The organism is Pseudomonas sp. L13, assembly GCF_009935965.1.
In the GTDB taxonomy this organism is placed as follows: domain Bacteria; phylum Pseudomonadota; class Gammaproteobacteria; order Pseudomonadales; family Pseudomonadaceae; genus Aquipseudomonas; species Aquipseudomonas lactis.
The window spans coordinates 1-82,463 of sequence record NZ_QODJ01000024.1; the positions used below are offsets into that span (position 1 = coordinate 1).

Below are 82,463 nucleotides of genomic sequence, written 5' to 3' on the forward strand. Positions count from 1 at the left end.
TGCTCGCGAATGCAGGGTGTCAGTCAACTTATTTAGCGACTGACACCCTGCATTCGCGAGCAAGCCCGCTCCCACATTTGGATCTTCAGTGTACTTAGAACCCGCGATGTTTCTTCAGGTGTTCATTAATCTTCGCCGCCGGCACTTTCTGCAAGGTGCACAACAGGTCATGGGACAGTTCACGCAAACCATGAGTCTGGCGCAGTTCCTGGGCCAGGTGCGCCGTGAGGTTGGCGGCCATTTCAGCGTCCGCCAGCGCCCGGTGAGCCTGGCCGGTGTGGGGCAGTTTGGCGTAGGCGTTGAGGGTGCCGAGCTTGTGGTTGGGCGCAGCCGGCATGAGGCGGCGGGCCAGGAGCAGGGAGCAGGCGAACTTTTGCAGGCGGGTGCGGCGGATCAGGCCCAGCTCAAAGTCCCAGAACTTCTGGTCGAACGCGGCGTTGTGCGCCATCAAGGGCGTGGTGCCGACGAACTCATTGACCTCGTTCATCACCCGTTCAGCCGGTGGCGCGCTGCGCAGCATGGCGTTGCTGATGCCGGTGAGCTGTTCGATAAACACCGGTACACGCACACCGGCGTTCATCAGGCTCTGGTAGCGGTCCACGATTTGCCCGCGCTCGAGGATGACCACGCCGATCTCCGTGGCCCGGCAGTGGCTGCTGGGGGTGATGCCGGTGGTTTCAAAGTCGATGACCGCTATACGTTCCAAACCTGTTCCAACTCCGTTCTACGATCTATTTGAGCAACAACGCGCCTTCGATCGGCACGTAGTGGCTGGCGGCGCGTATCAATGAGTTGGCCGTCAGCCCCGGCACGCCGTAGGCCACGGCCCGCACGCCATGCTTGTGGATGATGCGTTCGAGCAGCATGTCGAAATCACCGTCACCGGAGGCCAGCACGACTTCGTCGACATGGTCGGCGGCATCCATGATGTCCAGGGTGATGCCCACGTCCCAGTCGCCCTTGGCCGAGCCGTCGCTGCGCTGGATGTACGGCTTGAGTTTTACCGTGAACCCCAGGTTGCGCAGGATCTGCTGGAACTGCTGCTGCTTGCTGTCGCCGCGGTCGATGGCATAGGCGTACGCCTCGACAATCTGCCCGCGCGCGCTGATGTCAGCCCACAGGGCGGCGTAGTTGAAGTGGCAACCATAGGCCTGGCGCACGGTGTAGTAGAGGTTTTGCACATCGGCGAACACTGCAATTTTTTTCACCGCACTTCCTCATGGACAGCCAGGCGCCAGCGCCCGGAAAGGGCGCCAGTATGCCAGCCAAGGGAGCGTTTCCGGGAAAAAATCAGACCGGAGCGCCGTAGCGTTCCGGTCTGCGTGGGTCAGACGAAAGAATCGTCGTCGCCGAATGAAGAGGAATCGTCCGAAAAATCGCTGTCGGCATTGTTGCCGCCCCAGCGGTCATTACCGGCGAACTGCTGGTCATCGTTGCCCCAGTTGCCTTGATCGCTGGCCGGTGCCGGTTGTTCGATGATCTCTTCCACCACCTGCGGTTGCGAGTTGTGATGGAACAGGCTGCTGATCCCTTCGGCCAGCAACACACCACCTGCCACACCGGCGGCGGTCTTCATGGCGCCACCGAGGAAGCCGCTGCCTGGGGGCGCGGCGACCGGTGCTTGCGGCGGTTGGTAGCTCTGCTGCGGCGCTGGCTGGCCAAAAGCGGGCCGCGCCGGTTCACGCCAGCCGCCACCCGAGTTGCTCGGCGCCGGCTGTGGCTCCCGGGAGCTACTGCCAAAGATGCTCGACAGGAACCCACCTCCGCTGGCCGGCGCAGGTGGCGTGGCCTTGGCCCGTTGCAGCTCGTCCTGCAACTGCTGGATCTGCTGGGCCTGTTGCTTGTTCTGCGCGTCGAGGCTTTGCAGCGCATGTTCCTGCACCAGAATCGATTGGGTCATGTAATAGCCGACGGCGGGTTGGCGAGCCATATGCTCCTTGATCCGCGCTTCGGCCTGGGCGTCGCGGGGGGCTGAGTCCGTTTCGGCTTGTTGCAACCGTGAAAACAGTCCATCGATCAGGGTTTGCTCTTCGCTGTTCATGGCGACCTCGTAGATTGCCGATAAAAATTCTTGTCCCGCCTGTGATCAGGCCAGGGGCTTTTCAGTTATGGGGATGTTACGAGTTGTTTCAATGGTCTTTACTCAAGGTTTACGTTTGCGCCCCTTTGAGCCTGATCGGTTAAAGTGTCGCCCTCTGCTTCCAGGCCTGTGATGACCCTGATGAATCCGTTAGACGTTTTGCGCGACTCCTTCCGCTTTACCCAGCGCAACCTGGGCGCCATCGTCCAGCTGTGCCTGCCATTGGTGATCCTCGAAGCCTTGCTGCAACAGGTGCTGGACCATACGCTGGGCCCGGATGCGTTTCCCGGCTACAGCGTGGTCGTGGGTTTGTTGGTATACCCGCTGTACACCGGCGCCCTGATCCTGTTTCTCGACGCCCGCACCCGCGGTGAGTCGCCGCGCACCAAGGACGTGTGGGCCATGGCCCTGAGCCTGTGGCCGCGCTTCGCCTTGCTGACGGCCATGAGCACGCTGCTGATATTGCTCGGGTTGTCGCTGTATTTCCTGCCCGGCTTGTGGCTGATGGTGGTGTTGGCGTTCGCCGAATACCTGCTGGTGCTACGCGGTATGCCGGCGTTAGAGGCGATGAAGGAAAGTTTTCGCCTGACCCGTGGGCATTTTTGGCGAATCCTGGTGTGCCTGCTGTGCGTGATGACGCCGTTGTGGTTGCTCAAGGGCGCCAGCGTGGCCGCGTATCCCGACCCCGCGCCGCTGCTGGGGCTGCTGATGGACAGCGCCCACAGCTTCCTGCAACTGTTCACCAGCGTGGTGTTGTTCCGTTTATTCATGCTGATCGGTGGCGATGCCGACGTGCGGTGATATGCTCCGTGGCTCTTCTGACACGCATATAAGCCGAGCCGATGACCCGTTTATTGCGCATCACCCTGTTGAGCCTGTTGATCATCGCCGGCCTGCTGGCCGCGCTGATCTACAGCCTGACCTGGCGCCCTGCCGACAAAGAAACCCTGCCCGTCAGTTGCGTGGCACCCCGTGCGCCGACGCTGCTGCCGGGGCAGGCGCTCAAGGTCATGACCTGGAATGTGCAATACCTGGCCGGCAAGAACTACGTGTTCTGGTACGACACCCCGGACGGCAGCGGCCCCGACGATCGCCCCACCGTCGAAGACATGGCGTTCAGCCTCGACGAAGTGGCGCGGGTGATTCGCGACGAACAACCCGACATCCTGCTGTTGCAGGAAGTCGACGAAGGCGCCAAGCCTTCCCACTATCAGGACCAGCTTGCGCTGTTGCAGGAGCGCCTGGTGGATCTGTACCCGTGCAGCACCCAGGCCTTCGACTGGAAGGCCGACTTTGTGCCCAGCCTGCATATCTTCGGCAGCGTCGGGCGCAAGCTTGCCACCCTCAGCCGCTACCAGATAGAACACGCCGAACGCCTGCAACTGCCGACCGGCGATGCCAACTTCATCAGCCGTCAGTTCCAGCCTAAACCTGCGTTGCTACTGACTTACCTGCCCTTGAGCGATGGCGGCCAACTGGCCGTGCTCAATACACGCCTGGACGGCGGTGCACCTGGGCGCTCGGCCGCGCAACAACAAGTGCAAGCCACGGCCAAGCTGCTGGACAAGTTCGAAGGCCGGGGCACGCCCTGGTTGATCGGCGGGGATTTCAACCTGCTGCCACTGGGCCAATACCTGCGCCTGGACGCGGCTAAACGTGGGCAGTATGCGCCGGACAGCGAGCTGCACCTGCTGTGGGACAAGTACCCGATGATCCCGAGAAACAGCGAATCCAGCGGGATTGATCGTGAAAATTGGCTGACGCACTTCCCCAATGACCCGAGCCTGGAAGGGCCGGATCGCACCTTGGATTATCTGTTCTACAGCCCGCGCATCAAGCGGGTAGAGGCGAAGGTGAGGCAGGAAGACACGTTGCGCATCTCCAACCATTTACCGGTCATTGCCCGCTTCCTGCTGCCTGCCGCGCAATAACCCACATCATTAATCTTTTGTGGGAGCTGGCTTGCCTGCGATGCCGCCGATGCGGTCTTTCAGTGACACCGCAGCGATGCGATCGCAGGCAAGCCAGCTCCCACACGTGAATTGCATCGCGCCTATTTACGCGGTTTGATCCTGGCCGTCGCTTCGGCCACTAGCGGGTCATCCGGCCAGTAATGCTTGGGGTAGCGCCCTTTCAAATCCTTCTTCACCTCGGCATAGGTACTGCGCCAGAAGTTCGCCAGGTCCTGCGTGACTTGCACCGGCCGCCGCGCCGGGGACAGCAGGTGCAGCTTCACGGCCAGGCGCCCACCGGCAATACGCGGGGTGTCTGCCAGCCCGAACAATTCCTGCAAGCGCACCGCCAGAATCGGCGGCTGCTCGCTGTAGTCCAGACGTACCGATGACCCCGACGGCACTTTCACATGTTGGGGCGCCAGCTCTTCCAGGCGTTGGGGCAAGGGCCAGGGCAGCAGGTTGTGCAGGTAGCTGGAGATATCCAGGTTGGCGAAATGGCTGAGGCGCGAGACCTTGCCCAGGTAGGGCATCAGCCAGTGTTCGAGGCTGGCGAGCAGGGCCTTGTCGCTGAGGTCGGGCCACTCGCTGGTTTTGCCCGCATCCAATTGGCGCAGCAGCATCACACGAGCTTGCCATTGGCGCAGTTCCGGGGTCCAGGGCAGCAGCTCCAGGCCTTTGCGGCGCACCAGGTTGACCAGCGCCTGGCTGCGGGCGGATTCGTCGAGGCCGGTCAGGGGTTCGCGGCTAAGCACCAGTTCACCGACTTTGCGTTGGCGCTCGGCACGCAACACGCCTTCGCGCTCGTCCCAGTCGAGTTGGTCGACATTGCGCACTTGTTCGGCCAGCACCGTGTCGAACAGTGCAGGATCAAAATCCGCCGCCAGGTAGATGCGTTCTTCACGCTGGCCCTGGCGGCTGCCCAGGTCGGCGATCACCAGCCAGGGTTGTTTCATCAGGCTGTCGGCTTCGGCAAACAGCGCCGCTCGGCCGTTGGCCAGGCGATATTCAGCGCCACCGGGGCGGCGTTGTTGGGCGACGCGGTCCGGGTAGGCCAGTGCCAGCAAGGCGCCGAGCCAGCGCGGGTGGTCGGGGTTGTCCACCGGCTGGGTCGCCTTGCCGCGCAGGTAGCCCTGGTATTGCCGGGCCAGTTGCTTGGCGCGCTGCACGCCGCCCTGGGTGCCTCGCGCACGCTCTTCACCGGACATCAGCGCCAGGCGGCTGTGCAAATCGGCACCGCCGCCGCGCAAGATGTCGCGTTCGCCCAACAAGGCTGCCACGTCGCAGGCGGTGGCGGCGAGGCCCAGGTCCTGGCCACGTAATAACAGATGGGCGATACGCGGGTGAGCCGGCAACTCGGCCATCTTCTCGCCATGGGCAGTGAGGTTTTCTTCGTCCAATGCACCGAGGCGTTGCAACAGATCCTGGGCCTGGGCATACGCGGCAGTCGGTGGTACGTCCAGCCACACCAACTGGTTGGGCGTCACGCCCCAACGGGCCAGTTGCAAGGCCAGCCCCGCCAGGTCGGCGGCGAGGATTTCCGCGCTGCCATAAGCGGCAAGACCGTCGTGCTGGTCTTCGGACCACAACCGGTAACACACCCCCGGCTCCAACCGCCCTGCCCGGCCGGCGCGCTGGGTGGCGCTGGCGCGGGAGATGCGCTGGGTGTCGAGGCGGGTCATGCCGCTGCCGGGGTCGAAACGCGGCACCCGCGCCAGCCCGGCGTCGATCACCACGCGCACGCCGTTGATGGTCAGGCTGGTCTCGGCGATGTTGGTGGCCAGCACCACTTTGCGCTTGCCGGCCGGCGCCGGGTCGATGGCGGCGCGCTGGGCGTTGAGGTCCAGTTCACCATGCAGGGGGCACAACAGCACGTCAGGGCGATCACCCAGAGCGTCGGCCAGTTGCTGGGTGACGCGGCGAATCTCCGCCTGCCCCGGCAAAAACACCAGCACGCTGCCGGTTTCGTCATGCAGGGCTTCGAGGATGGTCTGCACCACGCGCGGCTCGATAAACTCGCCGGCCTGGTAGGGTCGCCCCCAGCGCATCTGCACCGGGAACATGCGCCCTTCACTGCGCAGGATCGGCGCGTCATCCAGCAAGCCGGCCAGGCGTTCGCCTTCGAGGGTGGCGGACATCAGCAGGATTTTCAGCGGCTGTTCGTCGCGGAACAACTCGCGTCCGTTGAGGCTCAAGGCCAGCGCCAGGTCAGCATCGAGGCTGCGCTCGTGGAATTCGTCAAAGATTAACAGGCCCACGCCGTCCAGCGCCGGGTCGTCCTGCAGGCGGCGAGTGAGGATGCCTTCGGTGACGACCTCGATGCGCGTGTTGGGGCCGACTTTGCTGTCCAGGCGGATGCGGTAGCCCACGGTCTCACCGACCTTTTCACCCAGTTCACTGGCCAGCCGCTCGGCAGCAGCGCGGGCAGCCAGGCGCCGGGGTTCGAGCATCAGGATGGTTTGCCCGGCGAGCCACGGCTCATGCAACAAGGCCAACGGCACGCGGGTGGTTTTACCGGCGCCGGGGGGCGCTTCCAGCACGGCCTCATGGCGATGCGCCAAGGCGTCACGCAGGGCGGGTAAAACATCATCGATCGGCAACGAATTCATACTGGCTCCAAAGCAGAGCGGCGAGTATAACGGCGAACTGCCGGATGCCGATGCGGGTCTCAAAAACACCCACGCTTTGGGCTGTGAATGCAGTTAAAGGTGGGAGCTGGCTTGCCTGCGATAGCGGTGTGACAGTTGGCGCTGTATTTCCTGAACCGACGCTATCGCAGGCAAGCCAGCTCCCACATTGGTTCATCGGCGTCTGGCCGATCTGGCTTATAGTCACCCTTAAATCTGTTCAGGAGACTTTTTCATGCGTATCGCTTCCCGTGTCATCGGCGGTGTCCTCGCCGTCACCCTGCTGAGCCAACTCACCGCTTGCGGGTCGATTTTCTACCCCGACCGCCGTGGCCAGATCGACGGCAAGATCGATCCGACCATCGCGGTACTCGATGCCCTCGGCCTGTTGTTTTATGTGATCCCCGGCCTGATCGCCTTCGGTGTCGACTTCGCCACGGGCGCCATTTACTTCGAACCGGGCAAGACCGCCCAGGTCGCCCCCGAGAAACTGCACGAAGCCATCGGCGCCGACGGCACGGTCGATAACGCCAAGCTGCAAAGCATCATCCAGAAAGAAACCGGCCGCACCTTGCCGCTGGACGACCCACGCCTGATCCAGTTCAAGGGCAGCGTGCAGCAACTGGCGGCCCTGGGCCTGCAGCCTGCCGCGTAAGGACAGCTCATGACCAGCAGCCCCGAACACGCCAGGCTTTTGCGCCTGGCCACCCGCGCCTCGGTGGGCGTGGCCTGTGTGTTGATTGTGACCAAGGCCATCGCCTGGTGGCTCAGCGGCTCGGTGAGCATGCTCGCCGGGCTGACCGACTCACTGCTCGACGGCGTCACTTCGCTGTTGAATTTGCTGGCAGTGCATTACGCCCTGCGCCCGGCCGATGACGATCACCGTTATGGGCATGGCAAGGCGGAGTCGCTGGCGGGAATGGCGCAGGCCTTGTTTATCGCCGGCAGTGCGGTGCTGATTGCGCTCCAGGCCTATGAACGGCTCAAGCACCCAGAGCCGGTTGGCGCACCGTGGTTGAGTATCGGCGTGATTATCTTGTCCCTGGCGCTGACCGTGGCCCTGCTGGTGCTGCAACACCGCGTGGTGCGCGAGACCGGCTCCAACGCGGTGCGTGCCGACTCGCTGCACTACCGTTCAGACTTGCTGCTCAATGGCAGCATCCTGATTGCGCTGGTGTTGGCTGGGGTGGGCTTTCATCAGGTCGACGCCTGGTTTGGCCTGGGGATCGCCGCCTACATTCTGTGGAGCGCGATCCAGATCGCCCGGGAAAGCTTTGCCGTGCTGATGGATGAGGAGCTACCGCCGGATGTCAGCCAGCACATGCTGGAACTGGCCCGTGGCGTACCCGGCGTGCTGGGTGCCCACGACTTGCGCACGCGGGTTTCCGGCAACCACTGGTTTGTGCAGTTACATCTGGAATTGCCGGGGGAATTGACGCTGTCGGTGGCCCACGGCATCAGCGACCAGGCCGCCGATGCCATTCACCGGGAATACCCGAAAGCCGAAGTGCTGGTGCATGCGGATCCGGCGGATCAGCTACAAGCTTCAAGTGATAAGCCTCAAGCTTGAAGCTAAATACTCGTAGCTTGCCACTGCTACTGTTGCACCTGATACCCGCGACTGCCCAGGCAGTTGCCCTGGGCCTGGCGGTAGGCTTGCACCACCGCAGGGTCCGGGGCGTAGGTCACGGTGCGCGGGTCGAAGCCACTTTGTTGCACCGCCCAGCGATAACAGTCGTAGCCGTCCTGCTGGACCTGGGCTGGCGATTGGCCGTTGGCCGGGTAAGCCACTACGTCATAGCCGTTGCCTTGAGGCGCCGGCGGGGGTGATGGCACCTGCGCCGGCGGTTGTACCACCACGTATTGCTGGGTGCTTTGCTCGTAGGCGTAATAAGCGCCTGCGGCGAGGAACAACAGCGAGCCGCCTACCCACACTTCACGCGCGTAGTCCGGCAGGTAATGCACGCGGATGCCATAGGGCGGCGTCACCACTACGTAGCGAGGGCCTTGGGGCCGGTACCAGTAGCCTCCCGAGTAGAAGTAATCCTGGCCACGGTACGGCACGCGGTAATTGCGCTCGGGGAAACGCTCGATGACATACCCAGGGCGATGCTGCGGCCCAGGCCCCCAGCCATTGCCATGCCCGTCAGGGCGACCCGGCCAGCGGTTATCGTTGGGATGGTCATTGCCCGGGCGCGAACCAGGGCCACCGGCCTCCCAATGCCGGTTGTCATCGTTGCGTCGGGGAATATCACGGTAATAACCCTGGCGCGGCTCCTGGGTCTGGCGCACGGTATCGGGCCGGCCCTGGATCGGCAGGTTATGCTCAGGCCGCGGCCCACCTTCGGGGCCCCGTTCATGCTGCCCCTGCGGCCCATGCCCCGGGCCTGGTGAGTTATCGCGTTCGTCGGCCATCGCCTGGGAGCCGACGCTGACCACCAGCAAACCAACACCTGCCATACGCCAGATGCGCTTCATGCTTTTCCTCACTGCGGATTGGGGCTTGATCATGAGACTGGAAAAGCCTCGCCCGGTTCTGAGACAGGTTATCAGTCACGAGAACTATTTTCTGAAGGTAAAACGCGCACAAAGAAAAAGGGGTGACCCGTCGGCCACCCCTTGAGAATTTCGTCCTGGCTCAACGCTTTTAACGTTGGCTCACCTCACGCCGTCTTGTGGACAGTGTGCAGCCTGGAGGCCGGCTCAACCCTGCTGGGGCGGCGGCCGCAACGAGCCTGATTGGGCGCGTTGCTGTGGACTGTTGTCCAGGCGGTGATTCTGTTGGTAATCATAGGCGTGCCGGGCGGGCAGAGGATTGCGAAGATTGCGTCAATAAACAGTGCTTGCGCAATTTTTAACCCTTCATGGATAATTCACCGCAATAGTTACGACAAAGGCCAACCCAATGAGCAAGCTTGACCGATACGACCTGAGTATTCTGGCGGAATTGCAGCGCGACGCGAGGATCTCCAACCAGGAGCTGGCCGAACGCATCGGCCTGTCGCCTTCGCCCTGCTCACGCCGGGTCAAGCAGTTGGAAGACGACGGCTACATCGCCCGCCAGGTCGCCCTGCTCGACCGCAAGATGCTCGGCCTGAGCCTCACCGCTTATGTATTGATCGGCATGGACCGTCACACGCCGGAGCGCTTCGAGAATTTCGAAGCCGCCATCCGCACCCTGCCGCAAGTGCTGGAGTGCAGTTTGGTGACCGGCATGGATGCGGACTATCAGTTGAAGGTGGTGGTGCCGGACATGGACCATTATCAGAAGCTGCTGCTGGGCCACCTGACCCGTATTGAAGGGGTGACCAGCGTGCGTTCCAGCTTTGTGCTCAATCAGGTATTGAACAGCACCGAACTGCCCCTGACCCACCTGCGCACCTGAGGATGTTCAACTGTAGGAGCGAGCTTGCTCGCGAAAAACGTTAACGATAACGCGTGCCTTCTGAATGAACGCGGCGTCTGTGAGTTTTTCGCGAGCAAGCTCGCTCCTACAATGGCATCACAGTAAGCCCCTGCCCGTGCAGGACTCAGGTCAATGTTGCGTCTAGGATGCTGCCGTATACTGCTCGCTTGTCTTGTCGGAAGAGCCCCATGAACAACATCGACCCCGCCCTGTTTGAAGAATGGATGATGACTGGCCTGGTCAGCATCCTGATCATTTTCATGGGCTTCATCGTCTGGGACCTGGCGAAGAAATCCAAAGCCGGGCGCTTTGGTTCGTTCATCCTGTTTTTCGTGCTGGGCCTGGGCGTGGCCGCGTTCATCATCAAGAGCGTGGTGATCGGCCTGATTGAATCCGGCGCCTTATAAGCGCGCCGGCACTGCCTTCCACTGGCCTTGATCCAGGCCCTCGATCGACCACTCACCAATACGCACGCGCACCAGGCGCAGGGTCGGCAAGCCTACCGCCGCGGTCATGCGCCGTACCTGGCGATTACGCCCTTCGCGAATCACCAGTTCCAGCCAGTGGGTGGGCACGCTTTTACGAAAACGTACCGGCGGGTTGCGCGGCCATAACGTCGGTTCATCCAGTTGCCGCGCCTCGGCCGGCAAGGTCATGCCGTCGTTGAGCTCCACGCCTTGGCGCAGGCGTTGCAGCTGTTCTTCGGTGGGTTCGCCTTCTACCTGCACCCAGTAGGTTTTCGCCAGTTTGTGCTTGGGGTCGGCAATCCGCGCCTGAAGCTGGCCATCGTTGGTCAGCAGCAGCAAGCCCTCGCTGTCACGGTCCAGGCGCCCTGCCGGGTAAATACCGGGGATATCAATAAAATCCTTGAGGGTCGCGCGCCCGCCTTCGTCGCTGAATTGGGTCAGCACATCGAAAGGTTTATTGAACAGGATCAACTTCGGCTCGGCCGGTGGCGCCTTGGCAACGCGGCGAGCGGCAGAATGCGGTGGTTTCACGCCAGGGCGGCGTGAATCGGGACGAGTGGGACGGGACATGGCAAAGGAACATCTAACGGTCAGGACCGACAATGCTAGTGGCCTGACCGCTAAATGACCATCCCAACCGCTTAGCGGAACGGCGGCTCGTCGAAGCTGCGCAGTTTGCGCGAGTGCAAGGAGTTGAGTTCGGTGCGCAACAGGTCGACCGCCTCGATGCCGATCTTCAAGTGCTGGCTGACCGCACGCTCATAGAACGCGTTGGCCGAACCCGGCAGTTTGATCTCGCTGTGCAACGGCTTATCCGATACACACAGCAAAGTGCCGTAAGGCACGCGTAAACGGTAACCCTGGGCGGCGATGGTGCCGCTTTCCATGTCCACGGCCACGGCACGGGACAGGTTGATCAGCGGGCGCTCCTGGGCCCAGCGCAGTTCCCAGTTCCGGTCGTCATAGGTCAGCACGGTGCCGGTGCGCAGGCGTTTTTTCAGCTCCTCGCCTTTTTCGCCGGTGACTTTCGCCGCCGCTTGCTGAAGCGCCAGCTGCACTTCGGCCAGGGCCGGAATCGGGATGTTCGGTGGTACCACGCGGTCGAGAATCCCATCACGGCGCATATAGGCGTGGGCCAGTACATAGTCGCCGATGGTCTGGGATTGGCGCAGGCCGCCGCAGTGGCCGATCATCAGCCAGCAATGCGGGCGCAATACGGCCAAGTGGTCGGTGATGTTCTTGGCGTTGGACGGGCCCACACCGATGTTCACCAGGGTCACGCCATGGCCGTCAGTGGCCTGCAGGTGATACGCCGGCATCTGGTAGCGGTGCCACACCACGCCGGCGGCAATGGCCGAGGCTTCGCCGTGGTCCATGCTCTTGTCGATCACCACGTTGCCGGGCAGCACCATGCGGATAAACCGCGGGTCGCTGCGCAGTTGCTCCAGGCCATGCAGGATGAACTGGTCCACGTAGCGGTGGTAGTTGGTCAGCAGGATCCACGGCTGTACATGGCGCCAGTCGCTGCCGGTGTAATGCACCAGGCGACGCAGGGAAAAGTCCACGCGGGCGGCATCGAACAGGGCCAGGGGCAGCGGGTCGGTGTTTTCCCAGTCGTACAGGCCATCGGCAATGCCATCGGTGGCGGCAGACAGGTCGGTACTGGGGAACACGCGGGCCAGAGTCGCGGCAGTGACGCCGGAGCCGGCCAGTTCATCGCCCTGCTCCACCACATAGGGGTACGGGATGTTCTGCTGGCTGACGCCCACTTCCACCGTCACGGTGAAGTCGTGCATCAGCGGCACCAGTTGCTCCAGCAGGTACTTACGGAACGCGGCCGGATGGGTCACGGTGACGCTGTAGGTACCCGGCAGTTGCACCTTGGCATACGCCCGAGTGGTCTGTGGGACTTCACCGTGGCAGTGATAGGTCAGGCGCAGTTCCGGGTAGCGAAACAATGCGCGCTGCGCGGCGTCGGGCTCGACGCGGTCCTTGAGGTATTGCTTGAGCGCCTGGTTGAGCGCGCCAGTGGCACGCTCATGCAGCGCCGCCAGCCGGTCCACGGCTTCTTCGGCGGTTTTAACGACAACAAAAGCTTCGGTCACGGTAAGCATCCTGTGTTCTGACTTGCAGGCCTTTATCTTGCCTGTATCCAGGCTTCACCGAAACCACAGGATTGGAATGCACCTTAAAATATGGAGGTGACAAGCCCTAACACCCTGTAGGAGCGAGCTTGCTCGCGAGAAACCCATAGGCGCCGCGTTTATTCAGGAAGCACGCGTTATCGTTGAGGTTTTTCGCGAGCAAGCTCGCTCCTACAGTTGACCGTGTTTATTCAGAGGGATTGTGGGGTTGAGCGGGCGACAATTGCTTCCACGTCGACGCCACGCGGCAAGGTGCCATATACCCGCCCCGACGACTCACCCAACCGGCTAGCAATAAACCCATCGCTGACCGCCGCATTCCCCGCCTCCAACAGCAACTTGGCCTGCAACGCCAGGGCGATGTCCTCAGTCAGTTGCCGTGCCCGATACTGGATATCCTGGGTGTCCATGAACGCCGCCTTCAACCGCTCGATATGCCGCGCCAACGGCTTGTCGCCGTGGCCATCGCCCAGTTCGACAAACAGCACCTCAAGCACACCGGGCTCTTTGGACAGTGCACGCAATACGTCCAGGCACTGCACATTGCCGGAACCTTCCCACGTCGAATTCACCGGCGCCTCGCGGTAAAGGCGCGGCAGGATGCTGTCCTCCACATACCCGGCACCGCCCATGCATTCGGCGGCTTCGTTGATCATCGCGGGCGCGCGCTTGCAGATCCAATATTTGCCCACGGCCGTGACCAGCCGGGCGAATTTGGCTTCATGCGCATCATCAAGATGATCCAGGGCGCGGCCCATGCGTAGGCTCAAGGCCAGGGCTGCTTCGCTTTCCAGGGCCAGGTCGGCCAGCACGTTCTGCATCAGCGGCTGCTCGCTGAGCACGCGGCCACCCACCTGGCGATGGGCGCAGTGATGGCTGGCCTGGGTCAGCGCCTGGCGCATCAAGGCGCTGGAGCCGACCATGCAATCGAAGCGCGTCATGGCGACCATTTCGATGATGGTTGGCACGCCCCGGCCTTCTTCGCCGACCATCCACGCCAGGGCGCCGCGAAACTCCACTTCGCTGGAGGCGTTGGAGCAGTTGCCGAGTTTGTTCTTCAAGCGCTGGATGTAGAACTCGTTGCGCGTGTCATCCGGGCGGTGCCGGGGCAGCAGGAAACAGGTCAGGCCCTTGTCGGTCTGGGCCAGGGTCAGAAAGCCATCGCACATCGGTGCCGAGCAAAACCACTTATGCCCCACCAGTTCATAGGCTTGGCCAGGGCCGCCCGCGCCCACGGGGTAAGCGCGGGTGGTGTTGGCGCGCACGTCGGTGCCGCCCTGCTTCTCGGTCATGGCCATGCCGATAGTAACGCCGGCCTTGTGGGCGATGCCGACATTGCGCGGGTCGTACTGGGTATTGAGGATTTTCGGCAGCCAGAAGTCCGCCAGCGCAGGTTGCAGGCGCAGGGCCGGGACGCAGGCGAAGGTCATGGTCAGCGGGCAACCGCTGCCGGCTTCGGCCTGGCTGTGCAGGTAGGTCATCGCCGCACGCGCCACATGGGCGCCAGCCTGCGGATGGGCCCACGGCAACGACGGCAGACCATGTTCGACGGCGGTGCGCATCAGCTCGTGATAAGCCGGGTGAAACTCCACCAGGTCAATGCGATGGCCATAACGGTCGTGGCTGCTGAACACCGGTTTGTTCTGGTTGGCCAGGAACCCCGCCGCCATCAATGGCCCACCCGCCAGCGCGCCGTAGGCATCCATGCGCGACTCGGCCCAGCCAGCGCCAAAGCGGCGTGACCATTCCTGCAAAGGCAAGTCGATGCGATACAGGTTGGTGCCGTCCAGGGACGGTGGCTGGTTGGTGACGTCGTGGGTTTCGGCAAACTGATGCAGGTTCATGACGGGCCTCCTGGAAAAGGCCGCATCGATTTCAGGCTGCCTGTAGGAGCGAGCTTGCTCGCGAAAAACCTGAGCGCAACGCGCTACCCCAAGATGGGCGCGTTATCGTTGACGTTCTTCGCGAGCAAGCTCGCTCCTACAAAAAACACAGATCGATTGAGGCCGGTTTTTTCAGTTAAGCACTGCCACTGCGCTTAAAAAAGTGGCATACGCGCCGAATGCTCGGCGCTTTCACCCTCATCCGCGCACAGCACGCTACGCTCAAGCGCCGCCTGCAAAGCATCGAAACGCACCGGTTTGGCCAGCCGATCCGTCATGCCAATGCCATGGCAGCGCTCACGCTCCGGTCCATTGGGCGAAGTGCTCAGGGCGATCACCGGCAATTCACCGCAGCCGGGCAATGCGCGAATCTGGCAGCACAACGAAAAACCACCCTCAGGAACGTCCAGCAGTACGGCGTCGAAGCCGTGCGCTTGCAATGCAGCGAGCGCCGCCGGGCCGCTTTCCACGGTTTTGACCCGGTAACCAAGCTTGAGCAACATGCCACGCACCGCCAGTTGGCCCACGCTGTTGTCGTCCACCAGCAGCACCGTGCATTCCTGAGGCGCACGCTGTGCAGGCAGCGTTTGCGCGGCGGGCGTCACCTGCTGCGGCACGGCGCTGACGTCCACTTCCAACTGGAAGCGGCTGCCTTTACGGGGTTCCGAATGATGAGTCAGGCGCCCGCCCAGCAGTTCGATCAACTGCCGGCAGATCGCCAGGCCAATGCCCAGACCGCCGTATTCACGCGTCATCGAACCGTCGAGCTGGAAGAAACGCTGATACAGCGTGGCCTCATCAAGAAAGGCAAAGCCGATACCGGTGTCGGTGACGATAAAGCTCAGGTGCAAGGCGCCATCCCCTTGTGGCACGCCCACCACCCGCAAACGCACCGCGCCGACGTGGGTGAATTTGAAGGCGTTATCGAGCAGGCAATCCAGGCACTGGAGCAGTTTGTCGGCATCGCCGATCAGACGATCCGGCACCTCATCGGCCACATCAATGGAAAACGCCAGGCCCTTGCTCTGGGCGCTGCCGGTGAATTGCTGGCGCAAGGTGTCGAGCGTGCCGCGCAGGCTGAACACTTGCGCTTGGGCCACCAGGCGACCGGCCTGCAATTCGGTGAGGGTGAGGATGCCGTTGACCATGCGCATCATGTCCCGCGCCGAGCCGGCGGCGGTTTGCTGGTACTGCGTCATGTCATCGTCCAATGACACGGTTTGCATCAGCTCCAACGAGCCGATCACACCGTTCATCGGCGTGCGCAGTTCGTGGGTCAGGGTGGCGAGAAATTCGTCTTTGAGGCGGTTGCTGCGGGCCAGTTGCTGGTTGAGCGCTTCGAGTTTCTGGCTGGCATCGAGCAGAATCTGCGCCTGTTGTTCGCGCATGCCGTTGATGCGGTCGGCCAGGGCCAGGGACAACAGCGCCACTTCAATGGCCGAGCCGAGCTGGCTGGCGTACATGGTCAGGAACACGTTAGGCAGGTAACCCAGCACCATCAGGGTATTGACCACCCCGCCGAGCAGAAAGGCCGACCAGGCGATGATGAAATAACGCGCCATGCGCTGCCCGCAATACCAGGCCTTGATGGCCGCCACGAAGATGGTCACGGTAAACACCAGCGCCAGCGCAGTGGCCAGGCGCAGGGCCACGGCGTAACTGGTCAACAACGCCAGTGCCATCACCAACCCACCACAGGCCGCGAGCGCCAGCAGGATTCGGTTGAGCCAGCGGCTGTGCTGCGCGGTGTGCAGGAAGCTGCGCGCGAACAGACTGCCGAACAAGGCCGCCGAGCCGATCAGGAAGGGCACTGCAGCATTCGCCCACCACGGGTTGTTCGGCCAGAAGTACTCCACCGCCACACCATTGACCGACAGCTGATACAAGCCGAACGAGGCGATATAGAGGATGTAATAGAGGTAGCTGGTGTCGCGCACGCTCAGGTAGATGAACAGGTTGTAGATCAGCATGCCCAGCAACACACCGTAGATGGCGCCGAGCACGTACAAGCGCAGCGGCTGCTCCTCCATGTAGGCGGTGCCGGCCCATAATGTCAAAGGTGCCTGGATCGAGCCTTGGCTTTGCAAGCGCAGGTAGACGGTTTGTTGCTGGTCGGGCAAGAAGCTGAGCTTGAACAGGTAGTTGCTCTGGCTCACCTCTCGGCTGGAAAACGGCAACGCGCTGCCGGTGCGGGCGGTGAGGCGGTAATTCCCGGTGCCGTCGTTCTGGTAAAGGTCCAGGCGATTGAGCGGCGGGTAGGCCAGTTCCAGAAACCAGGTGCGTGGTGCGCGGGGATCTGTGGCGGTGTAGTGCAGGTTGACCTTCAGCCAGAACACCGAGCGTGAATAGCCGGCATTGAGGGTGTCTTTATCATGGGTCTTGAACTGGGCGCCATAGGCGGGGGAGCTGACATCGGCGATGGTCAGGGCATCGGTTGGGTCTTCGAGCACTTGCATGACCCGGCCCAACGGGAGGCTTCGCGTGTTCTGGTTGAACTCGACGGCGCTGGCGAGCATCGGCAGCCCGCACAATAAAAAAATCAGCAAATAGCGCATAGAGCCCCAGCGTGGCCTGGTCCGGTTGTGTCAAAAGCCCCCCATTCCTTTTGAGAAGACGTACACCGGCGATACAGTAAGTTGTTTGGATGCACTTTAGCATAGCCAGTAAAAGCCATTAGCCACCGCTGGAACTTTTTTTAGGACAGCTCTAGGGCAATGCTTTCAGCTCATTTCGGTGCAGCGCTCAGCCACGGCAAGTCGCGCCGCAGCGGCAAACTTCTGCCATCGCCAGGCAGCCACGCAAAAAGCGTTTGGTGGTAAGCTCGCGCACCATGAATATCTACTGCTCTCGCCCCGTTGTCCTCTGTCTCTCCGGCCACGACCCCAGTGGTGGCGCCGGCCTGCAGGCAGATATCGAAGCCCTGCTCGCCCAGGGCTGCCACGCGGCCCCGGCCGTCACCGCCTTGACCGTGCAGAACACCGTCAATGTCAGTGATTTCCGCGTGCTTGACCGTGAGTGGGTACTGGCCCAGGCCAATGCCGTGCTCGGCGACTCTGAAGTCGCGGCGGTCAAGCTGGGCATGCTCGGTTCCACCGCGATGGTCGACACCGTGGTCGAACTGCTGCAGGCACATCCGCATTTGCCGGTGGTCTGCGACCCGGTGCTGCGCGCCGGCGGCGGCGGTAGCCTGGGCAAGGACGAGGTCGGTTATGCGATGCGCGAGCGGCTGCTGCCCCTGTCATTGATCGCCACCCCCAACCTGCCCGAAGCGCGCATCCTCGCGGAACTGCCCGACGGCAGCGCCGACGACTGCGCCGAGAAGCTGCTGCCGTACATCAAGCACCTGCTGATCACCGGCGGCCATGGCGATGAGCACGAAGTGCACAACCGTCTGTACAGCCGTGACGGCACGCGCCAGACCTTTACCTGCCAACGCCTGCCCGGCAGTTATCACGGTTCGGGTTGCACCTTGGCCAGTGCGCTGGCCGGGCGCATTGCCCAGGGCGAAGGCCTGGCCAGCGCCGTACAAACGGCCCTCAACTACACGTGGCGTACCCTGCGCGACGCCGAACAACTCGGCCAGGGCCAGTTCGTGCCGCGCCGATTGCCGCTGGATTTCTGCTCGTAACTTATCGCTCGTCAGCAAGGGGTTTGCCCGATGAAACTACGCGGCCTTTACGCCATTACCGACAGCCAGCTGTTGGCCGGCAAATTCCTCGCCTACGTCGAGGCGGCGCTGGACGGTGGCGTCACCCTATTGCAGTACCGCGACAAAAGCAGCGACGAGGCACGCCGCCTGCGTGAAGCCGAAAAACTGTATGAACTGTGCTCGCGCTACAAGACTCAATTGATCATCAACGACGATGCCGAACTGGCCGCGCGCCTGGGCGTCGGCGTACACCTGGGCCAGACCGACGGCCCGCTGACCCCGGCCCGTGCGCTGCTCGGTTCTAAGGCGATCATCGGTGCCACCTGCCACAGCCAGATCGAACTGGCCGAACAGGCCGCCAAAGAAGGCGCCAGCTACGTCGCCTTCGGCCGCTTCTTCAATTCCACGACCAAACCCGGCGCACCTGCCGCCACCGTTGACATGCTGGCCCAGGCCCGCAAGCGCCTGCACCTGCCGATCTGCGTGATCGGCGGCGTCACCTTGGAAAACGCCGAGCCGCTGGTGGCCCACGGGGCCGACCTGCTCGCCGTGGTCCATGGCCTGTTCGGTGCCGACAGCACCCAGGAAGTCACACGCCGCGCCCGTGCGTTCAACGACCTTCTTAAACCTTCAGTTTAGAGAGCCCGATCATGTCCCGTTCCGAAACCCTGTTTGCCAACGCCCAGAAACACATCCCCGGCGGTGTGAACTCCCCCGTGCGTGCGTTCAAGAGCGTGGGCGGCACGCCGTTGTTCTTCAAGCATGCCGAAGGTGCCTACGTCACCGATGAAGACGACAAGCGCTATGTCGACTACGTCGGCTCCTGGGGCCCGATGATCCTCGGCCACAGCCATCCGGACGTGCTCGACGCGGTGCGCCAGCAACTGCAACACGGCTTGTCCTACGGCGCCCCGACCGCGATGGAAACCGAGATGGCCGACCTGGTCTGCTCGATCGTGCCGTCGATGGAGATGGTACGCATGGTCAGCTCCGGCACCGAAGCGACCATGAGCGCGATCCGCCTGGCCCGTGGTTTTACCGGCCGCGACAACATCATCAAGTTCGAAGGCTGCTACCACGGCCACTCCGACAGCCTGCTGGTAAAAGCCGGCTCCGGCGCGCTGACCCAAGGCGTTCCCAATTCCGCTGGCGTACCTGCGGCGTTCGCCAAGCACACCCTGACCTTGCCGTTCAACGACATCGCCGCCGTCGAGCAGATGCTCAGCGAAGTCGGCCAGGACGTGGCGTGCATCATCGTCGAGCCGGTTGCCGGCAACATGAACTGCGTGCCACCGGCCCCGGGTTTCCTTGAGGGCCTGCGCGAGCAGTGCGACAAGCATGGCGTGGTGCTGATTTTTGACGAAGTGATGACCGGTTTCCGGGTCGCCCTTGGTGGCGCACAGGCTTACTACGGCGTCACGCCAGACCTGAGCACCTTCGGCAAGATCATTGGCGGCGGCATGCCGGTAGGCTGCTTCGGCGGCAAGCGCGAGATCATGCAACACATCGCCCCGCTCGGCCCGGTCTACCAGGCAGGCACCTTGTCGGGTAACCCGCTGGCAATGGCCGCCGGCCTGACCACCCTGCGCCTGATCAGCCGCCCGGGTTTCCACGCCGAGCTGACCGACTACACCACACGCCTGCTCGACGGCCTGCAACAGCGCGCCGACGCCGCCGGTATCCCGTTTGTGACCACCCAGGCCGGTGGCATGTTCGGCCTGTACTTCAGCGGCGCCGACGAGATCGTCACCTTCGATGACGTGATGGGCAGCGATGCCGAGCTGTTCAAGCGCTTCTTCCACCTGATGCTTGAAGGCGGCGTGTACCTGGCACCAAGCGCCTTTGAAGCCGGCTTCACCTCGATTGCCCATGGCGAAGCCGAACTGAAATTGACCCTGGATGCTGCCGAGCGCGCCTTCGCGGCCCTGAAATAAGTGACGGCACCTTCTGGCGTTGCCCCTGGCAGCGTCAGATTTGCTACTTTGCTTACAGACAATTCCTGGTTTTTTCGAGAATTGCCCTGCAATCCGGCAGATAACTTGCCCAAGCAGCAGAAAAACGAGTAAAGACTTTGTAAGCAGAGGCCTGCTTATTTCATAATGCGCGCTTATTGGACTCCCCCGAGGGTCCCGCGCCCCGTCAGAGGTAAGTCGATTCCCATGAAACGCACCGGCCGCACCCTGGTTCTGGGCTGCCTGTTGCTCCTTCAACCGCTACTGGCACATGCCCAGGCCGGCGGCAACTCGTTGTTAATCCCAGCGATGGGTCGTTGCACCCTCAATACCCAGCCAGACAGCCAGGCCGAAGCCCTGAGCGCGTGCCAGAAACAGGCCGAGGACGGGGATGCGCAGGCGCAATACGAGTTGGGCGAGTACTACCACGACAGCAAGAACCCGGCCGTTGATCTCAACAAAGCGTTGAGCTACTTCGAGAAAGCCTCGTTGCAGGGCCACGCCCAGGCGCAATACCAGTTGGGCAACATGTTCTTCAAAGGCGAAGGCGTGCCGGCAAACAACGTTCAGGCGTACATCGTGCTGAAAATGGCCGCGGTCAACGGCGCCGAAGACGCACTGGACACCGCCGACGAAGTCGCCGAGCACATGCAGCGCGATGAACTGGAAGTGGCGACCCAGGTGCTGGGGCAGATTTTCCGCAACTACCTGCAAGAGCTGCAGAGCGCTGATGGGCGTTCGCCGTTTTCACCCCTTCCCTGATTTTTTTGTAGACCTTACATCGCTATCGCAGGCAAGCCAGCTCCCACATTCGACCGCGTTTCAATGTTGAAATGCAGTCAACTGTGGGAGCTGGCTTGCCTGCGATAGGCACCCTTCGGTCTAAAGCCCTACTTCTCAGGCATCGGCATCGGAAACGGCATCACATTGCTCACGCCCCGAGCCTCACTGATTTTGGGCGTACCCAGGCGTTCGACTTCATCGATGCGCACAATCGAATGCATCGGCACAAAGCTGCGCACCACGCCTTCGAACTGGGCCTTGAGCTTTTCTTCGCCCGGATCGACCACCAACTGGGTGCGCTCGCCAAAGACGAACTCTTCCACCTCCAGGAATCCCCACAGATCACTTTGATAGATCTGCTTGGCGTACATTTCGAACACCTGGCCCTGGTTGAGGAAAATCACCTTATAGATTGGAGCTTCACGTTTGGTCATGGTGGGCGAACAACACATGGGGATATAAAAGAGGGCGCGAACTATAGCATGGCACCCGATGCACAGCGCTAGGAACCAATGGGCATGCCCCCTATAATGCGCGGTTCTTTACCACCAGTTGACGATTCCCATGGCCAAGAAGCTTTACATCGAAACCCACGGTTGCCAGATGAACGAGTACGACAGCTCGCGCATGGTCGACTTGCTGGGCGAACACCAGGCCCTGGAAGTCACTGCCCGCGCCGAAGATGCCGACGTGATCCTGCTCAATACCTGCTCGATCCGCGAGCGGGCCCAGGACCGTGTGTATTCGCAACTGGGCCGCTGGCGCGAATTGAAACTGGCCAACCCGGACATGGTGATCGCCGTCGGCGGTTGCGTGGCCAGTCAGGAAGGCGCCGCGATCCGCGACCGCGCGCCCTATGTCGATGTGGTGTTCGGCCCGCAGACCCTGCACCGCCTGCCGGAAATGATCGACGCCGCACGCGTCACCAAGCTGCCGCAGGTGGACGTGTCGTTCCCCGAAATCGAAAAGTTCGACCATCTGCCCGAACCGCGCATCGATGGGCCGAGCGCCTATGTGTCGGTGATGGAAGGTTGCAGCAAGTACTGCACCTTCTGCGTGGTGCCTTACACCCGTGGCGAAGAAGTCAGCCGGCCGTTTGACGATGTGCTGGCAGAAATCATCCACCTGGCAGAAAACGGCGTGCGCGAAGTGACTTTGCTGGGCCAGAACGTCAACGGCTACCGCGGCCTGACCGACGACGGCCGCCTGGCCGACCTGGCGGAATTGATCCGCGTGGTCGCCGCCGTCGACGGCATCGAGCGCATCCGCTACACCACCTCGCACCCGTTGGAGTTCTCCGACAGCCTGATCCAGGCCCACGCCGAAGTGCCGGAGCTGGTCAAACACCTGCACTTGCCGGTGCAATCGGGTTCGGACCGCATTCTGTCGGCGATGAAGCGCAACCACACCGCGCTGGAATACAAATCCAAATTGCGCAAACTGCGCGCCGCCGTGCCAGGCATCTGCATCAGTTCGGACTTTATCGTCGGCTTCCCGGGTGAAACCGAGAAAGACTTCCAGCAGACCATGAAGCTGATCGAAGACGTCGGTTTCGACTTCTCCTACTCGTTCGTCTACAGCCAGCGCCCGGGCACCCCGGCTGCCGACCTGCTGGATGAAACCCCGGAAGCGTTGAAAAAAGAGCGCTTGAACGCGCTGCAACATCGCCTTAATCAGCAGGGCTTTGAAATCAGCCGACAAATGGTCGGTTCGATCCAGCGCATTCTGGTCACCGATTATTCGAAGAAAGACCCGGGTGAATTGCAGGGGCGTACCGAGAACAACCGAATCGTCAACTTCCGCTGCGATAATCCTACGCTGATCGGCCAGTTTGCCGATGTGCACATTGATGCGGCGCAACCACACTCGTTGCGTGGCTCGTTGATCAACTGATCTCGCTGACCGGATGAAGATCAAAATGTGGGAGCTGGCTTGCCTGCGATAGCGATGCATCAGTGCCCTATGTGCCAACTGACCCACCGCTATCGCAGGCAAGCCAGCTCCCACAGGGGTTCTTCAGGGTTATCGAGAGTGGGGCCAAGCTATTTAAGTGCTTTCGCACACCGGCGCCTGGCGTTATTCTCTCTCTCACCTCATCAGCCAAAGGGCGGCTAAAAGCAACCTTGAACGCACCCATAGCAGAACCCCATCGCTTTATCCTCGAGCCGTTTGAGGCTCGCCGTTTCGCCAACCTGTGCGGACAGTTCGACGAGCACCTGCGCCTGATCGAACAACGCCTGAGCATCGAGATCCGCAACCGCGGCAATCAGTTCGAGCTCATTGGTGAACCTCAACACACCACGTCTGCAGAAAACCTGCTGCGCCGTCTCTACCGTGAAACCAAGGGTAGCGAGCTGTCGCCGGAGACCGTGCACCTGTACCTGCAGGAATCGGCTGTGGAAGATCTGGCCAATAACCCGGTGGCCGAAGCCAGCGTGGCCTTGCGTACCAAAAAAGGCATGATTCGCCCACGCGGCTTGAATCAGCAGAAGTACGTCAAGGAAATCCTCGGCAACGACATCAACTTCGGCATCGGCCCGGCCGGTACTGGCAAGACATACCTGGCCGTGGCCTGCGCCGTCGATGCCCTGGAGCGCGAGCAAGTGCGGCGCATCCTGCTGGTGCGCCCCGCGGTCGAGGCCGGCGAAAAGCTCGGTTTCCTCCCCGGCGACCTGGCCCAGAAGATCGACCCGTACCTGCGCCCGCTCTACGACGCGCTGTACGAGATGCTCGGCTTTGAATACGTGGCCAAGCTGATCGAGCGCCAAGTGATCGAGATCGCCCCGCTGGCCTACATGCGTGGCCGTACGCTCAACAACAGTTTCATCATTCTCGACGAAAGCCAGAACACCACCGTCGAGCAGATGAAGATGTTCCTCACCCGTATCGGTTTCGGCTCAACCGCCGTGATCACGGGCGACATCACCCAGGTCGACCTGCCCAAGGGCACCAAGTCGGGCCTGGGCCAGGTGATCGAGGTGCTCAAGGACGTGCCGGGTATCAGCTTCACGCACTTCATGCCCAAGGACGTGGTACGCCACCCGCTGGTGCAGCGCATTGTCGAAGCCTATGAGCGTTTCGAGCACCGCGATGACGCGCCCGCCAAGGACGCTCGCCACGATGCTTGAGCTAGACCTGCAACTGGCCACCGACGCGCGCGCCCCCAGTGAAGCCCAGTTCCGCCAATGGTGTGAACTGGCCTTGCGCCAGCGCACCGCTGACTCGGAGCTGACCATTCGTCTGGTGGACGAGGCCGAAGGCCGTGAGCTGAACCACACCTGGCGTCACAAAGACTACGCCACCAACGTACTGTCCTTCCCCGCCGACGTACCCGACGAATTGCTGGATATCCCGTTGCTGGGCGACCTGGTGATCTGCGTCGCGGTGGTCGAACGAGAAGCCGCGGAACAAGGCAAGGAACTTGAAGCCCATTGGGCCCATCTAGTCATCCACGGCTGCTTGCATCTCTTGGGTTACGACCATATAGACGATGACGAAGCCGAGGAAATGGAAGCCCTGGAACGAACGTTGCTTGCAGAACTAGGTCACCGCGACCCGTATGCAGACGACGAAAGCTGATCAACACTCAACTGTCATATCAAAGGATTTAGAGTAATCGCTATGAGCGAAGACCGATCGAGCAACGGGCAAAAGTCATGGCTGGGTAAACTGACCCAGGCTTTTGCCCACGAGCCGAAAAACCGCCAGGAGCTCTTGGAGCTGCTGCGCGATGCACACCAGAACAAATTGCTGGACAGCGAAGCGCTGGCCATCGTCGAGGGCGCCATCCAGGTGGCTGACCTGCAAGTGCGCGACATCATGGTCCCGCGCTCGCAGATGGTCAGCATCAAGGCGACCCAGACCCCACGGGAGTTCCTCCCGGCCGTGATCGACTCGGCGCATTCGCGCTACCCGGTGATCGGTGAAAGCCATGACGATGTCATGGGTGTTTTGCTGGCCAAGGACCTGCTGCCGTTGATCCTCAAGGAGAACGGTGACAGCTTCAACATCAAGGACCTGCTGCGCCCGGCCACCTTCGTGCCCGAGTCCAAGCGCCTGAATGTGCTGCTGCGCGAGTTTCGCGCCAACCACAATCACATGGCCATCGTGATTGACGAATACGGCGGCGTGGCCGGCCTGGTCACCATCGAGGACGTGCTGGAGCAGATCGTCGGCGACATCGAAGACGAGCACGACGTCGAAGAAGACAGCTACATCAAGCCGCTGCCCAGCGGTGATTTCCTGATCAAGGCGCTGACGCCCATCGAGAACTTCAACGAGTTTTTCGACAGCGAGTTCTCGGACGATGAGTTCGACACCGTCGGCGGCCTGGTGATGAGTGCGTTCGGGCATTTGCCCAAGCGTAATGAAACCACCGAGATCGGTGCGTATCGCTTCCGCATCCTCAATGCTGATAGCCGTCGTATCCACTTGATTCGCCTGACACCTATTGCCCGCTAAGGACTGACATGCGCCGTCTCACCTCGCCCGGCTGGCCCGGTAATCTGCTGGCCGTGGTGGCCGGCGCCATCACTACCCTGGCGCTGGCGCCGTTCGATATCTGGCCGTTGGCGCTGGTAGCGGTCGGCCTGTTCTATATTGGCCTGCGGGAACTCTCGCCCCGCCAGGCCCTGGGCCGTGGCTGGTGTTTCGGCTTCGGCCTGTTTGGCGCCGGTACCAGTTGGATCTACTACAGCATCCACCACTTCGGCGGCGCTTCGGTGCTGCTGGCGGGTTTCCTGATGCTGCTGTTCACCGCCGCCATCGCCTGGTTCTTTGCCCTGCCCGCCTGGCTGTGGGCGCGCTGGTTGCGCCGCAACGAAGCACCGCTGGCGGACGCATTGACGTTCGCCGCGTTGTGGGTCGGCCAAGAAGCCTTTCGGGGCTGGTTCCTCACCGGTTTCCCGTGGTTGTACTCCGGTTACAGTCAACTCGACGGGCCGTTGACCGGCCTCGCGCCAGTGGGCGGGATGTGGCTGATTTCCTTCGCCCTGGCACTCACCGCCGCACTTTTGTGCAACCTGCCGCGCCTGCTGGCCACCAAGCGCAATGCCTTCATCGGCGCGGGCCTGTTATTACTGGTTGCGCCCTGGGCCATTGGCCTGGCGCTCAAGCATCACGCCTGGACGTCGCCGTCTGGCGCGCCGCTGAGCGTGGCCGCGATCCAGGGCAACGTCGAGCAAAGCATGAAGTGGGACCCGGAGCAGCTCAATGCACAGTTGGCGCTGTACCGCGACATGAGCCTGAGCTCCAAGCGTGTCGACCTGCTGGTCTGGCCGGAAACCGCCGTGCCGGTGCTCAAGGAGTCCGTGGAGGGCTACCTGGGCATGATGGGCAAGTTCGCCGCCGACCGGGACAGTGCGTTGATCACCGGGGTACCGATTCGCCAGGAAGTGCACCACCAGAAGCGCTACTTCAACGGTATCACCGTGATCGGTGAAGGCGACGGCACCTACCTCAAGCAAAAACTGGTGCCATTTGGCGAGTACGTGCCGCTGCAGGACATGTTGCGTGGGCTGATTGCCTTTTTCGACCTGCCCATGTCGGACTTCGCCCGCGGCCCTTCTGACCAGGCCATGCTGCAGGCCAAGGGATATCAGATTGCGCCGTTCATTTGCTATGAAGTGGTGTACCCCGAATTCGCCGCCGGCCTGTCGGCCCAAAGCGACCTGCTGCTGACCATCAGCAACGACACTTGGTTCGGCCGTTCCATCGGCCCGCTGCAGCACCTGCAAATGGCGCAAATGCGTGCGCTGGAGGCTGGCCGCTGGATGATCCGCGCCACCAACAACGGCGTGACCGGGCTGATCAACCCGTTTGGGCAGATCACCGCGCAGATCCCGCAGTTCGAGCGTGGCATTCTCTATGGGGAGGTGGTGCCGATGCACAACCTCACGCCGTACCTGCAATGGCGTTCGTGGCCATTGATCATTGTGTGTCTGGCATTGTTTGGCTGGGCTCTGCTGGCTGCACGAATGTCCAAAACGCTCTGACCTGTGGGAGCTGGCTTGCCTGCGATGGCGGTGTATCAGTGCCCTAAGTGCTCACTGACCCACCGCCATCGCAGGCAAGCCAGCTCCCACATTTTGATCTCCTGTGTTGCGCCTAGCGGTAGAACAACCGATACCCCACCTGCCCCACCGCTTCATTGATCAACTGCCCGCTTTGCCACACCGCCTTGACCTCCGGCATCCAGCCACCCAGCGGCCGGCCATGGTCCACTCCCAAAAAGCCCACCGGCCCCGGCACCACGGTGAAGCCGGCTTTCTCAAAGCTCCACACCGAGCGCGGCATGTGCCAGGCCTGGGTCACCACCACCACCCGCTTGATGCCTTGAGGCAAGAGTATCTCGGCGCTCATCTGGGCGTTTTCCCAGGTGGTACGGCTACGTTCTTCTTTCCAACGCACGGTGACACCGAAGTCATCCTGCATCGACACCGCCATCAACTCGGCCTCGCTGGGTGGCGTACCGTAGTGCAAGCCGCCGCTGGTCAGCACCGGCAAACCGGATGCCTTGGCCAGTCGCGCGGCAAAACGCTCACGTTCCAGGCCAATACCGGTGGGCTGGTCGCTGCCCCACGCAATGTCCCCACGCTCGCGCCCCGAGCCCAGCACCACAATCGCGTCGGCACGCTGGGCCAAGGTGGCCCAGTCTTCCCGGGCCAAAGGCGGCTCTGTCTCGAGGACGCGCGCGCCCCACTGCACCATCACGGGCAGGCTGATCAACCACATCCCGCCAAGCCCCAGGGCAAAACACAAGCCCGCCAGGCGCGGACGGCTGCGGCGAAACCACCAGGCACACGCCAACAACAGCAGAAAAATACCGGGCGGCAACAACAGTTGTTTAATGAAATAACGAAAAGGCATCGGGCATCTCCAAAGATGCCCGAAGCCTAGATGCAACGGGGTTTTGCAACAATCCTTACCGACAACATTTTGATAACGCTAACGGATAACGCGGGCTCACTTGCACCGCACGGACCGCAAGTTCTCTGCCCCGCGACCGGTCGCCAGGTCTTTGAGCCAGATGACCTTGCCCGAATGAGCGGGCGGGGAAGCCTGCCCATGGGAGGCGCGGTCGTGATTCAACGCCAGGTAGTTCTTGATCAATTCAAGCTCCGCCTGGCTCAAGCCTCGCAACTCCAGCTCCAGAGGCCGTTCATCACGCAATCGGCCTGCGGTTCTTGCGGCATCCAATGCCCGACCCAAACGGTCGATCAATCCCTCATACAATTGCGGTTTCGTTAAAGTTCGCTGCGATTCAACCATCCCCTCACCTCATTGAAGAAATACTTGCTCCCCACTAAACAGCGTAGCCCCCGTTGCTGCGCCTGCCCGGTGCCGCGACAGACGGCCCTCGGCGCGCAATCAGGGTTTCCCTCGATAGAGTGGGGTCATGTATGCTACGGCGCTTCCTGTAACTCCACTTCCCGCAGGGTTTGGGCACGGACGCGCCGCTTCTTGGTGTCGAACAACCCGGACAGTGCACCGAAGAGGATTAGGCCACCCCTATCCAGTTCAAAAGTAGCCATGCACGAACAATATCAGCCCCGTGAAATAGAAAATGCCGCCCAAACCTTCTGGGACGAGCAAAAGTCCTTTGAAGTCAGTGAACAGCCAGGCAAGGAGACTTACTACTGCCTATCGATGTTCCCTTACCCCAGCGGCAAGCTACACATGGGGCACGTGCGCAACTACACCATCGGCGACGTGATTTCGCGCTACCAGCGCATGCTCGGCAAGAACGTGCTGCAGCCCATGGGTTGGGACGCCTTCGGCATGCCGGCAGAAAACGCCGCGATGAAAAACAACGTGGCGCCCGCCAAGTGGACCTACGAAAACATCGCCTACATGAAGACCCAGCTGCGCAGCCTGGGCCTGGCGGTGGACTGGTCCCGCGAGGTCACCACCTGCAAGCCCGATTACTACCGTTGGGAACAATGGCTGTTCACTCGCCTGTTCGAAAAAGGCGTGATCTACAAAAAAAGCGGCACCGTGAACTGGGACCCGATCGACCAGACCGTACTGGCCAACGAACAGGTCATCGACGGTCGCGGCTGGCGTTCCGGCGCGCTGATCGAAAAGCGCGAAATCCCGATGTACTACTTCAAGATCACCGCCTACGCGGATGAACTGTTGTCGAGCCTCGACGATCTGCCGGGCTGGCCTGAACAGGTCAAGACCATGCAGCGCAACTGGATCGGCAAATCCAAGGGCATGGAAGTGCAGTTCCCGTACAACGTCGACTCCATCGGCGAAGCGGGCGCACTCAAGGTGTTCACCACCCGCCCCGACACCCTGATGGGCGCGACCTACGTCGCCGTGGCCGCCGAACACCCGCTGGCCACCCAGGCCGCACAGAACAACCCTGAGCTGCAGGCGTTCATCGCTGAATGCAAAGGCGGCAGCGTGGCCGAAGCCGACGTCGCCACCCAGGAAAAAAAGGGCCTGCCAACCGGCCTGTTCGTCGAACACCCTTTGACCGGCGAAAAGCTGCCGGTATGGGTCGCCAACTACGTGCTGATGCACTACGGCGATGGCGCCGTCATGGCCGTGCCGGCGCACGACGAGCGCGATTTCGAGTTCGCCACCAAGTACAACCTGCCGATCAAGTCGGTGGTGCGCACCAGCTCGGGTGACACCAACCCAGCGCCGTGGCAAGACGCCTACGGCGAGCACGGCACGCTGATCAACTCCGGCGAATTCGACGGCCTGGATTTCCAGGGTGCGTTCGACGCCATGGAAGTGGCCCTGATCAAGAAAAACCTCGGTGCCTCGCGCACCCAGTTCCGCCTGCGTGACTGGGGCATCAGCCGCCAGCGCTACTGGGGCTGCCCGATCCCGATCATCCACTGCCAAACCTGCGGTGACGTACCGGTACCGGAAGACCAACTGCCGGTCGTGCTGCCAGAAGACGTGGTGCCGGACGGCGCTGGCTCGCCGTTGGCGCGCATGCCCGAGTTCTACGAGTGCAGCTGCCCTAAGTGCGGCGCGCCGGCCAAGCGTGAAACCGACACCATGGACACCTTCGTGGAGTCCTCGTGGTACTACGCTCGTTATGCCTCGCCGCACTATGAAGGTGGCCTGGTGGAGAAATCCGCAGCCGACCATTGGTTGCCGGTGGATCAGTACATCGGTGGCATCGAACACGCCATCCTCCACCTGCTGTATGCGCGCTTCTTCCATAAGCTGATGCGTGACGAAGGCCTGGTGAGCTCCGATGAGCCGTTCAAGAACCTGCTGACCCAGGGCATGGTGATCGCCGACACTTACTATCGTCGCGAAGCCAATGGCGCCTACACCTGGTTCAACCCGGCGGACGTCGAGCTTGAGCGTGACAGCAAGGCCAAGGTCATCAGCGCCAAGTTGAAAGCCGACGGCCTGCCGGTTGAAATCGGTGGCACCGAGAAGATGGCCAAGTCGAAGAACAACGGCGTCGACCCACAGTCGATGATCGACCAGTTCGGCGCCGACACCTGCCGCCTGTTCATGATGTTCGCCTCGCCGCCTGACATGAGCGCCGAATGGTCCGACTCAGGTGTCGAAGGCTCGCACCGTTTCCTCAAGCGCGTCTGGCGCCTGGCCCACGCCCATGTCAGCCAGGGCCTGCCGGGCAAGCTGGATATCGGCGCCTTGAACGACGAGCAGAAAGCCGTGCGCCGCAGCATCCACCTGGCTATTCGCCAGGCCAGCCAGGACGTCGGGCAGAACCACAAATTCAACACCGCCATCGCCCAGGTGATGACGTTGATGAACGTGCTGGAAAAAGCCCCGCAGGCGAGCGAACAAGACCGTGCGCTGATCCAGGAAGGCCTGGAAACAGTTACCCTGTTGCTCGCGCCGATCACGCCGCACATCAGCCATGATCTGTGGAGCCGTCTGGGCCACAGCGGTGCCGTCATCGATGCCGCCTGGCCGGTGCAGGATGACAGCGCCCTGGTTCAGGACACGCTGCAACTGGTCATCCAGGTCAACGGTAAACTGCGTGGCCAGATCGACATGCCGGCCAGCGCCAGCCGTGAAGAGGTCGAAGCGGCTGCACGTATCAATGAGAACGTGCTGCGCTTTACCGAAGGCCTGACCATCCGCAAGGTGATCGTGGTGCCTGGCAAACTGGTCAATATCGTCGCCAGCTAAATCGGATCGGGCGCGGGGCTTGGGCCCCGCGCCGAACTAAACCTTTAGGGCCCGAGAAGGCCCACCTGGTTTCAAGGGGAGCAACAAAATGATCAAACGCAATCTGCTGGTTATGGGCCTTGCCGTGCTGTTGAGCGCTTGCGGCTTCCAGCTGCGCGGCACCGGCACCAATGAGCTGTCGCTCAAGGAACTCGACGTCAGCGCCCGCAACGCCTACGGCGAAACCGTCACCCAGCTGCGCCAGACCCTGGAAAACAGCGGTGTGCACGTGTACAACGGCGCGACCTACAAACTGATCCTGACGGATGAGCGCGAAACCCAGCGCAATATCAGCTACGCCAGTGCTGGCCGTGCGTCCGACGTTGAATTGAACACGGCGCTGATGTTCGAAATACAAGGCCGTGATCAGTTGCCGCTGATGGGTGACAAGATCCAGGTGCAGAAAGTCGTGAGCCACGATGGCAACAACCTGGTGGGTTCAGACTCCGAGACCCTCCAGGTGCGCAAGGAAATGCGTCGTGAGCTGATTCAGCGCATGATGACTCGCCTGCAAATGCTCACCCCGGAAAAACTGGCTGAGCTGCAGCAAGTGGCCGACAACAAGGCCAAGGCTGACGCCGACGCCCTGAAAGCTGCGCAGGAATATGAAGACAACACGCCGAAACAGTCGCCTGTTGAAGTCCCTGTCGAGTAAGCCAGACGGGGCGCCCCTGGCGCCCCGTTCGCCCCGCCTATGAAACTTGCCCCCGCCCAACTCGCCAAACACCTGCAAGGTGGCCTTGCGCCTGTGTATATCGTCAGCGGCGATGACCCGCTGCTGTGCCAGGAAGCGGCCGACGCGATCCGCACCGCCGCACGCCAGCAAGGTTTCGATGAACGCCAGGTGTTCAGCGCCGACGCCAGTTTCGACTGGGGCACGCTGCTGCAGGCCGGCGCGAGCATGTCGCTGTTTGCCGAGAAACGCCTGCTGGAACTGCGCCTGCCCTCGGGCAAGCCGGGCGATAAAGGCGCGGCGGCCCTGATGGAATACTGCTCGCGCCCCGCCGAAGACACCGTGTTGCTGATCAGCCTGCCCAAGCTCGACGGCAGCGCGCAGAAAACCAAGTGGGGCAAGGCCCTGGTCGAAGGTCCACAGACTCAGTTCATCCAGATCTGGCCGGTGGACAGCAACCAGTTGCCACAGTGGATTCGTCAGCGCCTGTCGCAATCAGGCCTGGCGGCGACACAGGACGCCGTGGAGCTGATCGCCGCTCGGGTCGAGGGCAACCTGCTTGCTGCCGCCCAGGAGATCGAAAAGCTCAAGTTGATGGCTGAAGACGGGCAGATCACCGTCGAAACCGTGCAAGGCGCAGTGGCCGATAGCGCGCGCTTTGATGTGTTCGGCCTGGTGGACGCCATCCTCAACGGCGAGCCCGCCCACGCGTTGCGCATGCTTGAAGGCCTGCGTGGCGAAGGGGTGGAACCACCGGTGATTCTCTGGGCCCTGGCTCGTGAGCTGCGCGTGCTGGCGAACATTGCCCTGCAATACAGCCAGGGCACCCCGCTGGACAAATGCTTCAGCCAGGCCCGGCCACCGGTGTGGGACAAGCGCAAACCCCTGATGAGCAAAGCCCTGCAACGGCACTCGGCGCAACGCTGGGCGCAACTGCTGCTGGAAGCGCAGCGCATCGACGCACAAATCAAAGGCCAGGCAGCCGGCTCGCCGTGGATGAGCCTGAGCCGTCTGTCGCTGCTGATGGCCGGCCAGCGCCTGGCGTTGCCTGCCGAGTAACCCCCTCTGTACCACACCACAAAACCCTGTGGGAGCTGGCTTGCCTGCGATGGCGGTGGGTCAATTGGCCCATTTGCTCCTGATACAGCTCTGTAGCGCTCAACGGTAACCACGACGCGAAGCGAGCCGCTCTTGATCTTGCTCTTGCTCTTGATCTTGCTCTTGCTCTTGCTCTTGCTCTTGCTCTGCTTTTGATCTTAAGCGCCCCGTTAAACCACGCTGGCCGAACGCAGGCTTGAATTCGTGGGTAACCCGGCAGGACGCCGGGTTAGCCGCCCCGCGCCATGGATGGCGCGTGGCGGCGGCCCACGGATTCAAGCCTGCGTTCGGGCACACCGAGCCTAAGCGAGGTGCCGAGTGGTGGGGCATGAGCGTTTTGCTTACTTTTGCGTTTTTCAAAAGTGAGCCGCCGTCAGGGCGGAACCCTAAGTAGCCGTTACCGCAGCAACGGATATGTACACAATCCAACTGTGTTGACTGTCAGACCGCCATCGCAGGCAAGCCAGCTCCCACATTTGGATCCTGGGGCGCCAGGTAGATAAGCGTCGGCTGTCAGGCCGTCGCGGGAGCAAGCCCCCACATGGACTCTGCCCACCGCTTATTTGTGACATTTCCCACACCTCGCTGGGCTTTACAGCCGGCCCACTTCGGCAGATGATTTGCACCGCTGCATTCCACACCCTAGCGAGAGAATCCACCATGAGCAAAAAGCCATCCAAGCATGGCCCCAACAAGGCCAAATCCATCATCGCCCAGCCCTTGTTCCGCAGTCGTCAGGAACGCGCCGGCAAGGGCAAAGGCAGCTACCGCCGCGAAGCCTTCCAGTCTAATAGCTGGGAGGCTTCTTACTTTCTGGCTGCCTGAAGGCAAGCGCCCCTCTGGCATGATAAGGTCTGTACCTGATTTGTAACCCCCTGGACCTGTGCATGCCCTCTAGTCTTTCTCGTCGTTGGCACCTACGCCAATTGATCGCTGCCTCCAGCCTCATTCTGCTCGTCGCCTGCGCCGAAAAGCCCACCGCTGCGGACGCTCAACCCCTGCCCAAGCTCCAGACGGCCCCGGCTATCGCGCCTGCGGTGGTTGCCCCATTGGCGGTGGACAATCTCGATATCCAACCCACCCAGACCTTTGCCGAATGGCAGGCCGGTTTTCGCGCACAGGCCCTGCAAGCCGGGATTACACCCGCGGTGTTCGATAACGCCTTTGCCGGCGTCACCCCCGATATGGCGGTGATTCGTGCCGACCGCAGCCAGCCAGAGTTTTCCCGCCCGGTGTGGGAATACATCGAGGGCGCCCTGTCGCCGCTGCGCGTGCGCAATGGCCAGGCGTTGCTGGTCAAGTACGCCGATATCCTGCAGCGCATCGAAGAGCGCTATGGCGTTGACCGCCAGGCACTGGTCTCGGTGTGGGGCATGGAAAGCAACTTTGGCCAGTTCCAGGGCAATAACTCGGTGATCCGTTCCCTGGCCACCCTGGCTTACGAAGGCCGTCGCCCGGCCTTTGCACAAGCGCAACTGCTGGCGGCGCTGCAGATCATCCAGCATGGCGATATCCAGGCTGACCAGATGAAAGGCTCCTGGGCCGGGGCGATGGGCCAGACCCAGTTCATCCCGACCACCTACAACACCCACGCCGTGGACTTCGACGGTGACGGCCGCCGTGATATCTGGAACAGCCCGGGCGATGCCCTCGCCTCTACCGCGCACTACCTGCAAAGCTCCGGCTGGCAAAAAGGCCAGCCATGGGGCGTTGAAGTGCAGCCACTGCCGTCGGGCTTCGACTACAGCCTGGCCGATGGCGGCGTGCGCAAGACCGTGGCGCAATGGCTGCAACTGGGCATCCAACTGCCGCCTGGCGTGAGCCTGCCGGCGAATGTCGACCAATTGTCCGCCGCCCTGCTGCTGCCGGCTGGCTACCGCGGCCCGGCGTTCCTGGTGTTGGATAACTTCCGCGCAATCCTCAAGTACAACAATTCATCGTCTTATGCACTGGCGGTTGGCTTGCTCTCGGAGCGATTTGGCGGCGGCGGTGTGATTCGGGGCAGTTGGCCCAAAGATGAGCTGCCACTGAGCCGTTCGCAGCGCATCGACCTGCAGACGGCGCTCAGCGCCAAGGGGTACGACGCGGGTAATGCCGACGGGATTATTGGCGCCAACACGCGCAAGGCGATTCGGGCGGCGCAGCAGGCGTTGGGCTGGCCGGCGGATGGGTATCCGACGGTGAAGTTGCTGGAGTCGTTGCAGGATCAGTAAACCGCGACCACCGCCATCGCAGGCAAGCCAGCTCCCACACTTGGAATGCATTTCAGAATGTGGGAGCGGGCTTGCTCGCGAAAGGGCCCCAACAAGCACCAGCTATTTAAAGACCACATCCTGCTCCAACACCACCCGCTGCTCCCCCGCATCCAGGCGCACCAAGGCGCCCATCGGCAATGTCAGGTTCGGGTCGCAATGCCCACTGCGCCAGCCCACCAGCACCGGAATGCACAGCGGCTCAAAGGTCTGTTTCAACAGTCTTTCAAGCGCAACCCGGTCCACCCCTGCAACATCTCCCACTAATACACCCGCGACCTGATCGAGTTTGCCAGCCAACCGCAGGTGGGTCAGCAGGCGGTCGATGCGATAGAGCGGTTCATTGACGTCTTCGATAAACAGAATGATGCCATCGGCGTCTAGTTCGAACGGCGTGCCCATGACCGCAGCAATCATCGACAAGTTACCGCCCAGCAAGCGCCCACAGGCCACGCCTGGCTCGATTGTGGTCAGCGGGTAGGCCATCGGGTGCGGCAGCACACTGCCGGCGCCCCGTTGGCCACGCAGCAGGCTGAACAAGGAGGATTCGGTGGGCGGCTGTTTGCCGCCGAGCAGGTCGGCATTGAGCATCGGGCCGTGGAATGTCACAAAGCCCGCGTAGCGGTTGATCGCCAGGTGCAAGGCGGTGATATCGCTGTAGCCCACAAACGGCTTGGGGTTGGCGCGTAGCAGGTCGAAGTCCAAGGCATCAAGCAAACGGGGCGTGCCGTAACCGCCACGCAGGCAAAGGATGGCATCGATGTCGGGGTTGGCAAAGGCGGCATGCAAATCCCGCAGGCGCACTTCATCGCTACCGGCCAGGTAGCCGTCGCGCTCGTGCACACCGGGAAAAATATGCAGGTCGTAGCCACAGGCACGCATCCATTGCCTGGCTTTTTCAACATCCAACTCGGCGGGGCCGGCGGGGGCGATCAGGCCGAGGGTGCCTTCGGGGCGCAGTGCAGGTACGGCGGCACTCATCCATGGTTCTCCCAATATGACGCAGAACGAAATGTGGGAGCTGGCTTGCCTGCGATGCAAGCGCCTCGGTGTATCAGTGGCACCGAGGTGATGCTATCGCAGGCAAGCCAGCTCCCACACAGGCCAGCATTTGCACACCGATTTTGCGGTGCTGTTTACGAAACCAGGCTCGCCTTGACCAGCTTGGCCTGCTCATCGGCGTGGTACGAAGACCGCACCAACGGGCCCGAGGCCACGTTCTTGAAGCCCATCTTGTAGCCTTCCTCGGCGAACCAGGCGAAGGTGTCCGGGTGCACGAAGCGCTGCACCGGCAAGTGGCTGCGGGACGGTTGCAGGTACTGGCCCAGGGTCAGCATGTCGATGTCGTGTTCGCGCATGCGCTTCATGACTTCGATGACTTCTTCGTCGGTTTCACCCAGGCCCAGCATCAAGCCGGACTTGGTCGGAATGTGCGGCATCATCTGCTTGAATTTCTGCAGCAGGGTCAGCGACCACTGGTAGTCCGAACCCGGGCGCGCAGCCTTGTACAGGCGCGGCACGGTTTCCAGGTTGTGGTTGAACACATCCGGCGGCTCGGCAGCGGTGATTTCCAGGGCGACGTCCATACGGCCACGGTAGTCCGGCACCAGGGTTTCGAGCATCACGTTGGGCGAGAGCTTGCGGATCTCGCGGATGCAGTCGGCAAAGTGCTGGGCACCACCGTCACGCAGGTCGTCGCGGTCTACCGAGGTGATCACCACGTATTTGAGTTTCAGGTCGGCGATGGCAATAGCCAGGCTTTCTGGCTCGTTGACGTCCAACGGCTTCGGACGGCCGTGGCCGACGTCGCAGAACGGGCAGCGACGGGTGCAGATGTCACCCATGATCATGAAGGTGGCGGTGCCGCCAGAGAAGCACTCGCCCAGGTTCGGGCAGGACGCTTCTTCGCATACGCTGTGCAACTTGTGTTTGCGCAGCAGCGACTTGATACGGTCGACTTCCGGCGAAACCGGGATGCGCACGCGAATCCAGTCAGGTTTTTTCGGCAGTTCGGTGGTCGGGATGATCTTGACCGGGATGCGTGCAACCTTCTCGGCGCCGCGCAGCTTGACGCCGGCTTCCACCTTGGCACGCGGGGCCGGGGCTGGACGCTCAGTGATGTCCAGCGTCGGGATCATGGTTTGCACAACATCAGTAGTCATATCAATCGATTCCGCCCGTCAGGGTCGTCTGCTCTGCATAGTCGAGGTGTTTGACGAGCTGCGCGCGCAGCCGGGCACTTACCTCGGCAAATTCAATGGATGTTGCATGCTCACTCAACTGGGTCATCGCCAGCCCGGCGTAACCGCACGGGTTGATGCGCCGGAACGGCGCCAGGTCCATGTCCACATTCAAGGCCAAGCCATGAAAGGAACAACCGTGGCGAATACGCAGCCCCAGGGAGGCGATTTTCGCGCCAGCCACGTACACACCCGGTGCATCGGGCTTGGCCACGGCGGTCACGCCGTAACTGGCCAACAGTTCGATCAGGCACGTCTCCATGCGGCTGACCAGGTCGCGCACGCCAAACCCCAGCTTGCGCACGTCCAGCAGCAGGTAAGCCACCAGTTGACCGGGCCCATGGTAAGTCACTTGCCCCCCACGGTCGACCTGCACCACCGGAATATCACCCGGCAGCAGCAAGTGCTCGGCCTTGCCGGCCTGGCCCTGGGTGAAGACCGGCGGGTGTTCCACCAGCCAGATTTCATCCGGGGCCGAAGTGCCGCGCTCATTGGTAAAGCGCTGCATGGCATGCCAGACCGGCTCATAGGCCATCCGGCCGAGCTCGCGAAAGCCCAGGACGTGCGACATCACAGCACCATGTGCACGAAGCCGGTGGCCCGCAGTTCGCTGTTGATGTCGTAGAGCTGGTCTTGACCAGTCGCAACGATGTGCAATTGGATAGTCGTGTACTTACCGGTGGTGCTGGAGCGCTCATCCACCCGGTTATCGTTGATCGTCGCGTGTTTACGCACGATCTCAAGAATCGTGTCTTTGCGGCCCACACCGGTGTCGCTGATTACCTTGATAGGATAATCGGTCACAGGGAATTCGATTTTTGGCGCTTTTACTTCTTTATCGGTCATGGCAGAACAGCCTCGTAAGCGCTAAGCCGTGGCGACGGGCAAAGCCCCGCGTTGGATCAACGCGGGGCTTTGCAGGTGCACACAATCAGTTGAACAAGCCGTAGAAGAATAGACGGATGCTATCCCATACGCGGCGGAAGATACCACCTTCCTCGACAGCGTCCAGCGCGATCAGGTCGGCGCTGTGCACCACCTTGTCGTCCAGCTTGACTTCAACCTTACCGATCACATCACCCTTGGCGATTGGCGCAACCAATTGCGGGTTCAGGGTCATGCTGGCGGCGAGCTTTTTGAGCTGGCCTTTAGGCATGGTCAGAGTCAGGTCGTCGGCCAGGCCGGCCCTGACTTGCGAAGTTGCGCCCTTCCACACCGGCGCGGTCGCCAGCTCAGCACCCTTCTGGTAGAAGGTCTGGGTTTCGAAGAAGCGGAAGCCGTAAGTCAGCAATTTTTGCGTCTCGGCCGCACGTGCCTGCTCGCTGTTGGTGCCGAATACCACGGCGATCAGGCGCTGGCCATCACGTACGGCGGACGACACCATGCAGTAGCCGGCTTCGTCGGTGTGGCCGGTCTTCAGGCCATCGACGGTCTTGTCGCGCCACAGCAACAGGTTGCGGTTAGGCTGCTTGATGTTGTTCCAGAAGAACTCCTTCTGGGAGTAGATCGCGTAGTGCACCGGGTCAACGCGGATGATCGCGCGCGCCAGGATCGCCATATCGTGAGCCGACGAATAGTGCTCTGGGTTTGGCAGGCCAGTCGGGTTCATGAAGTGGCTGTTGGTCATGCCCAGGTCGCCGGCGGTTTTGTTCATCATGTCGGCGAAGGCGTCTTCGCTGCCGGCGATGTGCTCGGCCAGGGCGACGCTGGCGTCGTTACCGGACTGGATGATGATGCCGTGCAGCAGGTCGCTCACAGTGACTTGCGAACCCACCTTGATGAACATCCGCGAACCACCGGTACGCCAGGCGTTTTCGCTGACGGTCACCGGGTCGTTTTCGCCGATCTGGCCGCGACGGATTTCCAGGGTCGCGATGTAGGCGGTCATCAGCTTGGTCAGGCTGGCAGGCGGCAGGCGCACGTCACCGCCGTTTTCGACCAGCACGTTGCCACTGGCGGCATCCATGAGGACCCACGCCTTGGCGGCCAGTTGCGGGGAGGCCGGCACCATTTCAACCGCCCAGGCGGCTGGGGTGATGATCAGCGAGATAAGCAGGCACGTACGTTTGGCTAAGGTGGTGATGTTCATCCGTCTCTCGAAATTGCTTATGGAAACTTGCCCTCGCGGGCAAAACTATTCAGACAGCCCGCTTCCAGACTGTCACGTGTTCGGTTGCCCGCTCACCCCTTGCCCCTGGGTTTTTATTGTTCAACGAGCCAACAACCAGGGTTCAAGCGCGCAGACGCGCCTGAGCCATCAAACCGTTACTGCTTATTCTGCGGTGACCACGCTGGGTTGCCCCAGGTTGGCCAGGCGTACGCTGTTCTGCACTTGCGCTACCTCGCTCGGCGAGCCGATCGGGCCCATGCGTACACGGTGCAAGGTTTGCTGGTTACGCACGATGGAGCTGATGAAAACCGGCGCACTGACCATGCCGCTGAGCTTGGACCTTAACAGTTCTGCCGCATCCGGGTTGGCGAAAGCGCCGACCTGCAGGTATTGCCCACCGGCCATGGAGGCGCCCGCTGCCGCGTGAGGTATCACCACGGTATCAGGCGCATGCTGCGCCGGTGGCGGCGTCCATTGCTCGATCTTGCCGGTGGAGGCCGTCACTTGCGGTTGCGGGGTTGGCGGTTCGTTGAGCATCAACGGCGCCGGCTTGCCACGCTGGGCCCAGTACTGCGCCGGGTCGATGCCTTCGACTTTTACTCGGGCGGTGCCAGTTTCGGCATACCCGAGTTTCTTGGCGGCCGCGTAGGACAAGTCGATGATGCGGTCCGAATAGAACGGCCCACGGTCATTGACCCGCAGGATCACGGTGCGGTTATTGTCCAGGTTGGTCACGCGCACATAGCTGGGCAGCGGCAGGGTCTTGTGGGCCGCGCTCATGCCATACAGGTCATACACTTCGCCGTTGGCCGTGTTCTGGCCATGGAACTTGGTGCCGTACCAGGACGCGGTGCCCGACTGCACGTAGGTCTTGGATTCCTGCAGCGGGAAGTAATTCTTGCCCAGCACGGTGTAGGGGTTGGCCTTGTAGGGGCCGGTGTGCAGGGTCGGCGTAGCATCCGGGATTTTCGACACATCCACATCCCACCACGGCGCGCCGTCTTTGTGCGCGCGGTTGATGTCCAGGCCCGGCTGGGCGCGCACCACCGCACCGCCCGCCTTCTTGGCCGGCGCACGGTTAGGGGTGGTGGAACAACTGGCTACCAACAAGGACAACGCGGCGAACGCCACCAGCTTGAGCGGTTTTTTGAACGGCGATACCCGCATTACTTGTTGCCCCGTGCTTGAACCAGCTCATCTGACAGCTGATGCACGGCCATGGCGTACATCACACTGCGGTTATAACGCGTGATTGCGTAGAAATTTTTCAGGCCCATCCAGTATTCAGGGCCATTTGCGCCTTCCAGGCGGAATGCCGTCACCGGCATGTCATCGCGTGGCGCATTCTGACTCGACCAGCCCAGCGCTCGCAACTCCCCAACGGTCTTGACCGGTTCGATACCTTGGGTCAAGCCCTCGTCGGCGCGCTCGCCCGTGACATCGGCGCGGATAACCACCGGCTCGCCGCCAACCCAGCCGTGGCGCTTGAAGTAGCTGGCCACGCTGCCGATGGCATCGTCGGGGTTGCTCCAGATATTGATGTGCCCGTCACCGTCGAAATCCACCGCATAGGCGCGAAAGCTGCTCGGCATGAACTGCGGCAAGCCCATCGCCCCGGCGTAGGAGCCCTTGAGGCTCAGCGGGTCGACCTGCTCTTCGCGGGCCAGCAACAGGAATTCGCGCAGTTCCTTGCGGAAGAACTCGGCGCGCGGCGGGTAATCGAAGCCCAGGGTCGACAAGGCGTCGATCACCCGGTAGCTGCCGGTGTTGCGCCCGTAGAAAGTTTCGATGCCGATGATCGAGACGATCACCTGGGCTGGCACGCCGTACTCCTGCTCGGCGCGAGCGAGGACTGCCTCGTGCTGGCGCCAGAAATCCACGCCGCGGGCGATGCGCGCATCAGTGAGGAACATCGGGCGATAGTCCTTCCACTGCTTCACGCGTTCGGCGGGGCGAGAGATGGCGTCGAGGATCGCCTGCTTTTTCTGGGCTTCGCGGAACACGCCCATCAGTTGCTCGCCGGCAAAACCGTAGTCGCGGGTCAGCTCACCGACAAATTCGGCAACCTGGGGAGAGCCATCGTAGTCACCGGCCTGCGCCTCTTGCGTTGCCCCCAGCAGCCCGATCAGGCCCATCCAGGTCGCATGCCGAGTCGCCCAGCCGCGCATTACTTGCATTGACATCTTCACCTTATTCAAACCTGTGCGATCCACTTGCGATGCGTATGAATCGACATCAAAACCCCAAACGCTGACAGCAATGTCACCAGCGAAGTTCCGCCGTAGCTAATGAATGGCAACGGCACCCCAACCACCGGCAGCAGGCCACTGACCATACCGATGTTGACGAAAACGTAAACAAAAAAAGTCATGGTCAGGCTGCCGGCGAGCAATTTGCCGAACAGCGTCTGCGCCTGGGCCGTGATCACCAGGCCGCGACCAATCAACAGCAGATAGATCAGCAACAACGCGCAAATGCCCACCAGGCCGAACTCTTCGCCCATCACCGCGATGATGAAGTCGGTATGGCTCTCGGGCAAGAAGTCCAGGTGAGACTGGGTGCCCAGCAACCAGCCCTTGCCAAATACCCCGCCGGAACCAATGGCTGCCTTGGACTGGATGATGTTCCAGCCGGTGCCAAGCGGGTCGCTCTCCGGGTCGAGGAACGTGAGGATCCGTTGCTTTTGGTAGTCGTGCATAAAGAAGAACCACATGGCCACGGCCACGGGCACGGCGGCGGCCAGTACGCTGAGGATCCAGCGCCAGCGCAGGCCGCCCATGAACAGCACGAACGCGCCACCGGCGAGGATCAGCAACGAGGTGCCCAGATCCGGCTGGCGCACGATCAGCACGAAGGGCACGCCGATCAGGATCAGGCTGATGGCCACGTGTTTGAGCTGCGGCGGCAAGGTGCGCTTGGACAAGTACCAGGCAATAGTGGCCGGCATCAGGATCTTCATGAATTCCGACGGCTGGAAGCGAATCACCCCGGGGATGTTGATCCACCGCGTGGCCCCCATGGCGTTATGGCCCATGACGTCCACCACCACCAGCAGCAACACGCCGGCGACATAGCCCAAGGGCACCCAGCGCGCCATGAAGCGCGGCTCCAATTGGGCGATCACCACCATCGACAGCAGGCCCAGGCCAAACGAAGACGCCTGCTTGATCAGCAAGTCCCAGTTCTTGCCGCTGGCCGAATACAACACGAACAGGCTGCCGGCCGCCAGGGTCAGCAGCAGGATCAGCAAGGGGCCATCAATGTGCATGCGTTGCAGCAACGTCGCACGGCGACGCATCACATCTTCGCTGGAAAGGATGCGGTCAAAATTACTCTTCACGGGCCGTAACCTCGGGGCTTGAAGGGGGGCCGCCATACTCGGGCTTGAGCCGGCCATCGTCGGCCAGCAGCCAGGCGTCCATGACCTGGCGTACCACTGGGGCGGCGACGCCGGAGCCGGACTCGCCGTTCTCGACCATCACAGCCACCACGATTTTCGGGTCTTCCGCCGGGGCAAAGCCGACAAATAAGGCGTGGTCGCGGTGGCGTTCCTGCACCTTGGAACGGTCATACTTTTCGCCCTGTTTGATCGCGACCACCTGGGCCGTACCACTCTTGCCGGCAATACGGTACTGCGCGCCGATCGCCGCCTTGCGTGCGGTGCCGCGAGCGCCGTGCATTACCTGCTGCATGCCGTGGTTGACCTTGGCCCAGTCGGACGGGTCACGCAGCACGATGTCAGGAATCGGATTGTCGTCCACCGGCTTTTCGCCTTCGATGGTCCTGGCCAGGTGCGGTCGGTTCCACACGCCTTTGTTCGCCACCAGCGCCGTGGCCTGGGCCAGTTGCAGCGGTGTGGCCTGCATATAGCCCTGGCCGATACCCAGGATCAGGGTTTCGCCGGGGAACCACGCCTGGCGGCGGGTCGCACGCTTCCACTCTCGCGACGGCATCAGGCCGGGAGATTCTTCGAACATATCCAGCGAGACTTTCTGACCGAGGCCGAACTTGCCCATGTAGGCAGACAGCCGATCAATCCCCAGCTTGTGGGCCAGGTCGTAAAAATAGGTGTCGTTGGAGCGCATGATCGCGGTGTCCAGGTCGACATAGCCGTCACCGGAGCGGTTCCAGTTACGGTATTTGTGGTCATAGTTGGGCAGCATGTAATAGCCAGGGTCGTACACCCGGCTTGAGGCTGTGACCACGCCAGCATCCAGGCCGGCAATCGCCACCGCCGGCTTGATGGTCGAGCCCGGTGGGTACAGGCCGCGCAACACGCGGTTGAACAGGGGCCGGTCAATGGAATCACGCAGCTCGGCGTAGGCCTTGAAGCTGATGCCGGTCACAAACGGGTTGGGGTCGAAGCTGGGCTGGCTGACCATCGCCAGCACTTCGCCGGTCTTAGGGTCCAGCGCCACCACGGCACCCCGCCGACCGCCCAGGGCCATCTCGGCAGCTTCCTGCAACTTGATGTCCAGGCTCAGGACAATGTCCTTGCCCGGCACCGGATCGGTGCGCTTGAGTACCCGCAATACGCGGCCACGCGCATTGGTCTCGACTTCCTCGTTACCTACCTGGCCATGCAACTCGGCCTCGTAGAAACGCTCGATGCCGGTTTTGCCGATATGGTGGGTGCCGCTGTAGTTGATCGGGTCGAGGGTTTTCAGCTCTTTCTCGTTGATCCGCCCCATGTAGCCAACCGAGTGGGCAAAGTGCGGCCCTTGCGGGTAATGCCGCACCAACTGCGCCACCACTTCCACACCTGGCAGGCGGAACTGGTTCACCGCAATGCGGGCGATTTGCTCTTCGGTCAGCTCAAACAGAATAGGCACCGGCTCGAACGGCCGGCGCCCCTGCCGCATGCGTTTCTCGAAGACCACCCGGTCTTCCGGCGTCAGTTGCAGCACCTCGACGATGACATCGAGCACCTGCTTCCAGTCGCCGGAACGCTCACGGGTCATGCTCAGGCTGAAGCTGGGCCGGTTATCGGCAACCACCACGCCATTGCGGTCGAAGATCAGCCCACGGGTCGGGGGAATCGGCTGCACATGCACCCGGTTGTTTTCCGACAGCGTGGAGTGATAGTCGTACTGGATCACTTGGAGGAAATACAGCCGCGCAATCAGCACGCACATCAGCACCACCACCAAAACAGCACCGAACACCACCCGCGCGCGTACCAGACGTGCGTCTTTCTCGTGGTCCTTGATGCGGATCGGTTGGGTCATCGGGGGCGGCGCAGACTATTTGTGGTAAGGGTGCCCGGACAGGACTGTCCAGGCGCGATACAGCTGTTCACCGATCAGAATCCTTACCAACGGGTGCGGCAACGTCAGCGCCGACAGCGACCAGCGCTGATCGGCCCGCGCACAGACTTCCGGCGCCAGCCCTTCCGGGCCGCCGACCATGAAATTGACCGTGCGCGAATCCAGGCGCCAGCGATCCAGTTCCACCGCCAGTTGCTCGGTGCTCCAGGGCTTGCCGTGCACTTCAAGGGTGACGATGCGCTCATTGGGGCCGACCTTGGCCAGCATGGCTTCGCCTTCCTGACGGATAAAGCGCGCCACGTCGGCGTTCTTGCCCCGGGTATTGAGCGGTATTTCCACCAGTTCAAGCGACAGCTCAGCGGGCAGACGCTTGGCATATTCGTGCCAGCCTTCTTCCACCCACTTGGGCATGCGTGAACCGACAGCGATCAGACGCAGGCGCACAGCCGTTCCTTATTCCTGGTCTTTGTTGAGTTTGTCGAAGTGCGCATGGCCCACTTCCGGGCTGTGGTGCTTGCCATCGGCGGCACGGCTCTGCTCGGCGCCTTTCCACAGACGCTCCAGGTCGTAGAACTGGCGAGCGTTGGAAGTCATCATGTGAACGATCACATCGTCCATGTCCAGCAACACCCAGTCGCTGTCGCCCTTGCCTTCTTCACCCAGTGGCTTGACGCCCTGGGCTTTGACGGCTTCGCGAACCTTGTCCAGCATCGCGCCGATCTGGCGGTTGGAGGTACCGGTGGCGATGATCATGAAGTCGGTGATGCTCTGCTTGTCGCGCACGTCCAGCACCTGGATGTCCTGGGCTTTAACGTCTTCCAGGGCAGCCACGGCGACTTTCACCAGCTCTTCGCCAGCCAGTTCCGGGCCGACATGGGCTTCAACCGGCAGCGGTGCGCTTTTGAAGGTGCCTTTGCGCTTAACTTTGCTTACGTCTTTGTTCGTCATATAAAACTCGTTTTGCTCGTATGTTCGGGCGCTTGCTGCACGGTCGTGCGTTCAAGCGCGCCTTTTTTAGTTCGACGCACGGTAAAGCCCGTGCGCATCGATGTAGGCCAGGACCGCGTCAGGCACCAGGAAACGTACCGACTTCCCGCTGGCCAGCAGTTGACGGATCTGGGTGGCGGACACCGCAAGCGGGGTCTGCCAGACGAATGCAATATTCCCGTTCGGCCCGGTCAGGGCCAAGGGGTCACTTACCGACCGCGCGGCCAGCAGGTTGCGCAAGGCATCCGGCGGTTCGCTGTCGGCATCCGGGCGTTGCAAAACCAGGATGTGGCAATGCTGGAGGAGTTCCTCCCAGCGGTGCCAAGAGGGCAGGCCGCAAAATGCGTCCCAGCCCAAAAGCAGAAACAGTGGGTCATCTGCGGCCAATTCGGCGCGCATCAGCTCCAGGGTGTCGATAGTGTAGGACGGTTTATCGCGCTTGAGTTCGCGATCGTCCACCACCAGCGGCGATATACCTTCTACGGCAACACGCACCATTTGCAGGCGTTGCTCGGCGGCCACCTGCGGCGTGTCGCGATGGGGCGGCCGGAAATTGGGCAGCAGGCGCAGTTCATCCAGCGCAAGGGCATCCGCAACTTCCAGGGCACTGCGCAAATGGCCGATGTGCACGGGGTCGAAAGTACCGCCGAGCAGCCCGATGCGTTTAGTCATCAAGTGCGCACATGACCGTCGCCAAACACCACGTACTTCTCACTGGTCAGCCCTTCGAGGCCCACCGGGCCGCGTGCGTGGAGCTTGTCGGTAGAAATACCGATCTCAGCACCCAGGCCGTACTCGAAGCCGTCGGCAAAACGCGTCGAGGCGTTGACCATCACCGAAGCGGAATCCACTTCGTTGAGGAAGCGCCGGGCATCGCTGAAATGCTCGGAAACGATGGCGTCGGTGTGCTTGGAGCCATAGGTATTGATGTGTTCGATGGCCTGGTCCAGGTCGTCGACGATGCGGATCGACAGGATCGGGGCCGTGTACTCGGTGTACCAGTCCTGCTCGGTCGCCTCGATGACGTCCGCGCCCAGCAACGCCCGGGTGCGCTCGCAACCGCGCAGTTCTACCGACTTGTCACGGTAGATGGCAGCCAGCGGCGGCAGCACGCGCTCGGCAATGCCTGCGTGCACCAGCAGGGTTTCCATGGTGTTGCACGGCGCGTAGCGGTGGGTCTTGGCGTTGTCGGCGATGCGGATCGCCTTGTCGAGGTCGGCGGCGATGTCGATGAATACATGGCAGACGCCGTCCAGGTGCTTGATAACTGGCACCTTGGCATCGCGGCTGACGCGCTCGATCAGGCTCTTGCCACCCCGCGGCACGATCACGTCGACGAATTCCGGCATGGTGATCAAGGCACCCACGGCAGCACGGTCGGTGGTTTCCACCACTTGCACCACTTCGGCTGGCAACTCGGCAACGGCCAGGCCCTGCTGGATGCAGGCGGCAATGGCGCGATTGGAGTTGATCGCCTCGGAACCGCCACGCAGGATGGTGGCGTTGCCCGACTTGAGGCACAGGCTCGCGGCGTCGATGGTCACGTTCGGGCGCGACTCATAGATGATGCCGATCACGCCCAGCGGCACGCGCATCTTGCCTACCTGGATGCCGGACGGCAGGTAACGCATGTCGCGAATTTCACCGATGGGGTCAGGCAGTTTGGCCACCTGACGCAAGCCTTCGATCATGTCGTCGATACGCGCCGGGGTCAGCGCCAGTCGGTCCAGCAGGGCTGGCTCCAGGCCATTGGCGCGCCCATTGGCCAGGTCCAGCTCGTTGGCGGCAGTCAGCTCGGAGCGCGAAGCATCCAGAGCATCGGCAGCCGCCAGCAGCGCACGGTTCTTCTGCGCAGTGCTCGCACGGGCGATCAACCGCGAGGCCTGCCGGGCAGCGCGACCCAAGCGGGTCATGTAGTCAAGAACGGACTCAGTCATGGTCAGGGAGTCTTGGCAAAGAGGAAAGCGGCAGATTATAGCTGTGACGCCGCCCGACTGACAGCGGTGAGGGGCGGATGGTCGAAATGAACTGTAAAAACCCCAGGTTCAGGCGTAATTAAGGTGAGAGTTGTTATGATTCGGTCACATTTAGCCGTATCAACCCTTGACCGCCATGCCCGACTTTTCGCCCCAGCTCCCCGCCAGCCCCCTGCCCGATAGCTTCTTCGACCGCGACGCCCAACTGCTTGCGCGCGAATTACTCGGAAAAGTCATTCGCCATCGCGTGGGCGATCTCTGGCTTTCGGCACGAATTATTGAAACCGAAGCCTATTACGTGGCCGAAAAAGGCAGCCACGCCTCACTCGGCTACACAGAAAAGCGTAAGGCTTTGTTTCTGGATGGTGGCCATATCTACATGTACTACGCCCGTGGCGGTGATTCGCTGAACTTCAGCGCCCATGGCCCGGGCAATGCCGTGCTGATCAAATCGGCCTATCCCTGGGTCGATGACATTTCCGGCGCGGCGAGCCTGGCACAGATGCTGTTGAACAACCCCAACCCCGATGGCAGCCCACGCCCCTCGCAAAAACTGTGTGCGGGCCAGACGCTGCTGTGCAAGGCGTTGGGCCTGAAAGTGCCGATGTGGGATGCCAAGCGCTTCGACCAAGAACTGCTGTTTGTCGAAGACGTGGGCCAAGTGCCCACGCAGATCATCCAGACCACGCGCCTGGGCATCCCCAGCGGGCGCGATGAGTACTTGATGTACCGCTTCGTCGATGCTGGCTATGCGCCTTATTGCACGCGGAACCCGCTGCGTCGGGGGCAGGTCGAAGGCCGGGATTATTTTTTGATTTGACCGTGCAGAACCCAGCAACACATCCCATGTGGGAGCTGGCTTGCCTGCGATAGCGGTGCGTCAGGCAACTTCAATGCTGGCCATGCCGCAGCCATCGCAGGCAAGCCAGCTCCCACAGTTGAATTTCACCGTCTCAAATTCTGTTTTGTATGCATGGAGTGGATTGTATGGGCCAATGGCTCGATAGCATCACCGGCTGGTTGACCCTCAACCCACAATGGCTGGCAGCGGCGGTGTTTATTGTCGCGTGTGTAGAGTGCCTGGCGATTGCCGGGTTGATCGTGCCAGGCACTGTGTTGCTGTTTGCAATCGCCGCGCTGGCTGGCAGCGGTGCGCTGTCACTAAGTGAAACCCTGCTGCTGGGCTTCCTCGGCGGCTTGTTGGGCGACGGCGTTTCCTATTACCTGGGCCGCCACTTCCATCAGAACATCCGGCGCCTGCCCGGCCTGCGCCAGCATCCTGAATGGATGAACGGCGCAGAAACCTACTTTCACAAGTATGGGATTGCCAGCCTGTTGGTCGGGCGTTTCATTGGCCCATTGCGTCCCATGCTGCCCATGGTCGCGGGTATGTGCGACATGCCCTTCCCGCGCTTTGCCGCCGTGAGCATCCTTGCGGCAGCGGGCTGGTCGGTGGCCTATCTGCTGCCGGGCTGGGCCGCCGGCGCCGCGTTCCGCCTGCCGTTGCCGGAAGGTTTCTGGCCGGAAGCGGCGATTATCGCGGCGTGCCTCGCGGTGCTGCTGGGGCTGAGTGTGAACAGCAGTTGGCGTGGGCATCGGCGCGCCACCTTGTGGATCGGTTGCGCCAGCCTGGTGTTGTTGATCGCACTGTTTATCGGCTACCCCCATCTCAATGACTTCGACCAGGGCCTGAGCGCACTGGTGCAGGAACATCGCAGCCCGTGGCTGGACGAAGTGATGGTACGGGTCACCCAACTGGGTGAGTTCAAGAAGATGTTTTTCGCCAGCGCCGTGTTCACTGGCCTGTTGCTGTTGGCACGGCAATGGCGCCACGCCGTGTTTGTCGGCGCGACCCTCGCCGGCGCAGCAGTGATCAACACCGGCACCAAGCTGTTTTTCGCCCGTGGCCGCCCGGAAATTCTAACCGACCCGCTCACCAGCTTCAGCATGCCCAGCGGCCATGCCTCCGGTGCCTTTGCCTTCTTCCTGGCGCTTGCGGTACTGGCCGGTCGCGGCCAACCCACGCGGCTGCGCCTGACCTGGATGCTGCTGGGCTGCATTCCCGCGGCGTTCATTGCCTTATCGCGGGTGTACCTGGGCGCCCATTGGCCGACGGACATCCTGGCAGGCACGTTGCTGGCGATGACCGTGTGTGCGTTCAGCCTGACGGCCATCCAGTACCGCAGCCCATTACCAGCCATGTCGCAAAAAGCCTGGTGGCTGGTGCTGCCCGCCGTGGTGGCCGTGCTCGGTTTTATCGCCTTTACCGGTACGCCCCACGCCCTGCTCAGGTACGCCTACTGACCCTTGGCCGGGCCGATCCAGTCCACGGAGGCGCTGCGCCGTTCAACGCAACGTTCGCGGCGCTCCAGCAGCATCTCATCGGCCACTTCGGCGGCGCGCTCGGCGATGTACTCCGCGCCCCGCGTGGCTTCCTGCTGGAGTAATTGCGTGGTCACGCTGACAAAATAAGCGTCCCACGCGACTTGTTCCGAGGGGGTCAGCCGAATCATGGTTATCTCCGATCATTGTTGTGCGATCGGAAAATAGTGCAGGCGGCTCAGTGGAGGCGACCGAGCAAAGTCTGAAAGTCCTGTCAGGCAAATCCGAACATCAGGTGAACAGCTCGCCCTGCAATTCATCGAGCAACAGCTGGATCGCATCCAGGCGCTGCCCTGGGTCGTCCAGTTGCAGCAAGTCGATCTTGTCGGCCTCGGTAAACGGCAGCAGATAGGCCAATCGGTTGCCCAGGGCTTGCTGGCCTTCGACGTCACCGCCCATGTCCAGCGAAGCCACCATCGGGTGCTCGGCCAGGGCCTCAAGCAACGCCAGTAAGTCGGCGTCCTCTTTTTCGCCCAGCGGCTGGTCCGGCAACTCTTGCAACCATTGCACGTCGGCCACCAGCAAGTGGTCTTTCTGCACGCCGGCCTCACGCACGCGGAAACGACGGCCCCCTTCGACGCGAATGCCCAGCAGGCCGTTGTCCTGCTGTTTGAAGTCACGAATCAGCGCTTCACAACCGACAAGCGCATAACCGTCAGGGGCCATGCCCACCTCCGAGCCATCCAGGAGGCATACCACACCAAAGCCTTCGCCCTTTTTCATACAACGGCCGATCATGTCCAGGTAGCGCGCCTCAAATATCTGCAAGTCGAGGGTGCAGCCTGGGAACAGCACAGTGTTGAGGGGGAATAGCGCCAGACTCATAACTGTTTCCTTAAAACCTGGTTTAAACAATGACCGACACCGCCAACGGCAGGAACACCGCCGTGGCCACGCCCATCAAACTCATGGCCAGCGCCGCGAAGGCGCCGCATTCTTCGCTTTCCTGCAAGGCCACCGAGGTGCCGACGGCGTGGGCGGTCATGCCCAAAGCCATGCCGCGCGCTTCGGGGCTGCGTACACCCAGGCGCGTCAAGAGCGCTGGGCCGATCATCGCGCCGACCACCCCAGTGATCAACACAAACACCGCTGCCAAGGCCGCCACGCCGCCGATCTGCTCGGCCACCAGCATGGCAATCGGCGAGGTGACCGACTTGGGCGCCATGGTCATCAGCACCCTGTGCTCGGCCCCGAACCACCATCCCAACGCCACACAAAGGCCGGTGGCCAATACCCCGCCTACCACCAGCGTAGTAAATATCGGCCAGAACAATTGGCGAATCCGTCGCAGGTTCAGATAAAGCGGCACCGCCAGGGCCACGGTCGCAGGCCCCAGCAAGATGCCCATGATCTCGGTGCTCTTGCGGTATTCGGCGTAGCTCAGCCCGCAGGTGAGCAGCACGCCGATCACCAGCAGCATCGACACCAGCACCGGCTGCAGGAAGATCCAGCGGGTTTTCTCGAACCCCGCCAGCACCAGTTGATAGGCACCCAGGGTGATACCGATACCGAACAGCGGGTGATGAATGACCGCCGTCCAGGCGCCCTGCCAGTCGAGGATCATTGGTCCTTCTCCTTGCGCTTGACCATCTGCTGCATCAGCACACCGACAAAGCCCATGGCGATCACCAGCGACAACACCAACGCCCCGACGATGGCCCAGAAATCCGCCACGATGTCCTTGGCATACACCATCACTCCCACGGCAGGCGGCACCAGCAGCAGCGGCAGGTAACGCAACAGGCTACCGGCCGCCAGGCTCAGGGGCTCGCCGACTTCACCGCGCCAGACCAGAAAGCCCAGCATCAGCAACAAGCCGATGATCGGCCCCGGCAGTACCGGCACCAGCAAATGATTGATCGCCGTGCCGATCAGTTGAAACAGCACCAGCCAGGTCAGGCCACGTAACAGCATCCCGCTCTCCCCCTCAAAACTCGCGCGCATTATAAGCATGCCCGCCCTATGCTCCGGCATTCGCCAAAAGCATGTTAGGTTGACCAGGCTGATTGCCCATGATGATCTACATTGGTTCTCTGTAACCCATAAAAACGCCCCTTATCAACGGGCACATAAGTGATGAACCAAGGAGAGACGCAATGCCCTATGTACCCGTAGCGCAGCTCAAAGATTACGTCGGCAAGGAACTGGGACGTTCCGAATGGCTCACCATCGACCAGGCGCGTATCAACCTGTTCGCAGAAGCCACCGGCGATCATCAGTTCATCCACGTCGACCCGGTCAAGGCGGCGCACACCCCGTTCGGCAGCACCATCGCCCACGGGTTCCTGTCGCTGTCGCTGATGCCCAAGCTGATGGAAGACATCCTGATCATGCCCGAAGGCTTGAAGATGGCCGTCAACTACGGCCTGGACAGCGTGCGCTTTATCCAGCCGGTGAAAGTGAATTCCAAGGTGCGCCTGAACGTCACCCTCACTGACGTCACCGAGAAGAAGCCGGGCCAATGGCTGTTCAAGGCCACGGCCACCCTGGAAATCGAAGGCCAGGAGAAGCCGGCTTACATTGCCGAGTCGCTGTCACTGTGCTTCGTATAACCACCACACCCCCACTGTAGGAGCGAGCTTGCTCGCGAAGGTCGTCAACGATAGCGCGCGCTGGCTGAATAAATGCGGCGCCTGTGAGTTTTTCGCGGGCAAGCCCGCTCCTACAGGTGGTAGGTCCTGCGCATAGACCACTAGGTTCGGCACCCCGGCTACGGCATACTCGGCGCTCAATTATCCGGATCCCGCTATGCGCCCACTCGCTCCCCTTGCCCTTGCCCTGTTGCTCACCGCTTGCGGAGACGGCGAATCGCTGTTGCCGCCCGATGCGCGCCTGCCCGATGGCGGCCGCTACCGTGGCGATGTGGTCAACGGTTTGCTGCAAGGCCAAGGCCGTGTGGACTACCCCAATGGCAGTTGGTACGCCGGCCAGTTCGACAAAGGCCAGTGGCATGGCCAGGGCGAATGGCACGGCAGCAATGGCGAAGTCTATAAAGGCGAATTCAAGCAGGGCCTGTTTGATGGTCAGGGCAGCCTGACCACTTCGGGCAGCAGCTACGTGGGCGGCTTCAAGAATGGTCGACGCAACGGCGAAGGCACCCTCAAAGAGGGCCAGATGACCTATCGCGGCGAATTCCAGGACGACCAGTACTCGGGCCTCGGCCGCCTGGAACTGGCCGACGGCAGCCAGTACCAGGGCCAGTTCGCCCACGGCAAGCCCAATGGCGAAGGCCAGCGCAATGACGACAGCGGCAACCAGTTCAGCGGCCGCTTTGTCGATGGCCAACTGGAAGGCAATGGCACCTTTAATAGCGCCGAGGGCGATATCTATGTCGGTCAGTTCAAGCAGAACCAGCTCAACGGCAAAGGCCGCTACGAGAACGCCGACGGCGATGTGTGGATCGGCCAGTTCAAGGAAGGCGCGCTGACCGGTAAAGGCGAACTGATCGGGGTCGATGGCAGCCACTATGTCGGCCAGTTCAGTGACTGGCGCTTTACCGGCGAAGGGCGACTGAACCTCACCGATGGCAGTTTCTATATCGGTGGCTTCGACAGCGACAACTATCAAGGCCGTGGCACCCTGGTACTGACCGACGGCACCGTGCAGTCCGGCACCTGGGTCAATGGCCTGCGCGTACGCGACGCCGAGGGCAAGCTGCTGCCCGACCCGTTGGAGACCGGCATACTGGCCCAAGGCCGCTTGCTCGATGACGCCCTGGCAGCCGTGCCCGCGTCCACCCCAGCCGTGGAGCTGTACACCCTGGTGCTGGCCGGTGACGGCAAACAAAGCGTGTTCCTGCGCGAAGCCGATTACGTCAGCAACCTGCTCGCCACCCGCTTCGGCGCGCGCGGGCAGGTGCGCCTGGTCAACCACCGCGACCATATCGCCGACCGCCCCCTGGCCACCCGCGAAAGCCTGCGCCGCTCCGTACAAACCCTGGCCGAACGGACCGGGCCGGAAGACCTGGTGTTCATTTACATGACCAGCCATGGCACCCATGAGCATGAACTGGTGCTCGACCAACCGCGCATGGAACTGGCCGACCTGCCCGCCGATGAGCTGGCCGCTGTGCTCGCACCGCTGAAAAACCGCGACAAGGTCATCGTGATCTCCGCGTGTTACTCCGGCGGCTTCATACCCGCGCTCAAAGATGAGCGCACCCTGATCATGACCGCCTCCCGCGCAGACCGCGTGTCGTTCGGCTGCTCGGAAGAAGCAGACTTCACCTACTTCGGTGATGCCCTTTTCGCACAAGCTTTCAACCAAACGGATGATTTGCAACAGGCCTTCAAACTGGCACAACTGCATGTGGCCGAACGCGAACAGGCGGACAACTTCGAAGCCTCCGAACCGCAGATCTGGGCGCCTAAAGGCGTGATCGCCCATTGGCAATTATTACGTAAACAGCAGGCACGAAAGGCGCTCGAAAGCGTCTCAATGAATAGCAAGGAAGCCAAAGGCAACTAAGCTGTAACGTGTAACAAGGGGGAAACACCATGTACCTGACACCGCAGCATATCTTGCTGGCCGGGGCTTCCGGCCTCACGGGCGAACACCTGCTCGACCGCCTGCTCAACGAACCCACCGTGACCCGCGTGCTGGCACCCAGCCGCAAACCATTGGCTGAGCACCCACGCCTGGAAAACCCGGTGGGCGAGCCGGCGGTGTTCCTGCCGCAACTGAGCGGCCGCGTGGATATCGCCTTCTGCTGCCTGGGCACCACGATCAAAAAGGCCGGCTCGGAAGCGGCGTTCCGTGCGGTCGACCTGGACATGGTGGTGGCCTTCGCCAAGCGCGCACGGGAACTGGGCGCGCGGCACCTGATCGTGATCAGCGCAATTGGCGCCGACCCGAAATCCTCGGTGTTTTACAACCGGGTCAAGGGGGAAATGGAACTGGCGCTCCGAGCGCAAGACTGGCCGCAGTTGACCATCGTCCGTCCCTCGCTGCTGCTGGGCGAACGACTGGAACCGCGCCTGGCCGAGCAGTTGGCCGGGCCTTTGTCACGGCTTATTCCGGGCAAGTACCACGGTATTGAAGTCTGCGAACTGGCCCGCGCCATGTGGCGCCTGGCGCTGGAGGAGCAAGATGGCGTGCGGGTGGTCGAGTCGGACGAGTTGCGCAAGCTCGGCAAGTAATGATGCAGGGCTGGTAATGGCCTCATCGCAGCATCGGTATCTACACAACGCTGTAGCGCTCAACGCTAACCACGATGCGAAGCGAGCCGCTCTTGATCTGCTTTTGATCTTAGGCGCCCCGTTAAACCACGCTGGCCGGAATTCGACAGGGATTTGGGGGGCAAACCGGCAGGGATGCCGGTTTAGCCGCCCCGCGCCATGGATGGCGCGTGGCGGCGCCCCCCCAAATCACTGGCGAATTACGGGCACACCGAGCCCAAGCGAGGTGCCGAGTGGTGGGGCAAGAGCGTTTTGCTTACTTTTGCGCTTCTCAAAAGTGAGCCGCCGTCAGGGCGGAACCCTAAGTGGCCGTTACCGCAGCAATGGATATGTACACAATCCAACTGTGTTGACTGCCAGGCCGCCTTCGCAGGCAAGCCAGCTCCCACATTTGGATCGCGGGGCATCAGATAGATATGCGCTGGCCGCCGGGGGCCGGCCCAGACAGCCACTCTCTACAGCCCGCCCGTGGCGTTGAAGCCAACCCCCAACACCGTCAACACCGACAGTGGCAACAACAAGGTATCGAGCAACGCACTGGCCGGCAGGTCGAGATGGGGATAGCTCGGGGCCTCGGCACCAAAGCGGTCCTTGGCGCAGCAGCCACCATTGATCGCATACAGGTCCAGGCGCGTGCCGGCATACACCACCGGTGCGCCCGGTTGCGCCGCATCCAGCGTACGCGCCGTGGCGCAGCCGGTAAGTTGCAGCGCCATCACGAGCAGCAGCGCTTTATTCATCGCCGCCCAGGTGGTGCTCACCCCAACGAGGCAGCATGTCCTGGGGAATGTTCAACAGGTTGAGAATGCGCGCCACCACAAAGTCCACCAAGTCATCGATGGTCTGCGGCTGGTGATAGAAGCCAGGCGACGCGGGCAGAATAGTCACGCCCATGTTCGACAACTTGAGCATGTGCTCCAGGTGAATGCTCGAATACGGCGCTTCGCGCGGCACCAGAATCAATTGGCGGCGCTCCTTCAGGGTCACGTCTGCCGCCCGTTCGATCAGGTTATTGCAGGCGCCCGTGGCAATCGCCGACAAGGTACCGGTGGAGCATGGCACCACCACCATGGCCGCTGGCGCACCGGAGCCTGAGGCCACCGGCGACATCCAGTCCTCTTTGCCGTAGACCTTGATCTGCCCCGCCGCCGCACCGGTGTACTCGGTGAGGAACGCCTGCATCATCTGCACTTTGGAAGGCAGCGCGACATCAGTCTCGGTCGCCAGCACCAACTGCGCCGCCTTGGAGATCAGAAAATGCACTTCACGGTCTTCACGCACCAGGCAATCGAGCAGGCGCAGGCCGTAGGGCGCACCGGATGCGCCGGTCATCGCCAGGGTAATGCGCTCCGGCCCGCTCATTTCAGTGCCTCGGCCAGCTTGCCGTGCAGGCCGCCGAAGCCGCCGTTGCTCATGACCACCACGTGGGTGCCGGGCTGGGCCAAGGCCTTCACCTGCTCAATGATGCCTTCCAGCGAATCGCAAACTGTCGAAGGTATGGTGCACAGCGCAGCAATGCCCGGCAAATCCCAGCCGAGGTTGGCTGGCGCATACCACACCACCTGGTCGGCATCGTTGACGCTTTCGGGCAGGCCATCACGGTGCGCGCCCAGTTTCATGGAGTTGGAGCGCGGCTCGACGATCGCGATGATCTGCGCATCGCCAACACGCTTGCGCAGGCCATCGAGGGTGGTGGCAATTGCGGTTGGGTGGTGGGCAAAGTCGTCGTAAATGGTAATCCCATTCACGTCGGCGACTTTCTCCATGCGCCGCTTCACACTCTTGAACGCGCTCAAGGCGGCGATGCCCATGGCCGGCACCACGCCGACATGCCGAGCGGCAGCCAGGCTCACCAAGGCGTTGGCCACGTTGTGCTGGCCAGTCATGCCCCAGTCGACGATGCCTTGGGCCTGGCCTTCGAACAGCACTTCAAACCGCGAGCCGTCGTCGCTGAGCAACCTGGCCTGCCACTGCCCGCCCGCGCCGGTAGTTTGCACCGGGGTCCAGCAGCCCATGTCAATCACACGTTGCAACGCAGGCTCGGTGGTGGGATGAATGACCAGGCCTTCGCTGGGAATGGTGCGCACCAAATGGTGGAACTGCCGCTCGATCGCCGGCAGATCGGGGAAGATATCTGCGTGATCGAACTCAAGGTTATTCAGGATCGCCGTGCGCGGGCGGTAGTGGACGAACTTGGAGCGCTTGTCGAAAAAGGCGCTGTCGTACTCATCGGCCTCGATCACAAAAAACGGTGTCTCACCCAGGCGCGCCGACACCGAGAAGTTCTGCGGCACACCGCCAATCAGAAAACCCGGGCTCATGCCCGCATGCTCCAGCACCCAGGCCAGCATGCTGCTGGTGGTGGTCTTGCCGTGGGTACCCGCCACTGCCAGGACCCAACGGCCTTGCAGCACATGGTCGGCCAGCCACTGGGGGCCGGAGACGTAAGGCAAGCCTTTGTTCAGTACGTATTCCACCGCCGGGTTGCCGCGCGACATGGCGTTGCCGATGACGACCAGGTCCGGCACCGGGTCGAATTGCGAAGGGTCGTAGCCTTGGGTCAGCTCGATACCTTGCGCCTGTAGCTGCGTGCTCATGGGCGGATATACGTTGGCATCGGAGCCCGTGACGTGATGGCCCAGCTCTTTGGCCAGAACCGCCATCGAACCCATGAACGTACCGCAGATACCCAGAATATGAATGTGCATAGTCGACCTCGTAAACATCGAGGCAGGTTAGCGTAGGGTGGGAAAGTTCGCACGCTTTAGCTGAGCGCGAAACGCCCGCCGGCAGGATCCAGCGGGCAAAAGGTTTGCCTTAAACGGTGGCCTCGGCTTTTTTGGCTTCAGCCTCTTTCAGCGTAATGATTCTGTCAGCCACTTCTTCCAGGGCGCGATAACGGCGCTCGATCAAGCCTAAACGACCGCCGGTGCCGGGGGATGTTTGCGGCTCTACATAAGGCTCGAAATTGACGCCATTCTCCGGCGCCACTTGCTTCATGTGCGTCTCTGAAACGCTCATTATCCGCTCAAGGTTACTCAACCGAGCCCCGCGCTCCTTGGGCCAGGAGTCGTTCATGGCAAACCTTTCATCGTCTTTTCCCGCCGCCAGCGTGTACAACACGTTGGCAAACTGCACCACTACCTTCTCTACCCGGTCCAGATGGGGGGTAGTCGAAGGCGCTGGAACATCCGCTGTGGATGGGGCATCTGCTTGCGAGGCGGGCTCGGGCTTTGCAACGCCGGGCAAGTGCGGTGGTGGCAATGTCCCCGGCACATACTGGCCCTTGATCGCCTCCCCCGCGGCCACGGACCCGGCATATGCCCCCACATTGATCGGCGCACTGACCATGCCATTGACGCCTGCGGTGATGAACGCATCCTTGATCATCTTGCCGGTCGAGGGCGAGGTGGAAATAACGCCCGCCTTGACCAACCTGTCGGCATCCAGAAGACGCTGGGTGACATCGGCCATACTGACTGTCGGAGGATCCACCGGTTTTACCGTCACAGGCCCACTACTGGTGGGTGCATGAGGGTCTTTACCCAGCACTGACTTGAACCTGTTTGCGACTGACGAGGTTGAGCTGCCTGCGGTCGGGCTGGTAACAGGGCTGTCTGGGGGTGTCGTCGGTTTTTTGCCGCCAAGCACGGTCTGGAACCTGGTGGCGATGGTGCTGCCCGGGGCAGGCGGTACCCGGGTCGATGGCGCGGGTGGAGGGGATGGCACCCTGACCGATGGCGTGGGGGCCGGAGTGGGCCGGGGAATTCGCGGCAGTGAGATCGACCGCCCGAAAGGCGCCCAACGCTTGTTGCGCACCTTCGGCGTTTGCCCTTCATCCTGCGCAGACGGCTGCGTGCCGTGCTCTGGCTGAGCCTGATCAACCGGCTCATCCCAATCCATTGCCGAAGGTTGCGGTTGAGGCATAGACGTAACGTTATGTTGAACAGGGAGTTGTGGCACAAGAGTAGTTATTGGACTTGTAATATTCATGTGTTGTCACTCTAGTAGTTTCAAACGACTGTGATTAAGGGCAAGCAACGCTTTGCCCTTATTCCATCAGTGCTTAAAACAACGCGCCACGTTCCGGGACGACGTGAGTGCGTAGAGCGATAAAAAACCTTAAATCACGTGGGACGAAAAACGAGCAGTCCGCAATAACTGAGTTATTCCGACAACTGTCGCGCCCCTAATGCATAACCTCACGTGAAATCCCATGTTTGCGTAACTTGCGGTACAGCGTATTGCGACTGACGCCCAACTGTTCAGCCACATGGCTCATATGCCAGCGCTGCTGCGCCAACGCATCGAGTAATGCCTGGCGCTCGGCGCTCTCCAGCGGCGAGGCGCACGGCGCATCCACCCTCTCCCCCTGGGGCCGCACCTGTCGAATCAGCGCCGGCAAGTCCTCAAGCCCGACTCGCCCGCCCTCACAAAGCGCCACTACTGTGCGCAACACCGTACGCAACTGCCGCAGGTTTCCCGGCCATTGGAATGTTAGCAAGGCTTGGCGCGCAGGCTCGTCCAGCACCACCTGCTCGGTGCCCGCCTCTTGCGCCAGGAGGAAGTCCAACAGTTGCGACTTGTCAGTGCGTTCGCGCAACGGCGGCAGCGCCACTTCCAAGCCGTTCAGGCGGTAATACAGGTCTTCGCGAAAGCTGCCATCGGCCACACGCTCCAGCAAATTGCGGTGCGTGGCGCTGATGATGCGCACGTTCACGGCTTGGGGTTCACCACCGATAGGCACCACCAGGCGGTCTTCCAGCACCCTTAACAGGCGGGTTTGCAGCGCCAGGGGCATGTCGCCGATTTCATCGAGAAACAGCGTGCCGCCATCGGCCTGTTGCAGCTTGCCGCGCATACCTTCTTTAAGGGCGCCGGTGAAACTGCCGGCGCGATAGCCAAACAATTCGCTCTCGATCAGGTTTTCTGGAATCGCCGCACAGTTCAGTGCGACAAAGGCCTTGTCACCCCGCTGGCTGGATTGATGAACGGCCTTGGCGAAGGCTTCTTTACCACAGCCGGTTTCACCGTTGATCAGCAAGGGCACGTCGCGCTCAAACACTCGCGAGGCCTTGCGCAGCTCATTTTGCAACGCCGGGTCGCCCAGGCAGATACCCAAAGGCCGTAGCGCCTGCGGCTTGAAGATAGGGGCCGGCGCACTGCGCGGCTGGCCTCGCAGCGCTGCAAACAGAGACCGACCCTCGCGGGTGCGCAGCGGCCAACTGGCCGTGGCGTTCGCGCTGGCCCGCCCCAGCAACTGGTCCAGGGAACAGTCGAAAAACGCTTCCACCGGCTGGCCCACCAAACCGCCGCGCAACTGCCCCAACAGGTTCAGGGCGCTCTGGTTGACCGCACAAATGCGCCCTTCGCCATCGAACGCCAGCAAGCCCTCGCTGAACAACCCTACCGACTCGGCCTGCAGGTGAAAACGCAACAGCCAGTGATGTTCGAAGTGACGCAGGAAATAGCAACTTTCGATCATCTTGGCCGACAGGTTCACCAACGCCATGGTGTGGAACTGGCTCTGGCGCGACACGGCTTCGCGGGCCGAAGACACATCCAGCACCGCCAGCAATTCACCATGAGGGTCGAACACCGGGCTGGCCGAACAGGTCAGCCCGGTATGGCGGCCGCGAAAGTGTTCGTCACGGTGGATCGTCAACGACTGCCGTTCCACCAGGCAGGTGCCGATGCCGTTGGTGCCTTCGCAGGCTTCGCTCCAGTCAGCGCCCAGCCATAAGCCAGCGCGCTCGAAGATCTTGCGCTCCGACGGCGCGGTGACACAGTTGAGGATCACCCCACGCGCATCGGTGAGCAGCACTGCATGCCCGGCGCCGGAAAGCTGTTGATGCAGGCTGTTCATCTCACTGCCAGCGATGTGCAGCACTTGGCGCAGGCGTTCGCGACTTTCCAGCAGGCGCCCGTGTTCGAGCACGGTGGGCGCGATGGTCAGCGCCGGGTCGAGGTGGTAGTCCTCCACACAGCGCAGCCAGGAGCGGGCGATGGACGGGTCGCTGCCAGGCCCCTGGGAAAGCTCTTGGCCCCGGGTGACGGTCAGGACTTGCTGGGCATGGCGGCTGAAATGATCGTTATGCATGTTCTTATTATTCTCCCTGCGTGAGAACGCCCAGCATCCCCCAGCCATTGGGCCTTTGCAATCCCGGCCCGACCCACCGGTCACAGGCTGTACCGCTTATGGCACAAACTGTCACCACGCCTGTACCACACCTGTCACGGCACCGCCTTGCGACAAAGCCCAACCCATTGATTTTGCTGGCCCGCACAGCAGTGGCCCAACCTTTGCTCTACGCTTTATAACGCGCTTGCCGCGCTGTACTCCAATAAACATAAAAGCAGGAGATGCTCACCATGCGTTATGCACACCCCGGTACTGAAGGCGCCATCGTTTCGTTCAAGGCCAAATACGGCAACTACATCGGCGGCGAATTCGTGGCGCCAGTCGATGGCAACTACTTCTCCAACACCTCGCCGGTCAACGGCAAGCCGATTGCCGACTTCCCGCGTTCTACCGCCAAAGACATCGACAAGGCGCTGGACGCCGCCCACGCCGCCGCGGACGCCTGGGGCAAAACCTCGGCCCAGGACCGTTCGCTGGTGCTGCTGAAAATCGCCGACCGCATCGAGCAAAACCTCGAACTGCTGGCCATCACCGAAACCTGGGACAACGGCAAGGCCGTGCGTGAAACCCTCAACGCCGACATCCCCCTGGCCGCCGACCACTTCCGCTACTTCGCCGGCTGCATCCGCGCCCAGGAAGGCAGCAGCGCCGAAATCAACGAACTCACCGCCGCCTACCACTTCCACGAACCGCTGGGCGTGGTCGGCCAGATCATCCCGTGGAACTTCCCGCTGCTGATGGCCGCGTGGAAACTCGCGCCAGCCCTGGCCGCCGGTAACTGCGTGGTGCTCAAGCCCGCCGAGCAAACGCCGCTGGGCATCAGCGTGCTGATGGAACTGATCGGCGACCTGCTGCCGCCAGGCGTGCTGAACGTGGTGCACGGTTTTGGCAAGGAAGCCGGCGAAGCCCTCGCCACCAGCAAGCGCATTGCCAAGATCGCCTTTACCGGCTCAACGCCTGTGGGCTCGCACATCATGCATGCGGCGGCGGAGAACATCATTCCGTCCACGGTCGAGCTGGGCGGCAAGTCGCCGAACATCTTCTTCGCCGACATCATGAAAGCGGAACCTGCATTCATCGAAAAAGCCGCCGAAGGCCTGGTGCTGGCGTTCTTCAACCAGGGCGAAGTGTGCACCTGCCCTTCCCGTGCACTAGTGGAAGAGTCGATCTACGACGACTTCATGAAAGTGGTGATGAAGAAGGTCGAATCGATCAAGCGTGGCGACCCGCTGGACACCGACACCATGGTCGGCGCCCAGGCGTCCGAGCAGCAGTTCGACAAGATCCTGTCCTACCTGGAAATCGCCAAGGGTGAAGGCGCGCAATTGCTTACGGGCGGCAAGGTCGAGAAGCTCACGGGCGACCTGGCCACCGGCTATTACATCCAGCCGACCCTGCTCAAGGGCACCAACGACATGCGTGTGTTCCAGGAAGAAATCTTCGGCCCGGTGGTGAGCATCACCACCTTCAAGGACGAAGCCGAAGCCCTGGCGATTGCCAATGACACCGAGTTCGGCCTGGGCGCAGGCCTGTGGACCCGCGACATCAACCGCGCCTACCGCATGGGCCGGGCCATCAAGGCTGGCCGCGTGTGGACCAACTGCTACCACCTGTACCCGGCGCATGCCGCGTTTGGCGGTTACAAGAAGTCTGGTGTGGGCCGTGAAACCCACAAGATGATGTTGGATCACTACCAGCAGACCAAGAACTTGCTGGTGAGCTACGACATTAATCCGCTGGGCTTTTTCTAACCCCACCGAGGCAACAACCGTCACTGTAGGAGCGAGCTTGCTCGCTCCTACATTACCGGCGTGTATCAGCCAAACAAGGGGTAACTGACAGGCCGCTATCGCAGGCAAGCCAGCTCCCACACTTGATATCACAAGCAATTGCTACCTCGTTCGGCACATAGACGCCGAGTCAAAAACAATAAGAATGGAAGGTACTTCCCATGCCTAGCGAACCCACTGGTTCTTCTGTCGACTTCGAAAAAGTCGGCACCGATTACTTTCAACAACGCGAACTGAAAAAAGGCGCCGCCGGCTGGGTACTACTGGTTGGCCTGGGCGTCGCCTATGTTATTTCCGGAGACTACGCCGGCTGGAACTTCGGCCTAGCCCAGGGCGGTTGGGGCGGCATGTTCCTCGCTACTTTGCTGATGGCCACCATGTACCTGTGCATGTGCTTTTCCCTGGCCGAGTTGTCTTCCATGATCCCCACGGCTGGCGGTGGCTACGGTTTTGCCCGCAGCGCCTTCGGCCCCTGGGGCGGGTTCCTCACCGGCACTGCCATCCTTATCGAATACGCCATCGCGCCCGCCGCCATCGCGGTGTTTATCGGCGCCTATTGTGAGTCGCTGTTCGGCATTGGCGGCTGGATGATTTACCTGGCGTTCTACATCATCTTTATCGGCATCCACATTTTTGGTGTGGGTGAAGCCTTGAAGCTGATGTTTGTGATCACCGCCGTCGCCGCGATCGCCCTCGGCGTGTTCCTGGTGTCGATGGTGCCGCACTTCAACGTCGCCAACCTGCTCGATATACCCGTGACCGAGGCCAAGGGCGCCAGCAGCTTCCTGCCGTTCGGCTACGTCGGCGTGTGGGCCGCGATCCCTTATGCCATCTGGTTTTTCCTGGCGGTGGAAGGCGTGCCGCTGGCCGCTGAAGAAACCAAGAACCCCAAGCGCGACCTGCCGCGCGGGCTGATTGGCGCGATTGTGGTGCTGACCAGTTTTGCCCTGTTGATCCTGGTGATCGCGCCGGGCGGTGCGGGGACTTACGCGCTGATCAAATCCGGCAACCCCCTGGTTGAAGCGCTGGCCTTATCCTACGGCGGTTCCACCTGGATGGGCGGCTTCGTCAACCTGGTCGGGCTGGCGGGTTTGATCGCGAGCTTTTTCTCGATTATCTATGCCTATTCGCGGCAGATCTTTGCCTTGTCCCGTGCCGGTTACCTGCCGCGCAAATTGTCCGAGACCAACAAGAGCAAGGCGCCGGTATTGGCCCTGGTGATCCCTGGGATTATCGGCTTTGGCCTGTCGCTGACCGGCCAGGGTGACTTGTTGATTCTGGTGGCGGTGTTTGGCGCCACGATTTCCTACGTGTTGATGATGGCCGCCCACATCACCCTGCGCATCCGTCGCCCTAAAATGGAGCGGCCATACCGCACGCCCGGTGGCATCTTCACCTCGGGTGTGGCGCTGGTGCTGGCCTGCGTGGCCGTGGTGGCGGGCTTTCTGGTGGACCCGCGCGTGGTGATTGGCGCGGCGATCATCTATGGAGTATTAATTGCTTACTTTGCTTTCTACAGCCGGCATCACTTGGTAGCAGGCACGCCGGAAGAGGAATTCGCGGCGATCCAGGCCGCAGAGGCCGCCTTGCACTAACTGCCGAAAACCTCGACGCGGCGCCTTGCACACAGCAGGCCCGCGTCATCAAGGAGACACTGTATGGCAAGCTTTTCCCACGCGGTGGGTGCTCAAACCTACCGCTTCGACAGCCTCAAGGACGTGATGGCCAAGGCCAGCCCGGCACGCTCCGGGGACTTCCTCGCCGGTGTCGCCGCGCAGAATGACGGTGAGCGTGTGGCGGCGCAGATGGCGCTGGCAAATATCCCGCTCAAGCACTTCCTGCAGGAAGCATTGATTCCTTATGAAAGCGATGAAGTCACCCGGCTGATCATCGACACCCACGATAAACAGGCGTTTGCAGCGGTCAGCCACCTCACCGTCGGCGGCCTGCGCGACTGGCTGCTCAGCGACGCGGCCGATGAACATGCCCTACGCGCCTTGGCGCCAGGGCTGACACCGGAAATGGCCGCGGCCGTGTCCAAGATCATGCGCGTGCAAGACCTGGTGCTGGTGGCGCAAAAGATCCGCGTGGTCACCCAATTTCGCGGCACTCTGGGCCTGCGTGGGCGCTTGTCCACCCGCTTGCAGCCCAACCACCCCACCGACGAACCGGCCGGCATCGCCGCGAGCATTCTCGACGGCCTGCTGTACGGCAACGGCGACGCCATGATCGGCATCAACCCGGCCACCGACAGCATCGCCTCGATCTGCGCCATGCTGGAGATGCTCGACGCGATCATCCAGCGCTACGAAATCCCCACCCAGGCCTGCGTGCTGACCCACGTCACCACCTCCATCGAAGCGATCAACCGCGGCGTCCCCCTGGACCTGGTGTTTCAGTCGATTGCCGGTACCGAAGCGGCCAATGCCAGTTTCGGGATCAACCTGAACGTGCTGCAGGAAGGTTATGACGCGGGCTTGAGCCTCAAGCGCGGCACCCTGGGCCAGAACCTGATGTACTTCGAAACCGGCCAGGGCAGCGCCTTGTCGGCCAATGCGCACTTTGGCGTCGACCAGCAAACCTGTGAAACCCGTGCCTACGCCGTGGCGCGGCACTTCAAGCCGTTTCTGGTGAACACCGTGGTCGGTTTTATCGGCCCGGAGTACCTGTACAACGGCAAGCAGATTATCCGCGCGGGCCTTGAAGACCACTTCTGCGGCAAGCTGCTCGGCGTGCCCATGGGGTGCGACATCTGCTACACCAATCACGCCGAAGCCGACCAGGACGACATGGACACCCTGCTGACCCTGCTCGGCGTGGCCGGCATCAACTTCATCATGGGCATCCCCGGCTCCGATGACATCATGCTCAACTATCAGACCACCTCGTTCCATGACGCCCTGTACGCCCGGCAAACATTGGGTTTAAAACCGGCGCCGGAGTTCGAGCAGTGGCTGGCGAAAATGGGCATCTTCACGCAGGCTGATGGCAAGGTGCATTTTGGCAACAGCCTGCCACCGGCCTTCCGCCACGCCTTGGCGCAATTGGGATGAAGGAGCCGACTGTGCAACCAGAATTGCCTGACAACCCGTGGCTGGAACTGCGCCGCCTCACCCCGGCGCGTATTGCCCTGGGCCGCACCGGTACCAGCCTTCCCACCAACGCCCAACTGGACTTCCAGTTTGCCCACGCCCAGGCGCGGGACGCGGTGCATTTGCCGTTCGATCACACCGGCCTCAGCCGCCAATTGGCCGAACGTGGCCGAGACAGCCTGTTGCTGCACAGCGCCGCCACAGACCGGCACATGTACCTGCAACGCCCGGACCTGGGGCGACGCTTGAGCGATGAGTCGGCTCAGACGCTGCGCGACTACGCCTCGGCCCAGCCCGATGGGGTGGACTTGGCCATCGTGGTAGCCGATGGCCTGTCGGCACTGGCGGTGCATAAACACACAGCGCCATTTCTGGCGCGCCTGGAAGAACAGACCCACGCCGAAGGCTGGTCCTTGTCACCGGTGATTCTGGTGGAGCAAGGCCGCGTGGCGGTAGCCGATGAAATCGGGCAGCTACTGGGCGCCAAGATGGTGGTGATCCTGATCGGCGAACGGCCGGGGCTCAGCTCGCCGGACAGCCTGGGCCTGTATTTCACCTACAACCCCAAGGTCGGCCTCACCGATGCCTATCGCAACTGCATCTCCAATGTGCGGCTGGAGGGCTTAAGTTATGGCATGGCGGCCCATCGCTTGCTGTACTTGATGCGAGAGGCGTGTCGCCGGCAGTTGTCGGGGGTTAATCTCAAGGATGAGGCACAGGTTCAGACCCTCGAATCGGACGACCCGGACCTGATGAAAGGCAATTTCCTGCTCAGCCCGGCGGATGACCGATAGCGGTACGATTGCGCTTTTTGGCGTCATTAGGCAGCATCGAGTCACGGCCGCTCGTGTGGTCATACCCATTTGGAAGTTGAGGCCTGGCATGCGGATTACTCAAGCGACCCTGGAACACCTGGACCTGTTGACCCCGTTGTTCGTCAAATACCGCGAGTTCTACGGGGCCTTGCCGTTCCCGGACTCGTCACGGGCTTTTCTGGAAAAGCGCCTGCGGCGCAAGGAGTCGGTGATCTACCTGGCCCTGGCTGACGATGACGACAAGCGGCTGCTGGGCTTTTGCCAGCTGTACCCGAGTTTTTCTTCGCTGTCGCTCAAGCGGGTGTGGATCCTCAACGACATCTATGTGGCCGAGGACGCACGCCGGCAACTGGTGGCGGACAACCTGATGCGCACGGCCAAGAAAATGGCCAAGGACACCCACGCGGTGCGGTTGCGGGTATCGACCAGCAGCGATAACGAGGTGGCGCAGAAGACCTATGAGTCGATTGGGTTTCGCGAAGACACCGAATTCAAAAACTACGTGTTGCCGATCAACGAAGACTGAAAACCGGTAAGCCAAACACCGCAATATCCTTGTGGGAGCTGGCTTGCCTGCGATGGCGGAGTGTCAGCGAGCACTTCTCATACTGACCCACCGCTATCGCAGGCAAGCCAGCTCCCACATTGGGTCCGGCGACGGGCTTGAAGCCCAACCCCTTCACAATTTCGCGACACTCCCCGCTACAAAAGCCACACGCTTTTCACCTCTCAATCCGTATAATGCCGACCTTTCAGGGTTGTAAGAACCGCGACAGTTACTTGTAGCCTTATTACCTGAGCTTCCGCACAAGCCCGCTGAGTCGGGCTATTCACACAGGTGCCATCCATGGATTTCAACCCGCTCGACCTTATCCTGCATCTCGACGTCTACCTCGACATGCTGGTAACCAATTACGGTCCGTGGATCTACGCCATTCTGTTCCTGGTGATTTTTTGCGAAACCGGCCTGGTGGTCATGCCCTTCCTGCCGGGCGACTCCTTGCTGTTTATCGCCGGTGCCGTAGCGGCCGGCGGCGGTATGGACCCTGTCTTGCTGGCCGGCCTGCTGATGCTGGCGGCCATCCTCGGCGACAGCACCAACTATGTGATCGGACGAACGGCGGGCGAGCGCTTGTTCAGCAACCCGAACTCGAAAATCTTCCGCCGCGACTACCTGCAAAAAACCCACGACTTCTACGACAAGCACGGCGGCAAGACCGTGACCCTGGCGCGCTTCCTGCCGATCCTGCGTACCTTCGCGCCGTTCGTCGCCGGCGTGGCCAAGATGCCGTATCCGCGCTTCTTCGGCTTCAGCGTACTGGGCACCATCCTGTGGGTCGGCGGCCTGGTGACCTTGGGTTACTTCTTCGGCAACGTGCCTTTTATCAAGAAGAACCTGTCGCTGCTGGTGGTGTTCATCATCCTGCTGTCCCTGGTGCCGATGATTATTGGCGTAGTGCGCAGCCGCTTTGGCCGCACGTCCTCCGAAGCCAACCCACACTGACCGCCCGTGTGGTCCTTCAGCGCCTGGCGTCGCCGGCGCCTGCTGGCCAAGCACCCGATTGCCGATGACACCTGGCAACGGGTGCGCCACCACCTGACCTTCCTTGACGGCATTACGCCGGAGCAAGACCAGTGGCTGCGCGAAGCCTGCGTGGTGTTCCTCAGCGAAAAACACCTCACCGCCCTGCCCGGCGTCGAACTGCACCAGGAACAACGCCTGCTGCTCGCCGCCCAGGCGCAATTGCCGCTGATGAACCTGGGCGACCTCGACTGGTACCAAGGCTTTCATGAGATCGTGCTGTACCCCGACGACTTCCTCAGCCCGCAACGCCATCGCGATGCCAGCGGCGTCGAACACGAGTGGGACGGCGAACACAGCGGCGAAGCCTGGCAACAAGGCCCGGTGATCCTCGCCTGGCCCGGCGTGCTCGCCAGCGGCCAATGGGAAGGCTACAACCTGGTCATCCACGAACTGGCGCACAAGCTGGACATGCTCAACGGCGACGCCAACGGCCTGCCGCCCCTGCACCACGACATGCGCGTGCAAGACTGGGCCAGCATCATGCAAGGCGCCTTCGATGACCTCAACCGCCAATTGGACGCCAACCCGGACGCCGAGACCGAGTTAGACCCCTACGCTGCGGAAAACCCGGCGGAATTCTTTGCCGTCACCAGTGAATATTTCTTCAGCGCCCCGGATTTACTGGCCAATAGTTATCCACAGGTGTACGCCCAACTCAGCCGCTTTTATCGCCAGGATCCCCTGGCCCGCCTGACTCAACTGCAAGCCTGCGACCCGCGCTACTCGCCACAGGGCGAATGACCGTACGACGCTTGGCGCATGGCATCGGCGTCAGAATATGCCTATAATCGCCGCCACTTTTAGGCCAATCCGGCCATGTCCTATGGCCAACTAACGGGGGCAACGCCCAATGAGCTACAGCAAGATTCCGGCTGGCAAAGACCTGCCGAACGACATCTACGTCGCCATCGAAATTCCGGCCAACCACGCGCCGATCAAATACGAAATCGACAAAGACAGCGACTGCCTGTTCGTTGACCGTTTCATGGCCACCCCGATGTTCTACCCGGCCAACTACGGTTTTATCCCTAACACCCTGGCTGACGACGGTGACCCCCTCGACGTGCTGGTGGTGACCCCTTACCCGGTCACCCCAGGCTCGGTTATCCGTGCGCGCCCAGTTGGCATCCTGAACATGACCGACGACGGCGGCGGCGATGCCAAAGTCATCGCAGTGCCACACGACAAGCTGTCGCAGCTGTACGTGGACGTGAAAGAATACACCGACCTGCCGCCACTGCTGCTGGAACAGATCAAGCACTTCTTCGAGAACTACAAAGACCTCGAAAAAGGTAAATGGGTGAAGATCGACGGTTGGGGCAACGCAGACGCCGCCCGCGCCGAGATCATGAAGTCGGTTGCCGCCTACAAAGGCTGATACCCGCGCCTCATTGCCACGGCAAATAAAAGAGCCCCGTTAATTCGGGGCTTTTTTATGGGGCGGATTAAACATCAAGTTCAATGTTTATTTGAGACGTTTAACTAAGTTGCATACCTGAAAGATCCAGCCACAACTAAGCCAAATCCTACAACTGCAAATCAACGCATGGTTTATTTGATTAGACTTTCCGGCCAGTAAACTCTGCGTTTATGAATACATCAGGTGATCGTTTAAAAGCGCTACTACGGGAAGTTCATCTTTCCGCCTCCGACTTCGCCAAGAACCGCGGCGTCACGCCTCAGCACGTGAACAACTGGTTCAAACGCGGCGTCCCCATGGGCCGACTCAACGAGATCGCAGAGTTGCTGTGCGTCTCAAGTCGCTGGTTAAGCGACGGCAAAGGCCCCAAACACCCACCCGCCAACTACCTGTTGGAAGGCCCCACCGCAAGGATTGCAACCGCCCGCGAAGACACAGGCAAATACCTCACAGGCCCCGCCTGCCGCCCGGAAAAAACCGACGTGGAGATCCCTCTCCACCCCACCTTCACCTCAACCGAACGCATCCGCGTCTCCCTGCACAGCCTGGAAACACTCAACGTAAACCCCGACCGCGCCGTAGGCGCCTACATGGTCGACAACAGCATGATCGACATCATCCAACAAGGCGCCAGCCTCGCCATCGACCGAGGCCGCACCCAAATCATCGATGGCGAAATCTACGCCGTCGAACACGACGGCATGCTGCGCATCAAATACCTCTACAACCGCCCTGGCGGCGGCCTGCGCATGCGCAGCCACAACGCCAGCGAACACCCGGACGAATACCTCAACCACGAGGAACGCTTCGAACAAAGCTTCAAGATCGTCGGCTGGGTATTCTGGTGGTCCACCCTCAACAACCGCCGCCCACCGGTGCCCCTGGATGAACACTTGCTGGGCTGGGAAGGCTCTAAGTCGGAACCGGAGGTGGGCAACTGAAGTGAATGTGGGTATCATGCGCCGCACATTTGGCAGGGGTCGCTTTTAGCTGATTCCCTGCTGGCGAAGCGGAGGAGTTCCCGCGGATGCCCCTACTATTCAGCCTGACGCAATGTGGGCTGAGCGATTTGAAGGCTGGTGAGGTTTGTCAAAAACAAGCTGAGGCAGTCCCCGAAAAGCCGGCCACAAGCCGGCTTTTTAATGTCTGCTGAACACGCAATACACCGTCGCGCGCCGTGCTGGCGACAAGCGAAGTTGGGCAACAGGCCGCTGCTCAAATGATAAGAGGATGTGTTGATATGTCGCCAATAACGACATGAAGGTAAAACGTGTCGCCAAAGATGCCAGATAGCGACATGAATGCGGTAAATGAGCAGGCAGCCAGTGCGGCATTGAATCAGCACCTTGCTGACTCAATGCCAATGTCACCTCACCTGGGCTGCAAACACTCCACCGCCCTATCCGCCACCATCTTCGCCATCTCCACCAAATGCATCACCGCCCTTTGCGGCGCAGCCACTGACTCGCCGATCACTTGCGACGTAGCCAGCGCACAATGCAGCAACTCAGCCACCTGCACCCAGGCATCCTCGAAGCTCAGTTCTTCATTGACCGTGAATGGGTTGGTTGCGCCTGACGACGGCGAATCCGAAACAACGTTATCCATAGCAAAACTCCAATCGATAATTTGAAGCTGCCATTTACGCGACTAAACGAAAGGTGGCAGCTGTGCGCAGGTTAGTCGACCGGTCGATTGGAACCCGGCGCACCCGAAGGTGCCCTGCGCACAGCCACCATAAGATGCAGGCGATGGGGTGCCTGACTCATGAGTTGCTTATGCGCCAATCGAATCCGGGCGACTAAACCCGATCACTGAATTAGCAGTGACGGTCAGCAGCCTAGTCACCCAATTCCACTGGCGCAAGCGGTTGGGATTCTCTCGGAAACGTCCTGCAAAGGAAAGGGATCGGACCTGCTGGCTACTCAAAATCAGGCAATTCACTCCTGTTCTGCACAGCAACCCGGAGGCCATAAATCGGGCGCTAACCATTGTCCGCTTTAAGTTGACAGTAAGACTCATCCCACCCGATTTATCCCTCATCACCCACCCATTAATCTGTGCCCATGTTGAACGCAACGCCCAACCAACCTAAACAAAAAAGGATTCAACCATGAGCGCTCCAACCTACAACCGCTTGAACAAAGACGACGCCATTGTTCTGCTGGTCGACCACCAGACCGGCCTGATCTCCCTGGTGCAGGATTTCTCCCCCAACGAGTTCAAGAACAACGTGCTGGCCCTGGCTGACCTGGCCAAGTTCTTCAACTTGCCGACCATCCTCACCACCAGTTTCGAGCAAGGCCCTAACGGCCCGCTGGTTCCAGAACTGAAGGAGATGTTCCCGGACGCGCCATATATCGCTCGCCCTGGTCAGATCAACGCCTGGGACAACGAGGATTTCGTCAAGGCGATCAAGGCCACCGGGCGTAAGCAGATCATCATTGCCGGTGTGGTGACGGATGTGTGTGTGGCGTTCCCGACCTTGTCGGCGCTGGCAGAAGGCTTTGAGGTGTTTGTGGTGACGGATGCGTCGGGCACGTTCAATACCACCGTGCAGCAGGCGGCGTGGAGCCGGATGACGCAGGCCGGTGCGCAGTTGATGAACTGGTTCTCGGTGGCGTGTGAGTTGCACCGCGACTGGCGCAACGATATCGAAGGGCTGGGGAATTTGTTGTCCCAGCGGATTCCTAACTATCGCAATTTGATGAATGGGTATGCGGCGCTGACAGCTCATCAGAAGTAAACCAGCCGAGCATCACAAAAGCCTGCCTTTAAGCGCAGGCTTTTTTATGGGCGAATGGTTCTGTTCAGCCTAAATCAGGACCCCGTCAGATTTCCTTAATCCAAGATCAAGTGCGGCAGAAACCGGCTCGAGTCCTTGGTGATCAAACTATTGTCCTCGCGCACGCCGATGCCGGCGGCCTGGTCGCCAATGACCCAAGAGCCGATCAGCGTGTAGCTGTCACCAAATTTTGGCAGCGGTGCGAACTCTTGAAGGATGAAGGGCGCATCCGTGTAGGGGCCGTCTTCTTTTACGATCAGGCCGTCGGCGGTTTGCAGTTCGATGTTGGCGCCTTCCCGGGAGAAGAACGGTTTGCGCACCCAGCCCTTGGGCACGGCTTTACCTGGGTCGGTATCCAGGTGGGACGCGAGCAGGTTGGGGTGGCCTTTGTTGAATTCCCACAGCAGCGGCAGGATGCCTTTGTTGGAAATAATGGATTTCCACGCGGGCTCGAAGAACTGTGTGTCGCTCTGGGCAATCGCGGCACCAAAGGGTTCGTGGAAGATGAACTCCCAGGCGTGCAGTTTGAACAGGTGGGGGATCCAGCGATCTTCAAGGTCGACGAAGCGGCCCTCGCTGGTCAGGCCGATGTCTTCGATGTCGATGTGCCGCGATTCGATGCCGACCTTTTCGGCGACCAGGCGCAGGTAGTCGGTGGTGCCTTTGTCTTCGACCGAGTCTTTCATCGAAGCGAAGTAGAACGGCTGGTTGACCTGCAGTTGGGCGAAGGCCTGGTGCAGTTTGGTGTCGATGCTATTGAACTGGTCGGCGTGCTTGGGCAGCAGGCCGCGTTCGATGCATTGTTCCAGCCAGCCCCACTGAAACGCGGCTGCTTCGTAGAGGCTGGTGGGGGTGTCGTAGTTGAGCTCCAGCAACTTGGCGGGCCCGCTGCCGTTGTAGGAGAAGTCCATGCGCCCGTACAGGTGCGGGTGGCCTTCGAGCCATGAGGTGCGGATCATGTCGTAGAACGGCGCGGGGATGCTCAGGCGTTCAAGCAGTTCTTCGCTGTGGACCACGCGGGCGACGAGGTCCATGCACATGTCATGGAGCTCGGTGGTCGGGTCTTCGAGGTCGCGCTCGATTTGCTTGAGCGTGAACTGGTAGTACGCGCTTTCGTCCCAGTAGGGTTCGCCGTCGATGGTATGGAACAGGAAGCCGAGGCTCTCGGCGGTATGTTTCCAGTCATGACGCTCTGCGCATTGGATCTTCTTCATGGCCGGTTTCCTTAGCTGCTCGACCCGCCGCCCCAGCCGCTGCGTGCGCTGGCTTTGCTGCCGAAGCCGCCGCGGGAGGTGGCCGATGAAACGGAACTCGACTGGGTGGAAGAGCGCAGCGTGCTGGTGTAATTGCTGCTGCCGTAGCGGGCTTGGTTGGAACGGCCAAAGGTCGCCCCGTTGGACACGCGTTGGTTGAGCGTCGAGTTACCGTAGTTGCCGCGATCATCGCGATAGCGGTACACCGGTTCCGAACGGTAGCTGTTGCGGTTGTTGCTCAGCATGTTGCCGATCAGCAAGCCGGTCAGCAGGCTGCTGGTAGAGAAGCCTGAGCCGCCGCTGGCCTGAGCGTTGGCCGCTTGCGCATTGGCAGCGTCGACTTGGGATTGGGTCACCTGGCCTTCGGCGGTCAGTTCGAAACCGCCCAAGCGCGGGATGAATTTGCCGGTGGAGTCTTGCTGGCACCAGTCAGCGACAAAGTCGGCGTCGCAATCGGCCTGGCTGTCATACACCGGCGCTATGCGGCGATGCTCAGCCATGGCCGTCATGTAGGCGTCCGAGCAGACGTCCACCGGGAGCTTTTCATCGGCGCATTGCTGTACCGATTGGAAGTTGTACTTCTTTTGCAGGTCGTAGGTTTTTTCCGTTGGGCCACAGCCGGATATCGCCATGGCGACCGACGCTGCCAGCGACAGCTGGACGTACTTGCTTCGTTTCATCGGGAGCTCCGTGGGCAATCAGTTCGAGGTGGGCGTCATGCACGCGGCATTCAGCATGCCGACGCTGATGGCCACCGCGGCCACGTAGATACCGGCCGCCAGTTCGCCCTTCTTGATGCGCTCGGACGTGCCTTTGAGCACCAGGCTGGTCAGCAGGAACGCCAGCAGTTGGACGACGGCGGCGATCACGGCCCAGACGATGAAGTCGAGAACGTTGATCGAGTAGGCAATCACGTTGCTGGCCGGAATGGCGAAACCGACAATGGCACCGCCCAAGGCGACCGCTGCGGAGGTGTTGCCCGCACGGATCAATTCGAACTCCTTGTGCGGGGTGATGCGGGTGTAGATGAACTGGAACAGCGCGAACAGTACCGCAGCCCCCAGGATGTAGAGGACAAAGCCGAGCACGGCGGCTTTGTTGAGGGAGATGGAGAGTGCTTCTAGCATGGACGGCTTCCTTTTTTAGAGCGTAGTCAGGTCGGTGGTGTACAGCGAAATGCCCAGGGATGTGCTCAGGCTGATGGTGCCTTCGGCATCTTCTTCGACGGAGAACAGCAGGAACTCTCGACGGTCGGTCAGGCCGGTGTCGCGGGCGTATAGCATCGAACGGTGCTCGACGTTGTAGGTGGCTTCTGGGCTGGTGACCTGTTCGCTCATCGCCACCAGTTCGGTCTGGCCGTCCTCGCTGCCCCACTCCCGGAAGAACTCGACGCCGTCGTGGGTGTAAGTCGGCAGCCCGATCAGGCTCTGTGGGCCCGCCAGCCTGCGCAGTTCCGCTTCGCTGCTGATGGTGACGTAACTGAGGTAGTTGAACAGAATCACCGACTCGACCTGGCCTGCAACCTGGCCGGTGGTGTGCACCTGCAACCAATAATCTTCGTCGTTCATGTAATAGCGCGACAGCCAGGTGGACTGGCCGAGGTCGATGGTGCCGTTGCTCCAGATTTCCTGGGAGCCGGGGATCACCACGTTGGTTTTTTCATCGAGCAGCAATTTCAGGGTGGTGTCGAACATCACCCCCTTGCCCGGTGCCAGGCCCAGCGGGCCGGTGGTGGGCAGGCTTGGGCTGACGGCCCGGTTCGAGTCGGTAGTGGCTTTTGGGGCCTCAAGCCCCATCAACTGTTTAAGCCATCCCATGGGAGATTTCCTTAAGCCGAGTGGAAGCGATGTAGAAGAGTTCGCCGCCTTTGACCTGTGTGGCATTGGGCGGGTTGATCGACGCCTGCTGAATACCTTGGGCGCGATAGCCGATGAGGGTGGCGTTGTGCCGCTCCTTCATCTGCGTGTAAAGCTCGCCGAAGGTTGCCTCAAAGGCATCGGGCAATTTCATCAGGTACTGGGTGGCGCCCTGCCCCACGCACAGCAATTCATTGATGACCACCGACGAGCCCGGATCCTGAGAGGCGCGCACCAGCATTTCGATTGCCATGCTGGACGTGCATTCCAGGCGCGGGGCGTAGGAGCTGGCGAGTGCTGCGATTTCACTTTCGTTGAAGTGGGCAACCACATGCCCGACGGGGCACAGTTGGTTCACCGCCAGCACGGTAGCCAGGGTCAGGTCGTCAGACGGGGTTCGCACCAGCACGCGCTCGGCACCGGGCACACCGGCACGCAGCAACAGTGCGGTGGAGGATAGGCTTTCGCCGCGGATGAACGCCGCTTTGCCCGGCATCGGGTTTTCTTCAAGGCTGCAATCGCAGATCACGATCAGGTTGTCGTTCGAGGTTTCGTCTTGCAGCAATAATTCAATCACCCGTTCGCTGGACGCGCCCTCCCAGCCGATCAGCACGGTATGGCCGACCTTGCCGGTGAAATCACCTTTGCCCTTCATGCCTTTTCTCCATGCATCGATAACACTGCTGGTGGTTTTGCCGATGGCTGCCGTGAGCAGCGCAATGCCCCCGAGCATGACCCAGGCCGCCACGAAAATTCGCCCCGCCGAGGTCTGCGGTGCGAGGTCGCCATAGCCGACGGTGAGTGTGGTGGTGAGATAGAAGTAGATAAACGTGGCGAGGGCGGTGAGGTGTTGTTCGCCCAGCAACACCAGGCCCAGATAAGCCGTGCTCAAGTGGACACCCAAGGCAACGATCAGCCCTGCCCAACCGAAGCGGTGAAAGAGCGACGAGGCGTACATGCGTAACAAAAGGAAAATCGACATTTAGCCCCTGGCTCCCTGGGTACTTGAATCCTGACGACAGCATCGCCTCGATGTCTGGATGCTCAAGTGCGTTCACCCGGCATTAAACCCGCTGCGCGGCGTGGATAGAAGTACCTTGGCTGCAATAAATCCGGCGAGCGCACCAAACAGATGCCCTTCGAAGGAAACGCCCTGCCGGGGAAGGAAGCCCACGATCAGCCCGCCATACAGCAAAGCCACGACAGCGGCGGTTAGCAGGTTGCCCCAGCTTCTGTGGAACCAGGCGCGAGACAGCAGGTAGGCCCATAGCCCGAACACCCAGCCGCTGGCGCCGACGTGTACGCCTGAAAAACCAAACAGCCAGACCAACAAGCCACCCAGCAGAATGACGATGGCACTGACGGTAATGAACCGGTTGACCCCTTCGATCATGACCAGGGAGCCCAAGACCAAAAAGGCAATCAGGTTGGCGCTCAGGTGGCCGAAGGAAGCGTGTAAAAACGGTGAAGTGAGGATGCCGAACAGGCCTTGCAGCGTTCTGGGGATTAGCCCGAACGCCATGAGGCTGTAACCGGTGGCCACATTGAGCAGTTGCAGCGCGACCATGAAGAGGGCCAGGCCTGCGATTGTCTTGAAACCGTTCAAGGCGTTCATCCTGACCTCAACATACAAAAGAAGGGCACTGCCACTGTGGCGAGGGAGCTTGCTCCCGCTGGGGCGCGGAGCGGCCCCAAAAACAGGACTGCTGCGCAGCCCAGCGGGAGCAAGCTCCCTCGCCACAGAGTTGCAGGCTTAACTGACCTGCGTTGATTACTCAGCCGACTTTTGCTTCAAGCGCTCCAGAATCGCATTGGCACTGCCTTCGTTCGGCGTGATGCCGGCATCGCGCAGTTTGCGTTCCAGGTCTGTCCCCGTCGACGCTTCAGCCAGTTCATCCTGGGCTTGCAGCTCAGCGGCACGTTGCTGCTGCTTGGCCTGCAAGCGATTGAGCGTACCGACCGCGGTTTCCAGCTTGCCGTTGGCTCCGCCGCTGGCAATCGAGGCACTGACCTGGGCCTTTTGCACGCTGTCGCGAGCCTTGGCCATGTCCACTTGCTGGCGCAGGCTTTTGATGCGGCTCTCGGCCTTGGTGATGTCTTTGCGCATGCTCTCAGCGTACCCACCGAACTCGGTGGTCTGCTTTTGCTCCACATCCCGCTCGTTGGTCAGGGTCGAAATGGCTTCGGCCACTTCCAGTGCGAGGTCTTCACGGTTGGCCTGGATAGCGGCCATCGCCTTGGATTCCAGGTCTTTGATCTTGGCGTCGTACTCGCTAACACGATCAGCCGCCAGTTTGTGCTTGGCCATGATGCTCACCAGCTCACGCTTGGCATTGGCCAAGGCGCTGTCTGCATCGCGAATTTCCTGGTCAAGGATGCGCAGGGCCTGTTGGTCGACGATCGATTCGCCGACTTCGCTGGCACCGCCACGCAACGCGGTGAACAATTTGCTCCAGATGGACTGAGTCATTGGGTTTTCCCGAATAATTAAATGAAGAAACGTTCGAAGGCTTCGCTGGCGCGCTGCACGTTATCAACCAGGGTTTTCACCTCGGTCACGATGTTGGTCAGGCTGGAGTCGGAGCTGAGCGCACCGAACATGTTGTAAACCACCTGCCCGTTCGGCATGGACTCGATACCGATGGACGACAACGGGAACATCTCCCGGCTGCGCAGCACGGCGTCGTTGAATTTCGCGACATCGTTGATGGACTCGGCGTCGACCAGGACGGTATCCACGATGATTTGCTCGCCCACCACCGCGATGTAAATCGGCAAGCCACCAAAGTCGTTCATCTCAAGCTTGATGCTGGACTCGGAGCCTTGGACGAGAGAAAGCGTAATGTCATTGGACGTCACGTCATCCAGCGCCTGAAGAGCACTGAAGAGGCGATCGATATTCCAGTTGGTACCTGCGCTCATGAAATTCTCCGACATGAATGAGCCAGCCAGGATCGGTTGGCGTAGCTGTTTCTCCATTTGCTTGAGCAGGCTTCGGTTTTCGGGAAGCACCCAAGTCTCGTGTTTCACATAACCGGCCGCCGCCAGCCCCGCGCGCATCTGCTTCATGTAAAAGCTCGACGGCTTTTTTGCGGGCGGCTTCAAGCGCTCTCCCTTGAGGCTTGCTGAATCGGTATCGGACCCAGTTGATGGGCTCGATGGAGAGCTGCTGCTCATGGTACTGACCTCGCTGTGAAAAACTCACGCGTGAGAAAATCTACAGGCAATCTTCAAGGTACTCAATAGCTCACGCGTGAGATTTTTCCTTACATTTTTTCAGCCACCGAAAGTCTCAGCTACCCCGCCAACTCTCGCTCGATTTGCTCGATGCTAGGCAAGCTCGATTGCAGTTCGGCTGGCAAAGACTCCATCAGTTGATATTGCGCCACACCAATAGGTCGGTTGTTATCGCGCAGTGCATATTCAGCCACCACTTCATTTTTACCCTTGCACAACAAGAGGCCGAGAGTCGGGCCATCCTGTGGGTGCTTTATCTCGGCATCCACCGCCGCGAGATAGAAGCTCAATTTGCCCAGGTGCTCAGGTTTGAACTTGCCCGCCTTGAGTTCGATCACCACATAGCAACGCAGCTTCAGGTGATAGAACAACAGGTCGATGAAGAACTCATCGCCGCCAACATTCAGCAGCACTTGCCGACCAACGAAGGCAAAGCCTGCGCCCAACTCCAACAAAAAGTCAGTGACGTGCTTGATCAGGGCATTTTCGATCTCGCGCTCTTGCGCATTCTGCCCCAGGCTGAGGAAATCAAAGCGGTACGGGTCTTTGAGGGATTCGCGCGCCAGGTCGGATTGCGCTTTGGGCAGATGGCTTTCGAAGTTGCTGACGGCCTTGCCACTGCGCTCCAGCAGGCGGTTTTCAATGTGCATCACCAGTGTGTTGCGCGACCAGTTATGTTTAACGGCCTGAATGATGTACCAACGACGAGTTTCGGGGCCGGGAAGCTTATCGAGCAGCACCACGTTGTGGCCCCAAGGCAATTGTGCAGCAGCCTGTTGCACAAATTCCGAATCCGGCCACGCCTCGGCAAAAGCACGCATGTATTTCAGATTGCGCGGCGAAAAACCCTTGATGTCAGGAAAGGCCGCTCGCAGATCTTGCGCAAGGCGGTCGATCACTTTGCTACCCCAACCTTGAGCATGCTGACGCATCAAAATATCGTGCCCGATCTGCCAGTAAAGCAGCACCAGCTCACGATTGACTGCGATTGACGCACGCTGTTGCGCCTGATGGATACGGCCCTTGAGGTCTGTCAGCCAATCGCCGTAGCCCTCAGGAGGCGCGATCAACCCGATAGAAGCTTCGCTCATGCCTTTTTTACCCTGGTGTTTTCAGCAGGCTAGCCAGCCCACAGTACCGTCACAAGCGTTCATGAGCACTTCAGGAAGGGTCCTGCGCACCTCACAGAAAGGTCCTGCTGGCACTTGACTCTCCCCTATACGGCAACCCCTACCCTGAATGCCCTTTTCAGGACCTATCACCATGAGTCAGCGCATCCTGGTCATTCTCGGCCACCCATCCTCCGATAGTTTTTGTTCCGCTCTCGCGCACACTTATATCCACGCCGCTAAAACGGCCGGTCACGAAGTCCGCGTCCTGCGCCTGGGTGATCTCAGCTTCGACCCGATCCTTCATCATGCTTACACCCAGGTTCAAGCCCTGGAACCCGACTTGCTCAGCGCCCAAGCCGACATCCTCTGGGCCGAGCACCTGGCGTGGGTGTTCCCGGTCTGGTGGGGCGGCATCCCGGCACTGATGAAGGGCTTTATCGACCGCGTTTTCCTCCCCGGCTTTGCCTTCAAATATCGTGCAGGCAAGGCATTCCCAGACAAGCTGTTAAAGGGCCGAACCGCGCACTTGTTAGTGACCCTCGATACGCCGTCGTGGTATTACCGCTGGGTTTATCGCATGCCGGCCATCCACCAGATGCGTCGCACCACGCTGGCGCTGTGCGGCATCACGACGAGCAAGACGCTGCTGTTGGGGCCGGTGCTGGGCTCTACGCTGACGCAGCGGGCCAAATGGCTGAAGCAGGCCAGCGCACTATTTGAAAAAGGGAGTTTTCATGTACATCGGCAAAGCCGCGCAGTTGTCCGGCACGACCATCAAGGCGATTCGTCACTATGAGGCGATTGGATTAATGCCCGAGCCTCAGCGCCTTGGCGGCTATCGCGTTTATACGGCGCAGAGCGTGGAGCGATTGACCTTTATCAAATGCGCCCAGCAACTGGGGTTCAAACTCAAGGAGTTGCAGGAGATTTTGCTGGGGTACGACGGTGACGCCTTTCCCTGGGACAGGGCGGACCAAGCCATCGCCAACAAGAAGCACGCGCTGGCCGCGCAAATCACCGTGTTGCAACGGATGCAGGCGGGCTTGATTGAGTTTGAAACCCAACTGAAAGATGCCCAAGGGCAATGCTCGTCAATCAGTAGTGTCGCCATTTGAAGTAGCCCTTACGCATGAGTTGCCGCTGACTTTTGCGAGCATCTTGTAAGGGTAATCTGATTTTCCAAACCGCTCATCCAGCCGCTTTTCGTTGCGGCAGACTCCGACGCCTTGCCTACTGCCGAGACGTCATGGATGACCCACGCCTCCCACATCGCCTCTATCGAACATGAGCTGGATGGCTTCCATCAGAGCCTGGTGGAATACCGCCAGCAGATGGGCGCCTGGTACTCGCGGGCGTTGGACTCGGTCAGCCATGCAGCGGATTTGCCGTCGTTGCTGGGCATGGACCGGGTACTGCGGGCTGGGGATTCGCAGCGCTCGGTAAGTCTTTCTGACGCGGACTTTTCCACCGTGGCCCGTTGCCCGATGGGTGGCGTGCTGGAAATCGAGAGCAAGTTCGAGTCGGTGTATGACGTACCGATTGGCGATATCCCCGTTGAGGTGATCGGCCTGGATGACGGCAGCTCCACGCGGGTGATGCTCGATGAGCACGGCAAGGGCTCGCACTACTGCGCCGCTGGCGGGCGCTATGAGGTGCGGGTTCAGGGGGGTGTTTCGGCGGAGCAAGTGGAGGCCTTGTTTACCTCCTATGCCGGGCTGACGGCGGACTTGGAACAGTGGCTTCGGTCACAGTGGAAAGGCTTCAAACCCCACTGGGAACGCTCTACTGCCAGCGCAATTAGCAGCGGCGTGCTGGCGGGCAGTTGGGCGGTGATCACGGATGTGTGGGACAGCATCAAGCTGGTGCAGGCGATGCTTGAAGACCCGTTGAAGTACGTCGAGCAACTGGGTAGCGAAGCGGCCAAGTTGGCGAAGATCGCCACCGATGCGCCCAAGGTCATGGAACAGGCGATGTTGCTCGCCAGTGATGAAGCGGCGCTGTACCTGTTACTGCGCACTGCCATGATCTGGCTGGAGGCGTTACCGCCCAGTGAGGTCGCGCAAGCGGCCGCAGGTTTTATGGTGTCGTTGCTGAT

Annotated in this window: 82 protein-coding genes and 1 pseudogene; 39 read left to right on the forward strand and 44 right to left on the reverse strand. The window is 61.1% G+C overall.

Annotated elements, in window-relative coordinates; genetic code table 11:
- Positions 1-94: 94 nt before the first annotated feature.
- The 3 genes from DK871_RS13825 to DK871_RS13835 form a co-directional block, all read right to left on the reverse strand.
- A complete protein-coding gene (locus tag DK871_RS13825) occupies positions 95-706 on the reverse strand; it encodes a PolC-type DNA polymerase III (protein WP_161905435.1) in 612 nt (203 codons plus the stop codon).
- A gap of 25 nt (positions 707-731) precedes the next feature.
- Positions 732-1,208, reverse strand: coding sequence for an NYN domain-containing protein (locus tag DK871_RS13830; RefSeq protein ID WP_003194396.1), 477 nt, complete (start codon positions 1,206-1,208; stop codon positions 732-734).
- 119 nt (positions 1,209-1,327) lie between these two features.
- The gene (locus DK871_RS13835; protein ID WP_161905436.1) at positions 1,328-2,041 is read right to left on the reverse strand and encodes a DUF2076 domain-containing protein; all 714 of its coding nucleotides are present in this window, start codon (positions 2,039-2,041) and stop codon (positions 1,328-1,330) included.
- Between the two features lie 180 nt (positions 2,042-2,221).
- Between DK871_RS13835 and DK871_RS13840 the strand changes: the two genes are divergently transcribed.
- Both DK871_RS13840 and DK871_RS13845 read left to right on the forward strand, forming a co-directional pair.
- Positions 2,222-2,881, forward strand: a complete 660-nt coding sequence (locus DK871_RS13840) for a YciC family protein (RefSeq protein WP_161905437.1) — start codon at positions 2,222-2,224, stop codon at positions 2,879-2,881.
- 41 nt (positions 2,882-2,922) lie between these two features.
- Positions 2,923-4,011, forward strand: a complete 1,089-nt coding sequence (locus DK871_RS13845) for an endonuclease/exonuclease/phosphatase family protein (RefSeq protein ID WP_161905438.1) — start codon at positions 2,923-2,925, stop codon at positions 4,009-4,011.
- 122 nt (positions 4,012-4,133) lie between these two features.
- Here the strand turns inward: DK871_RS13845 and hrpB are convergent, their stop codons facing one another.
- On the reverse strand, positions 4,134-6,641 hold the full coding sequence (gene hrpB / locus DK871_RS13850) for an ATP-dependent helicase HrpB (RefSeq protein ID WP_161905439.1): 2,508 nt from the start codon (positions 6,639-6,641) through the stop codon (positions 4,134-4,136).
- Between the two features lie 253 nt (positions 6,642-6,894).
- Between hrpB and DK871_RS13855 the strand changes: the two genes are divergently transcribed.
- Together DK871_RS13855 and DK871_RS13860 are read left to right on the forward strand one after the other, a co-directional pair.
- Complete coding sequence (locus DK871_RS13855; RefSeq protein WP_003194410.1) at positions 6,895-7,314, forward strand: hypothetical protein; 420 nt, start codon at positions 6,895-6,897, stop codon at positions 7,312-7,314.
- Between the two features lie 9 nt (positions 7,315-7,323).
- Complete coding sequence (locus tag DK871_RS13860; protein ID WP_161905440.1) at positions 7,324-8,229, forward strand: cation diffusion facilitator family transporter; 906 nt, start codon at positions 7,324-7,326, stop codon at positions 8,227-8,229.
- Between the two features lie 26 nt (positions 8,230-8,255).
- Here the strand turns inward: DK871_RS13860 and DK871_RS13865 are convergent, their stop codons facing one another.
- A complete protein-coding gene (locus tag DK871_RS13865; protein ID WP_161905441.1) occupies positions 8,256-9,137 on the reverse strand; it encodes a DUF6515 family protein in 882 nt (293 codons plus the stop codon).
- A gap of 427 nt (positions 9,138-9,564) precedes the next feature.
- Between DK871_RS13865 and DK871_RS13870 the strand changes: the two genes are divergently transcribed.
- Together DK871_RS13870 and DK871_RS13875 are read left to right on the forward strand one after the other, a co-directional pair.
- Positions 9,565-10,044 (forward strand): Lrp/AsnC family transcriptional regulator, encoded by a 480-nt coding sequence (locus tag DK871_RS13870; RefSeq protein WP_003194418.1) that lies wholly within the window; start codon positions 9,565-9,567, stop codon positions 10,042-10,044.
- Between the two features lie 218 nt (positions 10,045-10,262).
- The gene (locus tag DK871_RS13875; protein WP_016773053.1) at positions 10,263-10,472 is read left to right on the forward strand and encodes a DUF2788 domain-containing protein; all 210 of its coding nucleotides are present in this window, start codon (positions 10,263-10,265) and stop codon (positions 10,470-10,472) included.
- Here the strand turns inward: DK871_RS13875 and DK871_RS13880 are convergent.
- The 4 genes from DK871_RS13880 to DK871_RS13895 all read right to left on the reverse strand — a co-directional run bounded on the left by DK871_RS13880 (position 10,467) and on the right by DK871_RS13895 (position 17,114).
- Positions 10,467-11,102 carry a pseudouridine synthase gene (locus DK871_RS13880; protein ID WP_161905442.1) on the reverse strand — a complete coding sequence of 212 codons (636 nt, stop codon included), beginning with the start codon at positions 11,100-11,102 and terminating at the stop codon, positions 10,467-10,469. The two genes, DK871_RS13875 and DK871_RS13880, sit on opposite strands and share 6 nt — an antisense overlap.
- Before the next feature lie 71 nt (positions 11,103-11,173).
- A complete protein-coding gene (gene amn, locus DK871_RS13885) occupies positions 11,174-12,646 on the reverse strand; it encodes an AMP nucleosidase (protein ID WP_153475217.1) in 1,473 nt (490 codons plus the stop codon).
- Positions 12,647-12,867: 221 nt separating this feature from the next.
- Entirely contained in the window at positions 12,868-14,520 is a 1,653-nt protein-coding gene (locus DK871_RS13890; protein WP_161905443.1) for an acyl-CoA dehydrogenase family protein, read from the reverse strand.
- Positions 14,521-14,714: 194 nt separating this feature from the next.
- Positions 14,715-17,114 carry a hybrid sensor histidine kinase/response regulator gene (locus DK871_RS13895; protein WP_161905444.1) on the reverse strand — a complete coding sequence of 800 codons (2,400 nt, stop codon included), beginning with the start codon at positions 17,112-17,114 and terminating at the stop codon, positions 14,715-14,717.
- A gap of 275 nt (positions 17,115-17,389) precedes the next feature.
- Here DK871_RS13895 and DK871_RS13900 point away from each other — a divergent pair, with 275 nt between their 5' ends.
- The 4 genes from DK871_RS13900 (at position 17,390) to DK871_RS13915 (ending at position 20,922) form a co-directional block, all read left to right on the forward strand.
- On the forward strand, positions 17,390-18,187 hold the full coding sequence (locus DK871_RS13900) for a hydroxymethylpyrimidine/phosphomethylpyrimidine kinase (protein ID WP_044268934.1): 798 nt from the start codon (positions 17,390-17,392) through the stop codon (positions 18,185-18,187).
- A gap of 30 nt (positions 18,188-18,217) precedes the next feature.
- Positions 18,218-18,847 carry a thiamine phosphate synthase gene (gene thiE / locus DK871_RS13905; protein ID WP_161905445.1) on the forward strand — a complete coding sequence of 210 codons (630 nt, stop codon included), beginning with the start codon at positions 18,218-18,220 and terminating at the stop codon, positions 18,845-18,847.
- Positions 18,848-18,858: 11 nt separating this feature from the next.
- Positions 18,859-20,142 carry a glutamate-1-semialdehyde 2,1-aminomutase gene (gene hemL, locus DK871_RS13910; protein ID WP_161905446.1) on the forward strand — a complete coding sequence of 428 codons (1,284 nt, stop codon included), beginning with the start codon at positions 18,859-18,861 and terminating at the stop codon, positions 20,140-20,142.
- Between the two features lie 225 nt (positions 20,143-20,367).
- Positions 20,368-20,922, forward strand: a complete 555-nt coding sequence (locus DK871_RS13915) for a tetratricopeptide repeat protein (RefSeq protein WP_003194434.1) — start codon at positions 20,368-20,370, stop codon at positions 20,920-20,922.
- 128 nt (positions 20,923-21,050) lie between these two features.
- Here DK871_RS13915 and DK871_RS13920 read toward each other — a convergent pair whose 3' ends face one another.
- Positions 21,051-21,377 carry a DUF1820 family protein gene (locus DK871_RS13920; RefSeq protein ID WP_003236992.1) on the reverse strand — a complete coding sequence of 109 codons (327 nt, stop codon included), beginning with the start codon at positions 21,375-21,377 and terminating at the stop codon, positions 21,051-21,053.
- Between the two features lie 130 nt (positions 21,378-21,507).
- Between DK871_RS13920 and miaB the strand changes: the two genes are divergently transcribed.
- The 5 genes from miaB to lnt all read left to right on the forward strand — a co-directional run bounded on the left by miaB (position 21,508) and on the right by lnt (position 26,936).
- Complete coding sequence (gene miaB / locus DK871_RS13925) at positions 21,508-22,836, forward strand: tRNA (N6-isopentenyl adenosine(37)-C2)-methylthiotransferase MiaB (protein WP_044268938.1); 1,329 nt, start codon at positions 21,508-21,510, stop codon at positions 22,834-22,836.
- Between the two features lie 230 nt (positions 22,837-23,066).
- On the forward strand, positions 23,067-24,071 hold the full coding sequence (locus DK871_RS13930) for a PhoH family protein (RefSeq protein ID WP_019818064.1): 1,005 nt from the start codon (positions 23,067-23,069) through the stop codon (positions 24,069-24,071).
- Entirely contained in the window at positions 24,064-24,522 is a 459-nt protein-coding gene (gene ybeY / locus DK871_RS13935) for an rRNA maturation RNase YbeY (RefSeq protein ID WP_161905447.1), read from the forward strand. Before DK871_RS13930 ends, ybeY begins: the two co-directional genes overlap by 8 nt.
- A gap of 42 nt (positions 24,523-24,564) precedes the next feature.
- On the forward strand, positions 24,565-25,404 hold the full coding sequence (locus DK871_RS13940; RefSeq protein ID WP_161905448.1) for an HlyC/CorC family transporter: 840 nt from the start codon (positions 24,565-24,567) through the stop codon (positions 25,402-25,404).
- 8 nt (positions 25,405-25,412) lie between these two features.
- Positions 25,413-26,936, forward strand: coding sequence for an apolipoprotein N-acyltransferase (lnt, locus tag DK871_RS13945; RefSeq protein ID WP_161905449.1), 1,524 nt, complete (start codon positions 25,413-25,415; stop codon positions 26,934-26,936).
- Positions 26,937-27,048: 112 nt separating this feature from the next.
- On the opposite strand, the gene DK871_RS13950 is transcribed toward lnt, so the two are convergent.
- Positions 27,049-27,810 (reverse strand): YdcF family protein, encoded by a 762-nt coding sequence (locus tag DK871_RS13950; protein WP_020301950.1) that lies wholly within the window; start codon positions 27,808-27,810, stop codon positions 27,049-27,051.
- Between the two features lie 96 nt (positions 27,811-27,906).
- On the reverse strand, positions 27,907-28,212 hold the full coding sequence (locus DK871_RS13955; protein ID WP_161905450.1) for a hypothetical protein: 306 nt from the start codon (positions 28,210-28,212) through the stop codon (positions 27,907-27,909).
- A gap of 261 nt (positions 28,213-28,473) precedes the next feature.
- Between DK871_RS13955 and leuS the strand changes: the two genes are divergently transcribed.
- From leuS to DK871_RS13980, 5 genes are all read left to right on the forward strand, one after another.
- Positions 28,474-31,080 carry a leucine--tRNA ligase gene (leuS, locus tag DK871_RS13960; RefSeq protein ID WP_161905451.1) on the forward strand — a complete coding sequence of 869 codons (2,607 nt, stop codon included), beginning with the start codon at positions 28,474-28,476 and terminating at the stop codon, positions 31,078-31,080.
- Between the two features lie 88 nt (positions 31,081-31,168).
- Positions 31,169-31,774, forward strand: a complete 606-nt coding sequence (lptE, locus tag DK871_RS13965) for an LPS assembly lipoprotein LptE (protein WP_003194454.1) — start codon at positions 31,169-31,171, stop codon at positions 31,772-31,774.
- A 39-nt stretch (positions 31,775-31,813) separates the two neighbouring features.
- Positions 31,814-32,851: a DNA polymerase III subunit delta gene (gene holA, locus DK871_RS13970; protein WP_032895162.1), complete on the forward strand. Its 1,038-nt coding sequence runs from the start codon at positions 31,814-31,816 to the stop codon at positions 32,849-32,851.
- 699 nt (positions 32,852-33,550) lie between these two features.
- Positions 33,551-33,715, forward strand: coding sequence for an alternative ribosome rescue factor ArfA (gene arfA, locus DK871_RS13975; protein WP_003176285.1), 165 nt, complete (start codon positions 33,551-33,553; stop codon positions 33,713-33,715).
- Positions 33,716-33,777: 62 nt separating this feature from the next.
- Positions 33,778-35,103 carry a lytic murein transglycosylase gene (locus DK871_RS13980; RefSeq protein ID WP_161905452.1) on the forward strand — a complete coding sequence of 442 codons (1,326 nt, stop codon included), beginning with the start codon at positions 33,778-33,780 and terminating at the stop codon, positions 35,101-35,103.
- A 102-nt stretch (positions 35,104-35,205) separates the two neighbouring features.
- Here DK871_RS13980 and DK871_RS13985 read toward each other — a convergent pair whose 3' ends face one another.
- The 13 genes from DK871_RS13985 to DK871_RS14045 all read right to left on the reverse strand — a co-directional run bounded on the left by DK871_RS13985 (position 35,206) and on the right by DK871_RS14045 (position 47,683).
- A complete protein-coding gene (locus tag DK871_RS13985) occupies positions 35,206-36,123 on the reverse strand; it encodes an LD-carboxypeptidase (RefSeq protein ID WP_161905453.1) in 918 nt (305 codons plus the stop codon).
- A gap of 155 nt (positions 36,124-36,278) precedes the next feature.
- Complete coding sequence (gene lipA / locus DK871_RS13990; protein ID WP_161794304.1) at positions 36,279-37,280, reverse strand: lipoyl synthase; 1,002 nt, start codon at positions 37,278-37,280, stop codon at positions 36,279-36,281.
- 25 nt (positions 37,281-37,305) lie between these two features.
- Positions 37,306-37,953 (reverse strand): lipoyl(octanoyl) transferase LipB, encoded by a 648-nt coding sequence (lipB, locus tag DK871_RS13995; RefSeq protein ID WP_161905454.1) that lies wholly within the window; start codon positions 37,951-37,953, stop codon positions 37,306-37,308.
- On the reverse strand, positions 37,953-38,228 hold the full coding sequence (locus DK871_RS14000) for a DUF493 domain-containing protein (protein ID WP_003194466.1): 276 nt from the start codon (positions 38,226-38,228) through the stop codon (positions 37,953-37,955). The genes lipB and DK871_RS14000 overlap by 1 nt, the downstream gene beginning before the upstream one ends.
- A gap of 85 nt (positions 38,229-38,313) precedes the next feature.
- Positions 38,314-39,471, reverse strand: coding sequence for a D-alanyl-D-alanine carboxypeptidase family protein (locus DK871_RS14005; protein ID WP_161905455.1), 1,158 nt, complete (start codon positions 39,469-39,471; stop codon positions 38,314-38,316).
- A 183-nt stretch (positions 39,472-39,654) separates the two neighbouring features.
- A complete protein-coding gene (locus DK871_RS14010; RefSeq protein ID WP_161905456.1) occupies positions 39,655-40,659 on the reverse strand; it encodes a septal ring lytic transglycosylase RlpA family protein in 1,005 nt (334 codons plus the stop codon).
- Entirely contained in the window at positions 40,659-41,669 is a 1,011-nt protein-coding gene (mltB, locus tag DK871_RS14015; RefSeq protein ID WP_047711860.1) for a lytic murein transglycosylase B, read from the reverse strand. The genes DK871_RS14010 and mltB overlap by 1 nt, the downstream gene beginning before the upstream one ends.
- 17 nt (positions 41,670-41,686) lie before the next feature.
- Positions 41,687-42,790 carry a rod shape-determining protein RodA gene (gene rodA / locus DK871_RS14020; RefSeq protein ID WP_044268991.1) on the reverse strand — a complete coding sequence of 368 codons (1,104 nt, stop codon included), beginning with the start codon at positions 42,788-42,790 and terminating at the stop codon, positions 41,687-41,689.
- A 31-nt stretch (positions 42,791-42,821) separates the two neighbouring features.
- Complete coding sequence (gene mrdA / locus DK871_RS14025; RefSeq protein ID WP_003194477.1) at positions 42,822-44,720, reverse strand: penicillin-binding protein 2; 1,899 nt, start codon at positions 44,718-44,720, stop codon at positions 42,822-42,824.
- A 15-nt stretch (positions 44,721-44,735) separates the two neighbouring features.
- The gene (gene rlmH / locus DK871_RS14030) at positions 44,736-45,203 is read right to left on the reverse strand and encodes a 23S rRNA (pseudouridine(1915)-N(3))-methyltransferase RlmH (RefSeq protein ID WP_003176297.1); all 468 of its coding nucleotides are present in this window, start codon (positions 45,201-45,203) and stop codon (positions 44,736-44,738) included.
- A gap of 9 nt (positions 45,204-45,212) precedes the next feature.
- Positions 45,213-45,707: a ribosome silencing factor gene (gene rsfS, locus DK871_RS14035; RefSeq protein ID WP_003176298.1), complete on the reverse strand. Its 495-nt coding sequence runs from the start codon at positions 45,705-45,707 to the stop codon at positions 45,213-45,215.
- Between the two features lie 66 nt (positions 45,708-45,773).
- Positions 45,774-46,418 (reverse strand): nicotinate-nucleotide adenylyltransferase, encoded by a 645-nt coding sequence (gene nadD, locus DK871_RS14040; RefSeq protein ID WP_032895153.1) that lies wholly within the window; start codon positions 46,416-46,418, stop codon positions 45,774-45,776.
- Positions 46,418-47,683: a glutamate-5-semialdehyde dehydrogenase gene (locus tag DK871_RS14045; RefSeq protein ID WP_034126904.1), complete on the reverse strand. Its 1,266-nt coding sequence runs from the start codon at positions 47,681-47,683 to the stop codon at positions 46,418-46,420. The genes nadD and DK871_RS14045 overlap by 1 nt, the downstream gene beginning before the upstream one ends.
- 175 nt (positions 47,684-47,858) lie before the next feature.
- On the opposite strand from DK871_RS14045, the gene DK871_RS14050 reads away from it, so the two are divergent.
- Positions 47,859-48,542, forward strand: a complete 684-nt coding sequence (locus DK871_RS14050) for a DNA-3-methyladenine glycosylase (protein ID WP_161905457.1) — start codon at positions 47,859-47,861, stop codon at positions 48,540-48,542.
- A 167-nt stretch (positions 48,543-48,709) separates the two neighbouring features.
- A complete protein-coding gene (locus DK871_RS14055; RefSeq protein ID WP_161905458.1) occupies positions 48,710-50,026 on the forward strand; it encodes a bifunctional DedA family/phosphatase PAP2 family protein in 1,317 nt (438 codons plus the stop codon).
- Here DK871_RS14055 and DK871_RS14060 read toward each other — a convergent pair.
- The 4 genes from DK871_RS14060 to DK871_RS14075 form a co-directional block, all read right to left on the reverse strand.
- Positions 50,020-50,235 (reverse strand): hypothetical protein, encoded by a 216-nt coding sequence (locus tag DK871_RS14060; RefSeq protein WP_003194488.1) that lies wholly within the window; start codon positions 50,233-50,235, stop codon positions 50,020-50,022. The genes DK871_RS14055 and DK871_RS14060 overlap by 7 nt on opposite strands.
- 100 nt (positions 50,236-50,335) lie before the next feature.
- Complete coding sequence (locus tag DK871_RS14065) at positions 50,336-50,929, reverse strand: LON peptidase substrate-binding domain-containing protein (protein ID WP_161905459.1); 594 nt, start codon at positions 50,927-50,929, stop codon at positions 50,336-50,338.
- A 22-nt stretch (positions 50,930-50,951) separates the two neighbouring features.
- Positions 50,952-51,668 carry an LrgB family protein gene (locus DK871_RS14070; protein WP_032895141.1) on the reverse strand — a complete coding sequence of 239 codons (717 nt, stop codon included), beginning with the start codon at positions 51,666-51,668 and terminating at the stop codon, positions 50,952-50,954.
- A complete protein-coding gene (locus tag DK871_RS14075) occupies positions 51,665-52,018 on the reverse strand; it encodes a CidA/LrgA family protein (protein WP_003194494.1) in 354 nt (117 codons plus the stop codon). Before DK871_RS14075 ends, DK871_RS14070 begins: the two co-directional genes overlap by 4 nt.
- A gap of 182 nt (positions 52,019-52,200) precedes the next feature.
- Between DK871_RS14075 and DK871_RS14080 the strand changes: the two genes are divergently transcribed.
- From DK871_RS14080 to DK871_RS14090, 3 genes are all read left to right on the forward strand, one after another.
- Positions 52,201-52,656, forward strand: coding sequence for a MaoC family dehydratase (locus DK871_RS14080; RefSeq protein ID WP_161905460.1), 456 nt, complete (start codon positions 52,201-52,203; stop codon positions 52,654-52,656).
- Positions 52,657-52,852: 196 nt separating this feature from the next.
- Positions 52,853-54,571, forward strand: coding sequence for a C13 family peptidase (locus DK871_RS14085; protein ID WP_161905461.1), 1,719 nt, complete (start codon positions 52,853-52,855; stop codon positions 54,569-54,571).
- A gap of 29 nt (positions 54,572-54,600) precedes the next feature.
- Positions 54,601-55,242: an oxidoreductase gene (locus DK871_RS14090; protein ID WP_003194500.1), complete on the forward strand. Its 642-nt coding sequence runs from the start codon at positions 54,601-54,603 to the stop codon at positions 55,240-55,242.
- 494 nt (positions 55,243-55,736) lie between these two features.
- On the opposite strand, the gene DK871_RS14095 is transcribed toward DK871_RS14090, so the two are convergent.
- The 4 genes from DK871_RS14095 to DK871_RS29135 form a co-directional block, all read right to left on the reverse strand.
- A complete protein-coding gene (locus DK871_RS14095; protein WP_161905462.1) occupies positions 55,737-56,021 on the reverse strand; it encodes a YceK/YidQ family lipoprotein in 285 nt (94 codons plus the stop codon).
- Positions 56,014-56,643, reverse strand: coding sequence for a flavin prenyltransferase UbiX (ubiX, locus tag DK871_RS14100; protein WP_032895136.1), 630 nt, complete (start codon positions 56,641-56,643; stop codon positions 56,014-56,016). The genes DK871_RS14095 and ubiX overlap by 8 nt, the downstream gene beginning before the upstream one ends.
- On the reverse strand, positions 56,640-57,989 hold the full coding sequence (gene mpl, locus DK871_RS14105) for a UDP-N-acetylmuramate:L-alanyl-gamma-D-glutamyl-meso-diaminopimelate ligase (RefSeq protein WP_161905463.1): 1,350 nt from the start codon (positions 57,987-57,989) through the stop codon (positions 56,640-56,642). The genes ubiX and mpl overlap by 4 nt, the downstream gene beginning before the upstream one ends.
- A 109-nt stretch (positions 57,990-58,098) precedes the next feature.
- Positions 58,099-58,755: a hypothetical protein gene (locus tag DK871_RS29135; protein ID WP_256677467.1), complete on the reverse strand. Its 657-nt coding sequence runs from the start codon at positions 58,753-58,755 to the stop codon at positions 58,099-58,101.
- An 82-nt stretch (positions 58,756-58,837) separates the two neighbouring features.
- Here DK871_RS29135 and DK871_RS29140 point away from each other — a divergent pair, with 82 nt between their 5' ends.
- Entirely contained in the window at positions 58,838-59,155 is a 318-nt protein-coding gene (locus DK871_RS29140; protein ID WP_161905464.1) for a hypothetical protein, read from the forward strand.
- Between the two features lie 315 nt (positions 59,156-59,470).
- Here DK871_RS29140 and DK871_RS14120 read toward each other — a convergent pair whose 3' ends face one another.
- On the reverse strand, positions 59,471-61,381 hold the full coding sequence (locus tag DK871_RS14120; protein WP_161905465.1) for a sigma-54-dependent Fis family transcriptional regulator: 1,911 nt from the start codon (positions 61,379-61,381) through the stop codon (positions 59,471-59,473).
- Positions 61,382-61,653: 272 nt separating this feature from the next.
- Here DK871_RS14120 and DK871_RS14125 point away from each other — a divergent pair, with 272 nt between their 5' ends.
- From DK871_RS14125 to DK871_RS14165, 9 genes are all read left to right on the forward strand, one after another.
- The gene (locus DK871_RS14125) at positions 61,654-63,174 is read left to right on the forward strand and encodes an aldehyde dehydrogenase family protein (protein ID WP_005791797.1); all 1,521 of its coding nucleotides are present in this window, start codon (positions 61,654-61,656) and stop codon (positions 63,172-63,174) included.
- Positions 63,175-63,374: 200 nt separating this feature from the next.
- The gene (eat, locus tag DK871_RS14130; RefSeq protein WP_161905466.1) at positions 63,375-64,808 is read left to right on the forward strand and encodes an ethanolamine permease; all 1,434 of its coding nucleotides are present in this window, start codon (positions 63,375-63,377) and stop codon (positions 64,806-64,808) included.
- Between the two features lie 63 nt (positions 64,809-64,871).
- Entirely contained in the window at positions 64,872-66,266 is a 1,395-nt protein-coding gene (locus tag DK871_RS14135; RefSeq protein WP_161905467.1) for an ethanolamine ammonia-lyase subunit EutB, read from the forward strand.
- The gene (gene eutC, locus DK871_RS14140; RefSeq protein ID WP_161905468.1) at positions 66,263-67,099 is read left to right on the forward strand and encodes an ethanolamine ammonia-lyase subunit EutC; all 837 of its coding nucleotides are present in this window, start codon (positions 66,263-66,265) and stop codon (positions 67,097-67,099) included. Before DK871_RS14135 ends, eutC begins: the two co-directional genes overlap by 4 nt.
- 88 nt (positions 67,100-67,187) lie before the next feature.
- On the forward strand, positions 67,188-67,646 hold the full coding sequence (locus tag DK871_RS14145) for an N-acetyltransferase (RefSeq protein ID WP_003194520.1): 459 nt from the start codon (positions 67,188-67,190) through the stop codon (positions 67,644-67,646).
- Positions 67,647-67,967: 321 nt separating this feature from the next.
- Positions 67,968-68,624 (forward strand): DedA family protein, encoded by a 657-nt coding sequence (locus tag DK871_RS14150; protein ID WP_003194521.1) that lies wholly within the window; start codon positions 67,968-67,970, stop codon positions 68,622-68,624.
- Between the two features lie 6 nt (positions 68,625-68,630).
- A complete protein-coding gene (locus DK871_RS14155; protein WP_161905469.1) occupies positions 68,631-69,446 on the forward strand; it encodes a zinc-dependent peptidase in 816 nt (271 codons plus the stop codon).
- Positions 69,447-69,555: 109 nt separating this feature from the next.
- On the forward strand, positions 69,556-70,083 hold the full coding sequence (gene ppa / locus DK871_RS14160; protein ID WP_003176323.1) for an inorganic diphosphatase: 528 nt from the start codon (positions 69,556-69,558) through the stop codon (positions 70,081-70,083).
- Positions 70,084-70,295: 212 nt separating this feature from the next.
- On the forward strand, positions 70,296-71,066 hold the full coding sequence (locus tag DK871_RS14165; protein WP_161905470.1) for a helix-turn-helix transcriptional regulator: 771 nt from the start codon (positions 70,296-70,298) through the stop codon (positions 71,064-71,066).
- A gap of 430 nt (positions 71,067-71,496) precedes the next feature.
- Here the strand turns inward: DK871_RS14165 and DK871_RS14170 are convergent, their stop codons facing one another.
- Positions 71,497-71,733 (reverse strand): hypothetical protein, encoded by a 237-nt coding sequence (locus DK871_RS14170; RefSeq protein WP_003194531.1) that lies wholly within the window; start codon positions 71,731-71,733, stop codon positions 71,497-71,499.
- Between the two features lie 505 nt (positions 71,734-72,238).
- Between DK871_RS14170 and ycaC the strand changes: the two genes are divergently transcribed.
- Positions 72,239-72,871 (forward strand): isochorismate family cysteine hydrolase YcaC, encoded by a 633-nt coding sequence (ycaC, locus tag DK871_RS14175; protein WP_003194533.1) that lies wholly within the window; start codon positions 72,239-72,241, stop codon positions 72,869-72,871.
- Between the two features lie 95 nt (positions 72,872-72,966).
- Here ycaC and DK871_RS14180 read toward each other — a convergent pair whose 3' ends face one another.
- The 9 genes from DK871_RS14180 to DK871_RS14220 all read right to left on the reverse strand — a co-directional run bounded on the left by DK871_RS14180 (position 72,967) and on the right by DK871_RS14220 (position 80,347).
- On the reverse strand, positions 72,967-74,124 hold the full coding sequence (locus DK871_RS14180; protein WP_161905471.1) for a glutathionylspermidine synthase family protein: 1,158 nt from the start codon (positions 74,122-74,124) through the stop codon (positions 72,967-72,969).
- Positions 74,125-74,135: 11 nt separating this feature from the next.
- Entirely contained in the window at positions 74,136-74,843 is a 708-nt protein-coding gene (locus tag DK871_RS14185; RefSeq protein ID WP_161905472.1) for a DUF1190 domain-containing protein, read from the reverse strand.
- A gap of 18 nt (positions 74,844-74,861) precedes the next feature.
- Positions 74,862-75,290 carry a DUF350 domain-containing protein gene (locus DK871_RS14190; protein WP_003194539.1) on the reverse strand — a complete coding sequence of 143 codons (429 nt, stop codon included), beginning with the start codon at positions 75,288-75,290 and terminating at the stop codon, positions 74,862-74,864.
- 15 nt (positions 75,291-75,305) lie between these two features.
- Positions 75,306-75,980 (reverse strand): DUF2491 family protein, encoded by a 675-nt coding sequence (locus DK871_RS14195; RefSeq protein WP_161905473.1) that lies wholly within the window; start codon positions 75,978-75,980, stop codon positions 75,306-75,308.
- Positions 75,967-77,001 carry an ion channel gene (locus DK871_RS14200; protein ID WP_161905474.1) on the reverse strand — a complete coding sequence of 345 codons (1,035 nt, stop codon included), beginning with the start codon at positions 76,999-77,001 and terminating at the stop codon, positions 75,967-75,969. The genes DK871_RS14195 and DK871_RS14200 overlap by 14 nt, the downstream gene beginning before the upstream one ends.
- 72 nt (positions 77,002-77,073) lie before the next feature.
- Positions 77,074-77,634: a rhomboid family intramembrane serine protease gene (locus DK871_RS14205; protein ID WP_161905475.1), complete on the reverse strand. Its 561-nt coding sequence runs from the start codon at positions 77,632-77,634 to the stop codon at positions 77,074-77,076.
- A 156-nt stretch (positions 77,635-77,790) separates the two neighbouring features.
- Positions 77,791-78,489 (reverse strand): PspA/IM30 family protein, encoded by a 699-nt coding sequence (locus tag DK871_RS14210; RefSeq protein WP_161905476.1) that lies wholly within the window; start codon positions 78,487-78,489, stop codon positions 77,791-77,793.
- A 17-nt stretch (positions 78,490-78,506) separates the two neighbouring features.
- Positions 78,507-79,088: a YjfI family protein gene (locus DK871_RS14215; RefSeq protein ID WP_034126864.1), complete on the reverse strand. Its 582-nt coding sequence runs from the start codon at positions 79,086-79,088 to the stop codon at positions 78,507-78,509.
- Between the two features lie 227 nt (positions 79,089-79,315).
- Complete coding sequence (locus DK871_RS14220) at positions 79,316-80,347, reverse strand: YhcG family protein (RefSeq protein WP_161905477.1); 1,032 nt, start codon at positions 80,345-80,347, stop codon at positions 79,316-79,318.
- A gap of 172 nt (positions 80,348-80,519) precedes the next feature.
- Here DK871_RS14220 and DK871_RS14225 point away from each other — a divergent pair, with 172 nt between their 5' ends.
- From DK871_RS14225 to DK871_RS14235, 3 genes and pseudogenes are all read left to right on the forward strand, one after another.
- Entirely contained in the window at positions 80,520-81,164 is a 645-nt protein-coding gene (locus DK871_RS14225; protein WP_161905478.1) for an NAD(P)H-dependent oxidoreductase, read from the forward strand.
- Positions 81,103-81,483 carry a MerR family transcriptional regulator gene (locus tag DK871_RS14230; RefSeq protein WP_161905479.1) on the forward strand — a complete coding sequence of 127 codons (381 nt, stop codon included), beginning with the start codon at positions 81,103-81,105 and terminating at the stop codon, positions 81,481-81,483. The genes DK871_RS14225 and DK871_RS14230 overlap by 62 nt, the downstream gene beginning before the upstream one ends.
- Before the next feature lie 135 nt (positions 81,484-81,618).
- A pseudogene (locus tag DK871_RS14235) lies at positions 81,619-82,463 on the forward strand (type IV secretion protein Rhs); the annotation flags it as partial.

What these genes read in the sequence shown, in the direction of transcription:
- DK871_RS13835 (WP_161905436.1), bottom strand. Translation starts at nt 2,041, where the DNA reads ATGAACAGCGAAGAGCAAACCCTGATCGATGGACTGTTTTCACGGTTG.
- DK871_RS13840 (WP_161905437.1), top strand. Translation starts at nt 2,222, where the DNA reads ATGAATCCGTTAGACGTTTTGCGCGACTCCTTCCGCTTTACCCAGCGC.
- DK871_RS13845 (WP_161905438.1), top strand. Translation starts at nt 2,923, where the DNA reads ATGACCCGTTTATTGCGCATCACCCTGTTGAGCCTGTTGATCATCGCC.
- hrpB (WP_161905439.1), bottom strand. Translation starts at nt 6,641, where the DNA reads ATGAATTCGTTGCCGATCGATGATGTTTTACCCGCCCTGCGTGACGCC.
- DK871_RS13855 (WP_003194410.1), top strand. Translation starts at nt 6,895, where the DNA reads ATGCGTATCGCTTCCCGTGTCATCGGCGGTGTCCTCGCCGTCACCCTG.
- DK871_RS13860 (WP_161905440.1), top strand. Translation starts at nt 7,324, where the DNA reads ATGACCAGCAGCCCCGAACACGCCAGGCTTTTGCGCCTGGCCACCCGC.
- DK871_RS13865 (WP_161905441.1), bottom strand. Translation starts at nt 9,137, where the DNA reads ATGAAGCGCATCTGGCGTATGGCAGGTGTTGGTTTGCTGGTGGTCAGC.
- DK871_RS13870 (WP_003194418.1), top strand. Translation starts at nt 9,565, where the DNA reads ATGAGCAAGCTTGACCGATACGACCTGAGTATTCTGGCGGAATTGCAG.
- DK871_RS13880 (WP_161905442.1), bottom strand. Translation starts at nt 11,102, where the DNA reads ATGTCCCGTCCCACTCGTCCCGATTCACGCCGCCCTGGCGTGAAACCA.
- amn (WP_153475217.1), bottom strand. Translation starts at nt 12,646, where the DNA reads ATGCTTACCGTGACCGAAGCTTTTGTTGTCGTTAAAACCGCCGAAGAA.
- DK871_RS13890 (WP_161905443.1), bottom strand. Translation starts at nt 14,520, where the DNA reads ATGAACCTGCATCAGTTTGCCGAAACCCACGACGTCACCAACCAGCCA.
- DK871_RS13895 (WP_161905444.1), bottom strand. Translation starts at nt 17,114, where the DNA reads ATGCGCTATTTGCTGATTTTTTTATTGTGCGGGCTGCCGATGCTCGCC.
- DK871_RS13900 (WP_044268934.1), top strand. Translation starts at nt 17,390, where the DNA reads ATGAATATCTACTGCTCTCGCCCCGTTGTCCTCTGTCTCTCCGGCCAC.
- thiE (WP_161905445.1), top strand. Translation starts at nt 18,218, where the DNA reads ATGAAACTACGCGGCCTTTACGCCATTACCGACAGCCAGCTGTTGGCC.
- hemL (WP_161905446.1), top strand. Translation starts at nt 18,859, where the DNA reads ATGTCCCGTTCCGAAACCCTGTTTGCCAACGCCCAGAAACACATCCCC.
- DK871_RS13915 (WP_003194434.1), top strand. Translation starts at nt 20,368, where the DNA reads ATGAAACGCACCGGCCGCACCCTGGTTCTGGGCTGCCTGTTGCTCCTT.
- DK871_RS13920 (WP_003236992.1), bottom strand. Translation starts at nt 21,377, where the DNA reads ATGACCAAACGTGAAGCTCCAATCTATAAGGTGATTTTCCTCAACCAG.
- miaB (WP_044268938.1), top strand. Translation starts at nt 21,508, where the DNA reads ATGGCCAAGAAGCTTTACATCGAAACCCACGGTTGCCAGATGAACGAG.
- ybeY (WP_161905447.1), top strand. Translation starts at nt 24,064, where the DNA reads ATGCTTGAGCTAGACCTGCAACTGGCCACCGACGCGCGCGCCCCCAGT.
- DK871_RS13940 (WP_161905448.1), top strand. Translation starts at nt 24,565, where the DNA reads ATGAGCGAAGACCGATCGAGCAACGGGCAAAAGTCATGGCTGGGTAAA.
- lnt (WP_161905449.1), top strand. Translation starts at nt 25,413, where the DNA reads ATGCGCCGTCTCACCTCGCCCGGCTGGCCCGGTAATCTGCTGGCCGTG.
- DK871_RS13950 (WP_020301950.1), bottom strand. Translation starts at nt 27,810, where the DNA reads ATGCCTTTTCGTTATTTCATTAAACAACTGTTGTTGCCGCCCGGTATT.
- DK871_RS13955 (WP_161905450.1), bottom strand. Translation starts at nt 28,212, where the DNA reads ATGGTTGAATCGCAGCGAACTTTAACGAAACCGCAATTGTATGAGGGA.
- leuS (WP_161905451.1), top strand. Translation starts at nt 28,474, where the DNA reads ATGCACGAACAATATCAGCCCCGTGAAATAGAAAATGCCGCCCAAACC.
- lptE (WP_003194454.1), top strand. Translation starts at nt 31,169, where the DNA reads ATGATCAAACGCAATCTGCTGGTTATGGGCCTTGCCGTGCTGTTGAGC.
- holA (WP_032895162.1), top strand. Translation starts at nt 31,814, where the DNA reads ATGAAACTTGCCCCCGCCCAACTCGCCAAACACCTGCAAGGTGGCCTT.
- arfA (WP_003176285.1), top strand. Translation starts at nt 33,551, where the DNA reads ATGAGCAAAAAGCCATCCAAGCATGGCCCCAACAAGGCCAAATCCATC.
- DK871_RS13980 (WP_161905452.1), top strand. Translation starts at nt 33,778, where the DNA reads ATGCCCTCTAGTCTTTCTCGTCGTTGGCACCTACGCCAATTGATCGCT.
- DK871_RS13985 (WP_161905453.1), bottom strand. Translation starts at nt 36,123, where the DNA reads ATGAGTGCCGCCGTACCTGCACTGCGCCCCGAAGGCACCCTCGGCCTG.
- lipA (WP_161794304.1), bottom strand. Translation starts at nt 37,280, where the DNA reads ATGATCCCGACGCTGGACATCACTGAGCGTCCAGCCCCGGCCCCGCGT.
- lipB (WP_161905454.1), bottom strand. Translation starts at nt 37,953, where the DNA reads ATGTCGCACGTCCTGGGCTTTCGCGAGCTCGGCCGGATGGCCTATGAG.
- DK871_RS14000 (WP_003194466.1), bottom strand. Translation starts at nt 38,228, where the DNA reads ATGACCGATAAAGAAGTAAAAGCGCCAAAAATCGAATTCCCTGTGACC.
- DK871_RS14005 (WP_161905455.1), bottom strand. Translation starts at nt 39,471, where the DNA reads ATGAACATCACCACCTTAGCCAAACGTACGTGCCTGCTTATCTCGCTG.
- DK871_RS14010 (WP_161905456.1), bottom strand. Translation starts at nt 40,659, where the DNA reads ATGCGGGTATCGCCGTTCAAAAAACCGCTCAAGCTGGTGGCGTTCGCC.
- mltB (WP_047711860.1), bottom strand. Translation starts at nt 41,669, where the DNA reads ATGCAAGTAATGCGCGGCTGGGCGACTCGGCATGCGACCTGGATGGGC.
- rodA (WP_044268991.1), bottom strand. Translation starts at nt 42,790, where the DNA reads ATGCGTCGCCGTGCGACGTTGCTGCAACGCATGCACATTGATGGCCCC.
- mrdA (WP_003194477.1), bottom strand. Translation starts at nt 44,720, where the DNA reads ATGACCCAACCGATCCGCATCAAGGACCACGAGAAAGACGCACGTCTG.
- rsfS (WP_003176298.1), bottom strand. Translation starts at nt 45,707, where the DNA reads ATGACGAACAAAGACGTAAGCAAAGTTAAGCGCAAAGGCACCTTCAAA.
- nadD (WP_032895153.1), bottom strand. Translation starts at nt 46,418, where the DNA reads ATGACTAAACGCATCGGGCTGCTCGGCGGTACTTTCGACCCCGTGCAC.
- DK871_RS14045 (WP_034126904.1), bottom strand. Translation starts at nt 47,683, where the DNA reads ATGACTGAGTCCGTTCTTGACTACATGACCCGCTTGGGTCGCGCTGCC.
- DK871_RS14050 (WP_161905457.1), top strand. Translation starts at nt 47,859, where the DNA reads ATGCCCGACTTTTCGCCCCAGCTCCCCGCCAGCCCCCTGCCCGATAGC.
- DK871_RS14055 (WP_161905458.1), top strand. Translation starts at nt 48,710, where the DNA reads ATGGGCCAATGGCTCGATAGCATCACCGGCTGGTTGACCCTCAACCCA.
- DK871_RS14060 (WP_003194488.1), bottom strand. Translation starts at nt 50,235, where the DNA reads ATGATTCGGCTGACCCCCTCGGAACAAGTCGCGTGGGACGCTTATTTT.
- DK871_RS14065 (WP_161905459.1), bottom strand. Translation starts at nt 50,929, where the DNA reads ATGAGTCTGGCGCTATTCCCCCTCAACACTGTGCTGTTCCCAGGCTGC.
- DK871_RS14070 (WP_032895141.1), bottom strand. Translation starts at nt 51,668, where the DNA reads ATGATCCTCGACTGGCAGGGCGCCTGGACGGCGGTCATTCATCACCCG.
- DK871_RS14075 (WP_003194494.1), bottom strand. Translation starts at nt 52,018, where the DNA reads ATGCTGTTACGTGGCCTGACCTGGCTGGTGCTGTTTCAACTGATCGGC.
- DK871_RS14080 (WP_161905460.1), top strand. Translation starts at nt 52,201, where the DNA reads ATGCCCTATGTACCCGTAGCGCAGCTCAAAGATTACGTCGGCAAGGAA.
- DK871_RS14085 (WP_161905461.1), top strand. Translation starts at nt 52,853, where the DNA reads ATGCGCCCACTCGCTCCCCTTGCCCTTGCCCTGTTGCTCACCGCTTGC.
- DK871_RS14090 (WP_003194500.1), top strand. Translation starts at nt 54,601, where the DNA reads ATGTACCTGACACCGCAGCATATCTTGCTGGCCGGGGCTTCCGGCCTC.
- DK871_RS14095 (WP_161905462.1), bottom strand. Translation starts at nt 56,021, where the DNA reads ATGAATAAAGCGCTGCTGCTCGTGATGGCGCTGCAACTTACCGGCTGC.
- ubiX (WP_032895136.1), bottom strand. Translation starts at nt 56,643, where the DNA reads ATGAGCGGGCCGGAGCGCATTACCCTGGCGATGACCGGCGCATCCGGT.
- mpl (WP_161905463.1), bottom strand. Translation starts at nt 57,989, where the DNA reads ATGCACATTCATATTCTGGGTATCTGCGGTACGTTCATGGGTTCGATG.
- DK871_RS29135 (WP_256677467.1), bottom strand. Translation starts at nt 58,755, where the DNA reads ATGGCCGATGTCACCCAGCGTCTTCTGGATGCCGACAGGTTGGTCAAG.
- DK871_RS14120 (WP_161905465.1), bottom strand. Translation starts at nt 61,381, where the DNA reads ATGCATAACGATCATTTCAGCCGCCATGCCCAGCAAGTCCTGACCGTC.
- DK871_RS14125 (WP_005791797.1), top strand. Translation starts at nt 61,654, where the DNA reads ATGCGTTATGCACACCCCGGTACTGAAGGCGCCATCGTTTCGTTCAAG.
- eat (WP_161905466.1), top strand. Translation starts at nt 63,375, where the DNA reads ATGCCTAGCGAACCCACTGGTTCTTCTGTCGACTTCGAAAAAGTCGGC.
- DK871_RS14135 (WP_161905467.1), top strand. Translation starts at nt 64,872, where the DNA reads ATGGCAAGCTTTTCCCACGCGGTGGGTGCTCAAACCTACCGCTTCGAC.
- eutC (WP_161905468.1), top strand. Translation starts at nt 66,263, where the DNA reads ATGAAGGAGCCGACTGTGCAACCAGAATTGCCTGACAACCCGTGGCTG.
- DK871_RS14145 (WP_003194520.1), top strand. Translation starts at nt 67,188, where the DNA reads ATGCGGATTACTCAAGCGACCCTGGAACACCTGGACCTGTTGACCCCG.
- DK871_RS14150 (WP_003194521.1), top strand. Translation starts at nt 67,968, where the DNA reads ATGGATTTCAACCCGCTCGACCTTATCCTGCATCTCGACGTCTACCTC.
- ppa (WP_003176323.1), top strand. Translation starts at nt 69,556, where the DNA reads ATGAGCTACAGCAAGATTCCGGCTGGCAAAGACCTGCCGAACGACATC.
- DK871_RS14165 (WP_161905470.1), top strand. Translation starts at nt 70,296, where the DNA reads ATGAATACATCAGGTGATCGTTTAAAAGCGCTACTACGGGAAGTTCAT.
- DK871_RS14170 (WP_003194531.1), bottom strand. Translation starts at nt 71,733, where the DNA reads ATGGATAACGTTGTTTCGGATTCGCCGTCGTCAGGCGCAACCAACCCA.
- ycaC (WP_003194533.1), top strand. Translation starts at nt 72,239, where the DNA reads ATGAGCGCTCCAACCTACAACCGCTTGAACAAAGACGACGCCATTGTT.
- DK871_RS14180 (WP_161905471.1), bottom strand. Translation starts at nt 74,124, where the DNA reads ATGAAGAAGATCCAATGCGCAGAGCGTCATGACTGGAAACATACCGCC.
- DK871_RS14185 (WP_161905472.1), bottom strand. Translation starts at nt 74,843, where the DNA reads ATGAAACGAAGCAAGTACGTCCAGCTGTCGCTGGCAGCGTCGGTCGCC.
- DK871_RS14190 (WP_003194539.1), bottom strand. Translation starts at nt 75,290, where the DNA reads ATGCTAGAAGCACTCTCCATCTCCCTCAACAAAGCCGCCGTGCTCGGC.
- DK871_RS14195 (WP_161905473.1), bottom strand. Translation starts at nt 75,980, where the DNA reads ATGGGATGGCTTAAACAGTTGATGGGGCTTGAGGCCCCAAAAGCCACT.
- DK871_RS14200 (WP_161905474.1), bottom strand. Translation starts at nt 77,001, where the DNA reads ATGTCGATTTTCCTTTTGTTACGCATGTACGCCTCGTCGCTCTTTCAC.
- DK871_RS14205 (WP_161905475.1), bottom strand. Translation starts at nt 77,634, where the DNA reads ATGAACGCCTTGAACGGTTTCAAGACAATCGCAGGCCTGGCCCTCTTC.
- DK871_RS14210 (WP_161905476.1), bottom strand. Translation starts at nt 78,489, where the DNA reads ATGACTCAGTCCATCTGGAGCAAATTGTTCACCGCGTTGCGTGGCGGT.
- DK871_RS14215 (WP_034126864.1), bottom strand. Translation starts at nt 79,088, where the DNA reads ATGAAGCAGATGCGCGCGGGGCTGGCGGCGGCCGGTTATGTGAAACAC.
- DK871_RS14220 (WP_161905477.1), bottom strand. Translation starts at nt 80,347, where the DNA reads ATGAGCGAAGCTTCTATCGGGTTGATCGCGCCTCCTGAGGGCTACGGC.
- DK871_RS14225 (WP_161905478.1), top strand. Translation starts at nt 80,520, where the DNA reads ATGAGTCAGCGCATCCTGGTCATTCTCGGCCACCCATCCTCCGATAGT.
- DK871_RS14230 (WP_161905479.1), top strand. Translation starts at nt 81,103, where the DNA reads ATGTACATCGGCAAAGCCGCGCAGTTGTCCGGCACGACCATCAAGGCG.